We start from the raw sequence: 115,343 nt of genomic DNA, 5'->3' as shown, positions 1-115,343 counted from the left end.
CGACACTGTGCCGTTCTTTGCCCGGGGGCGCAGGCGCTATGACGACGCGGTGCTGCCTGTCCCGGAGATACAGTTTTCTTCCGAGCGGGAAATTTCGACGCAGATGGCCTTTGGCAAGATTCTGGATGATCTGTCCAAGGGTGACAGCAAGCTGGCCGAGCGTATCGTGACCATGTCGCCGGATGTGACCGGCACCACCAATCTGGGCCCCTGGGTGAACCGCCGCAAGCTTTTTGCCCGCACTGCACAGACCGATGCCTTTATCGAACATCGCATCCCCTCCACCGCGAAATGGGAGTTCACTCCGGAAGGGCAGCACATCGAACTGGGCATCGCAGAGAACAATCTGTTCCTGCTGCTGGGGGCTGCGGGCCTGTCCCATTCGCTGTTTGGCAAGCGCCTGATCCCGATTGGCACGCTTTATGATCCCTTTGTGGCCCGCGGCCTCGATGCGCTGAACTATGCCTGTTACCAGGACGCGCGGTTCATGGTGGTTGGCACCCCCTCCGGCGTGACGCTGGCACCGGAAGGCGGCGCGCATCAGTCCATCGGCACCCCGCTGATCGGGATGAGCCAGGATGGTCTGGCCGCCTTTGAACCCGCCTTTGCCGATGAGCTGGCCGAGATCATGGCCTGGGCCTTTGGTTATTTGCAAAAGGACGGATCAGGCGACCCCGACGAACGTACCTGGCTGCGCGATGAGACCGGCGGCTCGGTCTATCTGCGGCTCTCGACGAACCCTATCGAGCAGCCGGGCAAACGCGCCGATGACCTTTGGCAGCAGGGCGCGGTCGACGGGGCCTATTGGTTGCGGCCTCCGGGGCCAAACTGCGAGGTGGTGATCGCCTATCAGGGGGTCATTGCATCAGAGGCGATCAAGGCGGCGGGCGAATTGGCCGAACACCGGCGCGATGTCGGCGTTCTTGCAGTCACCTCGGCGGATCGGCTGAACGCCGGCTGGACCGCTGCGCAGCGCGCGCGGGCACGCGGGCAGGCAAATGCGCAAAGCCATGTGGAGCGGTTGCTGGGTGAACTCTCTCCCCATTGCAGTCTGGTAACTGTCATCGACGGGCATCCGGCCACGCTGTCCTGGCTCGGTGCTGTCGGGGGTCACAAGACGATCCCACTGGGGGTCGAACACTTTGGCCAGACAGGTGCGATTGCCGACCTTTACAGACACTATGGCATCGACAGCGACGGGATCGTTCAAAAGATCAGCGGGTTGACCCATGGCCGCAGGATCAATGCTGCCTGACGGCTAGGTGCCGGAGGCGGTTCACGTCCGACATCTCACGCCAGTGTTTGCGCGATATGCCAGGCCGCCGCGAGGTCCTGAACGATCAATCCATGGGACTTGTAGCCGGTGATCTGGGTGGCGGATGTTCTGCCGGTCGCAGCACCGGCCAGCACAGCGCCAAGCTCAGTCACTTGATAGGCCGCGTCGATGGCACCGGCGGCCCGTGCCTCCATGATTTCACCGGATTCCCGTGAAGAGCTGTCGAGCGAATCCGTGAACATCAGCATCCGGGCGACGGCAGTGTCATCGACTTCGCGCATGTCGGCGAGGCTCGCCCCGACAAGGTTCAGGTGTTGGCCCGGCTCAAGGTCAGCGCCCGCAAGAAAGGCCGAGCGGGCGGCTGTCGCTGTGGTGATCACATCGGCGCCGGTGATCGCCTCGACAAGCGAGGTGCAGACCCGGACGGGCACCGGCGCGTCAGGGAAACGGTCGGCAAGATCCCGGGCGGCCTCCGGACGGCGGGCCCAGATGCGGATTTCCGACGGATCGAAACATTCCAGGGCCCCGCGCAAGTGGTACTCTGCCTGTTCGCCTGCGCCGCAGATCGTGAAAATGCGCGGATCGGCACGGCCCAGCCTGCACGTGGCGAGCATCGACACGGCAGCAGTCCGCAGCGCTGTCAGCGCGTCCGCCTCGATGGCGGCAACCGGGCGGCCATGTTCGCTTTCGAACAGCAGCACAAAGCCCTGATGACTGGACAAACCGTGGCGCGGCGCATCCGGGTAAAGGCTGAGCACCTTCGCGCCGTGCAGCGGGGGATTGTGCAATGCGCCATACATCATGCCCATGCGTCCGGCCTCGTTGATCGGCACGACGAAGCGGGGCGGGTGCAGCGCTTCGCCCGCCGAGATGTCCTTCATCGCGGCTTCCATCACCGGGACAAGTTCGGCCACCGTGATCCGGCCCAGAACGTCCTTTGCCGTAATAACCCTCATGTCGCGTCGCCTCTTGGTGCCGGGAACGGGCTCACGACCCGCGCGGCGCAATGGATCAGGAGAATGACGCAGGTGATCGGGATGACTGAACCCAGCAGCGCCATGTTGAGGCCCAGACCCGGAGAACTGCGCCCCATGCCGCGCCAGACAAAGCCGCGCTCGATGTTCAGGTTGGGGCCGAAGAAGGAATAATGCAGCACCGGCACAAGGAAGATCACCAGGGCCGCCACCAGGGCCACCCGGGCCAGAAGCTGGTGCCGCGCGGAGGAGGCGCTGGTCACGGATACGATAACGGGGTCCAGACCGCGCCGGAATGCGCAGGTTGCACCCAACAGACCGCCCCATACCATCAGATAGCGGGCCAGTTCCTCGGTCCAGGCATAGGGGCTGCGCATGCCGTACCGCGCCGTCACCTGCAGCAGGATGACCAGGGCGATCCCGACCAGGGCCGCCTTGGCCAGCGCGAGGCAGATGCGATCCAGCCCCGCGCTCAGTTTCACGATTTGCCTCATTCGCGCGATGCGTCTGCCAGGGTCTGCATCTCGGCGACCGATCCTTCCGGCATCAGTTCATCCCAGACGGCCTGGCTCCGGTTCTTGAACTCTTCCAGCGCCTCGTCCGAAGGCGTCGTCACGGTCACGCCTGCAGCTTCCAACATCTCGATCTCCTTCTTTTCGGCGGCAAAGGTCCATTCCTTGTTGTTGGCGTTCGCCTTCTCGACTGCGGCATCGACGGTGGCCTTGCTCGCCTCATCCAGCCCCTCGTACCAATCCGCCGACATCAGCGCGGCGCGGAAAGGCGTGCCTGCCTTGAGATTGGTGAAATGGGTCAGGAATTCGGTATGTTTGAAGATCAGCGGGACGGCGGGCGGGTTGAAATAGCCGTCCACGATGCCCTGCTGCACGGCACCTGCGAATTCCGGCATGTCCACCACGACACCCTGCGCGCCCCAGGCTTCGAACAGTTTGACCTGTGTGGCGTCAATGGCCCGAAGGCGCAGCCCTTCGACATCCGCGACGGAGGCCACATCCTTTTTCGTGTTGAACAGACCCATCTGACCGCCAAGGCCCGGCAAGCCCGCGATCATCACGCCCTGTCCTTTCATGTTTTCGCGAATCCCGTCCAGAAGCGGGCTGTCGGTGTCCTGCGTCGCCCGGAAGAACTGGGCTGAATCGTCAAAGACGTAAGGGGCCAGGAACCCCAGGATGCGCGGATCGACCTGCGCGATCATCACGAAATTGGTCACGCCGAACTGGAGCAGACCCTGCGACAGCTGGTCGACGATCTCGGGGTCCTTGCCCAGGCTCGCGCCGACAAAGACGGTTGCTTCCATCCCGCCTTCACGCAGAGATGCGGCAAAGTCTTCGGCGTAAACCCAGTCAGAGCACGCAGGTACGGCGGGGCATTGGACCGCGATCCGGACCTCCTGTGCCAGCGCCGGTAAGGTGAGAACGGCGCCAAGCGCCAGACCCGAGAATGTCTTGCGGAAGATGTTCTTCATTGTGGTTCTCCTTGGTTAAAGGGTGCGGATTCAGTTGATAAGCCCGAGCAGTCGCGGCAGTGCGAGGGTCAGTTCGGGGACGAGAATGAGAAGGATCAGCAGCGCGACCTGGACTGCGAGAAAGGGGAGAATGGCCAGCGACAGCTGCAGGTAGGAAACGCCGCTGGCGGCTGAGACAACCATGAGTATTCCGCCGAACGGCGGTGAGATCAGGCCAAGTGTCAGGTTGAGGCAGCTGACCACGCCCACATGCACCGGATCGGCCCCGGCGAGGATGGCAGCCGGGATCAGGACAGGCACCATCAGAACAAGCGCCATGGTCACATCCATCACCATGCCTGCGGCGAACATCACCAGGCTGGCGATCAGGAAATACCCGGTCGGTCCCAGATCAAGGCTGGTGACCGTGGCTGCGATTGTCTCGGGCAGGCGCATGATGCCGATGAGATAGCCAAAGACCGCCGCGGCGAAGAGGATCATGAAGATCGACCCCGTGAGCATCGCCGCCGTCTCGACCGCTTTTGATCCTTCCGCGAGGGTGTGGCGCAATGCGGCACGGGGGCGGTCCCGGCCAAGCAGCCGGTAGACGAAGACCAGCGCGACGGTGATTGCCACGGCCAATGCGGCGGCCTCTGTCGGGGTGACCACGCCAAAGACGATGCCGCCGACAATCACGATGGGGATCAGCAGGGCGGGGACCGCGCGAATGACCGTGTCCCGGAACGGCGGCAGCTCTGTTTGCGCACCGCCGGGGTGATCGTCGCGCCGGGCGACGAACCCGTTGTAGGCGAATAGGAAAGCCGCCATCAGCAGACCCGGCACGATGCCGCCCGCGAACATCGCCGCGACCGAGACGTTCATCAGTGCGCCGTAGAAGATCATGACGATAGAGGGGGGTATGATCGGCCCGATGACACTGCTGGCCGCCGTGAGGGCCGCCGCGAAATCAACCCGATAGCCGCGGTCCACCATCGCCGGAACCAGCGTCTTGGTCGTTGCCGCGGCATCGGCCACGGCGGAGCCTGAAATGCCCGCGAGAAAGACGCTGGCCGCGATGTTCACATAGCCCAGCCCGCCCTTGAAACGCCCGACGATCAGCATTGCGAGATCAATCAACACCCGGGTCACGCCGCCTCGTGTCATCAGCTCTCCGGCAAGGATGAAAAGTGGCATCGACAGGAAGGTGAACACGTCAATCTGGCTGAAGATCCGTTGCGGCATGATTGCCAGATAGTTGCCATAGCCCGTCGCGATGAAGGCAAGGACGGCCGCCGATCCGGCGACATAGCTGAGCGCCACGCCACCCATGATCGCGAACCCGATAAAGGCAATGATGAGCAGGGCTGCCAAAGTGATACTCCTTGCGCCCATCCTCGCTTTCGTATACGAAATATGTCAAGGAAAAACTTCCGAAAGGAAATATTGATGCCAGAGAAGGCAGCTCCGGTCGAGACACAAGAGGCGCTGAGCGCTTTCGGCAGAAAGGTCCGCAGGTTGCGGCAGGGCAAGGGGATGACCCTGCAACAGGTTGCCGACCGTGCGGGCATGGCGGGTTCGACCATTTCCAAGATCGAGAATTCCAACTTGTCGCCGACCTTCGACGGGCTGCTCAAGCTCGCGCGCGGGCTGGATGTTGACCTGACCACCTTGCTGGCGGGAGAGAACGCAACACAAGAGCCGCCGGTCCCGTCCATGGGCCGCCTGAACGTGACACGGGCGGCGGAACGTGTGGGCCACGACGCGGCGACCTATGTTTACGAGCCCCTTGCCATGGGGCTGAAGCAAAAGCAGATGGATGCGACCTTTGTCGTGGTCAAGGCGCGGGCGGTGGAAGAATTCGACCACCTTGTGTCTCATCCCGGGGAAGAGATGATCTTTGTGCTGACCGGCGAAGTCGAACTGCATTCGAACCTCTATGCCCCGATCCGGCTCGCTTCCGGGGACAGCGCCTATTACGACGCCAGCATGGGCCATGCGCTGATCTCGGTCAGTGCGGAGGATGCGACGCTTTTGAATATTGTGACCGGCGGCGATGGCCGGTTGCCAGGACAGGGATGATATCATGCTGACACGTGACGAATGGATGAGCCACGATCTGGTCGGGCTCGCGGGGCTTGTCGCAGAGGGTCAGATCGCACCGCGTGCAGTTCTGGAAACCGCGATCAGGGAGATCGAGGCGCAGAATCCCCGGGTGAATGCCGTTGTCGTGACAGCGTTTGAAGAGGCGCTTGACGCGCTGGATGCGCGTGTCGAAGCGGGCGATACGCCCCGGTTCCTTGGCATGCCCTATCTGATCAAGGACCTGCATGCCCCGGTGCGTGGATTGCCATTGTCCAACGGGTCGGAGCGTTTCAAGGGCACCGTCTTTGACTTTGATTCAACGCTGGTGTCCCGCCTGCGCGCTGCCGGGTTTGGTTTGCTCGGCCGCAGTGCCTCGCCGGAATTTGGCCTGACGCTGGAAACCGACAGTGCCGCCTGGGGCACAACGCGCAATCCCTGGGATCTCGAACGGGGGGCGGGCGGGTCCAGCGGGGGGGCAGGTGCCGCGGTTGCAAGTGGGATGATGCCCGCCGCCCATGCGACGGACAGTGCAGGTTCGATCCGCATCCCGGCGGCGTTTAACGGATTGGTGGGCTTCAAGCCGAGCCGCGCATTGAACCCTTTCGGGCCGCATCGGGGCGATCCGAACCACGGCATCAGCCACGAACATGCGGTGGCTGTCAGCCTGCGCGACACCGCCGCAATCCTCGACGTGACCGCAGGGCCCGACACCGGCGCACCCTATTTTACCGCCAAACCCTCAACACCTTTCGAGGCTTTGATCGAACAGGCGCCCCGCCGCCTGCGCATCGGTCTGGTCACCACGCGGCTGGACGGAAAACCCATAGATCCCGTCTGCGCCGCCGCCGCGGAAAAGACCGGTCGGCTGTTGTCCGGACTTGGCCATGAGGTGGAAGAAGCGCTGCCCGATTTCGATGTTCAGGCGCTGACCGATGCGATGATCCGCGTGCTTCTGGCCTCGCTTGCCGGGCTGTTCCCCGGTGCCGGTGAACTGGGAGAAGAGGAATTGGCGGGTCTTGAGCCCATGACCCGCGCGGCCCTGCGTTATTCGCGACAGGTGTCGCTCTCCGATCACCTGCAGCGCACCGCCGTGATCAACCGCGAAGTCCGCCGCCTTGCCGCCTATTTCGAGCGGTTTGATCTGATGGTCACCCCGGCAACGGCAACGCCGCCATTGCCCCACAAGTCACTTCCCATGACGGCGACCGATCTTGACGGTTTTCTGGACCGTCTGTTCGAGTTGAGCCCGTTCACCGCACCTTTCAATGCCAGCGGGATGCCGGCCATTGTATTGCCCGTTCATCAGACACCCGAGGGTTTGCCGATCGCGTCGCAGCTGATCGGCAAGATGGCAGATGATGCCCTTGTCCTGAAAGTTGCCCGGCAGATCGAAGTTGCCTCGCCCTGGCGGGCCCGCCCCGCATAGACAGGGCAGGGGCGCAGCCTGACCATTGTCTCAATCGGGGTTATTTCAGGCTCTGGTTCCTGGCATCTGCGACCTTTGCCAGCGCCCGTTCAACTGCAGCAAGGAACAGGTCGACATGTTCGGCCTCGCAGATGAGCGGCGGGCGCACCTTCAGCGCATCTTCGTTCTCGCCGGTCGTGCTGACCAGCACAGCGTCGTCACGCAGGGTGTTCACCACATCCAGGGCAAAAGCCCGCTGCGCGTGTGGCGCCATATCTTCACCGCCCATATCCACGCCAAAGAACAGGCCGGCGTTGCGGATGGCGCGAATGCCCGGTTGCTGCTGCGCGATCTTTTCCAGACCGGCGCGCAGGCGCTGGCCCATGGCAAGGGCGTTCTGTTGGATCCGGTCCCGTTGCAAAATCGTCAGCACGGCATTGGCCGTCGCGATGCCCACCGTGTTGCCGGCAAAGGTGTTCGAATAGCGTGCGGTGTTGCCGAAGCGGTCCAAGGGTTCCCGCTGCCCCACAACGGCACCGATGGGAAAGCCGTTGCCCATCGGTTTGCCAAGGGTCACCAGATCCGGCACAACCTTGTGTCGTTCGAACCCCCACATATGGCTGCCGGCACGGCCAAAGCCCGGCTGGACCTCATCCGCGATCAACAGGCCTCCGGCCTCGCGTACCGCTGCCACGCCCCCTGCAATGAACCCCGGCGGGTCCACACAGACGCCATCGCTGGAAAAGATGCTGTCGATCAACAGGGCGGCCACGCCAATACCGCGGCGGTTCAGATCTTCGACGGCGGCGCGCACCTGCGCCTCGAAAAATGCAGCGGCCTGTGCCTCCGGCACACCAGCGGGGCCGGGCAGCGATACCATGCGCACATTCGGGCTCAACACGACCGCATCGCCCAGGTTCGGCGAGACCGCAGCCACCGCTGCGCTGGTGCCATGATAGGCATAATCAGAGACGATCACCCCCTCGTTGCCACTGCAAAGCCGTGCGATGCGCAGGGCCAGATCATTGGATTCGCTGCCCGTACAGGTGAATACCACCCGATCAATCCCGGTGGGGAATGTGGCGACCAGCCGCTCGGCATAATCGACCAGCTGCGGCTCCAGATAGCGGGTGTTGGCACTGATCCGGCCCGCTTGTTCCGCCATCGCGGCGTTCACTTCCGGATTGCAGTGACCAAGCGACGGCACATTGTTGTAAAAATCCAGATAGGGCCGGTCGTCCGGATCATAGAGCCACATGCCCTCGCCGCGGACAAAATGCACCGGTTGGCGATACTGAAGCCGGTAGGAAGCCCCCAGAACAGCATCGCGTCGCGCAATCAGAGCCGCCTCGCGCGGGGGAAGGGCGGATTGCCCGGGTCTGTAGCGGTTCGGCATAAGATCTCTGGTCATGACGGTTTCCTACTTTGCAGAGGGACGTGAGGGGTATTGCGATTGAAGCGTTGCGAGGGCTGCTTGCATGGCCGGCCGACAGGACGGGGCGGTCCGCGACGCAAGTATGGCAAGGCCATTCTCGGCACGCTGGACGTTTTTCTTGATGTATGCGGCGTCATCCGGGAACAGATGAGCACGCCAGTAATTGATCAGGATCAATGCGCTTTGCCGTGCGCGCATCAGCCCGATGATCAGGCTTTCCTCCAGCGCCGTCAGCGGAAGGACCGAGGCATAGCCGGCAATCAGATATTCAGCCCCACCCAACAGCAAGTCCGGGTCGGTGACGACATGACTTGCGGCAATGGCCAGATCCTGAAGGCGCGGGCTGTGGCAGCCGTCGCCGAAGTCGATAAAGCCCAGAGCCTGATCCGTGACCATCATGTTGAAAGGGCTGGGATCGTTGTGGGTGACCTGCCAGACCAGATCACCGGTCTGCGGTGCGATGGTTTCCACATAGTCTTTCATCGCATCGGCGACCTGCGCGGCAACCGGTCCGGGAGGCAAATGTTTTGCGTAAGTCATCAGCCGTGGCCAGCAACCGACATGCCACAGGATCGGGCGGTCGGTTGCGGGCAGGGGCAGGGGGGCGAGGGCCAGGTCCAGCCGGGCCAGCGCGCTGCCGGTCCGGAACAACAGGTCGGGCGTTGCTTCCATCTGGTGCAGGGCAACACCGTCGAGCCGGGTTTGCAGATAGCCGCAAATGCCATCTTCGGCAAAGATCAGGCCGCCGCCAAGTGTCGGCAATATGTCCGGAACGACAAAGCCCGCAGGCCCCCGCAGCCCTGCAATCGCTTCGGCCTGAAAGGCAAAGCTGTCCCGCGCCTCAGGTCTGGTTGATGTCTTCAGGATCAGGCGGCGCCCATCCGCAAGTTCAACCGCCACTGTGCGCTCAACCTCTGAGGACAGGATTTCAAGCTTGCCACTCAACCCAAAGTGACGCTGCAACAGCTCAGCCGAGATGTCGGGTTCCATCGTGCCCGACGGCAGGGCAAGGATGGCAGAGGCGGCGTCGAAATAGGTCTGTGTCGTGGCAGGCTGTTGTGCTCGCCCCTGCCTGCCTGCCGCGTCTGGATCAGTGCAGTTTTCCAATTCGAATAATCCTTGGACCCGTGGCATTTACGTCTGCCGTTCAGCAGGATGCGGCGCGCCAGGGAAGGCGCGACGCGGTCTTGGATCGCGCAGCCGGATCAGATGCCGAAAACGCCCGGCAGCTGTGAAATATCCCGGATTTCGGTGTATTCGTAGAAGGGGTTGGCAGGTTCATGACCCCGGTTGACCCAGACCTTGCTCTTGATCCCCAGATCATAGGCCGACATCAGGTCGTGGCGGAAGGAAGAGGACACATGCGTGACGTCCTCGGGGCCGCAACCCAGCGTGTCGAACATGTACTCAAAGGCCTTGAAGTGCGGCTTGTAAGCGCCTGCTTCTTCAGCGGTCAGCACGGCATGAAACGGCGCGCCGAGTTTGGCGATATTATGGGGGATCTGTACCTTCATCGAGTTGGTAATGGTGACCAGTGGAATTTCCTTGGCCAGCTTTGCCAGCCCCGCCGGGACATCCGCATGCGGCCCCCAGGTCGGGATCTTGTTGTAGACCTTAAGCGCGTCTTCGGAATTGAAGGCGACACCGTTGCGGCGGCAGGCACGTTCCAGCGCGTTGTGGACGACGTCGGCGTAGGGTTTCCAGTCCTGCATCACTTCGTCAAAGCGGTAGCCCTGGAAGTTCCTGATGAATTCCTCCATGCGCGGCGCGTCCAGAAGGTGGCCGTACAGCTCTTGGGCGGCCTCTGCCATCTGGAAGTTGATGAGCGTGCCATGGGTGTCGAAAGTGACATATTTCGGGCGGAAGCGTTCCATGTTTCTGTGTCCTGTCAGTTGAACTCCTGCAACAGCATAAGATCATTCATTTGGCAGAATGTGCCGCAGTGGCACGACTTGCAGCACATGGTCACCAAAATTCACACCAATCCGGCACGGGCTTTTGCGGGAACGCGTTGTGAAACGTCAGGGTCACCCCGGCACAGCAGGCCGAATCGACCGCGCCGGTCCCTCCCCCTGCCAACAGGCAGAGGGAGGGGGCAGGAGCCGGACAGGTGACAACCATCAGGCGACGGCAGCAAAGCCTGCGTCGAGCGATGCAAGGATCGTCTCGACATCGCGCTGGGTCAGGATCAGAGGCGGCGACAGGATGATGTTGTTTCCGGAAACCCGGATCATCGTGCCGTTTTCATAGGTGACGCGGTGCACCGTTCCGATGGTTTTCTTGTCCACCGGCGTCTTGGTCGCGCGATCCGAAACGAGTTCGAGCGCAGACATCAGGCCATGGCCACCGCGGATGTCGCCGATCATGTCGTACTTCTGTTGCAGCAGCTTCAGGCCATCCCACATCTGCGCCCCCCGTGCAGCCGCATTGTCCTTGACCTGAAGGCGTTCGGTTTCCTTCAGGCAGGCAATCGCAGCCGCCGCGCCCACCGGATGGCCCGAATAGGTATAGCCCGAGGCGACGGCGCCCTTGCCGCTGGTGTCGGTCTCGAACACTTCGGCAACCCGGTCTGAAATCATCACCGCCCCAAAGGGAAAATAGCCGTTGGTGATCGCTTTGGCCGTGCACATCATATCCGGTTGCACGCCCCAATGACGCGAGCCGGACCAGCTGCCGGTCCGCCCGAAGGCCGTGATCACCTCATCTGCAATCAACAGAATGCCATGTTTGTCGCAAAGCGAGCGCACGCCGGGCATGAAACTTTCATGGGGCGGGATCACGCCGCCGGCCCCCAGGATGGGCTCCATGATGAAACCGGCGATGGTTTCGGCCCCCTGAAACTTGATCTCATCCTCAAGCGCCGCAAGGCAAAGCTGGGAAAGCCTTTCGGGGTCCGTTTCATTGAAGGGGTTGCGATAGGTGTAGGGGGCCGGAATATGGAAGCACCCCGGCATCAAGGGTTCGTACTGGGTACGGAAATTGGCGTTGCCATTGACCGACGCCCCGAAAGTATGCGTGCCGTGATAGCCCTTCTTCAGGCTGAGAAATTTCACCCGCCCGGCCTCGCCGCGGATCTTATGGTATTGCCGCGCCAGCCGCAGGGACACCTCGACGGAATCCGATCCGCCCGAGGTAAAAAAGGCGCGGGTCACCCCATCGGCAGCGAAGAACTCCTTGAGCATATAGCTCAACTCGATCGCGGCATCGTTGGAGGTGCCGCGAAAGATCGAGTAGTAGGGGAGCTTTTCAAGCTGGTCGGCAATCGCCTGTTTCACCGGGGCGCAGGAATAGCCGAGGTTCACGTTCCAAAGCCCGCCAACCGCATCGACCGTCTTGTGCCCGTCAACGTCGGTGATCTCCACGCCCGATCCGCCTACGATGATATCCGGCGGGTTGGCAAGACTGTCAGCGGGGTGGGTCATCGGGTGCCACAGGTGGCGTGCGTTGTTTTCTTTCAGGAAGTTGGTCTTAATCATAGCGGGGCTCCATTATGGCAAGCGGAAGGGTCAACCAGTTCAAAGGGCCGGGCCGCAAGCCAGGCGCTGCTTCGCTGAGCGCATGTGTCTCAAAAAGCGTACCAGAGATGACATCGGCAAAATCCGGGACGGGTTTCTTGGGTTTCAAGATGCAACCTCCCTGGCCCTGGCAGTGGAAATTCTGGATGGATCGCCGCCCATGGCACTTGTTGCCCTGACCGAAGCGGCAAGGACACATTCGACGATCTGGGCCAGGTTCTCGTCCGTCATTCGGCTTGCGACGCAGGCGGCGGCCAGTGTTGCCGTGACATTGCCGTGCCAGTCAAAGATGGGGGCGGCGATGCCAATGACATCGTCCTGATAGCTCCCGACCGCAATCGCATGGCCCTTTTCCCGGATCAGGCTCAGTTGGGATTCCAGCTGCGCCGCAGTGCTCAGCGTATTTGCAGTATAGCGGTGCAGGTCAATGCGACCGACGAAATCCTGAAAGGTCGCGGCATCCACATGTGCAAGATACACCAGACCCGAGGCCGTGGCATGAAGCGGAAGCGGCTGCGACGGGTCGACAAACGCGCGGGTCGCGATGCGCGGCTCTGCAATCGCGATGGTTGTCAGGGACGCGCCATGGGCGAGGGAGGCATGTGCCGTTTCCCCGGCCTGGTCGGAAAGTTCTTCAAGAATCGGCTGCAAGAGCGCGACAACCGGAAAGGAGGCTTCACGAATGCGCGCCAGCCGCAGCACGGCAGTTCCCAGCCGGTACTTGCGCGTCTGGGGGTGCTGTTCGACGATCCCCTTCGTCGCCAGAGAATTGAGAATGCGCATGGCGGTGACCTTGTCCATCCCGGCGGCGCGAGACAGGTCAGTCAATCCCCATTCGGGGGTGTCCGGGACAAAGAAATCAAGCAAATTCATTGCTTTGTCTATCGTCTTCATGGACGCGTTCCTGGTCTTCTCCGGGGGTGCAACAGCCATATTTTCCATCCTCATGCGTGGGTTTTGACAGAAAAGAAATGAAACCGCAATATCTTTTGAAACGCTGTAGAGAATAGTGAAACACTGCGAGAGCAGCCTGGCAGGACGTGATGTGACGACGCTAGCTTTGACGGGAGCCGCGACCCTGACAGCGCAGCCGGTGATATACCGAAGGTATCTGACGCTCTTCAGCAGAGGCGTTACTACCAGATGGAAGAAACACGCGCTTTGCCAGCGGTTGGGTCATCACAAAGGCAGATCATTCTGCCGGGCGTCCCGCTATCCTGCCTGGTCCGTATGTTCCGGCACCTGGACAGAAGACGTGCCGGTCAGCGCGAATTCCAGCTTTCTGACTGCGATTTGCATGTTTTTCACAAGTTTCGCCCGGTGATCGGCAGTGAGGTTCATATCCGGGACCGCAATGGCGATTGTGCCGGCCGGATCCGCCGCATCGACAAAGAACGGCATCGCAACGCTTGCGACGCCCACTTCAACAGCATTGCGGGAATAGGCATAGCCGCGCGCCTTTGTTGCCGAGATCACCTTTAGAAGTTCATCGTGATCGGTCACCGTAAAACGCGTCAGCCTTTCGCGCGGAAGTGCAAGCAGACGTCTTTGCGTTTCCGCGGTGCAAAACGACATGTAGGCCAGGCCGGATGCCGAGGAATGGAATGGATATCTGTCAGCAGGCCGCAAATTGATGACATTGCCGCGATACGGCAGGTTGTAGGCCACGGTCGACATACCGGAGGTCCCGGGTATGCCGACATGAACCGTTTCACTGGTCTTCTTGCACAGCCACTCAGAGACGATCTGGGTGGCCTTGATCATCGGCACAGTGGCCTCGCGAAGACGCGCCAACGCGAGAAAACCCGAGCCGAGAAAGTATTTTCGATTTTCGGGATTCTGCTCAATGAAACCGCTGTTCGTCAATGATATCAGCAGCCTGCGGACGACAGCTTTGTCTTCGCCTGTCATCCGTGCAAGTTCATTCAAGCCGATCTCCAGCCGCTCCAGGGAAAACTGACGCAGGAGTTCCATTGCCTTGTCGACCGTTGACATTGCGCCTCCCAGAATTTGCTGACCAACCGGCATCTCCCTCGGAACCTAGCGCCTGCGCGCGGCAATAGGCCACCAAAATACCATGGAGGTGCGTTATTCGCACCAAAGGTGCTTTTCCTTTTGAGTAGGAAACCCATGGCGTCATGCTGTCGTGAAATTGCCCCGAGAGCCGATTCCGATCTTACCCGGGGTGGACATTGAAATTTCTGAACCTCGCGTCCGTACCGGGGTGGAAGGCCTGAATTGCATGATCAGTAACATCCCGGAAAACGCCCCGGTTGTTATCATAGGTGGCGGCATTATCGGTGTGTCGACGCTGTATCATCTGGCAAAGCGGGGCGTTCCGGCGGTGCTGATCGAGCGGCGCAAACTGGCCAGCGGCACAACATGGCACGCAGCGGGCATCGTCGGACAGCTGCGTGACAGCACCGCCCAGACCGAGCTGGGCAAATACACCGCCCGCCTGTTCCGCGAGCTGGAAGAAGAGACCGGCCAGGCGACCGGCTACAAGCCCAACGGCACCATCAATCTGGCCCTGGGGGCAGTGCGTCACGAACAATTGCTGCGCAGCCACGACCACGCAGCCCGTATGGGCATCGAATCCTATCTGCTGTCGGTCGAGGAACTGAACGAGAAATGGCCCCTGATCCGGACCGATGACGTGAAATCCTCCTTCTTCGTACCCTCCAACGGCCAGGTGAATCCGCTGGATGTGACCGTGGCGCTGAGCAAGGGCGCGCGGATGCACGGTGCGCAGATATTCGAGAACACCAAGGTTACCGATCTGATCCTGCGCGACGGCAAGGTGGTCGGCGTGGAAACAGACAAGGGCGTGATCGCAACGAACAAGGTGCTGCTGGCGGGCGGCATGTGGAGCCACCTTTTCGCCAAGGCCGTGGGCGTGACAGTACCGCTGCACGCCGCCGAGCATTTCTACATCGTGACCGAGCCGGTCGCGGGGCTGCCAAAGACCCAGCCGATCCTGAACATCGCCGAAGAGCGCACCTACTGGAAGGAAGACACCGGCAAACTGCTGATCGGCGCCTTTGAGCAGAAGGGCAAGCCCTACGGCGTGGACGGTATTCCGGAGGATTTCGAATTCGACGAACTGCCCTTCGACACGGAGCATGTCGAGGCCAACCTTGAAAAGATGTTCGAGCGCATGCCGGCCCTGTCCGAAATGGGCATCCAGACCTTCTTTAACGGGCCGGAAAGCTTCACGCCGGACGGCCGCCCCTATCTGGGCCCGACCGCCGAGGTCAGGGGGCTTTATCTTGCAACCGGCATGAACTCCAACGGCATCCTGAATTCCGGTGGCGTCGGGCTGACCATGGCGGAGTGGATGATTGATGGCGCGCCCTCGCGCGGCATGGGGCCGATGCTGGCGCGGCGTGCCCATCCGTTCCAGTCGAACACCAGATACAACCGCGACCGGGCAGCAGAAGCGGTGGGCTTCCATTATGGCGTCTCCTGGGCCGGTCGGCAGGTCCACTCGGCGCGCGGGATCCGGAAGGTTCCGCTGCATGATCGGCTGGCCAGTGCAGGTGCCACCTTTGCCGAGCGTATCGGCTGGGAAATACCCATGTATTTCGACCCCGAAAAGAAAGGCTGGAACGAAGAGCCGAACCTGTGGTGGAAGGACTGGTCCCCGCTGGTACAGGAAGAATGCCTGGCCGCGCGGGATGCGGCGGTGCTGATCGACCAGTCAATGTATGCCAAGATCCAGGTGCAGGGGCCGGATGCGGTGCATGCGCTGAACCGGGTCTGCGGTGCCCAGATGGACGTGCCCACCGGCACCTCGGTCTATACCCAGTTCCTGAACACCCGCGGCGGCATCGAGGCCGACGTCACCGTGACCCGGATAGCGCCTGAATGTTTCATGGTGATCACCGGCCATCCCAGCCAGACCCGCGATCCTGCCTGGATCCGTGATCATGCCGATCCGGCCTGGCGGTTCGAGATTTTCGACGCGACCTCGGCCTATGGTCTGATCACCCTGCACGGCCCGAAATCGCGCGAGATTCTTGCCTCCCTCACGGGGGACGACCTGTCAAACGAGGCTTTCCCCTTTGGCGCGGCCCGCGAGATTGACATCGCCTATGCCCGCGGCTGGGCGATCCGGCGCTCTTTCCTGGGCGAGCTGGGCTATGAGTTGCTGCTTCCGACCGAATTCACCCTCCATGTCTATGACGCTCTGATGGCGGCTGGCCGGCCGCTCGGGCTCCGCCATATGGGGATGTTCGCGATGAACTCCTGCCGTCTTGAGAAAGGGTTCCGCCACTTCGGCCAGGATATCGGCGAGGGGGGTACGCCTTATGAAGCGGGCCTTGGCTTTGCCGTCGACCTGAACAAGGACGATGCGTTTCTGGGCAAGGATGTCCTGGCCGAACAGCAGGCAAACGGGCCTGCGCAAAGGTCCCGCACCCTGTCATGTATCGTCGAGGGCGTCGATGCCACATCCGGTCCCTACCTGATCCACAATGAACCGATCTGGCGCGAGGGTCACCTCGTGGGCCATGTGACATCAGGGGATTGGGGGTTCCGGCTTGAGGCGATGGTGGGCCTGGCAAGCCTGCATCAAGACGACGGGGTGACGAAGGCCTGGATCGACGAGGGCGGTTTCGAGGTTCAGATCGCCGGGAAAATGTATCCATTGCGCGTGCAGCTCGCGCCTTACTACGATCGGACAGGCGCCATCATGCGCAGCTGAGGTCCGCCAGCAACAGGGAGAAACGACGTGACCGACAAAACAATACTGGTCATCGGAACATACGACACAAAGAACAGCGAGCTTGAGTTTATTGCGGAAAAGATTCGCAGTCTTGACGGCGCCATCCTGACCATGGATGTCAGCGTGCTTGGCAATCCCGAGACGCCGACAGACATCTCCAAACACCAGGTTGCCGAGGCCGGGGACAGCTCCATCGAAGCCGCGATCGAAAGCGGCAATGAACATGTGGCGATGAACATCATGTCTGCCGGCGCGCAGGTTCTGGCCCGGCGGCTGGTCGATGCGGGTCAGATCGACGGCGTGATCATCCTGGGTGGCACGATGGGAACCGACCTTGCACTGGATGTCTGTCAGGCACTCCCGCTCGGGATGCCAAAATACGTTGTCTCGACGGTCTCCTTCTCGGCGCTCATTCCGGCTGAACGCCTGTCACCGGACATCCAGATGATCCTCTGGGCTGGCGGGCTATACGGCATGAACGCGATCTGCCGCGCATCGCTGGCGCAGGCGGCGGGGGCGGTACTCGGCGCGGCCCGCGCGGCGGAGCCGGTCCAGGTCGAACGCCCCCTGATCGGCGTCACCTCTCTTGGCACCTCCTGCCTGAAATATATCAAACAGCTGAAACCCGCACTGGAAGAGCGCGGCTATGAGGTCGCGGTCTTTCACGCCATGGGTATGGGCGGCATGGCATTTGAACAGCTCGCCGCACAAAAGGCCTTTGTCTGCGTCTTCGACTTCGCAGGGTCCGAGCTTGGCAACCTTCTTGCGGGATCGGTGGTGAATGCCGGGCGCGACAGGCACCGGGCTGCTGGCCGCGCAGGCATTCCGCAACTTGTCGCGCCCGGCTGCATGGACCTGATCGACTTTGCCGGTTGGCAGGACATTCCCGAACGTTTCGCGGACCGGCCTATTCATATGCACAACAAGCTGGTCAAGAATACCTTCTACAATCAGGAAGAGCGCCGCGAGATCGCGCGCGAGCTTAACAAGCGTCTGGGGGAAAGTGCCGCACCGACCCATCTGATCATTCCCCGTGGCGGGATCGAGGAATGGGACCGCCCCGGCGGTGACTGCCACGATCCCGAAGGATTGGCCGCCTTCGTGTCAGAGCTGCGCGAGACTGCAGCCGACTCTGTCGCGGTGACCGAAACCGAGGCCCATATCAACGACACGGAATTCTCGGCAATCGCCCTGAATATTTTCGATCAATGGGTCAGCGACGGCATCGTGCCGCGTGCACCTTAAAAAGCCCCGTTAAAAAGCCCCGGTCCAGCCAATTCCAGTCTGGACTGACAAAACTGAAGTCTAACACCAAGGAGAAAACCATGAACAAGATGATAACACATACCGCGCTGGCCCTTGTGCTGAGCGCAACCGCGGCTTTTGCCGAATATCCTGAAAAGCCGGTCGAATTCATTGTCCCGTTCCCTCCCGGAGATCTCGAAGACGTCCTGACCCGGATGATCGCCGACAAATTCCAGGAAATGTACGGCGTTCCCGCCGCGGTCGTGAACAAACCCGGCGGCGGTGGCGGCCCTTTCCCTGGTGCTGTTGAAGTGGCCGGTGCCAAACCGGACGGCTATACTGTCGGTTCCTTCGTCATCGACGTTCCTGTTGTTGGCCCCACCATCGGCATTCCGGAACTCGACCCGAACCCATTCGACCCGGTGGGCATTTTCCTGACCTATCCCTTTGTGGTCGCGACCCTGGCCAGCCAGCCCTACGACACCTGGGAAGAACTCTCGGAATATGCAAAAACAAACGATGTCTCTCTGGGACATTACGGCAGCTTTCTCGCACCAACTCAGGTGACCTTTGCCGGCGCTCAGAAAAGTGGCTGGGATTTCACTTCGGAAGCGGCTTTTGACCTGCTGGATTGCAACGTTCTTGCCTCCGGGGACGTCGATATCGTCAACGCGACACTTCAGACGCTGCTGCCGTGCATCGACGATCTCAAGATTCTCGCCAGCATCGGCGAAGCCCGCACACCCGTGACACCCGATACGCCGACAATTGCGGAACTGGTTCCTGGCCTGACCCTGTCACTGTGGAACGGTCTGTTCCTGCCCAAAGGCACCCCGCAAGAGGCCGCCGACAAGATCGAGGCCGCGGCAAAGGCCGCGCTGGAAACCGACGCCGCCAAGAAGCTGGCCCAGGACACCGGGGCGCTGATCTACTGGAAAGATGCGGCACAGGCCTCCGACCAGATTGCGCAGGACATCGAGGTCAACACCGAGATCCAGCAATTGCTCGACAACTAACCCGATGCGGCCGGGGGGGTCAGCCCCTCCCGGTCCGTCCGCTCCAAGCAAGAAAGCACTCTCATGGCCAAGCTGAAGATGTTCCAAGACTTGTTCCAACGGTATCGGCGCCCCGGAGACCTTGTCTTTGCGGTCCTGTTTCTGGCTTTTGCAGCTTTTCTGCTCTCGCAACTCGGAGAACAGACAGTCATCGCAAAACGGACAAAGTGGTATAGCCAGCCTGCACTCTGGCCGGGCATCGGGGTCGTGGGCATGTTTGTCTTTGGCGCGTTCCACCTGCTCGGCTCGCTCGTCTCGCCGCGCATTGCGGGGCGATGGACCGAAGTCCTGTTCTGGCTGCGGGCCGCAGAATATGTCCTGTATTTCTTCATCTACGTGGTGCTGGTGCCGCAGCTTGGTTACCTGCCATCGACGATTGTCTTCACCCTTTTCCTGACAATACGCGCGGGGTTCAGAGGGTGGAAATTCATCCTCTCCGCCGTCCTGTTCGGCGTTGTCACCGCGTTGATCTTCCGCGGTTTTCTGCAGGTAAAGATCCCGGCTGGAGAGATCTACCAATATCTCCCGGACGGCATCCGCTCCTTTGCAATGATCTATCTGTGAGGCCGATATGGACACCTTGATTTCAGGCCTCGCAATCCTCGCCCACTGGGACGTCATGGTCGCCCTGCTGATCGGCTCGATCGGCGGAGTTGTCATCGGCGCCCTGCCCGGGGTCGGCCCCGCGATTGCCATCGCCATCCTTCTGCCTGCCACCTTTTCCTTTGAACCCATCGTCGGTCTGACATTGTTGCTCGGCATCTATGGCAGTTCGATGTACGGGGGCGCCATTCCCGCCATTCTGATCAATACGCCCGGCACGCCCGTCAACGCGCTGACCACATATGACGGCTACCCGATGACCAAGCGCGGCGAAGGTCACCGGGCGGTCTCCCTCGCCTATACCGCGTCGTTCTTTGGCGGTGTCTTTTCCATCCTCTGTCTGATTGTCCTGTCACCACTCCTGGCATGGATTGCCCCGCATTTCGGCAGCAGGGAGATCTTTCTGGCGGCGTTTCTCGGCATTTTGCTGGTCGTCGTGGCGCACCGGGGGCAGACCTTTGCCGCGGGGATGCTGGCCTTTCTGGGCATCTTTCTGAACACCGTCGGGCTGGAGCCGGTCAAATACACAAAGCGATATACCTTCGATCAGTCATGGCTGGCCTCCGGTTTCGATCTGATCGTGGTGGTGCTGGGCCTCTTTGCCATCAGTCAGGCCTTTCTGTTGCTGATCGAACGCGACCACACGCCGGAAAAAGCCGCCGTCAGCGGCAGCATGATGTCCGGTTTCAAGGAACTTCTGGGCATCAAGCGCATCGCGACGGTGTCGTCGTCCTTGGGCGTGCTGATGGGCATGATCCCCGGCGTCGGTGAATTCACGGCGCAATTCCTGTCCTACACCTATGCGCAGAAATCCTCGAAAACCCCTGAATTGTTCGGCAAGGGGTCGCCAGAGGGGCTCGTCGCCTCGGAAGCGGCCAACAACGCGGTGCCTGCGGCGGCGATGATCCCCCTGCTTGCCCTTGGCATTCCGGGTGAGGCACTGACCGCGATGATGCTGACGGTGTTCTATGTCCACAACGTCATCCCCGGGCCGCAATTGTTTGCCGATCAGCTCGATTTCGTCATGGCGCTTTATATGGCGCTGATCCTTCTGAACGTGATCGTCCTGGTCTTCCTGCTGTTTTCGACCAATCTGCTGTTGCGGATCATGCAGATTCCGACCCGGTTTCTGGGCATGATGATCCTGACGCTGTCCTTCATCGGGGTCTATTCGCTGCGCAACTCTGCCACCGATTGCGTCATCGCGATGGGGTTCGGCGTCTTCGGCCTGATTCTGAAGCGGCTCAACCTCCCGATCGTGCCGATCATCCTTGGCATCGTGCTGGGCGGCATCATGGAGGTCAAATTGCGCACCGCGATGGCCGCCGTGAAGACACCGCTGGATTTTGTCAGCCGGCCAATTGCGGCGATCCTCTTTGTCATGATCCTGTTGGTGCTGATCCTGCACCTGCGCACATTGATCCGCGAGCACAAGGCAAAGCACGGCCCCGACCCGATCGGCCCTGATCACGAACACTCTAGCCAGCAAGGTTGAACCCGATGGATCAAGCGTCAATTGACAAACTCCGCGCAACAGATGTTCCCCTGCAGGGACATTTCATTGGCGGCCGCAGCGTGCCTGCTGCCGAGGGCGGGACATTGGATGTCATCTCGCCGATCGACGGCAGCGTCCTGACGCAGATCGCCGACGGCAGCGCAGCCGATGTCGCGCGGGCCGTCGGCAGCGCCCGCGAGGCGTTCGAGGATGGCCGCTGGTCGCGGATGGCCCCTGCCGCGCGCAAGAAGGTTCTGTTGCGCCTGGCAGACCTGATCGAGGCCCGCGCACTGGAGCTTGCGGTGCTGGGCGTGCGGGACAACGGGACAGAGATCGGCATGGCTTTCAAGGCCGAGGCGCTGTCGGCGGCCAACACCTTCCGCTACTATGGAGAGGCCATCGACAAGATCTATGGCCAGATCGCGCCCACAGCGGACAATGTCCTGGGGCTGGTTCATCACGGCCCGGTCGGGGTGGTCGGGGCGATTGTCCCCTGGAACTTCCCACTGATGATCGGCAGCTGGAAAATTGCCCCGGCGCTTGCTGCGGGCAATTCGCTGGTGCTGAAACCGGGGGAAACCGCGTCCTTGACCTTGCTCAGGATCGCCGAACTTGCCAGCGAGGCCGGCCTGCCCGACGGCGTGTTCAACGTCGTCACCGGCCGGGGTGCCACCGCCGGAGAGGCGCTAGCGCTGAGCATGGATGTCGACGTGCTGGTCTTCACCGGCTCCGGCGGCACCGGGCGGCGGTTGCTGGAATATTCGGCACGCTCGAACCTCAAACGCTGCTACCTGGAACTGGGCGGCAAATCCCCTAACATCGTCTTCAATGACGCGCCCGATCTGGCCGCCGCTGCGGCAACCTCGGCAGGGGGCATCTTCCGGAACTCCGGCCAGGTCTGCGTGGCCGGGTCGCGGCTGCTGGTGCAGGAAGACATCGCGGAAGATTTCGTGCAGGCCCTGACGCAACATGCCGAGGCCTTCGTGGTGGGCGATCCGCTGGACCTCAACAGCCAGATCGGCGCGGTGCATTCGGATGTGCAGCTGCGGGCCAACCTCGGTTTTGTTGCCCGTGCCGAGGCCGAGGGCGCCGAGCGCCGCACCGGCGGCGCACAAATCCTGCAAGACACCGGCGGCTTCTACATGCAGCCGACGATCATCTCCGGCGTCAAACCGACGGACCATCTGTTTTGCAATGAGGTTTTCGGACCGGTGCTTGCCGTCACGACCTTCAGGGACGAGGACGAGGCGATCCGCCTCGCCAACGGCACCGACTTCGGCCTTGCCGCCGGGGTCTGGACATCAAACCTGTCGCGGGCGCACCGGATGATCGGCCGCATCCGCTCCGGCGTCATTCACGTGAACACCTACGGCGGTTCCGATCTGACCGTCCCGCTGGGCGGGCACAAGCAATCCGGCAACGGGCACGACAAGTCATTGCACGCGATGGAAAAATACATGGACCTAAAAACCGCATGGATTGCGCTATGACCAATACCACCGCAATCCGCGCGCGCATGCGGCCGGCCTGAACGCAGTACCGGCGACATGCTGAACCCATCCGAAAGCCATGCGCGCACACGGCGCGCTGCCCGTCCGTGACCGTCAGGAGAGGACCAGAATGAAACGCGATACCCCAAGGTTGCTTGCCGACCGGGCCCGCTTGCTTGGCCCCAATGTCTCGACCTTCTATGATGACCCGCTGCATCTGGTGAAAGGCGAAGGCGTCTGGCTCTGGGATGCCGAGGGCCGCAAGTATCTGGACTGCTACAACAACGTGCCGGTGGTGGGCCATTGCAACCCCCGCGTGGTCGAGGCGATCTGCGCACAGGCAGGAACCCTGAACACACATACACGCTATCTGCATGACGGCATTCTCGATTACGTCGAGAAGCTGACCGGCACAATGGACGCCGCACTCGACAGCGCCATCCTGACCTGCACCGGGTCCGAGGCGAACGACATCGCCCTGCGCATGGCCGAGGGCATGACCGGCAAACGCGGCATCATCGCGACGGATGCCACCTATCACGGCAATACTGCGCTGGTCAGCCAGCTCAGCCAGTCGAACCGGCCCACGGTCGGCTTTGGCCTTGGCCAGTATTTCCGCTTTGTCGAGGCTCCTGACAGCTATCGCAATCCCGATCCCGACGGCACGATCTTTGCAATTTCTGTGGCGGAGCAGATCGCGGAACACGAGAAAAGCGGCATCGGCTTTGCCGCGCTGGTCATCTGCCCCTATTTCCTGAACGAAGGGTTCCCCGATCATCCCGATGGCTGGCTGAAACCAGTCGCCGACGTCGTGCGCAAGGCCGGCGGGCTGCTGATCTGCGACGAGGTGCAATCAGGTTTCGCGCGCACCGGCACCCATATGTGGGCGCATCAGAAGATGGGCGTGGTGCCCGATGTGATGACACTGGGCAAGCCGATGGGCAACGGCCACCCGGTCGGCGGTGTGGTGACGCGGGCAGAGATCCTGAAAACCTTCCGGGGCGGCTATCGCTACTTCAACACCTTCGGCGGCAACCCGGTATCCTGTGCCGCGGCCATGGCGGTGCTGGAAGAGATCGAGGACAAGCAGTTGCTGGCCAATTCCAGGACCGTCGGAGCCTATGCCCGCGGTCGCCTTGAAGCCTTGCAAGACAAGCACCTTTGCATCGGTGACGTGCGCGGCTCGGGTCTGGTCTTTGGCGCAGAGATGGTGCTGAACCGCGACACCAAGGCCCCGGCCAGCGCCTTTACCGATCAGGTGATCAACGCGCTGCGCCACCGTGGCATCATCCTGTCCAAGCTGGGGCGGCACAAGAATACGCTGAAGATCCGGCCACCCCTGCCGTTTTCGACCGAACATGTCGATCTGCTGATCGAAACGCTGGATGAGGTCCTGTCCAGCACGCCATTGCAACCATGAACGCCATTGTCGAACAGGCGCTGGCGCTCTGGGGGTTCGCAGGGGCTTCCTGGTCGCTGGTCGCAGCACGCGAGAACCAGGTGTTCCGCGTCGATCACGCAGATCGCACCTATGCCCTGAGGCTGCGCCGCCCGGGCTACCGCACCGAGGCGGAGTTGCGCTCTGAACTGATGTGGATGGCGGCGCTGGATCGCGGCGGGCTGCATGTGCCCAGGCCGGTGCCCTCGGCCTCCGGCGCGTTGCTGCACATGGTTGGCGCACATGCCGTTGACGTTCTGACATGGCTGCCCGGCGCCCCTGTCGGCAAGACCGGGGTTGCCCTTCAGGTCAAGGACGGCCTCACGCTGTTCCGCAACATCGGCCGCGAAATGGCGCGCTTGCATGAGGTCTCTGACAGCTGGTCCCGGCCGGAAGGCTTCACCCGCCAAAGCTGGGACCGCGCGGGTCTGGTCGGAGAGACACCTGTCTGGGACAGGTTCTGGGACAATCCCACGCTCTCTGACGCGGACCGGTTGCTGTTCCTGCGGCTGCGCGACACCGCCCGCGACCGGTTGGCACAGATTGGCGACAAGCTGGATTTCGGCCTGATCCATGCCGATCTCGTGCGGGAAAACATCATGGTCGATGGCGACAGGCTGCAGCTGATCGACTTTGACGACGGCGGTTTTGGCTACAGACTGTTCGACATCGCGACGACGCTGATCCGCAACCAGAACGAACCGAACTACGACGGTCTCAAGGCCGCGCTGATCGAAGGCTATCTGTCGGTCCGCGATCTCGATCTTGCGGCGCTGGATCTCTTCGTTGTTCTGCGCGCCGCAACCTATGTCGGCTGGATCATCACCCGCATGAACGAAGACGGCTCCGGGGCGCGCAACACCCGGTTTGTCACCCATGCGCGGGCGCTGGCCCGGGCCTACCTGTCTGAACAAGGAGCAACCAGATGAACCGTTACACCGGAAAGACCGTCATCGTGACCGGCGCTGGCACCGGGATCGGCGCGGCATCGGCCAGGCGGCTTGCTGCCGAAGGCGCCAATGTCATTCTGACCGGCCGCCGTGCCGAACCGATAGAGCGTGTCGCGGAAAGCTGCGGCGGCGTGGCCGTGGCGGGTGACGCCGCCTCGCGCGCGCATATGGAAAGCCTTGTGAGTCTCGCGCGCGACCGCTTTGGCGCGTTGCACGCGGTGGTCTGCAATGCCGGCGGCTTCGGCTACGGGACCTTGACAGAGATCTCGGACGAAGACTGGGGCGCTTCGGTCGAGGCCAATCTCAACACCGCCCTGGTCACAGCACGGGCCGCGATGCCTGCATTGATCGAAACCCGTGGTAACGTGCTGATGATGGCCTCGATTGCCGCGCTGGCAGCGGCACCCGAGTCCTGTGGCTATGTCACGATGAAACACGGGCTGATTGGCCTGACCAGATCGATTGCGCGTGATTTCGGCGGGAAAGGCGTGCGCTGCAACGCGATCTGTCCGGGCTGGGTGCGCACCGAAATGGCCGACATGGAGATGCGCGAACTGGTCGAGCGTCGCGACCTTGGCGGAATTGAAGAGGCCTATGCCCTGGTTACCCGCGACGTCCCGCTTGGCCGCCCCGCCACCGGCGAGGACATCGCCGCCGCGGTTGCCTTCCTTTGTTCGGAAGAGGCCGCGATGATCACCGGCGCGGTGCTGACCGTTGATGGCGGTGCCACAGCGGTGGACGTGCCGACGCTGTCTTTCTCCGACCCGGCGTAAGGTCTGCGGGCCAGGGGCCGCAAGCGCAAGATCGTCGCCGGTGGCATCACCCTTTACCGTGTCGCCCTTCTGCGCCAGCGCAGGGCTGTCGCAGGGGCGATGCGGCTCTGACCCCTGGCTGAGGCCCGTTTTGACGGGATGTCTCCGGCAGTCAGAGCAGGGCGCACCCGGCAAGGGGCCCGCCTGCCGGCAGAGCGGCGTCAGTCTTCTCCGAGGAAGGAGGCAAGCGGCAGATGTTTCTTGACGATGGGCGATTTCAGGATGACGAAACTGAAATATTTGTCGATGCCGATGTCCCGTTCAACCAGGTTTTCCATGATCGTCTGATACTCGGTGATCCCGGCGGTGACGAACTTTACGAGGTAATCATAACCACCGGACACAAGGTGGCATTCGATCACCTGGTCAATCTTTTCCATCGCGGCAAGGAAGCGGGCAAAATCAATCTGACGGTGGTTTTTCAGCGTGATTTCCGTGAAAACCATCAGGCTTTGGCCAAGTTTCGATACGTCGATCTGTGCGGCGTAACCGGTGATGTACCCTTCGGCCTGCAGCTTCTTGACCCGCATCAGGCAGGGGCTGGGCGACAGGTAAACCAGTTCGGCAAGTTCGACATTGGTGATCCTGCCGTTCTTCTGGAGTTCAGAGAGAATCCTGATGTCGATCTTGTCGAGGGTCATGCAGGCGCTCCAATTCGTCCTGGGAAAGTAATACGTGGCATAGGGCGGGCCGTCATCTGTTTCGTGCGGGCGGGTGCCGAAGGATTTCTGTCCCACTTGCCGGAATGCCCATTTCCTGTGCAAGCTTCACAGCGGATGTTTTGACAAAACTTCAACATATCCTTCGGGCGCGGGCAATACACCGACCGGGCCAGGGGGATCCTTCGCCTCATCATGCACCGAAAAAGGTGCCATATGCGGCGCAGAATAATCTGCCAGACCCGGACATCAGATCAGTTTATCCTGCCGTCTGCACGTGGTGATTTGGTGACTCTGCCCCCCGATAGGGATCACAATACTTGGATTATCGGCGAGGACTACACAACGGTTCACACGCAAGGAAAGTGCAGCATGACAGCAAGCCCCCAGACAGACGACAGCCATGAACTGGCGCTATCGGTGCGCGGTCTGACCGTCAACCTGCCCCATGGCATGGAACGTGCCCATGCGGTCGAGGAGGTCTCTTTCGATCTCGAACGTGGCAAGATCCTCTGTGTGATCGGTGAATCGGGGTCGGGCAAATCGGTGACCGCAAATACCATCATGGGGCTTCTGCCTCGCGTGATCGGTGTCAGCGCCGGCTCCATCACGCTGAACGGGCTCGAAATTGTCGGCATGGATGCGGAATCCCTGCGCAGCCTGCGCGGACGGGTGGTGTCGATGATCTTTCAGGACCCGCTGTCGGCGCTGAACCCGCTGATGACCGTGGGCGCGCAGGTAGACGAGGCCATGCGGGCGCATGGGATCGGCACACAGGCCTCACGGCGCAAACGGGCGGTGGAACTGCTGGACGAAGTGGGGCTGCCGGACCCTGCGCTGATGTACAATCAATATCCTTTCCGCCTGTCCGGCGGGCAACGCCAGCGGGTGATGATCGCCATGGCGCTGGCGCTTGAACCCTCGATCCTGATCGCGGACGAACCGACCACGGCGCTGGACGTGACCACCCAGGCGCAGATCCTCGAACTGATCCGCGACATCCAGCGCCGCAAGGGCATGAGCGTGCTGTTCATCACCCATGATTTTGGCGTCGTGGCAGAGATTGCCGACAATGTCGTGGTGATGGAAAAAGGCCATGTTGTCGAACGGGGCACCGCAGACCAGGTTCTGAAGGCGCCCGTACACCCCTATACCAAACGGTTGATCGCCGCCGTGCCGCATCTGACCGACAAGGACCGCCCGTCATTGCAATCCACAGGCAGCGATACGGTGCTGAAGGTCGAAGGGCTGACAAAGACCTATCGCAGCGGCAGCGCCCTGCTGCGCACCCAGCGTGTGGTGCCTGCCGTGCGCGATGTGTCCTTTGAACTGGCCAGCGGCCGGACGCTGGGCGTGGTGGGTGAAAGCGGATCGGGAAAATCCTCGCTGGGGCGGTTGCTGACCAAGCTGATGGACTGCGACGGGGGGCGCATCCTGTTCGAAGGCCGTGACATCGCGCCGATGGCAGAGACCGAGTTCCGCCCGCTGCGCCAGCGCATCCAGATGATCTTTCAGGATCCTTTTGCATCGCTGAACCCGCGCGCGACGATCGGGCGGATTCTGACCGTGGGGCCAACCGCCCACGGGATGCCCTATGCCAAGGCCCGCAAAGATGCCCGCGCCCTGCTGGATCTGGTCGGGCTGGATACCGGGGCCTACGGGCGCTACCCGCATGAGTTTTCCGGCGGTCAGCGGCAGCGGATCGGCATTGCACGCGCGCTGATGTTCAAGCCGACGCTGCTGGTTGCCGACGAAGCTGTTTCGGCGCTGGACGTATCGATACAGGCGCAGATCCTGGAACTGCTCGACAAGGTCCAGCGGGAAACCGGGATCTCGATGGTCTTCATCACCCACGACCTGCGCGTCGCCAGCCAGATTTGCGACGATATCGCCGTCATGCAGCGCGGACGGATCGTCGAAATGGGGCCGCCGTCGCAGATCTTTCTCAACCCGAAATCCGATTACACCCGCGAGCTGGTGGCCGCCATTCCCGGCGAAAGCAGCAACCGCCCCGAATTGGCCGCAGCCGAGGGCTGAGCGCCGATATCCAAAGCCGTCACAAGAAACGTCACAAAACCAACCCGATAAATCCAACACATGGGAGACTAAAATGACCAAGTTCAACAAAACCAGCGCAGGCTTCTCACGCCGCGACGCCCTGCGGGTTCTCGGCGCCGGGGGCGCTGCGGGCCTTTTCGCACCACATCTGCTGGGCAAGCCCGCTTTCGCCCAGACACCTCCGGCAGCGCCGACGGGCCGTATCGTAGTCGGCCTGTCGCAGGAACCGACCGTGTTCAACCCGCTGATGCCGCATATCGAAGTGGATGACGGCGTGAACTTCTCGATTTTCGACGCGCTGTTCCGCATCAGTGTCGATGGCGTCATCGGGCCGAACCTTGCCAGTGAAGTGCCCAGCCAGGACAATGGCGGCATTTCCGAGGACGGGCTGAACTGGCGCATCCGCCTGCGCGATGATGTCACCTGGCACGATGGCACACCCTTCACCGCCGAGGACGTCAAATATACGCTCGAACTGATCGTGAACCCCGATTTCCGCGCCTGGCGGACCACCGGCCATGATCTGGTCCGCGACATCACCGTTGTCTCGCCGACCGAGATCACCTGGCGGATGGAAGAACCCTTTGCTCCCTATCTGTCGTTCCTGACCGAAACCTTCATGGTGCCCAAACATATTCTTGAGGCCGAGGTCAACCCCAATGAGGCCGCGTTCAATCAGGCGCCGGTCGGCACCGGGGCTTTCAAATGGGGACAGCGTCTTGCCGGTGACCGGCTCGAACTGGTGGCCAACGCGGATTACTTCGGCGAAGGCCCCTATGTCGAAGAGCTGATCTTCAAATACATCCCCGACATGACCGTGCTTTACGCCCAGTTCAAGAGCGGCGACATCGACCTGGTAGGCAACGCCTACATCACGCCCGACAACTACCAGGAGGCCAAGGATCTGGCAGACCGGGTGGTGACGGTTGAACCCAAGGGATCGGTTGAATCGATCTATCTCAACCAGGAACTGCCTGTCTTCAAGGACCAGGCCGTGCGCGAGGCGCTGTATCTGGCGATGGACCGGACGGCGATCATCGACGCGCTGTACTATGGGGTGCCCACCCCGGCCGAAACCTTCATGCCGCCGCAGTCCTATTACTACAACCCGGATCTGCCGAAGCAGGAGTTCAACCTCGACCGCGCACGCCAGATCCTGGACGAGGCCGGCTGGGTGCCGGGCGCCGATGGCATCCGCGAAAAGGACGGGCTGCGCCTGTCGTTCAACAACTCGACCACCGTCGGCAACCACCTGCGTGAACAGACCCAGCAGTTCCTGCAGCAGACCTTTGCCGAGATCGGCGCAGAGATGAAGATCGAGAACCTGCCCCCCGCCGTGATGTGGGGCGATTTCTGGGGCCAGTCGCAATTCGACTCGGCCATGGTCGGCATCACCTATCTGGTCGGCGGCGACCCGGATGTGACCTATCGCTTCCACACCGATGCCATCGCGGCCAAGGGCGGCAGCGGGTCGAACAACGCGCAGTATTCCAACTCCGAGGTCGATGCCCTGCTGGTGGAAGGCAGCCGCACGTTCGACCCCGAAAAGCGGCGGGAGATCTACTTCAAGGTGCAGGAGATCATCCGGCACGACCTCCCGTTCCTGCCGCTGTTTGCCTACACCAACCTCTATGGTCGCAAGGCAGGCATCGAGGGCTTCGAGGTCAATACCAACACGCGGACCGAATCCTGGCACGCTGCGGCCTGGTACTGGGCCTGACCTGACCTCCGGTGTCCGTGGCAGAACGCTCCGGACACCGGGCACAATGTAACGCTACCTGTCCCGGAAGGAGGAGAATATGCCTGCATTCCTGCTCAAACGCTTCGCGCAAAGCATCGTGCTGCTCGTGATCGTTTCAATCATCGGATTTGTCGTACTCAACCTCATTCCGGGCGGACCGCTGGCGCAATTTGCGCTCGACCCCGGCATGACCGAAGCGGACAAGGCCCGGCTCGCCGAACAGCTCGGGTTGAACCGCCCGCTTTTGGTGCAGTATTTCGACTGGGCCTGGCGGCTGCTTCAGGGCGACTGGGGAATATCCTTCCGCGACGGGAACCCGGTTCTGACCGTGATCGGCCGGCATCTCTTTGCCACTTTCCTCCTGATGGGCTCCTCGACCGTCATCGCCATCGCGATCGGGACCTGGATCGGTATCCGGGGGGCGACCCACCGCTATTCGACCTTCGATTATGCCGCGACCGTGGGTGCCATGGTTGCCCTGTCGATCCCGACCTTCTGGTTCGGTCTGATCGGCATCTACGTCTTCTCGCTGAAACTGGGCTGGCTGCCAGCGGGCAACATGTATTCCATCGGCAACGGTTCGGTACTGGATTACCTGCATCACCTGATCATGCCCTCGGTGGTGCTGGCGCTGGTCCATATCGCGGTCTGGAGCCGGTACATGCGCACCGCAACGCTGGATGCGATCAGCCAGGAATTCGTGAAAACCGCCCGCGCCAAGGGCGTCACCGAACGCCGGGTGCTGATGAAACATGTCGTCGGCAACGCGCTTTTGCCGATGATCACCCTAGCCGGGGTGCAGCTGCCCTCGATCCTGACCGGCGCGCTGGTGACGGAAACCGTCTTTACCTGGCCGGGCATGGGGCGGCTGTTCCTCGATAGCCTCGGCTACAGCGACTACCCCGTCGTAATGGGATTGTTGATGTTCTCAGCCATCCTGACCATCGCAGGCAACCTTGTTGCCGATATTGTTGTCGCGCTGGTTGATCCACGCATTCGTCTGGCTTGACGCCCGACCCAAGGAGAAGGAAGCCACCGAGATGACCACCCTGACCGCAACCCACTCCCCCAGCCGCTGGTGGCAGAGCCGGGTGCTGCGCCGCTTCCTGAGCCATCGTCTGGCGCTGCTGGGGCTGTTGATGATCACCCTTCTGACGCTGGCCTGCGTTGTCGGCCCCTATCTGCTGCCCTACGACTCGCTTTACATCGATTTGCGGGCAAGGTTCGCGCCGCCCTTTGCCAGCGATCACTATCTGGGCACCGACCCCCTGGGGCGCGACATCGCGGCACGGCTGTTCATGGCTGGCCGGATCTCGCTGCTGGTGGGCTTCTTCGCCATGGTGCTGTCGATCTTCGTCGGCACGCTGGTCGGCGTGATCGCGGGTTACCGCGGCGGCTGGATCAGCGCCGTGCTGATGCGGACGGTCGACGGGTTCCTGTCCTACCCGACCATCTTCCTGCTGCTGGCGCTGGCCGCAGCACTGAAACCCAGCCCGGTGATGATCACCATCATCATTGCCGTGACCAGCTGGATGGAGGTCGCCCGGATCGTCGAGGCCGAGGTCCGTTCGCTCAAGGAGCGGGAATTCGTGCTTGCCGGGCGCATGCTGGGGCTGGGCCGGTCGCATATCATGTTCCGCGAGATCCTGCCCAATGCCATGGGGCCCATCATCGTTGCCGCGACCCTGACAGTGGCCCGTGCCATCCTGCTGGAAGCCTATATCAGCTTTCTGGGTTTCGGAATCCAGCCGCCGCTGCCAAGCTGGGGCAACATGCTGAACGGGGCGCAGCAATACCTGGCCAGCGCGCCATGGCTTGCAATCATACCAGGCATTGCGATCACCATCGCGGTGTCCAGCTTCAACTTTATCGGGGACGGTCTGCGCGACGCGCTTGACGTCCGCAACGACACCGTCTGATAGGATATACGATGGCCAAAACATCCCGGCTTGCTGACAAGGCGACACCGTTCTGGTGGGAAGCGGCCCCGCCCGGACCGGTGCCTGTACAGCCCCCCGCCCGGTCGGTGGACGTGGCCATTGTCGGCGTCGGCTATGCCGGGCTGGCTGCGGGATTGACCCTGGCCCGGGCGGGCCGCTCGGTCGCGGCCTTTGACGCGATGCATCCGGGCGAGGGCGCATCCTCGCGCAACGGCGGCATCACCAGCGGCTCGATCCGCCCCAGCCATGCCGCGATAACAAGGACCTTTGACGAGGCCACCGCCTATGCCATCGAAGCCGAGAGCAAGACCGCGCGGGAATTCCTGTACGACTTCATCCGCAGCGAGGAGATCGACTGCGACTTCCGGCTGACCGGCTTGTTCAAGGGGGCGCTGGGGTTCGGCCAATATGACACCATGGCCCGGGGTGCCGAGGCCCTGGCGAAACGGCTGGGGATCGAGACCTATGCGGTTCCCCACGGGGAACAGGAGCAATATATCGGCTCCGGCTTTTACCGTGGCGGCGTTGTGCGCAAGGACATCGGCGGGCTGCATCCGGGCAAGTTTCATGCAGGCCTGTTGCAATTGGCACTGGCCGCCGGTGTCGCCGTGCATGGGCACACCCCGGTCACGGCGATCAGGCGCGAGGGCGCGACATTTCGCGTTCAGACCCCGTCAGGCACGGTCGAGGCGCGGCAGGTACTGGTCTGCACCAACGGCTACACCGATGGTGCCGCCCCCTATCTGCGCCGACGTCTGGTGCCGGTGCGCAGCCGGATCATCGTCACCGAAGAGCTGCCGCCCGAGGTGATGGACCGGCTGATGCCGCAGCGCATGATGATGGGCGAGGGGCGGCAGCTGGGCTATTACTACCGCCCCACACCAGACGGCAAACGCATCCTGCTGGGCGGGCGTGAAAGCGGGCATGGGGGCGACGCCACCGTGCCGACGCAACGGCTGCGCCGTGGGCTGGCCGAAGTCTTCCCCGAGCTGGAAGGGGTGCATCTGTCGCACAGCTGGTATGGCAATGTGGCGATGAACCGCGACATGCTGCCCCGGATCTTTGAAAAGGACGGGATCGTCTATGCCAGCGGGTTCTGTGGCTCGGGCGTCGTCTGGGCACCCTGGGTCGGCACCCGCGCGGCGCACCGGTTGCTGGGCAATGGCGAAGAGGGCCGTTCCGCGCTGTTCTCCCGCCCGCCTGCTGCGGTGCCGCTCTACCGGGGCAACCCGTGGTTCATGCCCGCGATCATCAGGGGCTATGCCCTGCAGGACCGCATCGCATGGTGGCGTAGCAAACGATAAAGCGGATGACCGCGATGTTCGACGACGCAATTGTGGCCGCGCTCTGGCGCTATCCGCTCAGCACGCTGGGCGGCGAGCGCTGCGAGACCCTCCGGATGGTCAAGGGCGGGCCGGTTGGTGACCGGACCCATGGGCTTTTCGATGCGGAGACAGGCGAGACAGCCTATCCGGTGCGCGATCCCCGCTGGAACCGGGCGCCCGATATCCAGGCACGGATCCGCAACGACCGCCCCCAGATATCATCCGATGGACAGGTCTGGCTGGATGCGGAAAGCGAGGCGGCCCGTGACATGCTGTCGTTGCATTTCGGCCGCGCGGTTCAGGTCCGGCGGCACGGCACGGCGCTGGCAGACGGCACGGCGGCCCGGCCGCGCTACACCATGGCGCCGGTACATCTGATCAGCCGGCAGGCGCTGGCGCAATTGTCCCGCCTCCTTCCGCAAAGCAACATGGATGCGCGCCGCTTTCGCCCGAACATCGTGGTCGATTTGCCCGATGCCCCGGAGGGTATTCCGGAATACAACCTGCTCGGCCAGCGTTTCCGGATCGGGAATGTCACCCTGCGCGGTGTCTCCCATTGTGGAAGATGCGGGTTTACCACTCTGGCGCAGGGCGAATTGCCGGGCGATCCCGACGTTTTGCGGACGCTTGTGGATCGGTTTCAACGCAATCTTGGCATCTATTGTGTCATCGAAACCGAAGGCGCGATTGAGCTTGGCCAGCGGCTTGAACTGCCGCAGCCCCGGCCAATCGTGATCGTGGGCGCGGGCCAGGCCGGCGCGATGGCGGCACGTTCCTTGCGCGAAGCAGGCCATCGCGGGCCGGTGCAACTGATCGGCGACGAAGCGCATCCGCCCTACGAGCGGCCGGAACTGTCAAAGACGCTGTTCCGGAGCGTGCCGCAGACCGATGCGATGACCCCGGATGAGGCAAAGCGCCTGAACATCGACCTCTGCCTCGGCCAGCGGGTTGTCGGGGTGGATCCTGATCGCTGCCGGGTGACCCTGGCCGATGGCAGCAATCGCGACTACGCACGCCTGATCCTCGCGACCGGCGGGCAGGCGCGAAACCCGATGGCGCTGTCCGGTCCGCGCGTGCACAGGTTGCGCACCCGCGATGACGCACGGGCCATCGCCCTGGCCGCGCCACGCCGCTTGCTGATCCTCGGGGGCGGCTGGATCGCGATGGAGGCCGCTGCCGCCGCCCGTGCCGCCGGGATCGAGGTGACGGTTCTGGTGCGTGGACCGGCGCTGGCCCACCGCCTGTTGCCGCCTGCGGTTTCCGATCACCTTGCCGCCATGCACCGCAGCCATGGTGTTGATCTTCGCCTGGGCGTCAGCGCTGAATTCTCTATGGATGACAACGCGGTCCGCGCCCAGATCGGCGACAGTGAGATTACGGCTGACATGCTGCTGATCGCCGTGGGGATCGCGCCCAGCGATGATCTGGGTCGCCAGGCCGGGATCGCCTGTGACGGAGGGATCAGCACGGATGCCGCAGGCACGACCAGCAATCCGCTCATCCATGCGATTGGCGATGTGGCGTCACAACCCGGGCCGGCAGGCCTCGGGCGGATCGAAAGCTGGCAGAACGCCAATGATCAGGCGCGCGCCTGCGTGCGTGCCATGTTGGGTCAGCCACTTTCGGCCCGCGCGCCCCTGCGGTTCTGGTCGGATCAATTTGGCAAACGCATTCAAATTGCCGGGCGCCCGACTGCGAAAGCCCGCCTTTGCAACGGACCCGGGGACGGGGACCGGCCATTTTGGGACTTTGGCGATTTTGCGATCGGCATCGACCGCCCGCAGGAGATTCATCGTTTCGATTCCGCACCACGACCAAAGACCGCGCGCCGTCAGCCGCCTAGGCCAGCCGGGCCGGGACGCTTCCTTGTCGCGGGTTCCGCTGTGGTGGAGGGCGCGGTGCTGCGTGTCGATGACCCTAAGCTTGGCGCATTGGCCGTCACCCGCATCAATGGTCAGGTCCATGCGGTTGCGGATGCCTGCCCGCATGCCGTGGCTTCCTTGTCGGATGGTTTCGTGGCGGATGGTCACATCGTTTGTCCCGTGCATTTTGCCGAATTCGATCTTGTCGATGGCACCCCGCGCAATGCGCCTGCCGGTTGCGGGAAACTGACCATCCGTGCGGTCAGTGAAACGGGCGATAAGATCCTGATCCACGACCGGGAAACATAGTTTTCCATGTTTGCAGGGGTTTGCCGGTTCGTGGCCATGGTTCACCTGACATGTGCCACCGGGCTTCCCCCAATTTACGGAATCGCGAGCATGAAATTGCGCCGGGCGGGCAGCATCCGGCAGGACCTGCCGCCGGAACGGCAACTTTGGACAAGATCGCCGGGCAGGCTGGTGCATTTTGTCCGGGCAGATCAACGCGCCGGTTGGCGCACCAGCAGAAAGACCTCACTATGTCCCTTATTGTTCCGATTGATACCGCCCCCGAATTCGCCCCCCGCGAAGATGTGGCAGCCCCCGACCGCCTGATCGAAGGCGCGCCTGCCTTTCGCACATGGGCGCAGGACGAAGCCTGGGCCGAAGCCGCGCAATGGGGTCAGATTCGCACCGGCGTATGGGAAGCCACGCCCGGCACGACAAAGTCGATGAAGGGCGAAACCTTTGAATTCTGTCATATCCTGTCCGGACGCGTCGAGATCAGCGAAGACGGCGGCGGAACTTTCAGCTTTGGTGCGGGCGACAGCTTTGTGATGAAGCCGGGCTTTGTGGGCCAGTGGAAAACACTGGAGACCCTGCGCAAGATCTATGTCACCGCAACTCCCGTCACGGAGTGAGCGTGATGCAGGCATCGGGTGCCGCATTGCTGGAGCAGCTTGTCGGCTTTCCCAGTGTGGTCGGCACACCCAATGACAGGTTGATGCAGTTTGTTGCGGATTACCTGCGCAAACACGGGGTGCCCTTTCACCTGCTCAAGGGACCGGAAGGCGACCGGTACAATCTGTTCGCCACCATCGGGGATGCGTCACGGCCCGGCTATATATTGTCGGGCCATGTCGATGTGGTGCCGGCGGGCGAGCCGGAATGGCTGGATGATCCCTTTGTCCTGCGCCGTGACGGCGGGCGGCTGATCGGGCGGGGCAGTTGCGACATGAAGGGCTATGTGGCTGCGGTGCTGGCCGCCGTGCCCGAACTGGTCGGAATGGAGCTGTCCGCCCCTGTTCATATTGCGCTGTCCTATGACGAGGAGGCGGGCTGTCGCGGGGTGCCGCATATGATTGCGGCGCTGCCGGATCTATGCGCGCTGCCCTTGGGCTGCATCGTCGGAGAGCCGACCGGGCTGGTGCCTGTCCTGGCGCATAAGGGCAAGGCGGCGCTGCGGCTCGTGGCCGAGGGCCGGTCGGGCCACAGTTCGCGCCCCGATCAGGGTGACAATGCCATTCATGCGCTGTTGCCTGCGCTGTCCGTTGCACGCAAGCAGGCCGAGGCGCTGCGTGAAGGGCCGCAGGATGACCGTTTCGCGCCGCCCTATTCCAGTCTTCAGATCGGCACGGTGCAGGGCGGTCAGGCGCTGAACATCATCCCCGATCACGCCGAAGCCAGCATGGAGGCGCGGGCGATTGCCGGGGTTGATCCCAAAACGCTGCTGGCACCGGTGATGGCGGCGCTGGGGCCGGGGGTGCGCGGCGAATGGCTGTCGACTTATCCGGCGCTGTCGCTGGAGGCGGATCATCCGCTGGCCACACTGGCCGCGCACATCTCGGGGCATGAACCCCTGGGTGCTGTCAGTTTCGGCACCGAGGCGGGGCTGTTCCAGCAGGCTGGCGTCGCCTCGGTCATCTGCGGACCCGGCGACATCGCACGCGCGCACCGGCCCGAGGAATATCTGACCGAAGACGAACTTGCGGGGGCAATTGCGATGGTCCTGGCGCTGGGGCGTCATCTGGCGTCCTGATCCGCTTTGCGCTACGCGGCATTTTCTGTGGCCGAGCAACTGCGCCGCCGCAGAAAACTACCGCAACGGGCGGGGATCAAAACAAAACTGCCGCGTGCGGGGGCCTAGACTGGGCACAAACAGGACGGAAAATTCATGACTGCTATCAAACCCGCATCGGCCAGATTGTCGCGAGACGATGTTCGGATCACCGCCTTTGAGCCCTCCCATCTGGATGGCGCACTGCGTCTGTCGACGGAGGCCGTCTGGCCGCACCGTGCCGAGGACTGGCAGCTGACGCTGTCGGTCTCCAGGGGGGTTGTGGCGCTGCGGGACGGCAAAGTTGTGGGCACTGCATTGTGCTCTGCCTTCGGCGATGTGGCGACGATGAACATGATCATCGTCGATGCGCAGATGCGCGGACGCGGGCTGGGCCGGTCGCTGATGGAGCAGGTGATTGCCATTGGCGGTGCGCGCGAATTGCGTCTGACCGCCACTGCGGACGGGCTGCCGCTTTATGAAAAGATGGGGTTCGTGGCCTGTGGCGAAGTGTGCCAGCAGCAGGGGATTGCCCAGGCGGCGACGCCTGAGTTGTCCGTTCGAACCGGTGATGCGCAGGACATACCCACGCTGGCAGCGCTGGATTTGCAGGCTTCGGGCATGTCGCGGGCGGGATTGCTGGGGGCGATTGCCGCGCAGGGCGAAGTGCTGCGCTGCGAGAACGGATTTGCCCTGCTGCGCGATTTCGGGCGCGGGCGGGTGCTGGGGCCGGTGGTGGCACGGGACGCGGCCAGCGCTGCGGCGCTGATGGCCGAGGCGGCGCGCCGCTGCGCGGGTGGTTTCCTGCGTGTTGACCTGCCTGCCGACGCGGGCATGGGCGAGACCGCAACGCGGCTGGGTCTGCAAGCCGCTGGCGGCGGCATTGCCATGAAACGCGACGCGCGAACCCGCGCGCCGTCGGAATACAAAACCTTTGCCCTTGTGTCGCAGGCGCTGGGATAACCTGAATGGGACGTCAAATGTTGACCAATTCTCTTGTCGAGCTGGACCGCCAGCACCTTGTTCATCCGGTGTCGTCCTTCCGCGGCCACGAGGCCCGCGGCGTGCGCGTCCTGCGGTCGGCCGAGGGGGCGACTGTCACCGACAGCGAAGGGCGCGAGCTGCTGGACGGGTTTGCGGGCCTTTGGTGTGTGAACGCGGGCTATGGCCATGAAAGCGTGGTCGAGGCCGCTGCCGAGCAGATGCGCAGGCTGCCCTATGCCACGGGATACTTCGATCTGGGGTCGGAACCCCCGATCCGGCTGGCCGCCGCCCTGGCCGACCGTGCGCCGGGCGATCTGAACCACGTCTATTTCACCCTTGGCGGGTCGGACGCGGTGGACAGCACCATCCGCTTTGTCCGTTACTACTGGCAGGCCAGGGGCAAGCCCGGGCGCGATCAGTTCATCTCGGTCGAGCAGGGCTATCACGGCTCAACCACGATGGGCGCGGGGCTGACCGCGCTGCCCGGTTTCCATGACGGGTTCGGCGTGCCCTATGCCTGGCAGCACAAGATTTCCTCGCATTATCTTTATCGCAATCCGCGGGGCGATGATCCGCAGGCGGTGATCGAGGCATCGGTGGCCGAGCTGCGCGCCAAGGTGGCCGAGATCGGAGAGGACCGCGTTGCGGCCTTCTATGTCGAACCGATCCAGGGATCAGGCGGCGTGCTGGTCCCGCCGCCGGGCTGGATCAAGGCGATGCGGGATCTGTGCACCGAACTTGGCATTCTCTTTGTCGTCGATGAGGTCATCACCGCATTTGGCCGCACCGGCCCGATTTTTGCCAGCGCCGACGAGGGCATCGTTCCCGATCTGCTGACCTGCGCCAAGGGTCTGACCTCGGGCTATGTGCCGATGGGGGCGGTCTTGATGTCGGATCATGTCTATGAGGTGATTGCCGATGGTGCAGGGGCCAAGGCTGTGGGGCATGGGTTCACCTATTCCGCGCATCCGGTCTCGGCGGCGGTGGCGCTTGAGGTGCTGGCGCTTTATGAGGGCGGGCTGTTCATGAACGGCATACGCGCAGGCAAACGCCTGATGGCGGGGCTGGAAACCCTGCGTGATCATCCCCTGGTCGGCGATGTGCGCGGACGCGGGATGCTGGCGGCGGTGGAACTGGTGACCGACAAGGCGCGCAAGACACCCCTGCCGCCCGAAGTGCAGCCTGCAACGCGGTTGTTTGACCGGGCCTGGGAACAGGGTCTGGTGGTGCGGTCATTCCCGCAGGGCATCTTTGCCTATGCGCCGCCTCTGTGTTGCACCGAAGACGAAATAGACGAGATCGTGGCGCGGACCCGCAAGGTTCTGGATATCACCCTGGACGATCCCGAAATTCGCGAGGTGTTGCGCTGATGGCATTGCTGTTCCTGTCCAGCGCCGAACGCGCAGCGGTCTGGGTCGCGGCCTTTGAGGCGGCGGGTGAAAAGATCATCGTGGGCGAAGAGGCCGTCACCGACCCGGCCGATGTCACGCATCTGTTGTGCTGGACACCCCCGAAAGATCTGCAGCGCTATCCCAACCTGCAGGTCGTGATCAGTTCCGGGGCCGGGGTGGACCAGATGCCTGCCTTGCCCGCAGGCATGGAACTGGTGCGCGCCCTTGATCCGGGTATCGAGGAGATGGTGCGCGACTGGGTGGTAATGGCAACATTGATGCTGCACCGCACGATGCCGGCCTATCTGGAACAGGCAGGGCAGGGCCAATGGAAGCCGCAGGCGGTGTCGCATGCGCGGAACGCCCGCGTCGGGATCATGGGCATGGGCCGGATCGGCACATTGGCGGCACAGACTCTCGGCGCCATGGGTTTCAAGGTCAGCGGCTGGTCACGCTCCGGGCGGGCGGTGGCGGATGTTCCGGTTTATGGCCTGCAGGATCTGGACAGGTTTCTGGGCCAGAGCGATATTCTGATCTGCCTGCTGCCGCTGACAGCCGAGACGCGCGGCATCCTGAACGCCACTCTGTTTGCGAAACTGCCGGAAGCGGCGGCGCTGGTGCATGCCGGGCGCGGGGCGCAGCTGGACATGCAGGCAATGCGCGACGCGCTGGACAGTGGCGCGCTGCGGCATGCGATGCTGGATGTGACCAACCCTGAACCGCTGCCTGCCGACCATTGGGCCTGGCATGATCCGCGGGTGATTGTCACGCCGCATATCGCGGCCGTGACCGACCACCACGCAGGGGCGCTGCATGCGCTGGAGGTGGTCCGCGCCACGCGCGCCAAAAGCCCGCTTCCCGGGCGTGTCGATCAGAACCGGGGGTATTGAGCGCAACCGGCGGTGCCGCGCAGGTTTCGTTTTTGTGAACAATTACAAGACCATATCCTGCGACGCCGCGCAGCAGGCGATATGATGAAGGTCTGGCCAGAAGTACGGAGAATACAATGCCTGCCCCGTTGATGAATTTGACGACAAATGACACCTTTCCAGAGGCTGCCGATTGCGTGGTGATCGGGGCAGGCATCGTCGGCGTATGTGCCGCCTATTGGCTGTCGCGTGCGGGCATGAAAGTGGTGCTGCTGGAGAAAGGCCGCGTGGGGGCCGAACAATCCAGCCGCAACTGGGGCTGGTGCCGCCAGCAGAACCGCGATGCGCGCGAGCTTCCGCTCTCCACCCGCAGCCTGGCGCTGTGGGAAGACATGGCGCAGGATATCGGCGTTGATCTGGGCTTTCGCCGCTGCGGGTTGCTGTATCTTTCCAACAATGCCGCCGAAATCGAAGGCTGGGCCAGCTGGGGCCGGTTTGCGCGGGGCGAAGGTGTCGACACCCGGATGCTGAGCGCCTCCGAAGCCACCGAAAGGGGCGCTGCAACCGGGCAGCAGTGGGCCGGTGGGGTCTGGTCGCCCAGCGATGGCATTGCCGACCCTGCCAGTGCCGCACCGCAGATTGCACGCGGCGTGATGCAGCATGGCGGTGTCGTGGTGCAGGGCTGTGCCGCCCGCGGTATCGAAACCGAAGCGGGGGCCGCCTCGGCGGTGGTGACCGAGCGTGGTGTGATCCGCACGCCGCAGGTGGTGATGGCGGGTGGCGCCTGGGCGGGCAGTTTCCTGCACCAGTCGGGCATTTTCTTTCCGCAGGCCTCGGTGCGCAGTTCGATCCTCTCCGTGGCGCCGGGTGCCGAGGGTTTGCCGCCTGCGCTGCATACCTCTGCGGTGTCGCTGACCCGGCGTGGCGATGGCGGTTATACATTGGCGATTTCGGGTAAGGGCAACGTCGATCCGACCCCCCGCATGATCCGCAAAGCCAGGCATTTCCTGCCGATGTTTACCAAACGCTGGCGGTCGCTGCTGCCAGGCGGGTTGCAGGCCTGGCGGGCGGGTTTCGAGACCATGGCGACCTGGGATCTGGATCGGGAAACCCCGATGGAACGGGTCCGCATCCTTGACCCGCGCCCCTCGGTTGCGACGGTGAACCAGACGCTGGCCAATGCGCGCAAGCTCTTGCCCGCACTTGCGACTGTACCGGTGCAGGCACGTTGGGCAGGCTATATCGACAGCACGCCGGACGGCGTGCCGGTGATCGACAATGACATCGGCATTGCGGGTCTGACGCTGGCGGCAGGGCTGTCTGGCCACGGCTTTGGCATCGGGCCGGGGGTGGGCCATCTGGTCGCCGATCTGGTACTTGCCCGCGCCCCCATCACCGAGACGGCGCAGTACCGGCTGGCCCGCTTTGACCATGCCCAATGGGGCAGAGTATCCAAGTTTTGATTGCGGCTGTGCGGCCATGGCTTTGCCCAATGCAGGGCGGCAGGATACAGGCCGCGCCGATCTGAAGGTTCGGGCCCGACAGCGCCAAAATCTTCTGCCTGAGAAATCCGGGAGTGCAGCGTAAAATGCTGAGGATCCGGCGCTTTCGGCAGCTTTGGCCGCATCGAACGCGCGATCTTGCAGGCAGAATTCCTTCTCAGGGTGCGCCATGAACCTTGCCATTGATGCAGACCAGACCGCCTTGTCGACCCGCCGGTTTATCGGGGGTACCGATGGCGCCGATGCCGGGCGGGTGGTGCGCTTTCGGAGTTTTGGGGGCGCGCAAGTGGCCTTGGCTCTTGCCGGCCATCCCGGCTATGGGCTCTGTGCAGGGCTGAAGACCTGCGGCCCGGGATGCAAAGCCGGTGCCGCCAGCCGCAGAATGAAATCGGTCCTGATCGACCTGTGAAGACCAAGGAAACTGATATGACCACATATAATCTTGCTTTGATCCCCGGAGACGGCATTGGCGTCGATGTCACCGACGCCGCCATGGAGGTCATGAACGCGGCCGCAGGCCTCTTTGGCTTTGCCCTGGAAACACAGACCTTTCCGTGGTCTTGCGAATATTACGCCAAGACAGGCGCGATGATGCCGGAAGATGGCATTGAAACGCTGCGCGGCTTTGACGCGATCTTTCTGGGTGCTGTCGGCTGGCCCGACAGCGTGCCGGATTCGGTGTCGCTGCATGGTCTGTTGCTGCCGATCCGCAAGGCCTTTGACCAATATGCCAACATCCGGCCCCACAGGCTGCTGGCCGGTGTAGAAGGCCCGCTGAAGGCCGAAGGTTTCGACATCCTGTGCATCCGCGAAAACACCGAAGGTGAATATTCCGGTGCCGGCGGGCGTGTGCATCAAGGACGTGACAACGAAGTGGCGGTCGAGACGTCGATTTTCACCCGCCAAGGTGTCGAACGTATCCTGCGCTTTGGTTTCGAACAGGCACAGGCGCGGCGCAAGCATCTGACGTCGGTCACCAAGTCGAACGCACAGAAATATTCGATGGTGTTCTGGGATGAGGTGACCCGCGAACTGGCTGCCGAATATCCCGAGGTGACGGTCAGCCACATGCATATCGACGCCATGGCGGCCAAGATGGTGATGAACCCGCAGGATCTGGACGTGGTGGTTGCCTCGAACCTGTTTGGCGACATCCTGACCGATCTGGGCGCGGCCATTCAGGGCGGGCTGGGCTTTGCCGCTTCGGCCAATATCTGCCCCGATCGCAGCGCGCCTTCGATGTTCGAACCGGTGCATGGTTCAGCACCGGATATTGCGGGCAAGAACATTGCCAACCCGATCGCCGCGATCTGGTCGGGGGCGCAGATGCTGGAGCATCTGGGCGAGGGCGAAGCCGCTGCCGCTGTGCTGGAGGCCGTCGAAACTGCGACCGCACAAGGCATTGGCACCCGTCCCGGTCAGAACACCACAGACGATATCACGGCGGCAGTTGTTGCCGCGCTTGGAGGAAAAGCATGACCATTCACGACACACCATCCACCAACCTGCGCGACCAGCTGTCCGATCCCGACCTGCTGCGCGAAGCGGCGCTGATCGACGGCGACTGGATCGAGCGCGCGGACATGCCGGTGATCGACCCGGCCACCGGTGACGCGATCGGGCATATGCCAGACTGTACGGCGGCTGAAACCAGTGCCGCCATCGCTGCCGCCGAAGAGGCGATGAAAGACTGGCGCGCGCGCACCCATGTCGACCGCGCCGACATCCTGATGCGCTGGTATCAACTGATGTACGACCACGCCGAAGACCTGGCGCGGATCCTGACCGCCGAACAGGGCAAACCGCTGGCCGAGGCGCGGGGCGAGGTGGTTTACGGCGCATCCTTTGTCCGCTGGTTCGCGGAAGAGGCGCGGCGGATCAACGGCCATATCATCCCCTCTCCGGTGCCGGGCAAGAAGATCTTTGCCATGAAGGAGCCGGTTGGCGTCTGTGCCATCATCACGCCGTGGAACTTCCCCATCGCGATGATCACCCGCAAGGTGGCCCCCGGGCTGGCGGCAGGGTGCACGATGGTCATCAAGCCGTCCGATTTCACCCCCTATTCGGCGCTGGCGCTTGGCGTTCTGGCCGAACGGGCGGGCATGCCCAGGGGTGTGCTGAACATCCTGACCGGCCGCCCGGAGGTGATCGGCGAAACGCTGACCGCCAGCCCCGTGGTGCGCAAGCTGTCGTTCACCGGCTCGACCCGCGTGGGCGCGCTGCTGGCCGGGCAATGCGCCCCGACGCTCAAGAAAATATCGCTGGAGCTGGGCGGCAACGCGCCGTTTATCGTCTTTGACGATGCCGATCTGGATGCCGCTGTCGAGGGCGCGATGCAGTCGAAGTTCCGAAATGGCGGTCAGACCTGTGTCTGCGCCAACCGCATTCTGGTCCAATCCGGCATCTACGATGCCTTTGTCGCGGCATTGGCGGCCAGGGTCGATGCGCTGACGGTGGGTCCCGGCACAGCCGAGGGCATTGCCATTGGTCCGATGATCAACACCAGCGCCATCACCAAGATCAACGCCCATGTGGCGGATGCATTGGCCAAGGGCGCCCGGCGTGCCACCAAGGCGCGCGATCTGCCTGCGCAATTTGCCGATCCGGTCGTGCTGTCGGAGGCGACGGTGGACATGCAGCTGGCAGACGAGGAAACCTTTGGCCCCGTCGCGCCCGTGTTCCGGTTCGAAACGGAGGCCGAGGCGCTGGCGCTGGCCAATGGTACGCCCTTTGGTCTGGCGGCCTATTTCTACACCACGGACATGGCCCGTGCCTTCCGGTTCGGCGAGGCGCTGGAAGCAGGTCTGGTCGGGTTGAACACCGGCGTGGTCAGCCATGCAGAGGCGCCTTTCGGCGGGGTCAAAGCCTCCGGTCTGGGGCGTGAGGGCGCGCAGGAAGGGATCGAAGAATACCTTGAAACCAAGGCGTTCCATTTCGCCGGTCTTTGAGCGTTCCCGGGGCCTGCCCGCTTCCTGCCGTTAACTGGTGGAAAGCGGGCAGACCCGCGTCAACGGCGTTTCAGTAGATCCCGAAATATTCGGCCTGTTCCCATTCCGAGATGGTCAGGTGGTAGCGGTCCCATTCCGCCCGCCGGATAAAGGCGAGGTAATCGACAAAAGCATCGCCCAGCACCTCACGGTAGAAGGACGAGTTTTCGAAATGCTGGATCGCGCTGAGCAGGCTTTCGGGCAGTTGCGTTGCCGGGCCGTCATAGGGGGTTTCCACCGGGTCGGGCGCGCGCAGATTGCGGTTCAGACCATCGAGGCCTGACAGGATCTGGCTGGCAAAGAAATAATAGGGGTTGGCCGTTGTCTCTGCCACGCGGTTCTCGATCCGCGAGGCGGGGTCACCGGGTGCCATCAGGGCGCGGATCATAGCGCCACGGTTGTCGCGGCCCCATTGGATGCGGTCGGGGGCCAGTTGATGCGGGCGGTAGCGTTTGTACCCGTTCACCGTCGGCGTGGTGAGCAGGCAGGATGCGCGGGCGTGTTCCAGCAGGCCCGCAATCCAGCCACTGGCCGTGTCGGTGATCGTCCCCGCGGCAGGTGGCACCAGCAGGTTCTCTCCGGTTGTCATGTCAACAAGGGACTGGTGCAGATGCCATCCGCTGGCGGCGGCATTGGCGAGGTTCGGCTTGCACATGAAGGTCGCGTGCAGGCCACGCCGCGCGCAGGTCTCTTTCACCATGGCGCGGAACATCATCATATTGTCCGCATGGGTCAGCGGATCGGCCGGGTCGAAGGTGAATTCGAACTGGCTGGGCCCCATTTCGATCTCCATCGAGCGCACCGGCAGGCCGAGCGCCTGGCAATGGCGGCGCAGATCGTCCAGCACCGGTTCCACCAGGTCATAAAGCTGTTCGGTCAGGAACTGGTAACCCTGGGTGAGGTTGCGGGTCTGAGGCGGCTGGCCGGGCATCGTCGCATCGCCATGGTCGAGCTTTTGCGCAATCTGCGCGTAGATCTGAAATTCGACCTCCAGCCCGACAACCAACGCGATGTTTTGCTCAGCCAGGCGCGCAATCGCACGCTTGAGCAGGTCACGCGGCGAGAAATCCAGGGTGGCGCCGTCTTTTCCATGCGGATCGCAGAAGATCCAGGCGGAGTTCGACGACCACGGCAACTCGCGATACGTGGCAGGGTCGGGCAGCAAAAGGATATCGCCTGCACCGGTCATGCCCCCGGGAATGTCGGGGTCATCCGACCACACCGGAAAGACAGTCTTGTGCGACGTGTCCTTCAGAAGAAGGGTGGAGGGCATCGCAACCCCGGAGGTGAAGATCGAGGATAGGGCCGAGGCCACGAGGGTCTTGCCGCGCAGGATGCCGTGCTGATCGGCAAAGAGCACTCTCACCGTCTCGATATCGGAGCCGCTGACCCTTTCCACCAGCGCGGCGGCGGCGCCGATGGCACCCTCGTCAAGCAGACCCATTCGGGCAAGTGCGCCGCTGGCGATCTTTTCGTGTAACTGGCTCATATCTGCCCTTCAGGTGGCGGCATCAGGGAACCGCGCGTCAACCACCGGTACGATTCATCTTGTGGCCATCAGACCTTTGCATCCCATCCCTTGCAAGCCTCGCGTCGTTCGGCATCGCTTTGTGTGAAGACTTCCTGCCAGTTGTCCCGCGTGCCGATGGTGTCGTTTGAGATCGGGCCGTAGATCTTGCTGACATCGACGCCGTTGCACATGGGCAGCGCATCGGTGTTTCCATCCTTGAGGCTGCTGATCGCGGCGCGCAGCATGCGCCGGTATTTGATGATGGCAACATCGGTCTTGCCCAGATGTTCCCTGGTCCGGTCAAAGATCCGGCCGGGGCTTTCGACCGCCCATTGATCGTGCACGTTGATGTCGAGCCCCATGCCGGTATAGGTTTCGCGGGCCTGCTCTTCGGGGTCGAAACCGTAGTCATTGCGCTTGTTCTTGATCGGGGCATAGTCGGGCAGCCGATGTTCCCTGAGCCGCTGATCGCGCATCTTCTGCTTGTCGACGGGTTTGTCAAAGCTGGTGAACATCGAATACCAATAGCAGGTCTCGTCATCCACCGGCACATGCCACTGGGTGATGATCATCTCCCGCGACATGGGGATCGAGATCGCCTCGGGGAAGATCTGGTTGGTGATGCGCACATGGGTCCGGCCGTCTTCCATGTGGCGCAGGGCGATGATGCGCATGCCGTAATCGGTTTCCTCGACCGTGATGTCGGGGCGCGGATAATCGCGCAGCAGCTTGGTCATCGGGATCTCTGTGTTGGCGGCCATGTCGCGGAACTGCTTGCCATAGCTGTCGGCGGGGTCTTCGTCCTGCAGGAAACGGTGCAGGAAAGAGGCATGCGCAGGGTCGATGCCCACCTCCATCGCCTGCAGCCAGTTGCATTCCCACAGACCCTTGAAGGCAAACACGTGACTTTCCGGCGCGCGGAAACAGTCGAAATTCGGGAAGGCCGGTGGCGTGCCCGGCCCCATATAGGCAAAGATGATCCCGTTCTTTTCGATCACCGGATATGATGTCGTCCGGATCTGTTCATGCATCCGCGACCCTTCGGGTTCACCGGGCTGTTCCACGCATTGACCATTGCGGTTGAAGTGCCAGCCATGGAAGGGGCAGCGCAATCCGTTGTCTTCCAGCCGACCATAGCAAAGATCGGCCCCACGGTGCGGACAGCCCCGTGAGATCAGGCCAAGTTCGCCTTCGCTGTCACGGAACAGCACCAGATCCTCACCCAGCAGGCGGACCGGCACAACCGGGCGTTTGCCCGCCAGTTCGTCGGTCAGCGCAGCAGGCTGCCAATAGCGGCGCATGACCTCGCCCGCCTCTGTCCCGGGGCCAGTTCTTGTGAGCGTTTCGTTCAGTTCCTGGCTGATCATGGGAAGTCTCCTTCAGATTGGCGGCTGGTTGTATCTTTGCTCCATTTGGTTAAATAACGCACATATGTTACATTAACAATCCTCATGGCGACATCCTGGGTGATATCTTGGCTTTTGGTTTAATAGCGCCCACGGATGTGTCATCTGAAAGAACCAAGCGAAATCCAGGAGCCGTCCGTGACCCTTCGTCCAGACCCATTGAAACATGAGATTGCGGACAGGGATATTTCCTCGACCTTCGTGAAGGGCATGGCCGTCCTGAAAGCCTTTGACGATACCCATACCAGGCTTACGCTGGCCGAGATCGCGCAGCTGACCGGGCTTGACCGCGCGTCGGTGCGGCGGCTGACCCTGACGCTGGTCCATCTGGGCTATGCCGAACGGGAGGGGCGGCATTTTTCCCTGTCGCCACAGGTGCTGATACTTGCGGGCAGTTTTCTGCGCGGCAATCAGTTCGGCACGCATATCCAGCCGCTGTTGAACCGCTATTCCACCCGGATCGGGCAAACGGTTTCGCTTGCCATTCCCGACGGCAATTCAGCGGTCTATGTTGCACAGTCGACAGCGCAGGAGGATGCGGTTTCCTTCGGGTTCACCGTCGGCAGCCGCTTGCCATTGCTTCACACCGCCATTGGCCGGATGATACTGGCCTTTGCGCCGCAGGACCGGGCGGAGGAGACGATCCGCAGCCTTCCGTTTGAACAATATGCGCCGGATACCACCATGGATCGCGCCGAAATTCTGAATCGGGTGCAGCACTGCAGGGCGGTTGGCTATGCCATCGTCGAGAACGAGTTCGAACCGGGGGTGACAGGTTTTGCAGCCCCCATTGGCGGGGTGAATGCCTTGAAAGCCGTGGTCGGCACGTCGATGTCGACCCTTGGCATCCGCAGCGAGGATGACCGGTTGCAGACGATCAGCCTGTTGCAACAGGTCGCGCAGGAGTTGGGCCGGTCACGGCTGTTTTCTGCCAGCTGATCGGGGCAGCTCGGAACATGTGTCGAATGCCGCGGGTGTCTGCTATAGCGCTTCGGGATATACCTGAATCACTTGTTCGCTGCCTCTCCCTGCGGTCGAACGCGAAAAGTGATGTTGGATGTTTCAAGTTAATCCCGAAACGCTGTAGCGGAATTAAGCTGCTGTCAGTCGATGCCAGCCCGGGCCCGGAACAAGCCGAGGGCGCCGGTTCCGGGTCGCCACTTTCACCCGATGACGCCGCTCTTTCTCAATTCCGCCAGCTTTTCCGGGCTGAGGTTCAGGCCCGTCAGGACAGCATCAGTATCTGCGCCAAGCGCGCTGGGGATGTTCACCGGGGATTGCGCCACCCCGTTGGCCAGAAAGCTGAGCCCCGGCACAAAGACCTCGTGATCTGTGTCGCCCTTGATGTTCATGCTGCTGATGATGCCGCGTGACCGGATGTGATCCTCGGCCAGGACTTCTTCGAGGCCACGGACTCTGGCGGCGGGGACCTTCCATTCGGCAAGCAGCAGTTCCCATTCGGCGGCCGGTCTGGTGAGGAAGATTTCGTCAAGCTCCCGGCGCAGCTGGCCGCTGTTCCGCGCCCGCGCGGCGGTGCTGGCATAGCGGCTGTCGGATGAAAGATCTTTGCGGTTCAGGGCGGCGCACAGCAGATGGAACTGGGGGTCGTTGTTCGCGGCAAGCATCAGCATACCGTCGGAGGTTTCAAACGCACCGGAGGAGGGGCTGGCGCTCCAGGCTTCGTTTCCGTTCTGCTCCGGCAACCAGCCGGAAGACAGGTGTTGCGTCGCGAGGGAGGCCATCATCATCAGCGCGGTGTCGAGCATGGCGACGTCGATGTGCACGGCCTTTTTCAGCCGCTCCACCTCGCGCAGGCCTGCTATGATGCCCAGGGCCGCGTTCATCCCGGTGGCATAATCAATATAGGGTGCGCCGACCTTGGTGGGGCCGCTGCCCCTTGTGCCGGTGGTCTTCATGATGCCGCACATGCCCTGGATGATGTGGTCATAGGCGGGCCGTTCGCTCAGCGGGCCGGTCTGACCATAGGCGGAGATCGAGCAATAGACGATCTGGTCCTGCATCTCGCGCACCGCCTCGAACCCCAAACCCAGCCGTTCCGCGACACCGGGTTTGAAATTCTCGACAAAGATGTCGGCACCCGCAATCAGCCCGCGCATCAAATCGATCCCTTCTGAAGTCTTGAGATTGATGGCGACGGATTTCTTGTCTGCGTTCTGGGTCATGTAGCCCAGCCCCATGCGCCGCGCGATCAGGTCCGGGAAGGGGCCCAGCACGCGGGTCCAGTCACCTTCGCCGGGTTTTTCGATCTTGATGACTTCCGCCCCCATGAGCGCAAGCTGGTAGGTGGCATAGGGTCCGGCAAGTACCTGGCTCAGGTCGATGACCTTCAATCCTTTGAGTGGCTGAAACATGAGGCCTCTGATGCTGTTTGAGAGGGTGTTGCGGGTGCCCCGGGCCGGCTTTGGCCCGGGGCGGCGCTGTGCGACCGGGCTCAGGAACCGTCGGTCAGGATGCCCTTGTGCTTTGCATAGGTGGCTTCGATTTCCGCACGCGCCTCATCGAGGTTCATGTACATGATGGGGATGTTTGCCCCGTCCGTGACCTTCTTGAAGTCGGCATCGTCCGCGGCGGCGGAAAGCGCGTCAGAGATCCTCTCCAGCACCTCGCGCGGCGTCCCCTTGGGCAGGAACAGCGTGGTGCGCGTGTCCATGCCGATGGGATAACCGTCCTCCTCGATCGAGGCGACATCGGGTGCCGAAGGATGGCGGAAGGTCGTCGTGGCCGAAATCGTCTTGAGCTCATCAGGATAGCGGTAGTGGATCCCGCCGGAGAAGGCCGCGATCACCTGCTTGCCCAGCAAGGCGGTGATCATCTCGCCACCGCTTTGCACCGGGACGGCATTCGGTTCCAGCCCGTTGGCTTCGGCCAGGGTGTCCATGTACATCCGCGCTTCGGGGCTGAGCGCCGCATAGGCGAAGTGCGGGTTTTCCCTGGCCCAGGCGATGAAGCCTTTCAGATCGTCGAAGGGCGCGTCGACATGGGCGACCAGCCCGGTCTGATAGGCGGTGATCATGCCGGCATATTCAAAGTCATCCGGTGTGAAATTCACCTGATCCATGATGAAGGGCGCGGAGTTGACGACGGAGTTGGAATGGAACAGGATTGTGTAACCATCGGGAGCCGCCTGCGTCAGTTCGCGCGCGGCGACAGCGCCGCCGGCACCGGGTTTGTTCACCACGTTGACGGGCTGGCCAAGCTGTTCCGCAAGGACCCGCGCCGCCCCGCGTGCAACAAGGTCCGTCTGGCCGCCCGCACCGTATCCCACCAGCATGGTGACAGGTTTCGTCGGATAATCCTGCGCTGCGGCCAGGTCGGGCAGCAGGCCCGCCGAGGCGATGGCCAGGCTCGCGGCAAGACCGAGTATCGCGCGTCTTTCAAAGCATTTCATGGTTGGTTTCCTCCCTTTCAGTTTCAGTGTTCCTGGGTTGTTGGTGGCATTTGCACCCGGCGCGTGACCGAGGAGCGGCCGGACATGACGACAAAGACAAGCGCCGCAAACAGAAAGACCAGCGCGATTGGGTGGCCCAGCAGGTTCGACGCGTCATGTTTCAGCAGTTGCAGGGACTGCCGAAAGCTGAGCTCCAGCTTGGGTCCGATGACAAAGCCGATCAGGAATGTGACGAAGGAAAAGTCGAGCTTGCGCGCCACGAAGCCGATCAGGGCAAAGCCGAGCATGATGAAAATCGAGAAGATGCTGCCGGTTTCCATGTAGGATCCGACACAGCAGAACAGCAGGACACCGGGGATCACCAGCCGCAGCGGGACATGCACGATCAACGAGAACAGCCGCTGGCCCAGCAAGCCGATCACCAGAAGGATGGCGCTGGCGCAGAGCATGGAGACATAAAGCCCCGCAACCATCCGGGGCTGTTGCTGGAACATCAGGGGGCCCGGGGTCAGCCCGTGCAGGATGAAGGCGGCGATCAGGATTGCGGCAATGACGCTGCCGGGAATGCCCAGGGCAAAGAGCGGGATCAGGCTGGAGGGGACCACGGCATTGTCCGCGCTTTCGGCGGCGGCGACCCCTTCGATCATGCCGGTGCCGTATTTTTCCGGCGTGGCAGAGACGCGGCGGGTTTCGCCGTAGGACAGGAAGGAGCCGACGCTGGCACCAAGGCCCGGCAGGATGCCGATCGCGGCACCGATGAAGGTGCCGCGCGCGATGACCGGCGCACAGCGGCGCCATTCCTCGCGGGTCACTCTGCGGTCGCGGGGATCGCTGCTGTCGCGCAACTCAGCCGTTTCGCGGTCCAGCGTGTCGAGGTTTCCGGCCTGTACGATCATTTCGGCAACCGCCAGCATGCCGATGGCCATGGGCACCAGGGAAATGCCGTCTTCTAGTTCGAGGTAGCCGAAGGTCAGGCGCGGAACAAAGGTTTCGGTTTCCAGCCCCACGGTGGCAAAGAAGATGCCGAAACAGGCAGCAATCAGACCCTTGGTGAGCGAATTGCCGGAGAGGCCGCCGATGAAGACCAGGGAGAACACGAGGATGGCGCAAAGCTCCACCGGGCCGATCAGCAAGGCATAGCGGGCGAGGGGGGCCGCCAGCAGGATCAGGATGATGGTGGAGACGAAATCACCGATGACCGAGGCGAAAAGGCCCATCTTCAGCGCCTTCTGCGCCTTGCCCTGCCGGGCAAGCGGATAGCCGTCAAAGGCCGTTGGTGCGGAGGAAGGCTCGCCCGGCGTGTTGAGCAGGATGGCGGAGACTGCACTGCCTGCGGCGCTGCCCTTGGCGATGCCGATCAGCAGGCCCAATGCGCTGACCGGTTCGAGGTAGAAGGTCAGCGGGATCGAAACCGCCACGCCGATGGCCTTGCCCAGCCCCGGAATGGCACCCAGCACATAGCCGAGGGTCACACCGACAGCGACCCAAAGCAGCGTGGTGCCGCCGAACACATCCCCGATGCCCAGGATCAGATATTCCATTGCACCCTCACAGGATCGCCGTGCCGAGGACCTTGTAGAACAAGGCCCAGAGTCCGGTCAGCAGCACCACGGTCAGCGCCAGGATCACCAGCGGGCGGCGTTCGCCCAATGCAAGAAGCCCTAAGATCACGAGGGAAGAGGCGCCGATCAGCGCGCCGAAGAATTCATAGAGTACAATCGCTATGGCAAAGACTGCCGAGATCCGCAAAAGCGCCAGCAACTCCTTGCGCGAGAAGGGCGGCGGATGGTCATCCTCGCCCCCGCGCAGGTTGCCCAGCACCATCAGAAGGGAGAGCCCAAATATGCCGATCATCGTCATCTGCGGCACCAGCCGGGGTGACATCATGCCGGATGGCCCGGTGCTGATCTGGCCCGGAATGACAAAAGCCAGCATGACAAGCGAGAACACGCACAGAATGATGCCCGATATGGCGTTTGCGCGTTTCATGGCCCCTCCCAGAGTTCACATTCCGCGAATGTTCGCAAAGGCTATCCACTTGCCGATGAAAGAAGTACTCTAAACTTTCTTGGAATATGATAACTTTTACTGATGGCTCATTCACCCCTTCATTACGAAAGACTGCGCCTGCGGCATCTGAGGCTGTTGCAGCTGATTGATGAACACGGTTCGCTGCGGTCGGCGGCGGCGGAACTGAACCTGACGCAGCCCGCAGTCTCGCAGATGTTGAAGGATCTCGAATTTGCCATGGGCGTGCCGCTGGTCGAACGTTCCGTGCGGGGGGTGGTGCTGACCGATACCGGGCTGCTGGCGCTGCGGCGGTCGCGGTCGGGGCTGGCGACATTGGACCAGCTTGTGCGCGAGTTGGACGCGGGGCAGACGCTTTCGCTACGGATCGGCACGAATTCGGCACTGATGTACAACATCATCCCCGAAGCGCTACGCCGGTTGAACGTGGGCCAGAGCGAAACCCGGTTCCAGCTCAAGACCGGCCTGGTCGGCGATATGGTCGAGGCGCTGAGCGAGGGCAATCTGGATTGCTATGTCGGGCGGCTGGACTGGGATCAGGTGCCGACCCGCATCGCGCGGCTGCTGACCTATGATCCCTTGCTGGAAACGGACCTGATCCTGATCTGTCCGACCGGCCATCCGGTTGCCCGGCTGGACACGCCCAGGGCGCGGGATCTGGTTGGCTGGCCCTGGGCCATGCCCTCGCGGGAGTCGAACAACCGGATCGTGCTGGAATCGGCGATGCGCAGCACAGGTGCCCCGGATCTGACGGCGGCGGTGGAGGTGTCGGCGGACCCGAACGGGTTGATCAACCTGGCGCTGGCCCTGGGGATGTTGACCTGCGTGCCGCGGGTGGCGCTGAACGAACATGCCAATGCGCGGGATTTCAAGGTGCTGGAGGTGGCAGACCTCGCGCTGCCGTCGATCCACATCGGCTTTGCGACCACGGCGGAGCTGCGGCAAATGCCCGAAGTCGCCGACCTGCGCGAGGCGATGCTGGATGCGGCAAAGGCATGGATCGCGGGCAGCGAAGGGTAGCAACGCCCGGCGAAACGCGCCGCCACAAATGTCAGGCGGAGGGGAGGGCCGGCAGGGGGCCGACCCCAACCCCTTATTGCGTCAGTTTCGCGGTGATCTGCGCAAAAAGCTCTGCGTTTTCCACATCATTGCCAATCGGCGCTTCGGTATAGCTTGTCTTGACGATGACAATCTTGTTGCTCGGATCGACACGGATGAATTGATGGAACAGGCCCATCGCCATGTAGACGTCGCTGTCGGCTTCCGTCCACCACTGGTACTGATAACCAAGTGGCGATCCTTCCTCGATTGGCGAATATCCGGCGTCAGGCACGGTCGCCTCGGTCACCCAGGCTTCGGGAAGAACACGGGTGCCATTGGCCATGCCACCCTGCAGGAACATCTGGCCGAAACGCGCATGATCCCTTGCCGTGACAGCAAGGCCAGCCCCATAGAATTCACGCCCGATGTCATCAGGGCCATCCATGATCCAATAGGCGTCAGACTCCGCCCCCATCGGCTGCCAGAGTTTTTCGGCCATGTATTCGGCGCCCGTCCGCCCGGTGACACGCTCGACGATGCAGCCCAGGACGCTGGTATCAAGCGTGGCATAGTTGAAGCGTTCGTCAGGCGCTGTCGCGCCCTTGACGGATTCATTCGCCGCGTAATCACACCAGCGGTAGTTGTAGGCGACAAGCGCATTGTCGTGCACCTTGGTCAGCTGGGTATCGCTGCCGAACTCGTAACGCTCTTCCCAGTCGACACCGGACCGCATCCGCAACAGATCGCGCACACTTGGGCCGTCATAGCCGGTGCCTGCCATTTCCGGCAGATACTTGGTGACCGGATCGTCAAGATTTTCGATCAGCCCATCCTGCAAGGCCAGGCCGATCAGCGTCGACGTATAGGACTTGGCGACAGAGAAGGTCAGGAAGCGCGTCGTCGGGCCGCTGCCGTTGCGATAGCGTTCATAGACCAGCTCGCCATCCTTCAGCACGACCAAAGCATTGGTCCGGGTCTGTTCAAGCGCGCCTTCAAGGTCATAGGTCTCGCCAAGGATGGTGTAGCTGCCTTCCAGCGAGATCGGGTTTTCGGACAGCTCCCAGGTTTCGGACCCTGCCGGAACCGTGCGGGTCGCGAACATCTGGTCCATGTGCTGAAAGGTCAGATAGTTCAGCGTGGGCGTGAACATGCTGGCACGGGCATTGATCATCGTGGGCGAAAGCCAGCGCGCCGGATCGGCTGCATCCTGGGCCCAGGATGCAAAGCCAAGGCAGGCACAGGCCGTTGTGACAGACAGCGTTGCTGCCAGGCGGGGAAGTTTGGACATGGTGTTCATTCCTTTTGACATGGGGTTCATTTCTTTCGCCTCTGCGGGAAGGCGGGGGCCAACGATGGCCCTGCCGCCACAAGCTTTTTGGGCAGGCTCAGTTTGGATGCCTCGGCAAAGGCGGCAGCGGTTGCCAGTTGCGCATCCGGCACGGACGAGGTGCCATCGGGACAAGAGAATTAAGCGCGATGCGTGCAAGCGCGGTCACGGCACAGGCTTCCGAAAGGGGCTGCGTTTCGATCATCGCGGTTTCCGTCCGTTCAAATTAAGGTGGGCCAATTGGTATTGACAATAATATTTTAGTCAATAAAATTTTTTACCACATGAAGGACTTTATGCCATGGGTCAAACGACAAGCATTGAGGCAGCGCAGGGCGCGCCAGGCCTGCGGGACCGCAAGAAGGCCCGGCGCCGCGAGGAAATTCTCGAAGCGGCACAAGGGCTGTTTGCAAGCCAGGGTGTCGATGCAACGACAATGGCCGACATCGCCGAGGCCGTTGGTGTGTCTCAGCCCACCGTCTTCAATTATTTCGGCAACAAGGGTGGCATCCTGATTGCCTTGATCCACGAGGGCGCGGCCCGCGAACGTCAGCACAGCAAGATCTTGGTGCCGCGCACGGATCTGGACTTTGCCACGCTGCTCGTCACCATCTTTTCCGAGTTCGCGGAGGGTACATTGCGCATCGCCAGCAAACGCATCTGGCGCTATGCCGAGGCTGACACGATCCGCTATCCGACAACGGAGCTGGCGCAATCCTACCAGATCGTGAACACCGAGTTGATGTCCGCGTTGCGGCAGGTGCTCTCCTCTTACGACCTTACGCTGCACGACGGAAATCCGGCGGATGTCGATCATCTAGTGCAGATCCTCTACGACATCTGGGGCGGGGCCTTCTTCGACCTGATCAAATCAGAAGACATGACAATCGCGGATCACCGCATCGCGCTGACACAGCGGCTGGAGCCGTTGTGCAGAATGATATTTGCACCTGATTTTCTCGCGGAGCCAACTTTGAAAACAACAATCGGCGACCCCACATGACCCAGGCAGATATTGTCATCAGGAACGCGCAGATCCTGACCATGGACGAGCGCGCGCCGACCGCGCAATCAATGGCCCTACTGGGCAACAAGATCGCGGCAGTGGGGCGCCATGAAGACACGGCTGATCTGATCGGGCCAAAGACCCGCGTGATCGATGCTGACGGCGCGACGGTATTGCCCGGCTTTGTGGAATCGCACCTGCATCTTTTCAGCGCGGCCTATGGCAGGCGGTTCCTGCAAATGTCTGAAATCGACGATCTTGAAGCCGCGAAAACCGCCTTGCGCCAGTTTGCTGCCGACAATCCCGACGAAGGATTGCTCGTCGCGCAGGGCACGACCTACGAGCTTCTTGCCGGTCACGGCAAGGATCCCCGGCAATTGATCGACGAGATGGTTCGCGACCGCCCGGTTCTTGTCTTGTCCTTTGACTTTCACACCGGCTGGGCCAACAGCGCCGCGCTGGAGCAGGCAGGACTCTCCCGGGGCCGCGATGTCGGGGCGGGCAGCGAAGTGGTGGTGGGCCCTGACGGCATGGCCACCGGAGAGCTGCGCGAAAAGAATGCCATCGGACCGGTGCGTGCCCTGCGGACCAGCGGCGGGCGCGAGATGCTGGGCAACTACGGGCTGGAGCCGGAAACGCCGCCAACGCCCGAAGAACGCGCGCAGGACATTGCGGTGCTGAAGGAAGGTCTGGCCTTTTGTGCGGCGCAAGGGATTACGTCGATCCATAACATGGACGGAAACCGATATCTTCTTGAGCTGTTGAAAGAGATCGAGGATGCCGGGGAACTGACGGTCCGTGTTGAAGTGCCCTTTCACCTCACGCGTGAGAAACCTTTGTCCTCGCTCGACGAGGCGAGCCGCCTTGCAGCCGATTTCAACAGCGACAAGCTGAAATCCGGCCGGGTGAAGATTTTCTGCGACGGTGTACTGGAAAGCGGCACCGGGGTGCTTGTGGATGAGTATGCGAACCAGCCCGGTCACCGTGGTGAGCCGATCTTTGAAGCGGCGCATTTCAACAAGGCTGCCATCGACATTGATGCGCGCGGCCTGCAGATCAGCGTACATGCCATCGGGGATGGCGCTGTGCGGATCGTTCTTGACGGTGTCCAGGCCGCACAGGAAGCCAACGGCAAGCGCGACGCGCGCCACAGGATCGAACACCTCGAAGTGGTCCATCCCGAGGATTTGCCCCGGTTTCGCGAACTTGGCGTCATAGCCTCCATGCAGCCGTTGCACGTGCCGGGGGTGATGGGTCTGCCCCTTGAACCGGCTGTTTCCGTTATCGGCGAGGCCCGCTTGCCCTTTGCCTATGCCTGGCGCGACGTTATCGAAACGGGTGCCGATTATGCCTTTTCCTCGGACTGGCCCGTGGTGCGCGTGGAACCGCTGGTCGGGATTTCGGCAGCGCTCACGCGCGAACCCTTCCACCCCGGCGTTCCGGATCAGCGCGTACCGCTCATGCAAGTGCTCGAAGGTTTTACCTGGCGCGGTGCATTTGCAGGTCACATGGATGACCGCACCGGGCGGATCTGCACCGGGATGCTCGCCGATCTGGTGATACTTGGCGGCGATATCGCGGCAACAGACCCGAAAGAGATACCTGGGCTCGGGCCGGTGATGACCATCTGCGATGGCCAGATCACCTTTGAGGCGACGCAGGGGCCAGGGGCGTAACTGGCTGAATGCCGCGCCTCATCCCGAGGCTGGAGCGTCCCGCCTTTAACCTGATACACTCAGTATCGCCTATGTCCCGAGAGCGCGAAGCGCGGTAGGGTATCGGCGATTCAAGTTTAAGGCGGGGCGCTTTAGGCTGGTTCGTCAGGGCAGATCAGGTCAACGACAGCGCCGTCGATATGCAGCGGCGCACCGGTGACGGCCTGCAGCTCTTCCAGGGTCACGGCGGGCACTTTCTCCCGCAGGACAAAGCGCCCGTCGACCACATCCACCACCGCAAGAGAGGTGTAAATCCGCGTCACGCAGGCAACGCCGGTCAGGGGAAGGGTGCATTCAGACACCAGCTTGGGCAAACCGTCCTTGGTCACATGGTCGGTCAGCACCGCAACGCGCTTTGCGCTTTGTACCAGATCCATGGCACCGCCAACGGCCGGAATGCCGCCCCTGCCGGTGGACCAGTTCGCCAGGTCGCCGTTCTGCGCAACCTCGTAAGCACCAAGGATTGCAACATCCAGATGCCCGCCCCGCACCATCGCGAAACTGTCGGCATGGTGAAAGAAGGCGGTCCCCGGCTTCAGTGTGACGGCCTTTTTTCCCGCATTGATCAGGTCCCAGTCTTCCTCACCGCGGGCCGGGGCGGCACCAAAGTCAAGGATGCCATTCTCGGTATGAAAGATGGCCTGCCGTCCGGGAGGCTGGAACTGCGCGACCATTTCGGGAAATCCGATCCCGAGATTGACATAGGCACCGTCCTCGATGTCCTGCGCGGCGCGCCATGCGATCTGGGCATTGCTCAGCTTTGCGTGGGAAACTTCGGTCATGGATAGACGGCCTCCGCCCGGTTAAGCTCTTCTTCCTGTGCGGGCGCGGATACCTCGACAAGTCGGCGAACGAAGATGCCCGGCGTGACGACATGTTCCGGGTCGATCCCGCCCGGCGGCACGATCCGCGATACCTGAGCAATGGTGGTTGTGGCTGCCGTCGCCATGATCGGATTGAAGTTCCGCGCCGCCATCCGGTAGGTCATATTGCCATGCTGGTCACCCAGCTCGCCCTTGATCAGGGCAAAATCCGCCTTGAGCCAGCGCTCACGCACATAGGACCGGCCTTCAAAAACCTCTGTCGGCTTGCCTTCCGCCACCTGGGTGCCAAAGGCCGTGGGCGTGTAGAATGCGGGTATGCCCGCACCACCTGCCCTGATCCGCTCTGCCAGGGTGCCCTGCGGCACAATCTCAAGCTCGATCCGCCCCGCCTTGTAGGCTTCGGCAAAGACGGTGGGGTCAGCCGAGCGCGGAAAGGAACAGATCAATTTGTCGACACGGCCCTGTTCGATCAGTGCCGCAAGGCCGACATGGCCGTTACCCGCATTGTTGTTGATTACCGTCAGATGCCGCGCGCCCTGGTCGATCAACGCGTGGATCAACTCGATTGGCGCGCCTGAGCCGCCAAAACCGCCGATCATCACGGTCGCCCCGTCCGGGATGACCGACACAGCATCTGCAAGCGATGGGAAAGTCTTGTCCATTGATGTCTCCTCGGCTTTTGATACGCGCTGAACCGGAACCGGCACCAGATTCAATGTTCACATGTTGACATTTGTTCACATGCTGCCATCACTTGTTCGCATGGTGCACAGAACCGATTTCATCGCCTCCTTTGCCAAGGGGCTGCGCGTGCTTGAATGCTTCCGGGCCGAGACGCCGCGCCAATCCGTTTCTGAAATAGCCGCCGTGACAGGGCTTGACCGGGCGACTGCCCGCCGCTGTTTGCTGACGCTCACCGAACTTGGATACGCGGAATACGATGGCAAATATTTCCAGCTCACGCCGCGTGTTCTGCGGCTGGGGATGGGGGCGCTGGCAGCCCTGCCGCTGCCGCAAATCGTGCAACCCTGGCTAGATCAGCTTTCCGCGCGCACCGGGCAATCCTCTTCGGTGTCGATCCTGGATGAGACCGAAATCGTCTACATCGCCCGTTCGGCGGCCACCCGGATCATGTCCATCGGGCTGATGCCGGGGTCGCGCCTGCCTGCGCATTGTACCTCCATGGGTCGGGTGCTGCTCAGCGCTTTGCCCGAGGAGGAAGCACGCAAATGGATCGACCTTTCCGACCTCGCACCGCGCACGATGCGCAGCCGCACCGATCCTGATGCGATCATGGCGGAACTGGCTGTCGTGCGCGCGCAGGGCTATTCGGTGATCGACCAGGAGGTTGAAGTCGGCCTGCGGTCAATCGCCGTGCCGCTTTACGACATTCGCGGCCGCGTCGTCGCGGCGCTGAACCTTGGCATCGCGGCCTCAGATGCGCCCGCGTCGGAATTGGCCGAACGCTTTATCGCCCCGCTGCGGGAAGCCCAGTCAGGGCTGCGGCGGGTCTTGCAATAGGCCAGCCGCCTGGCACCCGGTCAGTTGAAGGTCAGGAATTCATCCGCCTGCGACAGAGGCGGGGCGGCGCGCAGGGCGGCAAAGTCGGGGGCAGGCACGGCCAGATCGGTGCCTGCTATGATCGCCTCCAGCTCAGCCGCGACGGCCAGCACACCCAGATCGTCGTGACGACGCCCGACGATTTGCAGACCAAAGGGCATGCCGTTCGCGTCCATCCCGCAGGGAATGGTGATCGACGGATGCCCCGGAATGGTGGAGGCATAGGCCATCGCCAGCCAGTGATAATAGCTTTTGGTGGGCGTTCCGTCGATTTCGGTCGGGTAGAGCTCGCGCCACGGGCGCGGGCTGATGGTGACGGCGGGCGAGATGATGAAATCATGCGTCTCGAAAAAGGCCTGCCAGTCGCGGTGATAGCGCCCTTGGGCAAAGATCGCCTGTGCCACGTCCTCGGCGGAATAGCTGCGGCCTTCGCGGACGTTGTCGGCGACGTTGGGGCCGACCTGATTGGGGGTTTCGTCGTAAAGCTTTGCATGGACACCAAGGAACTGCACCCCGCGCAGCACCGAAAAGATGCGGTCGGCGTCGGTGCAATCGGGGGTGGCTTCGATGATGTCACCCATGAAGGGTGCCAGCTTGGGCAGGATCGCGCGGAAGTGGTTGCGGATCATGCGTTCGGTGGGGGCAAAGCCGTAATCTTCGGTGACCGCGATGCGCAGGGATGTCAGATCACGGCGCGGCAGGCTGGCAAAGCCAGCGGCATCCCAAGGGGTGCGTCCGTCGATCACGGTGGTGAACGGATCGTTGCGGTCGGGGCGTGCCAGCACGGACAGCATCAGCCCGGCATCGGCCACGCTGCGCGCCATCGGGCCGGAAGTGGGCATGGGGATCAGCCCCGCCGCACGGTTGTTGCCCGGCACCACACCGGGGCTGGGCCGGTAGCCGACAACCCCGCAATAGGCCGCCGGGTTGCGCAGGCTACCGCCGGTGTCCGATCCTGTGGCCAGAGGGGCGTATTCGCAGGCCAGCGCCACCGCCGAGCCGCCCGATGATCCGGCACAGGTGCGCGTCAGGTCGTAGGGGTTCGCGGTCACCCCGTTGACGCGGTTGCGGGTGTTGGCACCGGCACTCCATTCCGGCGTGTTGGTCTTGCCCATCGGCAAGCCACCCGCTGCGCGCATCGCTGCAACGATGGCGTCGTCACCGGTGGCGATGTTGTCGGCAAAGGCTTCGGACCCGAAGGTGGTGGGCAGGCCCGCCACGTCGATCATGTCCTTCACCGCAAAGGGCAGCCCGTGCAGCGCCCCGAGCGGCGCACCCGACATCACGGCGGTTTCCGCCTTTTTCGCCCCGCCCAGCATCCCGTCAAAGTCGCGTGCGATCAGGGCGTTCACCGCATGGTCCAGCGTCTCGACCCGCGCGATGCAGGCCTCGGCCAGCTCGACCGGCGACAATTGTTTGCGCGCGATCAGTTGGCGGGCTTCGATGGCGCCAAGGCTGGCGGGGTTGGTCATGGGGTGATCTCCTGTGGCAGGTCATAGGCGGCAGGCAAAGCGGCAGCAGCCTCCAGAAAGGCGCGGTGGGCAGCGTCGGGTACGAACAGGCCTCCGGTGGCCCAGACGACGTGGGTGATGTTTTCGGGCGCGACATGGGCCATGTGCTGCGCGCGGAACGCCTTGCCCGCAGCGCTGTTCATCAGATGGTACGGCCCGGCAAAACCGGCGGTGGCCGAGGGTTCGAATTGCAGCCCCTGGGCATGGCCCGCTGCGACCCAGCGCAGCATGTCCGCGTCGCCCACGGTGCAGACACCCGCCAGGCGGTTGTGCATCCGGTCGCGCACCAGCGGCGACAGGGTGGCCACGGCCATGCCGTCGGCCTCGGTCCGGTTGCTGAGGCCCAGATCGTGGACCGATGGCGCGTCGAATGCCATCTGGCACAGGGCCGAGGCGGATTGCTGCGGCTCGACGAAAAAGCTGTGGGCATGGGGGCCGAACACCGCCCGCGCGCCATAGGCGATGCCACCCGGCGCGCCGCCGATGCCGCAGGGCAGGTAGAGGCACAGCGGGCGGTCGGGGCTGATTGTGATGCCCATCGCATCCAGTTGCGCGGCCAGTTCCGCCGCCGCCGCGCTGTAACCGCGAAACAGCAGTTCCGAGGATTCGTCATCGACAAAATAGCTGTCGGGATCGTCCGCAGTGGCATCGCGCGCGGCGGCAACGGCGGTGGAGTAATCCGCCCTGTGCAGCACCACCTCGACCCCCAGCTTGCGCAGGCGGTCGACCTTCCACGGTTTCGCGTCGCTCGACATATGCACGACACAGGCATACCCCAGCGCGCGGGCGGCGATGCCGACACTGAGACCCAGATTGCCGGTGGAACCCACCGCGATCGTGCGTGCCGCAAAGAAATCGCGCATGTCGGCCAGACGGGTCACGGGATCGTCAGGGCCAAGTATTCCAGCCGCGCGGGCCTGTGTGACGGCGCAGATGAACACCTCAAACAGACCGCCGCGTGCCTTGATGGACCCGGCCACCGGCAGGGCATGGTCGCCCTTGATCAGCAGGGTGCCTGCATGATCGCCAAAGGCTCCGGCAGGGGCCGCGATCAGGTCCGAGGCGATGCGCCCGCCCGAGACTTCCAATTCAGGGAACAGGCGCGCCAACAGCGGGGCCAGCATGGCCCAGTCATCGCAGGCCTGGTCCAGATCGGCGCGCGCCATGGGATCGGGGGCGGGCACATAGGCGGGATTGACCCACAGGGCCGACTGCCCCGCACGCAGGGTGTCGCGCAGGGCGATCATGTCCTGAGGGGCAACGGGCACCGGATCAATCCTTTGGCAGGCCTTGTTCGGCCAGATCGGCGAACAACCCGGTCATTGCCACCAACGCCTGATGCGACAGGGATTTCAGGATATGTTCGTTGGGCGCGTGCTGCGAGCAACCCGCATAGGAATGCGGCACCCAGATCGTCGGCAGGCCCAGCACCTCGGCAAAGCAATCGTTGGGCAGCGAGCCGCCAAGGTTGGGCAGGATGTCCGGCGCTGTGCCCACGCTTTTTTCAATCGACGCACTGGCAAAGCGGACCATCGGGTGATCTGGGTCCAGCCGTGTCGCGGGGAAATTGTTGCGGCTGTGCGCGACGATCTTGACCTTGTCGAACCCTTCGCGGTCCAGATGGCGGCGCAGGGCGGGCAGGATGTCGTCAACCTCGGTGCCGACCACGAACCGCAGCTGGCAAGTGGCGCGGGCGGATCCGGCGATGGCGTTGACGGGTGCGGCGGGCACGCCTGCGGTCATGGCCAGAATGGCAAAGCTGTTCCAGCCGAACACGCGTTCGGCGGGGGTCAGGTCCGCTTCACCCCAATCGGCGTCAAGGACGATGCCGGTGTCATGGGCGGGCAGGGCGGCCAGCACCTCGCGGATGCGGGGGGTCAGGCTGGTCGGGCGCCACTCCGGCACGCGGATCTGGCCGCGCGCGTCGGTGATGCTGGCCAAGGCGTGCGACAGGATCATCGCGGGGTCGGCCAGCAGACCGCCGAAGTTGCCCGAGTGGTTGGCCCCCTCGCGCAGGTTGACCTCAAGGTCAAAGCTGGCACCGCCGCGCGATCCGGTAAAGATCGTTGGGGCGGCAGGGCGCAGGCGCGGGCCGTCGGACGCGATGAACACATCCGCCTTCAGCAGGTCGGCGTTGGCGGTGCAGAATTCCTTCAGGCCCGGCGATCCGGCCTCTTCGCCCATTTCGATGATGATCTTGGCGTTAAAGCCCAGATGGCCCTGCGCCTTCAGCACAGCCTGCATCGCGCGCAGGTTGATCAGGTGCTGGACCTTGTTGTCGGCGGCACCCCGCCCGTACAGGCGGTCGCCCTCCTCGATCAGCTCGAACGGCGTCAGCCCCTCGCGCCACTGGCCCTCTTGCGCGCGCACCACGTCGCCGTGGCCATAGGTCAGGACCGTGGGCAGGCTTGCATCCTCGATCCGCTCGGCGGTCAGGATGGGCGGGCCGTCGGGCACGGGGTTGTCATGGAACTGGCAGGTGAATCCCATGGCTTCCAGCATCGGGGCCATGTCGTCGTGCAGATAGGCGTGCAGGTGCGGCTTGCCGCGCGGATCCTGGCTTTCGGTCGGGCGGGACACCAGCGTGGCCAGCTCGCGTTGGAAATCACCATCGTCGAAATAGGTTTCGATATTGGCGCGGGCAGAGTCTTGCAGGGTCATTCAAGGGGCCTTTTTGGTTTCAGGTTCAGCCACGCCATCGCCCCAGGGGGACATGGTTTCCGTGGTGCCGGAGTTGCTGGTGCCCTCGCGCATCACCCCTGCGGGGCAGGCAAAGGCAAAGGGGAAGGGCAGCCGTTGCGCCAGCGCCAGCGGGAAGTTGTCCGCCAGCGCGTCGGCCACGGGACCGGCAAGGCGTTCGTCTGCCACAACCTGCGCACCGCCCGAGGCGTCGATGCGCGGCGCTTCGATGGCGTCCTGCATCGACATGCCCTGTTCCATCAGGTGGCCGCTGATCTGCGCCACGGCGGGCATGATCTTGCGGCCGCCCGAGGCCCCCAGCGCAAAGCGGCGGGTGGGGGTTTCGCCGACGACGGGGCAGACGTTCATCAGACAGGCTTTGTCGGGACCCAGAGAGTTGGGCTTGCCCGGCTCGGGGTCGAACCACATGATGCCGTTGTTCAGGCTCAGGCCGGTCGAGGGCGACACCACCTTGGAGCCGAAGATCGACAGCAGCGTTTGTGTCATCGCCACCATGTTGCCCGCGCTGTCCACGATGGAAAAATGCGTGGTGCAACCGGGGGCCTTGGCGCTTTCGTGGTCGCCCATATTGGTCAGCCGTTCGGCATAGGCTGCACGCAGCCCGTTGGCGCGGGCGACATAGGCGGCGGGGCTGTCGGCGTCGGCGGCCTCATAGCCATCCTGCCAGCGGGTCAGGGCGTCCGCTAGCGTGGGGCCGGCGGTCAGGCCCGGCATGGCGTGGATGGTGCCATCGCGGAAGGGGATCGCCAGCGGATCGGACCATCTGGCGTTGTAGTCGCGCATGTCGTCCATCGACAGGAAGCCGCCCTTGTCGGTCACGTCACGCACAAGCGCCGCAGCGATGTCGCCGCGATAGAAGGCCGCTTCGCCTTCGCGGGCAAGCTGTTCCAGCGTTTCGGCCATCTTGCTTTGGTCCAGCCGCTGATCGGCCAGCGCGGTCCAGCCGGAGCCTTTGGGCCATTGGCCATCGTCCAGATACAGCGCCGCCGCGTCCGGGTCCAACGCCAGATCGCGGGCGCTGGAGGCGATGATGAGGGCCGCGTACCAATCCACGTGCAAGCCGCGTTTGGCCAGATCGACTGCGGGGGCCAGCAGCGTGTCCCACGGCATCCGGCCAAAGCGGCCGTGTGCGGCGGAAATGCCCGCCATCGTGCCGGGCACGGCGACCGAGGTGGCACCGGTGACGTTGCGGTCCTCGACCACGGCTTCCCATGGGAACAGGTCCGATGCCTTGCCGGCACCCGACAGCGGATAGTGTGACACGTCCAGCGTGGCGGAGGACCGCATGCCATAGTTCAGCGCATGGGCGCGACCTTCGTCTTCGCGCCACAGCATCATGGCACCGCCGCCCATGGGGCCGGACATCCACGGTTCGACCACGCCAATGGCAAAGCTTACGGCGACGGCGGCGTCGACCGCGTCACCGCCTGCGGCGAGGACTTCGGCCCCGACTTCGGCGGCGACCACATGCTGGGCTGCGACGACACCGCCCGAGGTGGCGGTGACACCCGGCTTGCGGGTCTGCTGGCTGCGCGAAAATGATCCGCTCATGCGATAGCCGGGGGCAGGGTTGCGATGTCGGGCACATCCCAATGTTTGCCCGGCTGCGCATCCAGCAGCATCCTGGTGTAGGGGTGCGATGGCGCGCCAAAGACCTCTTCCACGGTGCCGCGTTCCACCACATCGCCCTGCTGCATGACGATCAGCGTGTCACAAACCTGTGCCGCGACGCGCAGGTCGTGGGTGATGAACAGGACCGTCAGCCCCATCCGGTCGCGGATTTCGTTCAGCAGTTTCAGCACCTCTTTTTGCACTGAAACGTCCAGCGCCGACACCGCTTCATCCGCGATCAGGATTTTCGGTTCGACCATCAGGGCGCGGGCGATACAAATCCGCTGGCGTTGGCCGCCCGAGAACTGGTTGGGATAGCGGTTCAGCACCTCGGGATCGAGCCGCACGATCTTCATCAGCTCGCGGGCGCGTTCCATGGCCTTCGCGCGGTTCTCGCCAAAGTTCACCGGCCCCTCGACCAGTTGATCGCCAATGGTCCGGCGCGGGTTGAGTGAGCCGTAGGGGTCCTGAAACACGATCTGGATGTGCTTGCGATAGGGGTGCAGGTCGTGGCGCGACATCAGCGCGATATCCTTGCCTTCAACCGAGACCACACCGCTTTCGGGGTCTTCCAGACGGATAAGGCATTTGACCAGCGTCGACTTGCCCGAGCCGCTTTCGCCCACGATGCCCAGGGTTTCGCCCTGATGGACGGTAAAGTTCACGTCCTTGCAGGCATGAACGGTACGCGCGGCCCGGAACATGCCGCCGGCGACGTGATAGGTCTTGTTCAGGTTCGACACCTTCAGCACTTCGTGGCTGGTGATCGGTGCGGGCACATCGCGGGTGCGGCGCGGCACCGCGTCGATCAGCAGGCGGGTGTAGGGGTGTTGCGGGCGGTTCAGGACCTCTTCGGCGGTGCCCTGTTCGACGATACGCCCATGCTGCATCACCACGACGCGGTCGGCAATCTCGGCCACCACGTCAAAGTCGTGGGTGACGAACATGATCCCCGCGTCATGCTTTTCGCGCAGCTCCTTGAACAGATGCAGGATCTGCTGCTGCGTCGACAGGTCCAGCGCGGTTGTCGGTTCGTCCGCGATCAGCAGCGCAGGGTCCAGGGCCAGAGCCATGGCGATCACGATGCGCTGGCGCTGGCCGCCCGACAGCTGATGCGGGTAAGAGTTGTAAATGCGCGGCGGGTCGGGCAGGTGCACCTCTTCCAGCAGCCTGATCGTGCGCGCCTTGCGTTCGGCGGCACCCAGATCGGTGTGCTGCTGGAACATCTCTTCGATCTGGTCGCCCACGGAATAGCAGGGGTTCAGGGCCGACATGGGCTCCTGAAAAATCATTGCCATGCGACGGCCCCGCAGGTCGCTGTGCGCGCGCTTGGACAGTTTCAGCAGGTCGTGCCCGTCAAAGCGGATCTCGCCCTGCGAGGGCGACAGCGCCTTCGGAAGCAGGCCCATGGTGGTGAAGGCGGTGATCGACTTGCCCGAGCCGCTTTCGCCCACGATACAGACAATTTCCTTGGGCATGACCTGCAAGGACAGGTTTTCGACGGCATGGGCGCGGTCGGCGGCCTTGGGCAGGTCAACGGTCAGGTTCTGGATGGACAGGATAGGATCGGTCATCAGTTGCGCCCCTCCGGTGCGGTGACATCGCGCAGGCCATCGCCCAGCATGTTGATGGCAAGAACAAGAAAGAACAGGGCCACGCCGGGAATGGTGATCAGCCAGGGTTCGAACAGCAGCATGTCCTTGCCTTCGGAAATCATCAGGCCCCAGGAGGGGGTGGGCGGTTGCACGCCAAGCCCGAGGAAGGACAGCGCCGCCTCAAGGATGATGGCATGGGCCATTTCCAGCGTGAAGATCACGATCAGGTGGTTCATGACATTGGGCAGGATGTCCTTGAACAGGATGCGCGGCAAGGATGCACCCAGCACTTCGGCGGCGGCGACATATTCCTGTTCGCGCACCTGCATCGTGGCCGAGCGCAGCACCACGGCAAAGCGGTCCCACAGCAGCAGACCCAGAACCGAGACGACGACAACCAGCGAGCCGCCGAACAGTGCCACGACGGCCAGCGCCACCAGCACGACGGGCATGGCCAGCCGCACGTTGATCAGGAAGGTCACGACCATGTCGACCTTGCCGCCGAAATAGCCGGCCAGAATGCCCAGAGTCGAGCCGATGATGCCCGAGATGACAGCGGCCAGAATGCCGATCATCAGCGAGATACGCGCGCCATAGGCCAGCCGTGCCCAGAAATCGCGGCCCAGCCCGTCGGTGCCCAGCCAGTGTTCGGATGTGCCACCCAGAAAGACCGGAGGTTTCATTCGCGCCAGCAGGCTTTGCTGGTAAGGGTCATATTGGGTCAGCAGCGGGGCAAAGATTGCTACGCACAGGACAATCAGCATGACAACGGCACCGAACATCAGGCCCTTGTGGCGCAGGGCGCGTCGGCGCATCGCCTGTCCGGGTGTCAGTGGCTTGTTGCGGGGGGCCTGCAGGGGCTGGTCGGTGGGTGTGGTTGTATCGGTCATGTCTATCCTCAGCCCACGCGCAGCCGTGGATCCAGCCATGCGTTCAGAACGTCAGCCAGGAAGGTGAACAGAATATAGAAGGTGGAAAAAATCAGGATCAGCGCCTGCATGGTCGGCAGGTCGTTGCGGGCGATGGATTCCCAGGCCAGATAGCCGGCCCCATGCAGGGCAAAGACGGTTTCGACCACGATCGAGCCGCCCAGCATGAATCCCATCTGGACCGCCGCCAGGCTGACCACGGGAATGATCGCATTGCGCAGGGCGTGTTTGAACATCACCTTGCGGGTGCGCAGCCCCTTGGCCCGCGCGGTGCGGATATAGTCGGAGGACAGCACTTCCATCATCCCCGCCCGCGTCAGACGCATGATGGCAGGGGTGGCGTAATAGCCCAGCACGACGGTGGGCAGGACAAAATGCTGCCAGGTCTCATTGCCCGAAGCAGGCAGGAGGCGCATCTTGATCGAGAAGATGACAATCAGGATCAGGCCGAACCAGAAGGACGGGATGGCCTGACCGACCACGGACAGAAACAGCGCAAAGCGGTCGATTATCGAATTCGGATTGGCCGCCGCCGCCACGCCCAGCGGGATCGCCACCGCCAGCGCAAGCGTGATGGCAAAGAGGCCCAGCTTCATGGTGACGGTCAGGCGGTCGGCGATCAGCTCGGTCACTGACATGTCGAAATACCACGAACGTCCCAGGTCACCTGTCACGGCCGAGCCCAGCCAGTCGCCGTATTGCACGATCATCGGCCGGTCAAAGCCGTAACGTGCGTTGACCAGCGCGATATCTTCCGAAGTGGCGTTCTCGCCCGCAATGGCAACAGCCGGATCGCCTGCCATGAACAACAGGCTGAAACTGATGAATGAAACGGTCAGGGCCACCAAGAGGGCAAGACCGAAACGTTTGAGTATGTAGACGGCCATCGTGCGTCACCTTCCGGGCAAAGAAACAGGCACGGGCCGCGCAAAAGATGCCGCGCGGCCCGTCAAAGGTTATTTCCAGGCGAAATCCGCGAAACGGATGACTTCGTCGTCTGTGGGTGTGTAGTCCAGCTCTTTGCTGAGCACATAGTTCACGTTGTAGGTCCACAGCGGCACCCAATAGGCCTCTTCGGCGATCTTGGCATGTGCCTTGCTGTAGAGCTCTTCACGCCTGGCACGGTCGGTGATGGAACCTGCTTCTTTCACCCATTCGATGATTTCCGGGTCATGCGCATCGTCCAGCTCGCCGCCGGTAAAGAATTCACCGGTGATCGCCGAGACGTCGGGCAGCGAATAGGAACCCCATGTCTGGAAGGAAATCGGCACCTCGTCCTTTGTGCGTTTCTCGCGCAGGGCGGCGTATTGCAGGTAGTTGAAGTTGGTCTTGATCCCGACCGCATTCAGAAAGCCCATGAGCGCTTCGGCATAGGGCCGGTCGCGGTAGGCGTAGAAGTCGATCTCGAAACCATCGGGATAACCTGCTTCGGCCAGCAGCGCCTTGGCCTTCTCCGGGTCATAGTCATAGGACTTGACGGTAAGGTCGCAACCGAACTGGATCGGTGCGCAGCCTGCATTCACGATTTCGGAGGAACCTTTGACCAGCGCATCGACAATCGCCTGACGGTCGATGGCGTGATAGATCGCCTGACGGACCGCTTTCTTGGTCATCGGGCCATCTGGGTCGACAGCGCCCTGGGCGTCCATCGTGATATAGCCGATGCGCATCGCCTGCGCGTTGACCACGTCAAAACGGTCATCCATCTCGGCCAGTTTCTCTGCCTGATCGGCGGGGACGTTCCACAGGAAATCCAGACCGCCGTTGAACAGCTCCGCCACTTGGGTGTTCATGTCGGGGATCGTCTTGACCTCGATCTTGCCGATCTTGCCCTTGCCTTTGGGGCTGTCGTGATAGTTTTCGTTCAGGCTCAGCTCATAGAGTTTGCCTGCTTCGACCTTGTCGACCTTGTAGGGGCCGGTGCCCACGGGATTGGTGTTCATGCCGGTCGGGCCAACTTCGGCGTAATATTCGTCGGGATACATGACCACAACGCTTGCCAGATATTCTTCGGCCGGCGGGAAGGGCGCATTCAGAATGATGCGGACGGTATTATCGTCAACCTTCTCCGCGCTCTTCATCCAGCTGACGTTGGTCATCACCTTGACGCCGTTTTCCGGGTTGGTGACAAAATTGACTGTGTGGACCACATCGTCGGCGTTGAAGACCTCGCCGTTGTGAAAGGTCACGCCCTCACGCAGTTTGAATTCGACGGTGACATCGTCAATCCAGGTCCATTCGGTCGCAAGGTTGCCCGAGATTTCGCCCGAGATCGGATCACGGAACAACAGGGCGTCCCAGACGCCACGGGTGAACAGAATCCCTTCGCGCGCAGAATTGTAATAGGTGTCGACCGATTCCAGTTCCTTGGTGAAGGCCACACGCAGCGTGTCATCGGCCTTGTCCGCAAATGCGGGTGCGGCGGCCAACAGGCTCAGCGCAGTGCCGGTCATCAGGTTTTTCGATGTCATGGTAGTCCTCGCTGTTACGTTGTTCGGGATGATGTATTTTTATTCTTGTTTTTGTATACAACATCGGCTGATTGTAATTGGTCAAGCAAATACTGCATTTTCATGTGACACATCCCCGGCAACAACCCGCCTGATGCTTATTTGGGCTTTGTCGGCAGGGTATCGCTGGTACACCCGTTGCCCGGGGGCAATGGTAAGGATGTCGCCACTCCTTTCAGACAGGCAGTTCTTGCAGGCCGGAATGAAATTCTCGTGACAGGTCGCTAAGATGCAGCCGCTTTCAGGCCCGCCATCAGGCTTTGAAACCGCTCGCCCTGAACGTTCACATGGTCGCGCAGCGCATTGGCGGCGGCGTTGGAATCGCCTGCCGTCAGCGCCTCCACAATCGCCTCATGTTCGGTCAGCGATTGCGGCATCCGCCCGCGAAGGCGCAGTTGCTGGCGGCGAAAGGGGCGCAGGCGTTTTTGCAGTTTCAGGCTTTCCTGCTCAAGAAAACTGTTGCCCGATTCGCGGTAGATCGTGGCGTGGAACTTTTCGTTTTCCATATAATACAGGTCGGTGTCCTGCGCATCCGAAGCCGCCTGGCAGCGCGTATTGGCCAATCGCAGCTCGTCCAGTGCATCATCGGACATGCGTCGTGCGGCCAGTCTGGCGCAGACCGCTTCCAGTTCGGCCATCACCTCGAACATCTCCAGCAGTTCAAGGGGCCCGGGCTGACGCACGAAAGCACCACGTCGCGGGATCAGGGTGACCAGCCCTGAACTTTCCAGACGTTGCAGCGCTTCGCGCAGCGGCGTGCGTGACACACCGAATTGTTCGGCCAGCCGCACCTCGTCCAGACGATCGCCGTCGGCAAAGGTGCCGTCGAAAATCATTTGCTCCAAAGAATTTGCGATGTTCACCGCACTGCGTTGTTCCATGTAGAAAAGCTAGCTTGGTGCTAGGAAGCACGCAATAACTAATATCTTGTATACAAAATAATTGACCTGAAAAACATGATGCGTCTATGATCCACCCATCACCTCCGGCGGTTTACCCCGTCAGGCACAGAAAATGCGACTAAAATACAGGCACTTCTCACGCCGCCCCTGACGCGCGGCACCTCATCGCTTGCGGCACTCCGCCATAAGGACTTGCACCATGACGATACTTGCTGACTTGCTGTCGACCATGTTCGAAAGGCGCTACCGCCCCTTTGGTCAGGATCGCCCGTCAACCCGCCCGATTGCGGCCCTCACCGCCGATCTGCTTGGCAGTGCCGGCGAAACGACGGAACAGGCGCTTGCCCAGGACATTCTGGGAAAATTCGCAAGTCTTGATGATGCAGGCAAACTGGCCTTCCTGCAGCACCTGGCGCGTGACATGAACATCGACCCCGAAATCGTGCGGTCCGCGCTGGATGCCTATGAACAGGCGCCGTCAAAAGCGACCTACCGGGCCTTCCTGAACGCGGCCGAGCCACAGCGGCAGGAGCTGATCCGGCGCCTGAACCGCGCGCCGGGCGCCACCGGCGCACTGGTCAGGATGCGGGCCGACCTGCTGTCGCTGGCCGGTGATGACCCGGAACTGGCGGCACTTGATCTGGATTTCCGGCACCTTTTCGCATCCTGGTTCAACCGCGGTTTTCTGGTGCTGCGCCCGATCAGCTGGGAGAGCCCCGCCCATATCCTGGAAAAGATCATCGCCTATGAGGCGGTCCATGCCATTCACAGCTGGGACGACCTGCGCCGCCGGTTGCAACCCAAAGACCGCCGCTGCTTTGCCTTCTTCCATCCCGCCATGCCGGATGAGCCGTTGATCTTTGTCGAGGTGGCGCTGACCAAGGGGATTCCCGGTTCCATACAGGCGCTGCTGGCCGAAGACCGCGCAGCGCTGAACCCCGAGGCCTGCGACACGGCAGTGTTCTATTCGATCTCGAACTGCCAGGCCGGGCTGGCCAGCATTTCCTTCGGCAATTCGCTGATCAAGCAGGTGGCGGCGGACCTTGCCGCGGAACAGGCAGGGCTGAAGACCTTTGTCACCCTCTCGCCGATCCCGCTTTTGACCAAATGGGCGGCCCTGAACAACATCAAGATGCCCGAGACGCCCGCAATGCGGCGCGCGCTGGCGGCGCATTACCTGCTGGATGCAAAGGGCAGGGGGGATGCGCCCTATGATCCGGTGGCGCGCTTTCATCTGGGCAATGGCGCGCTTGTCCATGCGGTACATGCCGATGCCGATTCCTCGGCCAACGGGGTGGCCAATTCAGGCGGTGTGATGGTCAATTACCTCTATGACCTGTCAGCCGTCTCACAGAACCTCGAAAACTTTGCCACCAAGGGCAAGATCGTTGCCAGCGCGGAAGTCACCGCCTTGGCGAAGACATTTGTCAACGCGACGACCTCGGAAAGATAACGCCATGCCAAACCCGCTTTACGATACTTTGTTCGGTGCTCATCTGGGGCGCGACGCAGCTTTTCTGCACCTGATCGACGGTACAACGCTGAGCTATTCGGACTTTCTGAAACAGACCGCGCAGATCGCCCATGTGCTGACCGGACTGGGATTGCAGCCGGGGGCCCGCGTGGCGGCACAGGTGCATAAATCACCCCAGGCACTGGCGCTGTTTGCGGCCTGCGCCCAGGCCGGGCTGGTGTTCCTGCCGTTGAACACCGCCTACACCACATCTGAACTGACCTATTTCATCAAGGACAGCGGCGCGGCGCTGGTGGTCTGTGACCCGAGCGCGGTTTCGGCGCTCACGCCCGTCGCAGATGAACTGGGCGCGCTGGTCGAGACGCTGGATGCCGAAGGTGCCGGGTCGCTTGTCACAAAGGCGGAAAGTGCGCCGGATCGCTTTGACACCGTTGAGCGCAGCGCAGATGACCTGGCCGCGTTTCTTTACACTTCCGGCACCACGGGAAGATCGAAAGGGGCGATGCTGACGCAGACCAACCTGCTGTCGAATGCCGCGACCCTGGCAAAGGAATGGCGGTTCACCGCGCAGGACGTGCTGCTGCATGCCCTGCCGATCTTTCACACCCACGGTCTGTTCGTTGCCACCAATGTGACCCTGATCGCCGGTGGCAGCATGATATTCATGCCCCGCTTCGATGTGGATCAGGTGCTGTCCCTGATGCCCCGCGCCACAACGATGATGGGTGTGCCCACGTTCTACACACGTCTTCTGGACGATGCCCGCTTCACCCGGCAGTCCGCTGATCATATGCGGGTTTTCATATCGGGGTCTGCGCCCCTGCTGGCCGAGACACATGTGCAGTTCGAGGCCCGCACCGGCCAGCGGATTCTTGAACGATACGGCATGACAGAGACGAATATGAACACTTCCAACCCTTATGTGGGTGAACGCCGCGCCGGCACTGTCGGCTTTCCGCTGCCGGGGGTCGAGTTGAAGGTCTGCGATCCAGCCAGCGGCGAAGCCCTGCCGCAAGGTGAGGTCGGCGTCATCGAGGTGAGGGGCGCCAATGTGTTCAAAGGCTACTGGAACATGCCCGAAAAAACCGCCGAGGAACTTCGGAACAACGGCTTTTTCATCACCGGTGATCTGGGGATGATCGACGCCGACGGTTATGTCAGCATCGTAGGCCGGGGCAAGGACCTGATCATCTCGGGCGGCTACAACATCTATCCCAAGGAAATCGAGCTGGTGCTGGATGAGCAGGACGGCGTTCTGGAAAGCGCAGTCATCGGCGTGCCACATCCGGACTTTGGCGAAACGGTGGTTGGTGTACTGGTCCCAAAGCAGGACAAGACGCCCGATACGGATGCGATCATGGAGGCGGTCAAGGGTCCGCTGGCGCGCTTCAAGCACCCGCGCCGGCTGGTTGTGGTCGACAGCCTGCCGCGCAATACCATGGGCAAGGTCCAGAAAAACCTGCTGCGGGACACCTACAAGGACATGTTCGTCTCCGGCTGAGGGGGTGACGTGGGCGGCAAGAGCCGCCCACATCGGGCATTCGCTGCCGGTTCAGCCGTCTTTGTAGTAATAGCTGTAGCCGTTCAGGGCCGGTGCGCCGCCAAGGTGGGCATAGAGCACCCGCGATCCTTCGGGAAAGAACCCCTTGCGCGTCAGGTCGATCATGCCTTGCATGGATTTCCCTTCGTAAACCGGGTCGGTCATCATCGCCTCGGTCTGTGCTGCAAGCCGGATTGCGTCATTGGTTTCATCCGACGGGACACCATATGCGGGATAGGCGTAATCGGGGTTGATCACGATATCATCCTCGGTGATTTCCTGGCCAAGTCCAACCAGTTCGGCGGTCTTGCGGGAAATCTCCGTGACCTGGGCGCGGGTCTGTTCCACGGTGGCCGAGGCGTCGATCCCGATCACGCGGTCGGCGCGGCCCTGGTTCTTGAAGCCCACGATCATGCCGGCCTGTGTCGAGCCGGTGACGACGCAGACCACGATGTAATCGAACTTGAAGCCCAGCTCTTCTTCCTGCTCCGCCACTTCCTCGGCAAAGCCGATATAGCCCAACGCGCCGAATTTATGCACGGAGGCGCCCGCCGGAATGCCATAGGGCTTGCCCCCGGCATCGCGGACCGACTGCATCGCGTTTTCCCAGCTTTCGCGGATGCCGATGTCAAAACCATCGTCGACAAGTCGCGAATCCGCGCCCATCAGACGGGTCATCAGGATGTTGCCGACGCGGTCATAAACGGCGTCGAAATGGGGCACCCATTTTTCCTGCACCACAACACATTTCATGCCGATCTTGGCCGCGGTTGCCGCCACCATCCGGGTGTGGTTCGACTGAACGCCACCGATGGACACAAGCGTGTCAGCACCCGATGCGATGGCATCCGGCACGATATATTCCAGCTTGCGCAGCTTGTTGCCGCCCATGGCCAGACCGGAATTGCAGTCATCGCGCTTGGCATAGATTTCGACCTTGCCACCCAGAGCGGCGGTCAGCCGGGGCAGGTGGTCAATCGGGGTCTTGCCGTAGGTCAGCGGATACCGTTCGAATTTCTCAAGTAGTGACATGGCTATCTCCAGTTTGGGTCGCCCCGTGATAGCAACGGATTTGTGAAATGTCCTTTCAAAGTATATGGTTCATTTCTATATTTTCGTGCCTGAAGCCATCAAAGCCTCCTAAAATCTTCAAAAATCTCGAACATTCTGAAAGAATACGTCATCCAGTGATTCCAGCGAATCATCGCCTGCGGCGGCACCCCTGTGCGTTCCGCCGAGTTTCAGAGGTAACATGTTGAAAGATAACCCATCCCGCGCGCTCGACCGGACTGAACTGGCGCTTTTGCAACTGCTGCAGGCGGACGGGCGGCTGACCAATGCAGAACTGGCGCAACGAACCAATGTCAGCCCCGCAACCTGCCATCGCCGGACCCAGCGCCTGTTCGATGAGGGATACATCACCGGCGTGCGGGCCATGGTTGACCCACATAAGGTCGGCCTGGGGGCCCTGGTGATGGTCGGCATCGTCCTGGACCGTTCCACCCCCGAAAGCTTTGCCGCCTTCGAGGCTGCGATCACCAAGGAGGCGTCGATCCTGGATTGTGATCTGGTGGCCGGGGATTTCGATTACCTGTTGCGGATCAGGGTGTCTGACATCGCGGATTTCAACCGGTTCCACACCCAAAAGCTGATCTCGCTTCCCGGTGTCCGGCAAGCCCGGACCTTTTTTGTGATCAAGGAAGTAAAGGCGAATGCGCCGATGGATTTTTGAAATGTCAGCGGCGGGCAGGCCCAAAGCCGACACCCTTGATCATCGGCCTTGATCCTTGCCTGGATCATGCTGCCGCCCCTGTGCCGTAGCGCCCTCTGCCGATCTGATGGATGCAGCGATCGTTTCGCGGGCCCATTTCAGCATTTCTGAATGAAGGTTTACCGCGGTCCATATCAGCAGCAGATTGCAGGCCTTGCCGGACCTGACGACCAAGCCTTGACAGGCACGGTCTGGCGCTTTGCCGGTGACAGGCTTTCTGCGGTGGAAACAGTATACAACGCCAAAACCCATATGCAGGCGCGCAAGCGTCTGGCCGGAGCGCCGATTGACCGCGCGTCACTGGTCGCGGCGGGGATGGATATAAACGCTGTGCAGCGGAATTAAATTTACATAATTCTGCTTATCAGCCTTACAGAATCCAACTATACTTCGTGACCGACGCGGCGGAGGTCCGGACGGCGCCCTTTCCACCTTTCCCAAGCGCGGAACCAAGGCCGCAGGCCGCCGCGCTATCCGGTTCAGGCAAGGTCGATATCAATACCCGCCTCACCCCATACCGCCATCTTGCGGTCGATGGTCTTGCGCGACACCCCCAGCCGCCGTGCGGCCTCTGCCCGGTTTCCTTTGCACAGATCCAGAACATGTAACACGTGCCGCTGTATCACCAGGTCCAGATCTTCGATTGCCCGCGTCCCGGCGACGGAACCATGGCCCGAAAAACCCTCGGGGAAAGCGCCGAGGATGACCGACCGTTCGATCAGATTGCGCAGTTCGCGCACATTTCCGGGCCAGTCATAGCGCCGCAGTTTCAGCAGGGTTTCCGCATCAAGCCGCAGCGCGGGCATGCCCAGGACCGTCGAAAACTGTTCCATGAACAATGCCGCCAGTTCGACGATGTCTTCGGACCGGTCTTTTAGCGGCGGCATCTCGATCTCGACCACATTGATCCGGTGATAGAGATCGGCGCGGAAACGGCCCTCTGCCACCGCTTTTTCCAGGTTGGCGTTGGTGGCAAACAGGAACCGCAGGTCCAGCGGTATCTCCCGCTCGCCCCCCTGCGGGCGGATGGTCTGGTCTTCCAGCACCCGCAAGAGCGCCGCCTGCAATGCCTCCGGCATCTGCGCCACCTCGTCCAGAAACAACGTGCCGCCGTCCGCCAGCAGTAACAGCCCCGGCTTTAACGTCTCATTGCCCTCCACCGACCCGAACAGCTCCGGTACGATCCGGTCCGGAGAAATGGCGGCGCAGTTCACGGCGACAAAGGGCTTGTCGCTGCGGTCTGACATCTGGTGCAACTGGCGCGCTGCCAGTTCCTTGCCGGTGCCGCTGGCCCCGGTGAACAGAACCGGTGTCGGCAGCGGCGCCAGACGGGTCAACATGCGGCGCACCGCCCCCAGGGCCTGCGATTTGCCCAGCATCTGCACCGCTGTTCCCGCATGCAGCTCGCGGCGCAGCAATGTGTTGTCCCGGCGCAGGTTCTTGCGGTCCAGCGTGCGCGACACCGCGCCCAGAATCTGATTGGTCCGAAACGGTTTGAGCACAAAGTCACTGACGCCCGCCCGCAGCGCGGCGATCGCGGTTTCCAGATCCGCATAGGCGGTGATCAGGATCGTGTCAGCATAGAACCCCTTGCGGCGCTGTTCGTTGACCCACTCAAGCCCGGTCTTGCCCGGCATGACGTTGTCCAGCACCACCACGTCAAAATGCGCCGCATCCAGCAGCTTCGTCGCCTCGGCCGGCGAGGCCGCCTGCGCCACCCGTTTCACCCGCGGTTCCAGAATCTTGGTCAGGAAATGCCGCATGCCCGGCTCATCGTCGATAATCAGAACCGACGCGCCCTCAAGCGTGCCGCCGTATTCGTCCCGTACCGCCATGGCGCAATTTATCCCCGCAGGTCAGTCCAATCTGACATTACCACTGGAATAAACGTCCTGAGAGGAAAAGCCCATCTCGTGCAGGCCGAAATAGGCCACGACACCGATCACCATGATCCCGGCAAAGCCTGCAAACATCACTTTCATCGCCTGTTTCCTTTTGCGTAGGTCCCGGGGGCAATCATTCCGCAGGGCTCCGATGCTCGGTCTCTCTGACCTTTTCCAGCCAGATCGAATGGTGCTGCTCCGCCCAGTTCACGTCAACCTCGCCAGACCCCATCGCGTCATAGGCGCCTTCCATGCCCAGCGTCCCGATATAGATGTGGCCAAAAATGATCGCCATCATGACGAAACCGATGATGGCATGCCACAGCTGGGCATATTGCATCTCTTCCTGCGGGGCCAGATTGACGGGCAATGTGCCAAACCCCAGGGCCTGCGGCAGGCCGGTGTCGTTCAGCACCGCAAAGGTATGTCCGAACAGCGGCATGTCGAAGGGGAACAGCATCGACAGGCCCGATACAGAGACCGATGCGCCCAGCAGGATCACCGACCAGAAAATCAGCTTCTGCCCGGCGTTGAACTTCTTGGCGGGCGGGTGTTTCTTGCCGATGATGCCGCCGCCATAGCGGACCCAGGTCAGGTCAGTGCGGTCGGGCAGATTGTGCCAGACCCACATCACGAACACCATCACCAGCGCAATCATGAACGCCCATGAGACGTTGTCGTGGATGTATTTTGTCCCCGTCAGCAGGGCCGAGTTGAAGCCGTGGCCAAAGGCCGGAATCAACACCTTGCGGCCGAACAGGGACAGCAGCCCGGTAACCGCCAGCAGGATGAAGGACCCTGCGAGCATCCAGTGGGCAAAGCGTTCAATCGCCTTGAACCGGGTGACAGTGCGCCCCGACATGCCGTCCTCGACCCGCACACGGCCGCGCAGCATGAAAAACACAGCCAGAATGGCCAACGTGCCCAGCAGCAGCCAGCCGCCATAGGTCGGCAAGGCACCACGTCGGATATCCAGCCACCACATGCCCCCATCCTGCACCAGTACTTTGCCGGTGGTGTTCAGGGTGGTCACGCGCACATCCGCCTCGTTATAGCGCAGCGCGCGCCATTGTTCGGCGTCCGAGGTGCCACCCAGCGGCCCCAGCCCGGGTGCGGTGCCTGCATCGCCACCGATGTTGTTGCGGCGGAAGCTGTCGTCAACCGCAAGGCCCTGCTGACGGCGCAGCACGTCCTGAAGCGTTTGCGCCCCGCCGGTCGAGGCGCGGGGCGCATCGACGTTGACCGCGTTGTCGGGGGGTCGCACATCCTGTGCAGAGGCGACGCCGGGCAAGGCCAGCAGTACAAGTACAAACAATGCCATCAGATGGCGCAGCATGGGAAATCCCCCGCATGAAAAACGGTGAAGCGACGGCCCGCAACAACGCGGGCCACCAGATCTGTCATCGGCAAGGGCACCTGGCCCTTGCCTCCCGGGTTACTGACCCTTCTGTTCGTAGGCCGTGCCCCAGCCCCAGGCACCAGAGCCAAAGCCCCGCGCCACCACACGTTCGCGGTAGATGTCAGAGACCACATTGCCATCGCCCGCCAGCAGTGCCTTGGTTGAACACATCTCGGCGCAGATCGGCAATTTGCCTTCCGCAATCCGGTTGCGCCCGTACTTCTGGAACTCCGCCTGGGAATTGTTTTCCTCCGGACCACCGGCGCAGAAGGTGCATTTGTCCATCTTGCCGCGCGAGCCGAAGTTGCCCGCCTGCGGATATTGCGGCGCGCCGAAGGGGCAGGCATAGAAGCAATAACCGCAACCAATGCACAGATCCTTGGAGTGCAGCACCACACCTTCGTCGGTCTGGTAAAAGCAATCCACCGGACAGACCGCCATACAGGGCGCATCCGAACAATGCATGCAGGCGACCGAGATCGAGCGTTCGCCCGGCTTGCCGTCCTGAATGGTCACCACCCGACGGCGGTTGATGCCCCAAGGCACCTCGTGCTCGTTCTTGCAGGCCGTGACACAGGCGTTACATTCGATGCAGCGTTCGGCATCGCAGAGAAATTTTGCTCTGGCCATTGTCTATCTCCTTACGCTGGCATGATTTTGCAAAGAGTCGCTTTGGTCTCTTGCATCTGGGTGACTGAATCGTAGCCATAGGTCTGTACCGTGTTGGTGGATTCCCCCAGCACGATCGGATCGGCCCCATCGGGATATTTGTCCCGCAGGCTGACCCCCTCCATGTGACCGCCAAAGTGGAAGGGCATGAATGCTACCCCCTCGCCCACCCGTTCGGTGACCATGGCCATGACCTTGATCCGCCCGCCTTCCGGGCCTTCGACCCAGACGTCGGCACCGTCGCGGACGCCCAGATTATTGGCATCACGGGTGTTGACCTCGATGTACATGTTCTGTTGCAGCTCGGCCAGCCAGGGGTTCGACCGCGTTTCATCCCCGCCGCCCTCGTATTCGACCAAGCGGCCGGAGGTGAGGATGATCGGGAAGTCCTGCGAAAAGTCATTCTTCTGGATGGAGGCATAGAGCGTCGGCACCCGCCAGAATGTCTTGTCGTCATAGGTCGGATAATCCGCCACCAGGTCGCGGCGGTTGCTGTAAAGCGGTTCACGGTGCAGCGGCACGGGATCGGGGAAGGTCCAGACCACGCAGCGCGCCTTGGCGTTGCCGAAGGGGGCACAACCATGAGCAATCGCGACGCGCTGGATGCCGCCCGACAGGTCGGTCTTCCAGTTCACACCGCCAACCGCCTCCACATAGTCCGATGGCATTTCACCCTGTTGCGAGGTTTCCCCCACCTCTTCGGTGCCTTCTCCGGCGTCCTCCGGTCGCTGGTAGCCCGCGACCATTTCGATGGACTTGCGTTCCTCCGGTGTCAGATCACCATCCCAGCCGAGGTCGATCAGCATCTGCATGGTGAATTCAGGGTATCCATCCTGAATTTCGGAACCTTTGGAATAGACGCCTTCGGCCAGCAGGTTGTCCCCGTCGCGTTCCACCCCGAACCGGGCGCGGAAGGTCAAACCGCCTTCGGCCACCGGCAGCGACATGTCATAGAGGTTCGCCGTGCCGGGGTGGTTCATCTCGGGCGTGCCCCAGCTTGGCCAGGGCAAGCCATAGAAATCACCATCCGCCGGGCCGCCATTGGCCCGCAGCGTGGTCTTGTCGAAGGTGTGCTGGTTTGCCATGTGCATTTTCAGCCGTTCCGGGCTTTGACCGGTATAGCCGATGGTCCACATGCCACGGTTGAACTCGCGGGTCAGATCCTCGACCAGCGGTTCCTCCCCGTTCACCTCGATGTTGCGGAACATGCGGTCCGCAAAGCCGAACTTGGCGGCGAACTTGTACAGGATCGTCTGGTCCGGCAGCGATTCAAACAGCGGTTCGACCACCTTTTCGCGCCATTGCAGCGACCGGTTGGATGCGGTGACAGAGCCCGACGTTTCGAATTGCGTCGAGGCAGGCAGCAGATAGGTGCCATCGGTACGGTCGTGCAGAACGGCGGAGACAGTTGGATAGGGGTCCACCACGACCAGCAGGTCGAGCTTTTCCATCGCCGTTTTCATTTCCTTCTGGCGGGTCTGCGAGTTGGGCGCATGACCCCAAAGCACCATCGCCTTGGTATTGTCGGGCTGTTCCAGATTTTCGCGCGCTTCCAGCACGCCGTCGATCCAGCGCGACACCGGAATGCCCGTCAGCCCCATCATCGGCACGTCTTTGCCGTCAGCGCCTTTCATCGTGGCAAACCGGCCCTTGAGCCAATCCAGGTCTTCTTCCCAGACCCGCGCCCAATGCGCCCATGAACCATCGGACAATCCGTAGTAGCCCGGCAGCGTATCGGCCAGAACACCCAGATCGGTTGCCCCCTGCACGTTGTCATGGCCGCGGAAGATGTTGGTGCCGCCCCCGGCCACACCCATGTTCCCCAGCGCAAGCTGCAGGATGCAATAGGCGCGGGTGTTGTTGTTGCCATTGGTGTGCTGCGTGCCGCCCATGCACCAGATCACGGTGCCGGGACGGTTGTTGGCCAGCGTGCGGGCCACGCGTTTCAGCTGCGCCTCGGGCACGCCTGTGACACGCTCGACCTCGTCGGGTGTCCAGTTGGCCACCTCCTTGCGGATCTCGTCCATGCCCCAGACACGGGTGCGGATGAATTCCTGATCCTCCCAGCCGTTGTCGAAGATGTGGTAGAGAATGCCCCAGACCAGCGCCACGTCCGAACCGGGCCGGAAGCGCACGAATTCATCCGCATGGGCCGCCGTGCGGGTAAAGCGCGGGTCGCAGACGATCAGCGGCGCGTTGTTCTGTTCCTTGGCCTTCAGCAGGTGCTGAAGCGAGACCGGATGCGCCTCGGCGGGATTGCCACCGATGATGAAGATCGCCTTGGAATTGTGGATGTCGTTATAGCTGTTGGTCATGGCGCCGTAGCCCCATGTGTTCGCAACACCCGCCACGGTCGTCGAATGGCAGATACGCGCCTGGTGATCCACGTTGTTGGTGCCCCAATAGGCGGCAAACTTGCGGAACAGATAGGCCTGTTCGTTGGAGTGTTTCGCCGAGCCCAGCCAATAGACGCTGTCGGGGCCGGATGTGTCACGAATCGACATCATCTTGTCGCCGATCTCGTTGATCGCCTGTTCCCAGGAAATGCGCTGCCATTCGCTCCCGACTTTCTTCATCGGGTATTTCAGGCGACGTTCGCCGTGCGCGTGTTCGCGCACCGACGCGCCCTTGGCGCAATGGGCGCCAAGGTTGAAGGGGCTGTCCCATCCCGGCTCCTGCCCGACCCAGACACCGCCCGAGACTTCGGCAATCACCGTACAGCCGACCGAACAATGGGTGCAGACGGATTTCTTGATCTCGATCGCGCCGGTTCCCGCAGCCGAAGCCGCCGTTGCCGGTTTGACGCTGCCTGCTGTGGCGGCAATCGCCGTCAGCCCGCCAATCGCCAGCCCCGACCCGCGCAGAAACGCACGGCGGTCGATCCTGGAACGGGCCACATCCGACAGGATGCTCCCCCGTTGGGCGCTACGTGCAACACCGTTGGTCTTTTTCCTCAACATATTTTCACTCCCTGAACGCGGGATCAGACCCGCATCTGGTGGCTAATGGATGGCAGGGCGCGGGTGCTGCGCGTGCCGGTGTCCATGGCCCGGTGCCGGGCCATCGATGGGTAGCGCCGTCAGAAACGGGCGCTGGCGTAATAGGCCCGGGTGTGTTCGGTGTCCTGCATCCTGTCCGATGACAGATCCGGAACACTTGCGGCCCCGGCCTCGGTCCCGCCGGTGGCGACGGCAACGGCGGCCAATGGCGCGGCGGTGCCCGCAAATTTCAAAAAGTCGCGCCTGTCCTTGCGGACCGCCTTTTCGGGCTTCGCGTCAGGTTTGCGTGTCATCAATGCCTCCTCTTTTACGTCTCGGTTTCGCGCTGGTACGTTGCCAGCCGTCAGTTGATACTCAGTCGAAATGCCTCGGCCTCGATCTCCATAAAGGCCCTCCCGATCTTGCCCACGGGCGCGAAAAAGACCGAATTCTTGGCCCCCTCAAGATCGGCAAAGAAATGTCCCGCCCAGGGCGCAATATGTTTGCCAAAGAAGGTCTTTTGCTGGGTCAGCGTCGCCGCCACACCGAACCGCCCGACAATCATCGCGCCCATCATCTCCATCAGGGATGCGATATTGTCTTCCGGCTCGAACACATTGTCCGCCCGCGCCAACCCGCGCGCGGCCATGTCCTGCCGCAGCAGCGCCAAGGGCTTCTCGTTCAGGAATCCGGTCAGATAATAGCTGGCATAGGGCAGCAATTCGCCACGCCCCAGCCCGATGAACAACCGGTTGAATTCGCTTTCCACGGCGGCGGGCTTGCTCAGCCGTGCCACCTTGGACAGGGCGACAAACCCCTGCCCCAGCTCGGTGCCATCCCCCTGCAATTCACTGCATTGGCCCAGCAGCATCTGGTCCGGCGGGCCAGAGAGGATCAAACCGATGAAATTATACAGATCCGCGCGCAGGCGGTCTTCTTCAGGCAGGGGGGAGGATGTCATCTGGTTCATACGCCTGTGCTTTCCGCATCCGCTGCAAAACTGAACCGCATCCGCCGCAGGACCGGCGCAGGGCTGTCTACCATGTCGTCAGGTTCATCCTGATCGCCCAATGCCTGCACCTCTGTCGCGACCGGCGATGTGGCGGCGGGTGGCACCACATCCGGCACCGACAGCGTGTCGACCGGCGCGGCGAATGCCGCCTCACCTTCTGGCTCTTCATCAAGTGCGATGCCGTCCAGCACCTCGGTCAGCGGCGCGGCAAATCCCTTGCCCACCTGATAGAGCGTATTGACGGCCTTCCCAGCCGTCGCGGCGGCGGTGTAATCATCATCGTAGTCGTTCAACCCGTCCAGACAGGCCAGAACCGGATTGCTGCGCCAGAACGCGCGCAAGGCCCGCCGCTTCAGCCGCTGTGGCAATTGCGCCCGCAGAAACGCCCGCAATTGTTCGCCGTCGACCAGATCCTCCGGTGCCGGCAGCTCAAGTTCCGCCAGCAATTCGTCGTCATCGCGCGCGGCAAGGCTGGCTTCCTGCGCCTGTGCCGCCTGTTCCTGCGCGGCCGCAACTTCGGCCTGCGCCTCGGCGGCAACGGCGGCGCGGCGACGATCCCAGAAACCGCTCATAGGACACGCCCCCGTTTCAGCCCCGGCGAGGCATAGACATCCGCACCCGTATGGATACGCGGATCGCCAATACCATCCTGCCGGGTGCCTTCGGTCTGCTTGTTCCGCCGCCGCTTCACAAAGGCCTCTTCTTCGTGGAACAGGTCCACAAATTCGCGGACCCATGCCTCCAGCCCCTCGGGCATGGCAACCTTTTCAACCACCTCTTCAGCGCTGTCGCAGTAATCCTGCGCCTCATAGGGCGATGCGGTGACCAGCAGGATCTGAAAGGGGTGATCCTGCGCGCCCGCAATCGGGCGCATCACCACATAGACGCAAGGCACCTCTGCCCCCAGCCCATGCACATAGGCTTCGGTCTCCGCGCCATGCAGGTCCAGCGGCACCGTGGCCGCGTGATATTCCGTGGTCCCGTCACTCTCGCGCAGCACACGCCAGGATGCATCCGGCGCGCCCGGCAGGACAGCCGTCGCCTTCCAGCTCCACCTGGCCCAACGGGTCACACCGGGCGCGCGCCGCAGCACGATACCCAGTGGTATTGTCCGGTACATGGCTGGATTGTGAATCAAGTCGCGCCTCCCTTTCACCATCCTTCGCCAGCCGCCCGCCCCCTGTGAAGGTCAAACAGGGGTATCGCCGGAAAAACCTGTGCTGCCAGACAGTTTGGCCCGCCAACCTGGCCCATGCTGTGCCTCTTGGACGAATTGTCCAACCTGACTGTTTTTATAGGAAAATAATGCTGCACCCGAAAACGAATCACCCCGATGCGATGCTGCTGCGCGGCATTTCCTCATGCACCGCAGCTGCGGACGCGGGCTTGGAAAATTGCGGTTGTGGCGGTGGCCGAAAGCCGTCTAGCCTAGGGCCTGATCAGCGGCAGCGGCGCCCCTGAAATCGCAGACCCAACAAGGGAAAATCCATGGCCAAGGCATTGATAACATGTGATTGCGGAGGCTCTCAGACCATCGATTCCCCCGCACTTGCCAAAGCCACCGGTCTGGTGGTCCCCGCTGCCTGTTCCGCCCTGTGTACCCGCCAGATTGATGTCGCGGCCAAGGCCCTGAAGGAGGGGGATGCAATTTTATGCTGCACCCAGGAAGCACGGGTATTTGCCGAACTGGCAGAGGAGCTGGGCCTGCCCCCTGCCCCCCTGCTGGACCTGCGCGACCGGGCCGGATGGTCCGATGACCCCGCGTCGAAACTGCCCAAAATGTCCGCCCTCGCCGCCGAGGCCTTGCTGGCCGCCCCGGTGGAAAAATCGCTCGATGTCGCCTCACCGGGATTGTGCCTGATCCTTGGGCAGGGTGAGGTGGCCCTTGCGGCGGCAGAACAGCTCAAGGATTTTCTGGGCGTTACCCTGCTGCTTGAGGATGGGGCAGAGATGCCGGACACCCGCGATTTTGACGTCATCACCGGCAGGCTGCGCCGGGCCAAAGGCGCTTTGGGGCAATTCGAAGTGGTGATCGACGCGTTGCAACAGGTTGATCCCTCCGGCCGCGGACCCCTGCGGCTGAGCGCGCCCCGGGACGGGGCTGTCAGCCAATGTGATCTGATCCTCGATCTGCGCGGCGGCCAGCCGCTGTTTCCCGCCCCCGAGAAACGCGAAGGCTACCTGCGCGCCGATCCTGCGCATCCTCCGGCAGTGGCCGCCGCGACACTCGCCGCGTCACATATGGTCGGCACCTTTGAAAAGCCGCTTTATGTGCGCACCGAGCCCCTGCTTTGCGCTCACAGCCGCGCCGGGCAGACCGCCTGCACCAATTGTCTGGACCTCTGCCCGACAGGGGCGATCACGCCTGACGGCGATCATGTGAGCATCGATCCGATGATCTGCGCAGGCTGCGGCGCCTGTTCCGCCGCCTGCCCCTCTGGTGCCATCAGCTATGACGCGCCACCGGTCGATTTCACCATGCTGCGGGTACAGACACTGGCCCGCGCCTATCTGGAGGCGGGCGGCACATCCCCGCGCTTGATGGTCCATGACGACAGCCACGGGGCCGAGATGATCCGCCTGTCGGCCCGCCACGGGCGAGGCTTGCCTGCCGATGTGATCCCCATGGCCCTGCCCGCGCTGGCGGCTTTTGGTCATGCCGAGGCGCTGGCGGCGCTGGCCGCCGGTTTTGCCGAGGTCAGCCTGCTGCTGGGTCCAAAATCCGACCGCGACGCGATTGAAACGCAAATCGCACTGGCCCGCGCCATTGCGGGTGACACCCGCGTGTTGCTGATCGACACGCCCGACCCGGACACCATGTCCGACACCCTGTGCGACAGCGCGGCCCCTGCCCCGGTCGCCACACCGGTCCGACCCATGGGCACCCGCCGCCAGATCACCCGCCAGGCCGCCCGTGCCCTGCACCCGGAGGCCGAGGTGCTGCCCCTGCCCGCAGGCGCACCATACGGTGCCGTCGTGGTAGACCGCGAGGCCTGCACCCTGTGCCTGTCCTGCGTCTCGCTTTGCCCCTCCGGCGCGCTGGGGGACAACCCGGACCTGCCGCAACTGCGCTTTCAGGAAGACGCCTGTCTGCAATGCGGCCTCTGTGCCAACATCTGCCCCGAAGATGCGATCACCCTGGCCCCGCAGCTGAACCTGACAGGTGCTGCGCTGGAACAGCGCGTGCTGCACGAGGAGGAGCCCTTTCCCTGCGTCGAATGCGGCACGCTTTTTGGCGTCAAATCCACCATCGACCGGATTACCGACAAGCTGCGCAACCATTCGATGTTTGCTGACGAAGGCAAATTGCGCATGATCCAGATGTGTGATGATTGCCGCATCAACGCGCAGTATCATGCCACCGACAACCCGCTGGCGGGTGGTGAGCGCCCCCGGCCCCGCACCACCGATGATTACCTTTCCAAACGGCGCGATCACTGATCCGCCCCTCCCCCAGAACCAAAGGAGCCCCCATGAGCGATGATTTCAACATGTCGATGCGCAAGTTTCTCAAACAGGTCGGCGTGACCTCTCAGCAGGCCATCGAAAAAGCCATGCGCGAGGGGGCCGTTGCGGGACAGTCCGTGCCGGTCAAGGCGGTGATCACCATCCCCGAGCTGGGCCTGACCCATGAGGTCAGCGGCACCATCACCGCGCCAGAAGCAGAGCAGGAATAAAAAGTGCCAGCCAGCAGGGAGGCGGTTCTGGCCGCGCTCAAGACCGTCAATGATCCGGCGACCGACACCGACATCGTCGCCAGCGGCGTGATGCGCGCGCTGAACGTGGATGCCACGGGCGCGGTGCGCTTTGTCATGGAGATCCCGCCCGCCCAGGCCGCCGCCTATACGCAGGCCAAGGCACAGGCCGAGGCCGCGCTGGCGCAGGTCGATGGCATCGGCAAAGTGTCCATCGTGCTGACCGGCCACAGCGAAAAGGCCCCGCCGCCCGACCTGAAACCGCAGCGTGCAGCAGAGCCGAAAGGCCCGCAGAAAATCCCCGGCATCGACCGGATCATCGCCATCGCCTCGGGCAAGGGCGGGGTGGGCAAATCCACCGTCTCCGCCAACCTGGCCTGCGCCTTGGCGCAACAGGGTCGGCGCGTGGGGCTGCTGGATGCCGATGTCTACGGCCCTAGCCAGCCACGGATGCTGGGCGTCTCCGGCCGGCCCGCCTCGCCCGATGGCAAGACGATCCTGCCGATGCGCAACCACGGTGTGACGATGATGTCGATCGGGTTGATGACCAACGAGGATCAGGCCGTGGTCTGGCGCGGCCCGATGCTGATGGGCGCGTTGCAGCAGATGATGACGCAGGTGCAATGGGGCGCGCTGGACGTGCTGATCGTCGATTTGCCCCCCGGCACCGGCGACGTGCAGATGACACTGGCGCAAAAGGCGCAGGTGGACGGGGCGATCATTGTTTCTACCCCGCAGGATGTCGCCCTGCTGGACGCCCGCAAGGGCATTGACATGTTCAACCAGCTCAAGGTGCCGATCATTGGCATGATCGAGAATATGTCCACGCACATCTGCACCAACTGCGGCCACGAGGAACATGTGTTCGGCCATGGCGGCGTGGCGGCTGAGGCGGCCAAGATGGGCGTGCCCCTGCTGGCCGAGGTGCCGCTGGACCTGCAGATCCGCCTTGCCTCGGACGGTGGCGCGCCGATCACCGTCAGCCAGCCCGACAGCGCACAGGCGGCCAGCTTTCAGGCCATCGCAAAGCAGCTGATCGAAAGCGGCGCCGCATGAGCGAGGCGCTGCGCTTCCCCCCGCTGATGTGGGGTGAACCCGTGGCGGCGGAAGCCCTTGCCCACGCCGCCAGACGTGCGGCGGCGGGTTGTGACGCGGGGCTGGTTGTCTATGCGCTGGCCGGTCACACGGTCGAGGCGGCGCTGGTCTTTGCTCCCGAGGTGCCGTTGCGCGACGCGATGGCGATGCTGCCGCTCTGCGGCATCGGCTTTCAGAACGCATTGGGCGCATTGGCCCCGCCGGAAATCGCGGTGCATCTGGACTGGGACGGCGGCATTCGCATCAACAACGCTTCCTGCGGGCGGTTCCGCTGCATCGCCTCCACCACCGACCCCGACGCGGTGCCCGACTGGCTGGTGGTGGGCTTCACCTTGCCGCTGTATCCGCCGGGCGATCCCGACCTTGCCGAAACCGGCCTGCGCCCGGATCAGACCGCGCTTTATGCCGAAGGCTGCTCCAAAGTGTCCCCGCCCGCATTGGTCGAGGCTTGGGCGCGCCACTGCCTGCACTGGATCAGCCGCTGGGACGGCGAAGGCGTGGCCCCGCTGCACAGCACATGGCGCGGGCTGGCCTGTGGCATCGGGGAGGAAACAACCCAGGGCGGCAAGACCGGCACCTACCTTGGCGTTGATGAGCACTTTGGCCTGCTCCTGCGCGACGCCGACACCACCCATCTGATCCCGCTGACCGCCATATTGGAGCCCAGCCCGTGACACATCCCGACCTGCGCAAACTTGCCCGCGCGATTCATTTCGATGAAAGCGACATGAACGTGTTTTCCAGCCCCGCGCGGACCGGGGAATGGTGCGTGTCCGGCGGCTTCGAATTCTCCGACTGGACCGAGGGCGACCTGACCGGCAAGGCGCGGCAGGCCTTTGCCAACGGCTGGCTGGGGCTGGAGACCTTCGGCCGCGTGACCTTTGTTGCCGTGACCCAGGTGGAGCCCGCCGAGGTTGCCACGCTGACCGAGATGCTGGCACAGCATTTCGTCACCTACTATGGCGCACCGGACGTGGAGGCCGCCCGCCCCGTCGCCGCCGAGGAACTGGCGCAGATGATGGATATGTGCGCCGACCACGACGCCAACACCCTGCTGACCGTGGCGCGCGAGCTGACCGATGCGGGCGTGCGCGAAAGCTTTCGCGTGATCCAGCCGCAGGATGCCGGGCTGGAACAGTTCGCCATTCACGGCGACCTGCCGGAATAGCATCGCGCCCCCTCACAGGAGCGCGATCTGTCTCTGATACGGGTTTATTCCGCGGCTTTGGCGTTGAACACAAACAGGGTTTCGCCGTTGATCTTGTAGTCATTGATCAACTCTGCCGCGCGTTCCGATGTCAGCCAGGTTTCCAGCTTGCCCGCCAGTTCGGTTTTCACATGGGCGTGCTTTTCAGGGTTCACGGGCAGATAGGCGTATTGGTTGAACAGCACCGGATCGCCCGAATACAGCAGCGCAAGATCGCCCTTGTTGCCGAAATTCAGCCAGCTTGCGCGGTCCGACATGATATAGGCCGGAATGCCCGACGCGGTGTTCAGCGCAGCCCCCATGCCGGCCCCCACGGCCTTGTACCATTCGCCAAAGCCCGCAGGGTCCAGATCCGCAGCTTTCCACAGCGACAGCTCTTTCTTGTGCGTGCCGCTGTCATCGCCACGGCTGACAAAGGGGGCCTCGGCCCCGGCAATTTCCGTCAACGCCGTTGCCGCAGAATCTGCATCCTTGATGCCAGCGGGATCTTCGGCGGGGCCAATGAACACAAAGTCATTATACATGATCTCGGTGCGGTGGGTGCCATAGCCACCCTCGACAAAGGCCTCTTCGGCCTTGCGCGAATGGACCAGAATGGCGTCCACATCGCCCGCCTCGCCCAGCTTGATCGCCTGACCGGTACCCACGACCAGCAATTGCACCTCAAGGTCCAGATCCTTCATGATTTCGGGCAGCAGAACATCCGCCAGCCCGGAGTTGTTGAACGAGGTCGTCACCGCCATTTTCATCACATCCGCCGCCTGAGCGGCGGTGCCGATGGCCAGCGCGGCCAGCGTCACTGCAAAGTGTTTCATCATTCGACTATGTCTCCTCTTAGAAAAGCCCGCGCCTGTGGCGTTTCGGGCCGGTTGAAAAATGTCTCTGCCGGGCCGCTTTCATGGATGCGCCCGCCCAGCAGGAACAGTACATCATCTGCCAGCCGCCGCGCCTGCCCCATGTCATGGGTGGACAGGATCAGCCGCGTGCCGTTGGATTTCGCAGCTGTCAGGATCTCTTCGATCTCGCGGGTGGCGCGACCGTCCAGCGCGGCACAGGGTTCGTCAAGAAACAGCACTTTAGGCTCTGATATCAGCGCCCGCGCCAGCGCCAGCTTTTGCTGCTCTCCCCCTGACAGAACCGGCGCGGGACGTTCCAGCATCCCCGCCAGCCCCACCCGCGCGGCCCAGTCGCGGGCGCGCGCGCGGGCCTCACCCGCCGGGACCTTGCGCAGACGCAGCGGAAAGGCCAGATTTTCCATCACCGTGCGGCGCAGCATCACCGGCCGCTGAAAGACAAAGCCCTGATGATGGCGCGCTTCCTCGGTCGAGCAGGCCCAGTCGATGTGTCCCGCCGACAACCGCGCGGTGCCGTGCAACAGGCGCAACAGGGTCGTCTTGCCGGAACCATTCGGCCCGATCACCACACAGGCCCCCTGCCCCTCAAGCCTCAGATCAACCGGCCCGACAAGGACCTGCCCGTGCCTGCGGCTTTCAATTCCTCTGGCCTGCATCGGGAACAATTCCATCACCATGCCCCCTCACGTTCGGTCCGGCCCAGCCAGTGGATCGCCAGATTGACCGCCACCGCCAGCCCGATCAGCACAAAGCCAAGGGCCAGCGCCAGCGCGAATTCGCCCTTGCCGGTCTCCAGCGCAATCGCCGTGGTCAGCACCCGTGTCGCATGGTCGATGTTGCCGCCGACGATCATGATCGCGCCGACCTCGCCGATCGCGCGGCCAAATCCGGCCAGCGCAGCGGTCAGCAGGGCGCGGCGGCAATCCCACAGCAGCGTGCGGATCTTCTGCCCCTGGGTGACATTCATCGAGATCAGCAGGTCATGGTATTCCTGCCAAAGGTCGCGGATCGACTGATGGGCAATCGAGGCGATCAGCGGCACAATGATGATGGTCTGGGCGATGATCATCGCCGTGGGTGTGAACAGCAGCCCCATCACCCCCAGCGGACCGGACCGCGACAGGAACACATAGACAATCAGCCCCACCACCACCGGCGGCAGCCCCATCAGCGCGTTCAGGATCGCAATCACGAACCGCCGCGCGCGGAACCGTTTTACGGCAACAAAGGCCGCCAGCGGCAGCGCGATCACACAGGCCACGGCCAGCGCGCTCAGCGTCACCCGCAGCGACCGCAGCGCGATCTCGACCAATTCGCCATCCAGCGTCACGACCAGCCAGAAGGCTTGCGCCAGACCGCTCCATAAATCGACCATATGGTGATGGCCCCCCCGACTTCTTCGCGCAACCTTGTCAGGTCATGTCACCCGTTTCCACCCCCGCGCGAGGGGAAAAAAGCCCGCAGGACAGAGTGACCACAGGAAATTCGATCCCGCCCGCATGGGTAGACAAAATGGCCGGGATCACGCATTTGAAACAAGACCACCGCAAGAAACCGTGCCGCCCTTCCCTTTTCGGGCCTATACTGGTCTCTGACAAAGGGGTTTCAGGCTCTGCCACCTGCCGCGCGGCGGGTCACGCCCTTGCAAAACCTTGCGCAAGATCATGATGTGGTGATCTTTGTTGCCTGACAGTGATGCCGGGACAGGCGGGAACCCTATGGAAAGATAGATGACATCCGTTCGCCTCCGCCTTCTCATTCTTGCCCTGACGCCGCTGATCGTGCTGATGCCGCTCCTGCTGCTGCTCGGCATGACCCGCTGGACTGCCGATTACGACAAGGTCTTGAACGCCAATGTCGGAAGCGACCTGAAAATCGCCAGCCAATACCTCGCACGGCTGCTGGCCAAAACCGGAGACGAGCTGGATGCCGTGGTCGCCTCGGTTGAGTTCAACAGCTTGATGAACAGTTCGGCAGCAGACCGGGAAAGCTATTTTGACCAGACCCGGGTCCGGCTGGGCCTCGATTTTCTGTATTACCTACCCGATGACCGGATCGCAGAGCAGGAAGAAGCCTGGCCAGTCATCGCCCAGGCCGCCGCCGGGCAAAGCGCGACGCAGATTGATGTCTTTGCCCAGGACACCCTGACCCGATTGTCGCCCGACTTGGCAAAACGCGCGGTTGTCCCGCTGATCGAAACCCCCGCCGCGGTGCCGACCACCCGCGCGGTCGAGAACCGGGGCATGGTAGTTCATGCCGCCAGCCCCGTGACCATTCCGGGCCATCGCGGCATTCTTGTCGGCGGCACCCTGCTGAACCGGAACCTCGATTTCATAGATACCATAAACGATCTGGTCTATCTCAACGCCACAACAGGCGGGGACCGGCAGGGCACGGCCACGTTGTTTCTCGACGATGTGCGCATCTCGACCAACGTGCGCCTGTTCGAGGACGTGCGCGCCCTTGGCACAAGGGTCTCTGCCGAGGTCCGCGCCGGGGTGCTGACCGAAGGGCGCACCTGGCTGGGCCGCGCCTTTGTCGTGAACGACTGGTATATTTCCGGCTACCTGCCGATCACCGACAGTTTCGGTGACCGCGTCGGCATGCTCTATGTCGGCTTTCTCGAAGCGCCTTTTGAACTGGCCAAGCGGGAGGCCTTTCTGTGGATGATGGCCGCCTTTGTGGCGGTGCTGGCGCTGTCCGTGCCGGTCTTCCTGTGGATGGCGCGCGGGATCTTTTCGCCGCTGGAACGCATGACCCAGATCATGAGCCGGGTCGGCAAAGGCGAGCTTTCCGCCCGCATCGGCCCCGTTGGCGCAAAGGGCGAGATCGGCGAAGTGGCGCATCACCTCGACAGCCTGCTGGAACAGGTACAGGACCGCGACCGCCGGTTGCGCAGCTGGAACGAGGAGCTGAACCAGCGGGTCGATCAACGCACCGCCGAACTGCGCGAGGCGAATGAAAAACTGGAACAGACTTTCCGCCAACTGGTGATGAGCGAAAAACTGGCCTCCATCGGTGAAATCACTGCCGGCGTGGCCCATGAGATCAACAATCCCGTGGCGGTGATCCTGGGGAATGTGGACGTGATCCGGCAGACGCTGGGGGATGCGGCAGAACCCGTGCAGGCCGAACTGGCGCTGATCGACAAACAGGTGTCGCGGATCGAAGTGATTGTGGGCAAGCTGTTGAAATTCGCCGCCCCTTCGGATTTTTCGGATTATCACGAAGGGATAGACCTGCGGCCAATCGTTCAAGATTGCCTTGTTCTGGTCGACCATCAGATTTCGCGCGGCGACATCGAGGTGATCTGTGAGTTCGAGGACATCCCGCTGGTCCGCGCGGATTCAGGCGAGGTGCAGCAGGTGATCGTCAATCTGGTGGTCAATGCCACCCAGGCCATGGGCCAGCAGGGGCAGATTACCCTGCATCTCTACCCGGAAACCCGCGATGGCGTGGCAGGCGCTGCCCTGGCCGTACGGGACACCGGTTCCGGCGTGCCGGAGGATCTGTTGGCATCGGTCTTTGATCCGTTCTTTACGACCAAACGCGGCGAAGGCACCGGGCTGGGCCTGTCGATCTCGCAGACATTGGTGCAGCGCGCAGGGGGGATCATCACCGTGCGCAATCTTGAGCCGAAGGGCGCGGAATTTGTGGTCTGGCTCACTGCCGCCTGATCCGGTCTGATCTTTCAATCCCTAACGCAGAGGGCCTGCAACCACCGCTTCCCTGCAGCGCGCGATCGTTCGTGCCGTTCCCTCAGCCAGCGAAACACTCTTCCAACTGCCAAGCAACCGGCGCAGCGGGTTGTTGTCCAACCCGTCGGGCGCGGCTCTCAAGGAGGGCGCTGCGCGCACATCTGCCTCCGGCACGCAGGCGCAGATCGCGGCAAGCACATCGTCGATGGAATGCACTTTTGTTGTCAGGTCACTGACAACAGCGGTATCATTTTGCGCCGCAAGGCACCGTTTGAAGATCTCGATCACCTCATCGACGTGCTGAAAGCACATGCGCCCGGTAAAGGGGATTTCGAAACGCTCGCCTCTCGCCGCCGCGCGCATGGCTAGGCTGATGGCCGCCGTTTCACCTTCGACGCGGCCGGGGCCGTAAACCACGTTGGGCCGCAACCCGACGGAGGGCAGGCCGTGGTCCATCAGGTAGACCTTCGAGATATCCTCGCAGGCCGCCTTGTAGACACCATAGAGGTTGGCCGGGCTGTCCAGCGGCCCGCGCGGCCGCGCGGCAAGTGAACTGGTATAGACCAGCCGCCTGATCCCGGCGCGGCGGGCAGCTTCCAGCAGGTTGATATGGCCCAGAACATTGACTTCGGCACCCAGCATCGGGTCCTTCCGGCAGGCTGGAATGACCAGGGCGGCAAGATGGACGATGGCGGCAATGCCCTGCGCCTCGACCAGCGACATCACCGCCGCGCCGTCGCGCACGTCGTTCTGGACATAGGTCGCTCCCGTCACGCGCTGCGCTTCGTCCGGCAGTCGCAAATCGCTGACAACAACCCGATGCCCCTCGGCCACAAGCGCCTGTGTCAGGGCGCGGCCAAGAAATCCGGCGCCGCCCGTCACCAGGATCGGACCAATCGTCAGGGGCAACCGGAATGCTGTCGCACAACTCACGACGACATCCCCTGCCCGCCGTTCACATCCATCAACTGCCCGGTGATAAACCCGGCCTCGTCCGCTGCGAAAAATGCAACGGCGGCGGCCACATCCTCCACCCGGCCCGCGCGGCGCACCGGGATGGTGTCCAGCACCGCCTGCTGTTCCTCATCCGTCATCCGCTCCTTCAGCAGGCCGATGACGCGGGGGGTGTGGATGGCGCCTGGGCAGACCGCGTTGCAGGTGATCCCATAGGGTCCGAATTCCTGCGCCAGTTGCAGCGTCATGGACTGGATGGCACCCTTTGCCGCCACATAATTGGCCCCGGTGAACAGGCTGCCATAGCGCCCGGCCTTGGACCCCAGGTTGACGATCCGCCCGTAACCGCGCCGTTTCATGCCCGGCAAGATCAACCGCAGGGTGCGCACGGCAGCGGTGACATTCAGGCCCATCACCTGATCCCAATGGGCATCGGTCTCCTCAAAGAAGTCGCGCGGCGTGTGCAGGGACCCGCCTGCATTGTTCACCAGAACATCCACGTCAAAGCCGGCGCTTTCGATCTCTGCCAGTGTTGCGGCAAGGGCATCGCCATCCATCATGTCGACCTGGCGGAAGGTGACATCCGCCATATCCGGTTCAGCCGAAGCGCGTTTGATTGCCGCTGCGTCCCGGTCGATCACGACCACCCGCGCGCCCTCCTCCGACAAGCGCGCGGCGACAGCCTTGCCCAGCCCCTCCGCCGCGCCGGTGATCAGTGCGGTACGTCCCGACATACGTTTCATGCGATCTTTCTCACTCCCCACAGCCGCTCAAATTGGCTCTTGCATATTTCATTATATCTTACATAATCCCGTTATACAAAACATTCAACCGCAGTAAAGAGGAGAAGGCTGCGGTGAAATGGAAAATGGACGAGTCTGGGAGGGCCGTATGAAACGCAATGCAATTAGAACTCTGGCAGGGGTCGCATCGGCCATCGCCGTGACAATGGCCGCGACCGGCGTATCGGCGCAGTCAAATCGCCCGGTCACCGTTGTCGTGCCCTTCGCCGCAGGTGGCGGGACCGACATCACCACCCGCGCCATGCAATCCGGCCTGACCGACGCGCTGGACGCCAATATCGTCGTCAAGAACACCGCCGGGGCCGGCGGCACTTTGGGTGTCGGCGAAGTCGCCCGCGCCCGCGCGGATGGACGCACGCTCGGCATGGCGCCGGTCGGCCCGCTGACCACGCAGCCGCATCTGCGCGCCCTCCCCTACAACATCGACAGTTTCGATTACATCTGCCTCGCCTATTCCGCCCCGACCGTCATCGCCGTGGCCAAGGATGCACCCTTCTCCACGCTTGAGGAGATGGTGAGTCACGCCAAGGCAAACCCCGGCGAGGTGACCTTCGCGGTACAGGCCATCGGCTCCGTGCCGCATATCGCGGGGCTGGCCCTGGCGGAAGCGGCGGGCATCGAAATGACCTATCTGCCGGTGAACGGCGACGGCCCCGCCCTCAAGGCGCTGCTGGACGGCACCGCCGACGTCTTCATCCCGCATGTGTCCTTCTTCAGCAGCAACGCCGAACAGCTGAAGTCGCTGGCGATGCTGCAATCCGAACGACTGAAGGAACAACCCGATCTCGCCACGGCGGCCGAACAGGGATATGATCTCGACTTCCCGATCTGGGGCGGTATCGTCGCGCCCAAGGGCCTGCCGGAAGGGGACGTGACCCGCCTGGAAGGGGCCTGTGAAGCTGCGGTAAATTCCGCACCGTTCCAGGAACGCATGGAAGCGGTCAAACAGCCCTCGGCCTATATGGGTTCAGTGGAGTTCACCGCTTTCGTGCGGGAGAAATACGAGACAAACCGCGTCCTGCTTGAGAAGGCCGGTCTGCTCTCGAAGTGAACCGGGGGCGCTGCCAGGATCGAGCGGCAGCGCCTTGGGCAGGAGGACCCGACCTGATGGAAAAGACGTCTCGCCCGCCCTTCCGGTCCACGATCATCGCGGACCGGGTCGTGGCACTCTGCATCGTGGCGGTCACTGCGGTCTTCCTCATGCTCACCTTCGGCGAGGTCAGCGCCTTTGCCCGCAACAGCGCCGGACGCGGCCCCTACTTTTTCCCGCGCCTTGTGCTGATCTTCCTGCTGATCGCGGAATCTTTCCTGCTGGCAAATGTCTTTTCTCCGCGCGGTGCCGTGCAAAACAGCCCGCGCCCGACCTGGCGGGTGGCGTGGCTGGTGCTGGCCACCGCCGCCTATTGCGCCCTGATCCAGCTCGCGGGGTTCCTCATCGCCAGCATCCTATTCGGGATCGCCGTGCCGCTGCTGCTGGGCCGGCGCACCTGGATCACGATCATGGCCGTCGCGCTGGTCTACAGCATCGCCGTCTGGCTCCTGTTCGAGCGGGTGTTCCTGATCATCCTTCCTGCCAGCCCCTTCGACATCGGCTTCTGAGCAGCCGGAGATAGGATCACGATGGAGCTTCTGATAACCGCCGCGGCCCAGATCGCCACCCCGCTGACCATGGTCTGCATCATCTGCGGCACCATCGTCGGGGTCGTCGTGGGCGTCCTGCCGGGGCTTGGTTCCGTCATCGGGCTGACCATGGCCCTGCCCTTTACCTTCTCCCTGCCGCAGATCCCCTCCATCGCGCTGATGCTGGGGGTCTATTGCGGCTCGGTCTATGGCGGCTCCATCACCGCAATCATCCTCAACACGCCGGGCACGCCCCAGGCGGCGGCCACCGCGCTCGAAGGATTCCCGATGGCGCGGCGCGGTGATGCCGATCTCGCGCTCGGCTGGGTCACCGTGGCCTCGACCCTGGGTGGTTTGTTCTCCGTCGCGATCTTCATCATCGCGGGCCCGTCGCTCGCGGCCCTGTCCCTGCAATTCACCCCGATCGAATACTTCGCCCTCGGCCTTTTTGCGATGACCTGCATCGCCGGTGTCTCCTCCGGGCAGATGGCCAAGGGGTTGGTCTCGGGCGGCATCGGGCTGATGCTGGCCGCCATCGGCGTCGACCCTGTGACGGGCGACATGCGCTATACCTTCGGCAGCTTCCAACTCAGCGCCGGGATTGCGCTGATCCCTGTCATCGTCGGTATCTTCGCCTATTCAGAGATGTTCCTGAGAGTCCTCAACCTTGACGGCGACAAGCCCGATCCCGCCGAGATGCGCGTCGGCTTCCGCGTGCCGCCCTGGCGGGAATGGCGCATCCGGCTGGGGATGCTGTTGCGCGGCTCGATGATCGGCTCTTTCGTTGGTGCGCTGCCCGGCACCGGGGCCGCCACCGCCGCCTTCATCGCCTATTCCGAAGCGCGGCGCACCTCGAAACGGCAGGAGAATTTCGGCAAGGGCGAGCCCGACGGGCTGGTCGCCTGCGAATCCGCAAACAACGCGGTGACCGGCAGCGCACTGGTGCCGACCCTCGCCCTCGGCATTCCGGGCGACCCTGTCACCGCTGTGATGCTGGGGGCGCTGGTGGTGCAGGGCATCGCCCCCGGCCCGCAGCTTTTCGCCAACCACCTCGATCTGATCTATGCGATCTTCCTCTGCCTGATCCTGGTCAACCTGGTGATGTTCGCCACCGGTGCCCTGGGCGCATCGCTGTTCACCCGCATCCTGCGAATCCCGGAACCGATCCTGATCGGCCTGATCCTGATCATCTCGACGGTCGGTGCCTATGGGGTGAATGGCAGCACCTTCGACATCTGGGTGGCCTTTGCCGCCGGGGTCGGCGGTGCCCTCCTGCGCTACCTCTGCTACCCCTTGGCCCCCATCGTGATCGGCATGGTCCTGGGACCAACCATCGAGATGTCACTGCGGCAGGGGTTGATCCTGACGGACGGTAATGTCCTGGCCTTCCTGGAGCGTCCCATCGCACTGGCGCTCCTTGCGGTGACAGCGGCAATCCTGCTCTGGCCGCTGCTTCGGTCCCGCTTCAGGCGGTCCGGCTGACCCGCCTCAATGCACCCGACCGCCCAGGGTGGAAATCGCCTGTGCCGCGCTCAGCAATTGCGGCAGATGCTGTGCGCGCAGGGTTTCCGGCGGCAGCAGCGCGGCATTGCCACCAACGCTGATGGTATAGATGTCACCGGTCAAAGGCTCGCGCACCGGCACCGCGATGGCGTTGTGCTGGGCGTTCCAGTCGCCAAAACTGTCGGCATAGCCCTGCGTCACAAAACGGTCGAGCGCGGCCTGCAAATCCGGGCGCACCCGCTCCTCCCAGCTGTCGCCATAAAGCTTTGCCAGATCGGCAAAAGCGCGTTCACGCTCCTGCCCCTCCGCAAAGGCCAGATAGGCACGCCCCGGTGCAGACAGCGCCAGCGGAATACGTGACCCCACATTCAGGTTCAGCGCCACCGCCGTCGGCTTGCGGATCAGCTCGACAAACATCATGTCGCGCTCGTCCCGAACGCTCAGCGCCACGGCGCAATCGCCACCGCTGGCGATCTTCTCCATATGGCCCCGCACCATCTCGGCGAAACCGAACCGCCCGATGGCTGCAAAACCCAGAGTCAGAACCTGGTTTGAAACGGCGTATTTGCCATATTCCGGCAGATACCGCAGGTATCCCAGCTTGGTCAGCGTTCCCAGCAACCGCGACACGGTTGTCTTGTGAAGCCCCGTCCGTTCCGCGATGACCTGGGTGCCAAGCACCATGTCCTCGGCCTGAAAGGCCCGCAGAATCGACAGGCCCCGCGCCAGCGAGGTGACAAAGGGCCGGTCGTCGTTCAGGGCCGCGGCACCCATGTCTTGCCGCGGTCTGCCCCGCCGGTTGGCGGTGAGTTTGGGTTTCTTTGCATCTGTCATGGGGCCTGCATTACCCCATATGAATTCGCGTGTCTTGTGCGAAGGTGTGCGTCATCCCCAGCCAAAGCTCACTTCAGCGTCGCCGGATCCATCAGATCGCCATAGTCCGAACAATCGCGGTGGCTGGCTGCCGGGTCGACCTTGACGTCGATCACGACCGGCCCGGACCGGCCATGCGCCTCGCGCAGGGCATCGCCCATCTGGTCGGCTTCCGTCACCGTCAGCCCCGAACCGCCCAGCCCTTCGGCGACCTTGGCAAAATCATGATCCATGAAATCGACACCGATCCGCTGGTTGCCCAGATTGTCGCGCACCATCCCGAGCCCGGCGTTGTTCGCAACAACATAGACCACGTCGATCCCCTGTTCTGCCGCCGTGGCGACGGCATCCATCGTCATCACAAAACCGCCGTCCCCGATCAGCCCGGTCACCCGCTTTTCCGGGCAGGTGATCTTGGCCCCGGTTGCAGCGGGCGTGCTCCACCCCATGCCGCCGATCCCACCGGGCGCGACCAGCTGATGCGGATGGCGCAGCGGCAGGCGCGAGGTCGCCCAGATCCGGTTTGTCCCGGCGTCCAGCGTCAGCAGGTCCTGCGCCTCCAGGAATCCTCCCAGACCGCGCATGATGTCGGCATAATGCACCGTCCCCGGCGCGGTCTTGTACTCCGGCAGCACGCCATAATCGTTCTGTTCCCGGATCGCCGCAATCCGGCGAAGACGCCCGTCAAAAACGCCCGCCTTTGGCCCCTCGGCCCCCAGCAGGAAATCCAGCACATCGGCCACATCCGCCGTCACCGCCATATCCACCGGCACGACCCAGCCCGCGTTATGCGGATCTGTGTCTACCTGAATGATCGTCTGATCTCCGGGCCGCATCATCTGCGCATCGCGGAACCGCGTATATTCCGGCCCCAGGCTGCACCCCAGAACAAGGATCACATCCGCCGCCTGTACCATCCGGTTGGCAGAGGCAGAGGCCCAGTTGCCCATCATCCCGACCGCAATCGGACAGGTCTCGTCGATCACACCCTTGCCATGATAGCTCGACGCGACGGCAACACCCTGCGCTTCCGCAAAGCGCTGCAGCTTCTCGCCCGAACGGCTCATATAGACCCCGTTGCCCGCGATGATCACCGGCGCCTTCGCCCCTGCCAGCGCCTCGGCAATGGCCTGCAACGCCTCGCGGTCCGGCACCATCGGCGTGCGCCGCAGGTAGCCTTCGGTCGGATAAAGCCGTGCACGGGCGTCTTCCGGCACCTCCGCGCGGATGATGTTGGTCCGCATGATCATCGCCGCCGGTCCCTGCCGGGGCGTCATCGCATGTTTGATCGCAAGCTGGGTGCCATAGACCGCCTCGGTCGGCGTGGTCGCGTAAGTGGCGTATTTCGTCATGGTCTTGAGCACGGCAAAGGCATCACCGGCGCCGTAATCACCCGTCATGGTCTGATAAACACCATGCTGTGCGAAGCCGTCGTAGCAGGAGGTATCCGTGATCACGACCATCGGCGAGGATGAGAAATACCCCTCCAGTATCCCGAAGGCCCCCGTGCTGGTGGCAAAGGGCCCCTGCGCCATCAGCACCCCCGGCTTTCCCGTCAGCTTGCCCGCCACCTGGGCCATGACCGAGGCACTTTGCTCCGAGCGCGCAAGCACAAGCTCGAACTCCTCCTGGCGGTCGTAAAAGGCCGGCAGCGACCAGGTGATGCCAAGGCCGGGCAGCGTGAATCCGCGTGTAATCCCGGCCTCGATGAATGTGTTGATAACGCCTTCGTTGGTTTTCATGGGGTCTCCTCTCCCCCCGCACCCTAGTCGTGTCAATTAATTCCGGCAAGCGCAATTATTAACCGCATAGTGGTTTTTATACGGTGAATGCCAAAGCCGACCGCCGACAGGCCATAGGCTGCGGTCAGGCGGGTCTTCCCTGCTGCCGCCGGTAATCCGGCACCGGCAACCCACCGATCCCCCAGTCATCCAGCGCGACCTCGTCGATCACGACAAATGTCGTCGCGGGGTCCTTGCCAAGGACCTCCTGCAACAGATCGGTGACACCCTTGATGAGGCGGCTTTTCTCCTCAGCCGAAGGGCCGGTTCCTTCAGGACCGCCTTCGCGGGTGATCTTGATGTTGACATAGGGCATGGGTCAGTCCTCTCGCGGCAGGTAAGTGAAGGCCTTGGTCACGATGCACCATGCACCGTCATGCGGAACAAGTGTCAGGTAGTCGAGATAGCTGCGCCCCATCATACTCATGCGCGCGGTAACGCGGGCCAGGCGGGGGCTGCCAAAGGCAATCTCGAGGATCGCCTCGTCGCGCGGATCACCGCGCCGGGCGGGCGGCTCGCGCCCGTCGATGCGGGTCATGTAGGTTTCAAGGTCGAGATACAGCTCGTCGCCCTCGGTGGCGCAGACATAGGCCAGTTGCGGATGAAAGACCCGGCGCAACATTCTGCTGTCCGCCTGATGCAGACCTTCGAAATAGACCTCCATCAGCTCTGCAATGCGGTGGTGTTCTGCGGGATTCACTGGATCAATCCTTCGGCTATCATCGCCTTTTGGGCGGAAGGCCGGGCAGCCACGCGATCGACCAACGCGGCAAGGTTCGGCCAGTTCGACAGTTCAATCCCGGTGAAGTTTGCCCAGTTCGCCACAGCAAAGAGGTAGGCGTCAGCGACCGAGAATTGGTTGGCCACGAGCCAGATGCGGCCATCCGAGAGCTGGGCCTCTACCCGATCGAATTTCGTTCCGACCGCGATGCGAGCGGCGGCCTGTTCGTCCTCGGTAGTGCCTGCGCGGAACAACGGGCCAAAGGCCTTGTGCAGTTCGGCGGAAATCCAGTTCAGCGCCTCGTGCAGACGGGCGCGGTCGAAACTCCCCGGCGCCGGTGCCAGCCCGGCCTCCGGATGGCGATCAGCAATCAGCTGCAGAACTGCAGCACCTTCGGTCAGAACGGCACCGTCAGGAAGCCGGAGGGCCGGCACGTAACCATTGGGGTTGATTGCCCGAAAATCCGCGCCGGATTCCGTGCGACCGGTATCGGTATCGACCGCCTCGATTTCAAAGGCCGCACCGGTCTCGTAAAGCGCGATGTGGCTGGCAAGGGGGCAGGCGCCGGGTTTGTAGTAGAGTTTCATCATGGGGTCTCCTGGTCTGGGAATACCCTGTCTCTAGCGCGCATAATGATTTATAGATAATATCGAGTTTTCACATAAATAACCAATATACCTAATCATCATGAAACATCATCAACTGCTCGCCCTGGACGCCGTCGTCGCCACCGGCACCTTTCGCGGGGCCGCAGAACGGCTGAACAAATCGCAAAGCGCCATCAGCCACACGATCCGCCAGCTTGAAGACGAACTGGAGCTGAAGCTTCTGTCGCGCGACACCTATCGCCCGACCCTGACTGCCGAGGGGCGGGTGTTCTACCGCGAAGCCATTCGCGTCCTGACCGAGATGCGGGAACTGAATGCGACCGCCGCCCGGCTCCGCGCACATGAAGAGCCGGAGCTGCGCCTCGCCGTCAGCGCAACCTTGCCGCTGGACCTGCTTTTGCCGGTGCTGGCCGACCTCGGCAAAAGCTTCCCGGCGACGCATCTGCGGCTGTCCACGGAAATGATGGGCGGCCCGCTTGCGCGCCTGATGGAAGGCCGGGCCGATGTCGCGATAGCGACCCTGGACGGTGTGCCGCTGGAGGAGGTCGAGACACGCCCCTTGGCCGTGGTCCAGATCCGGCCCGTGGCCTGCCGCGCGCTGGCCGAACGGCTCGGGCCGGGCACCCTGCCTTTGTCGGTGTTGCAGGCGATCCCGCAGATCGTTGTCTCGGGCACCGCGGGACCCGACGACAGCCAGAGCCGCGACCTTCTGCCCGGTGCCCGCCGATGGACGGTTTCGGACTTTGCCGCCAAGAAACAGGTCATCCTCTCCGGGCTCGGCTGGGGCGGCATGCCGGATCACCTGATCCGTCAGGAAATCGCAGATGGCTCATTACGTCCAATAGCGGTCGATGGTTTCTCTCCGCGGCGTTCTGAAATCTTTGCCATGCGCCGCCGGGAGTCTTCTCCGGGTCCGGTCGCAAATGCCCTTTGGAAATGGGTCTCGGACCGTAACGCGACCCTTTGAATGCGCGGCGCGCCGGCCCGCGCCGGCTTACCTCTGCCGCGGCCCTGGGGGATGAGGTTTTGGCCTGCCGGTCACGGACCAACTCGCAGGACACCAACAGCCCCTCGTGTTAGGCTTTCGCATGAACGATATGGCCACCGTTGCCCATGATCGGCTCGACCATGATCGCCGCAACGCCGCCGTTGAGACCCTTGGTGATCGCCTCCTCCATCAAATAGAGGCAAAGCGCCACCTCATGCGCCGCCGAAAGGGTGAGGCGCGGAGGGTATTCATCGGGGTGGAACACCGGCGAAATGGCGTGAAACGGATTCTTCGGATGCGGCCAGCTTGCGGCCATCGTGGCGATCGACCACCCGCCGTTGCGCTTCCTGTCAGATGTGGGTCACCCTGGGGTCAAAAACCGGCATCGGCCCGCCGAAAACCTGTTCGACGCAGCGGGCGGCCGCCAGCAGGTCCGCCTCGCCCCTCGGCTTGCCGATCAATTGCAGCCCGACCGGCACGCCCTGCGCGTTGAGCCCGACCGGCACCGACATGGCGGGCAAGCCAACAGCTGTCGCGAGAAAGCCGCAATCCAGCCAGTCCATGTAGAAATCCAGATCCCGGCCACCGACCCGGCGCACCCATTCCTCTTCGACCGGATGGGGCATGCAGCCGACGACAGGTGCCGCGAGCACGTCGACCTGCGCAAAGACCGCCCGGGTTTCGTCATAGAGGCGCGAGCGGATGAGTTGCGAGTCGATGATATCATCCATCTGCAGGTTCAGGCCGAACTGCAGGTTGTCCTCCAGCGTCTGCTTGAACCCGCTGCGGATCGCCGGGTCGATGTCGCGCATCAGACTGGCCCAGAGCAGGCCGCGCTGTATGGAATAGGCCCGCCGCATACCTGACAGATCCGGCGCAACCTCCTCGACCGAAGCGCCCGCCTGCGCCATCTTCTGCATCGCCGCGTCGATATGGCTGCGCATGTCGGTGTCGACCGCGCTTTCACCGGACAGGTCCGGCAGGTAGCCGATGCGCAATTTGGTGACCTCGGCCCGGTCTGTCGCCGCAAGATAAGGTGCGGACGCGCGGGGGTAGGACAGCGGGTAGCGCGCATCGAACCCGGTCATCGTGTCGAGGAAGAGCGCGCAATCCGCGACGGAGCGCGCCATCGGCCCCTGCACACCTTCGGTGAGATAACCCGCCTGTGCCGGTCCGCCCGCGACAAGCCCGGGACTGGGCCGCAGGCCCACCACTCCGCAATAGGCCGCCGGGGTTCGCAGGCTGCCACCATGATCCGAGCCCTGGCTGAGCCATGCCTGCCCGACAGCCAGTTGTGCCGCTGCCCCGCCCGAGGACCCGGCGGGGTTCAGGCGGGTGTCCCAGGGGTTCCGCGTGGCGCCGAAGATGGCATTGAACGTATTTGCCCCGGCCCCGAATTCAGGCGTGTTCGTCTTGCCCAGCACCACGCCGCCCCGCGCCTCGATCAGGTCAACCAGCGGATCGGAGGCTTCGGGCACGTAATCGGCCAGACCCGGCGTGCCGAAAGTGGTCCGCACCCCGGCCACCGCAGTCAGATCCTTGATCCCGACAGGCAGGCCATACAAAGCGCCCCGGTCCTCGCCGGGTGTTTGAAGCGCCCCAGCCGCCGCCCGCGCCCGGTCGAAACAGGGTGTCGGCATGGCGTTGATCGCCGGATCTGTCTGGGCGTGCCGGGTCTGGGCCGCCTCGATCAGCTCAAGGGCCGACACGTCGCCCCGGCGCAGAAGATCGACCGCTTCGACCGCGCTGAGCGCGCAGAGCTCGGGACCAGTATAGATGGGGGTTTCGCAGGTCATAGGGTATCTCTTTGTGACGGTTGGGGTGGTCTGGCGCTGGTTCAAAACCGGATCACCCTGAACAACCCGCCGCCGATCCCATGGGCACCATCAGGAACCCGATCAGCGGCGGGAAGATCGCCCGGAGCTTCAAAGGATGAAGTTCTGCCGTGCCTGCAGGAAGCCCGTGTCATAGAAGCGCTTGTACTGCGTCGCCTGACCGACATAGGCATAATAGGCGTCGACGAAACGGCGGTGGAAATCACTCGTCTCCTTCACCTCTTCGATCACCTCGCGGGAGGCGTCCTGGATCGCGGTCCAGACCTCATCGGGGAATGTATCGATGGTCAGGTCCGGCATGGCGCTCAGCTTTTCATAGGCCTGCAAATGTGCATGCAGCGTATCGGCGGAGGACCGGTTGGCCTCGGCCTCGGTCACCGCTTCGACCATGACGCGCTGGCCGTCGGTCAGCGCATTCCAGGCGTCCATGCCGATGCCGAACTCGATGCCGCCGTAAATCTCGACCGGCGAGGGCGCATACATGTACTTTGCGACGTTCTGCAGGCCGAAGGCCAGGTCGTTCGACGGGCCGACCCATTCGGCGCCGTCCAGCGCGCCGGATTGAAGCGCGGCAAAGATGTCGCCCGGTGGAATCGAGGTCGGATTGACGCCGAGCTTGCGCAGCACTTCGCCATAAAGACCGGCAGCGCGGAAGTTCAGCCCCTGCAGGTCGTCGAGCGAGGTGATCGGTTTCTTGAACCAGCCGGCGGTCTGCAGGCCGGAGCCGCCACCGATGAACACTTTGAGATTTCGCGGATTGGTGAATTCGTCCAGCAGTTCCTGGCCGCCGCCGTAATACATCCAGGCATGCATCTCATCGAAGGTCAGCCCGTAAGGTGCGGCCGTGAAGAAGGCATGCGCGATGTCCCGGCCGGAAAACCATGTGCCGGAGCCGTGGTAAACCTCGGCGGTCCCGCTTTCGACGGCTTCCTGGGTGGCAAAGGGTGCCACCAGCTCGCCGGCGCCGAACACTTGCACGTTGATCGCGCCCTCGGTGATCGCGGTGACACGCTCGGCCCAGCGAAGGGCCGAGACGCCGGGCCCGGGCAGGCCGCGCGGCACGGAGGTGACGAGTTTCCAGTTATGCTGCGCCTGGGCGCTGGCGATCCGGGGGGCCGCGAGGGTCACCGAGGCGACGGATGCGGCGGTGATGAAGGCTCTTCTTTTCATTTCTTTATCATCCCTGTTGGTTGGGCCGCTCATTTGTAGATCGTGTCGGGGAGCCAGGTCGCCAGGTCCGGGACCAGGAAGACGATGGCCAGCGCGACGATCTGCAAGAGGATGAACGGCAGGATCCCCTTGTAGATGTCCAGGGTCTTCACGCTCTCGGGTGCGACGCGGCGGAAGTAGAACAGCGCATAGCCGAAGGGAGGCGTGAGGAAGCTGATTTGAAGGTTCATGCTGATCAGGATGGCGAACCAGACCGGATCGACACCCGCCGCCATCAGCGGCGGCCCGGCAATCGGCACGACGATAAAGATGATCTCGACATATTCGATGACAAAGCCGAGCACGAAGATGATCGCCATCACGACCAGCACCGCCGTCATCTCTCCACCCGGCAGGCCGTGCAGGAAGCTCTCGACCATTTGCTCGCCGTGCAGGCCACGGAAGACCAGCGACAGCATCGTCGCCCCCAGCACGATCAGCGTCAGCATGGCGACCATGCTGGCGGTGTCGACAGCGGCGTCCCACATGCCACCGCGCCGCAATTCCTGCAGCAGGGCACTGAGGGTGCCAAGGCACATCACGACCAGCGCCACCAGCCCGATGCCCCCCGCCAGCGGCGAGGCCTGCGCACCGCCGGACAGTTTGACGGCAACCAGCGCGAAGGCGGCGGGCAGTACCGCCATCAACAACAGCATGCGCCAGAGCGGCACGCCGTCGCGGTTCATCGCTGTCATCACCAGCGCCCCCGCCGCGCCAAGCGCCGCGCTTTCTGTCGCCGTGGCCACGCCACCAAGGATCGAACCGAGCACGATCACGATCAGCAGCAAAGGCATGAGCAGGGAATAGGTGACCTCGCGCAGGTCCGGCCGGGTCCGGTTGCCCGCGGCATCACGTGTCACCACCGGCGGGCAGCTGGCCGGGGTCCGGATCGAAGTGAACAGAATGTAAAGGATATAGAGGACCACCAGCAGGAGGCCGGGAATGAACGCCCCGGCAAAGAGATCCCCGACGGAGACAGGTTCGACCGCCCATTCCCCGGCTGAGCGCCGCCCGGCCTGATAGGCTGCCGAGATCTGGTCGGTCAGCAGGATCAGCAGGATGGAGGGCGGGATGATCTGACCCAGCGACCCGGCCGCACAGATGACCCCCGACGCCAGGGATTTCGAATAGCCCGCCTCAAGCATCGCCGGCATCGCGATCATGCCCAGCATGAAGATCGTCGCCCCGATCACCCCGGTGGACGCCGCCAGAAGCGCCCCGACGATGACCACCGCATAGGCCATGCCGCCTTCGCGGTTCCCGAAAAGCGCGCCCGCCGTCAGCATCATCCGCTTGGCGATGCTCGACCGTTCCAGAAGGCCGCCCATCAGGACAAAGAGCGGCACCGACAGAAACACGTCGTTGGTCAGGATGCCAAAGGCCCGCGACGGGAAGGCGGCGAGAAAGCCCAGATCGAACACGCCCAGCACCGCGCCGAGGAAGGCGACCACCGTCGGCACCCCGATCAGCACAAAGGACACCGGCGCACCGGAAAGGATACCGCACAAAAGCGTGACCCCGAGAAGGACAAGCAGGGCACCGCTCATGTCGCATCGCTTTCTTCGCTCGGATTGCGCCGGTAGAGGCGGGGCCGGAGCCCGAGGATCAGGGCGACAACGGCAAGCGTGACAAAAAGCAGCGCCGTGATCGTCTTGAGGATGAAAAAGCCCGGCAGGCCGCCCAGGGTCGGAGAGCTTTCCAGAACCCGCCAGGAGGTCTGTACCATCGGCACCGATTTCCACGCCGCCCAGGCCATAGCCGGGAACAGCAGCCCCAGAAGGGCGAAGCGGTCTATCCAGTCGCGCAGGGCGGGCGGGAAGCGCTGGTTCATCACGTCCACGCGCACGCTTTCATTGCGCAAGAGCACCCCGGCAAGCGGCAGCGAAACGATGAAGAAAAAGAGGTAGGTCAGCAGATCGGTGGCCCATGGCGCGCCGATCGAGAAGACATAGCGCAGGGCCACGACGACGATCTGCAACATCAGCAGCGAGATCACGGCGACAGCCGCCAGACCGCGCAGCGCGCCCGCAAAACTGAAACGGGGTCGGGTCCGGGAACTGCGTGGCGTCGGACCGTTCATCCTACACCCCCAGGGCCATGCCGTCTTTGCGCGGGTCGCTGCCGCCGGTCAGAAGGCCACCGGCCACATCGCGGCGGATCGCCTGCGCCCCGCCCATGCCGACCGGCGGGCGTTGCACCTTGTACCCCATCTCTGCAAGGCGGGCCGCAACACTGTCGTCAAAGCCCTGTTCCAGATCAAGCATGCCGGAGGTGATGTCGAGGAAGCTGCGCGGCGCGTCGATGGCAGCCTGGATGTCCATGCCATAATCAACAAGGTTGGAGACAAAATGGCCGTGGCCCGTCGCCTGATAGGCCCCGCCCATCACCCCGAAGGGCATGGCATATTCGCCGGGTTTTTCCAGCAGACCGGGGATCAGCGTGTGCAGCGGACGCTTGCCGCCGCGCAGCTCGTTCACATGGCCCTCTTCCAGCGTGAAGCCCGCGCCCCGGTTCTGCAGCCCGATCCCGAAACGTTCCGACGCGAAACCGGAGCCATAGGGCCAGAAGATCGAATAGATCAGCGACACGCAAAGCCCGTCGCCATCCACCACGGTGATATAGACCGTATCCTTGTGCAAAGCCTCTGTTCGCGGCTGGATCAGGGTGCCGGCCCGTTTCGGATCGATCTCGGCGGCCAGCGCATCGATTGCCGCCTCGGACAACATGCCGTCGAGGGAAAGCGTCGCGTTGCCCGGATCGCCGACAAAAAGGTTGCGGGCACCGTAAGCCAGGCGTGTGGCCTCGGCTTCCAGGTGAACCCGCTCTGCCCCATTGGGGTCAAGTGCGCCGATATCGAACTTTTCAAGCAATGCCGCGATCAGTAGGGCGGTGGCCCCCTGCCCGTTCGGCGGCAATTCAACCAGATCATGCCCGCGATAGGCGCGCCGGATTGGGGTCACCGCATCGGCGCGGGTCTTGGCAAAATCTTCCGCCGTGTGCAGACCGCCCGCCGCGCGCAGGCTCGACAGGATGTCCTCCATGATCGGGCCTTCATAGAATGCGCCCGCACCGTCCTTTGCGATCAGCCTGAGTGCTTCGGCCTGGCCGGGTGCCACAAAGATATCGCCCTCGCGGTAGGGTTTGCCGTGGTTCAGGAAGTGCTGCCGCCCCGCCCCCTGAAGCCGGTGGCTGAAATGGTCGGCGTCGATGGCGGTGCGGCGATGCACCGGCACCCCGGTTTCGGCATAGCGGATCGCCGGGGCCAGCACCGTGGCCAGGTCCAGCCGGCCCTCTTCCGCGATCAACCGCCCAAAGGCATCGACGGCCCCGGGCACGGTGACGGAATGAACCGAATCGAGCCCGATGGCCTGCATCCCCTGCGCCCGCAGATCCGCCGCGTCCAGCGCCGCAGGCGCACGGCCAGACCCGTTCAGGCCGCGGCTTTCACCGGTCCTGGCATCGTGGATCAACGCAAAGACATCGCCACCCAGCCCGGTCATCGCAGGTTCGCAAAACCCCAGAACGACCGCCCCGGCCACCGCCGCATCCACCGCATTGCCGCCCTGCCCCAGAACCTCGATTGCCGCGCGGGCGCCGAAGGGGTGCGACGTGGCGCACATCGCGCCGGTGGCGAACATCTGCGCGCGGCCGGGGCCGAGATATGCATGGCTCATCAGGTTCTGCCTTTTGCCTTGGGCGCATCCGGCTGCGCCGCCGTCTCTTCAAAGAACTGCTGGAGGGCGATCAGGGCCTGGGCGATATGTTCGCGCATCAGCGCCCCGGCGCGATCCCCATCACCGACCAGCACCGCCTCGGCGATTTCGGCGTGCTGATTATGCGGACGCCCCAAATCGGCATCGTAGCTTTCCATGGTGAACAGCGCGGCGCTGTAAGGGGTGATCTTCAGCCGGGTCTCTTCGGCCACGGTCTTGAGCATCCAGTTGCGCGCGCCGTCATGCAGCAATCCGTGAAATTCGAAATCCATCTCCAGCGCAGCGGAGCGATCCTTGCGCGCGGTGATATCCTCGGACGTGGCGATCAGGGCACGCAGGCGCAACCGTTCGGATTCGTTGAACCGCACGGCGGCGCGGGCGGCACAAAGCGCCTCGATCTCTCCCATGGCCTCGAAAGCCTCGCTCAGCTCGGTCCGATCAAAGCTGCGCACGACCGCCGACCGGCGGGGCCGGATTTCGATCAGGCCGGAGGCGCCAAGCTGTCGGATCGCCTCGCGGATGGGCGTGCGTGACACGCCGAAACGCTCGGCAAGCTTGTGTTCATCAAGGCGGTCTCCGGGTTTCAGTTCCCCGAGAAGAACGAGGTCGGCGAGTTGTTGTCGAAGCGTATGGGGCATGGGTTCTCCTGTCCTCTCTACGCTAGGTCCTGTTTCTGCATTCTGTAAAGCTAAATTGCATACAAAAATGATATTTCGCATACTTATAGAGTTATATTATTGTTTTTATTAAGAATTTTGGAAATCTCTGCCCGGCATCAAAGGCATTTCACCGGTGACAACAGGGAAAAGGGGCGCCCACCGCCCCTGCGCGCGGTCTCCGGGCCAGAATCCGGTGCCCTGCGATGGCAGGGCTTCACTACAGACTTCGACCATGAGCTGATCTGCTTTGAACCGCCTTGCGAGCCAGATCAGGGCGCACTTCGAGATGAATATGCGACTTCGAACCTCTTCACGGCGGAAACACCCGTGAGCCGTCGCCCGATCAAGATGCGTCAATTGGAATTTTCCGCAGGTCGCGGATTGCAAGTCGGTTACAAAAGCCGCCGAAGCGATTCATACCGCGCACCCAAACGTATCGCGGATCATTCGCGGGTTGGAGCAATTGGTCGGAATCCGGCTGTTCAAGCGCAGCAGCGCAGGCGTGAGCCAGACCCCCGCTGGGCAGGCCCTGCCGACCTATGTGCGACCGGGCATGACCCAGATCGAACAGGCGCTCAACCTGTTCGACCTCACAACTCGGTTTCTGGTGTCGAAAGCCGTGAACTTCCCATTCAAACCGGTCTTGCGCAACAAAGCGCATCGCCGGGCTGTGGAGCGGCGATGCGGGACTTTGCTGCCGTCGATCACTGGCACCCAGGCCCGGAACACGCCGTATGCGCCAGGGTACAGGCGTTCTCCTTCCGACCCTCCGCTTGGGCCAACGCCTGACAACTTTTCGGTGCCTTACAGACCTTTCGGATGCGTCAGGAATTCCTCGATCACTTCCGGCGGAGCCTTCACGTAATCTCCGGTGCGGCTGACGGATTGGCCCGTCAATTGTTTCAGACTGACGGCCATCTCCGCCATCTTGATCGCTATGGGGATGCCATTGATGACCGGCGCACCGCCGACATTGTGGTTCTGGAACTGCGCAAAAAGGACCATCGGAATGCCGCCACCCGGGATCACCACGTCGATGCCCTGTTCCACCAGGGGCGCCGCCTGTTTGTCGAAGAGATCCTTGACCTCAAGCGCCTTGTCCGCGTCGCCATAGGCCCCAAGGATCTGACCCGGCTCAAACTTCAGGGAATGAACGCCCGTAACCCGGTCACGCAGGCCGTATTTGCCGATCTGCTGGTGGAACCAGGGGATGAACCGGGGGTTGATCGTCACGATGCCAAGGCGCTGCCCCAGCTGGCAGCACCAGAGCATCGTCGCCTCGCCCAGGCCGATCACGGGGATGTCGACAACGCTGCGCGCTTCGTACAATCCCGCATCCTGAAAATGCCCGACCACAACGGCATCGTAACCTTCGCGTTCTGCCCGGATCACATTGGCAATCATCTCGCGGGCGCAGCGGAACTCGACCAGCGGATGGGCATAGCTGTCGTAAGGTGTGATGCCGTGAATATCCACGGTTGTCCCCGGAGACATGGCCGCGTTCAGGTTCTCGCGCAGGTGCTCCCAGTAGGTGGCACCGTTTTCGTAATCAACATAGCTCTGATACCAAATCTTCATTTTTCTCTCCGTTTCTTACAACCTTGTTGGCGGTCTTTTGGATGTCGCTCAGGATGACATCGCGCTGTTCCGGATTGCATTCAATCACATCGCATCGGCCTGTGCCGCGGTCGCCGCGCTGACAGTCATAAAGCGGTCCATACCATCGGGGTCGAAGGGGCCACTTCGATCCGCGTCACCTTTTCAATCTCACTCGAAACGATGCGTAGTTCATAGCTTATGGATGGCCCGACGATGCCCTGTTCCGCTCTATGTATATGCATAGTTTTATGTATGAAATAAAATACCGTCAAGGGATTGTT

At 62.7% G+C, this 115,343-nt stretch carries 102 protein-coding genes and 1 pseudogene (1 of these 103 only partly in view); 46 read left to right on the top strand and 57 right to left on the bottom strand.

The window, feature by feature from the left end:
* A protein-coding gene (locus PVW51_RS08645; protein ID WP_274574567.1) for a transketolase-like TK C-terminal-containing protein crosses the window boundary here: on the top strand, window positions 1-1,255 show its 3' portion. The gene continues 1,118 nt to the left of window position 1, outside the view; only the last 1,255 of its 2,373 coding nucleotides appear in the window; the start codon falls outside the window, past its left edge; the stop codon is at window positions 1,253-1,255.
* A 35-nt stretch (window positions 1,256-1,290) separates the two neighbouring features.
* On the opposite strand, the gene PVW51_RS08640 is transcribed toward PVW51_RS08645, so the two are convergent.
* The 4 genes from PVW51_RS08640 to PVW51_RS08625 are packed head-to-tail and all read right to left on the bottom strand — an operon-like array spanning window position 1,291 to window position 5,083.
* Window positions 1,291-2,232: an ornithine cyclodeaminase family protein gene (locus tag PVW51_RS08640; protein WP_274574566.1), complete on the bottom strand. Its 942-nt coding sequence runs from the start codon at window positions 2,230-2,232 to the stop codon at window positions 1,291-1,293.
* The gene (locus PVW51_RS08635) at window positions 2,229-2,732 is read right to left on the bottom strand and encodes a TRAP transporter small permease (protein ID WP_274574565.1); all 504 of its coding nucleotides are present in this window, start codon (window positions 2,730-2,732) and stop codon (window positions 2,229-2,231) included. Before PVW51_RS08635 ends, PVW51_RS08640 begins: the two co-directional genes overlap by 4 nt.
* Window positions 2,733-2,740: 8 nt before the next feature.
* On the bottom strand, window positions 2,741-3,733 hold the full coding sequence (locus PVW51_RS08630) for a TRAP transporter substrate-binding protein (protein WP_274574564.1): 993 nt from the start codon (window positions 3,731-3,733) through the stop codon (window positions 2,741-2,743).
* Window positions 3,734-3,763: 30 nt separating this feature from the next.
* The gene (locus PVW51_RS08625) at window positions 3,764-5,083 is read right to left on the bottom strand and encodes a TRAP transporter large permease (RefSeq protein ID WP_274574562.1); all 1,320 of its coding nucleotides are present in this window, start codon (window positions 5,081-5,083) and stop codon (window positions 3,764-3,766) included.
* A 75-nt stretch (window positions 5,084-5,158) separates the two neighbouring features.
* Here PVW51_RS08625 and PVW51_RS08620 point away from each other — a divergent pair, with 75 nt between their 5' ends.
* Window positions 5,159-5,791: a helix-turn-helix domain-containing protein gene (locus PVW51_RS08620; RefSeq protein WP_274574561.1), complete on the top strand. Its 633-nt coding sequence runs from the start codon at window positions 5,159-5,161 to the stop codon at window positions 5,789-5,791.
* Between the two features lie 4 nt (window positions 5,792-5,795).
* Window positions 5,796-7,220 (top strand): amidase, encoded by a 1,425-nt coding sequence (locus tag PVW51_RS08615; RefSeq protein WP_274574560.1) that lies wholly within the window; start codon window positions 5,796-5,798, stop codon window positions 7,218-7,220.
* Window positions 7,221-7,260: 40 nt separating this feature from the next.
* Here the strand turns inward: PVW51_RS08615 and PVW51_RS08610 are convergent, their stop codons facing one another.
* From PVW51_RS08610 to PVW51_RS08585, 6 genes are all read right to left on the bottom strand, one after another.
* Complete coding sequence (locus PVW51_RS08610) at window positions 7,261-8,610, bottom strand: aspartate aminotransferase family protein (RefSeq protein ID WP_274574559.1); 1,350 nt, start codon at window positions 8,608-8,610, stop codon at window positions 7,261-7,263.
* 9 nt (window positions 8,611-8,619) lie between these two features.
* Complete coding sequence (locus PVW51_RS08605; protein WP_274574558.1) at window positions 8,620-9,741, bottom strand: phosphotransferase enzyme family protein; 1,122 nt, start codon at window positions 9,739-9,741, stop codon at window positions 8,620-8,622.
* A 98-nt stretch (window positions 9,742-9,839) separates the two neighbouring features.
* On the bottom strand, window positions 9,840-10,508 hold the full coding sequence (locus tag PVW51_RS08600) for a haloacid dehalogenase type II (RefSeq protein WP_274574557.1): 669 nt from the start codon (window positions 10,506-10,508) through the stop codon (window positions 9,840-9,842).
* A 246-nt stretch (window positions 10,509-10,754) separates the two neighbouring features.
* Window positions 10,755-12,110, bottom strand: a complete 1,356-nt coding sequence (locus PVW51_RS08595; RefSeq protein ID WP_274574556.1) for an aspartate aminotransferase family protein — start codon at window positions 12,108-12,110, stop codon at window positions 10,755-10,757.
* Between the two features lie 144 nt (window positions 12,111-12,254).
* The gene (locus PVW51_RS08590; RefSeq protein WP_274574555.1) at window positions 12,255-13,043 is read right to left on the bottom strand and encodes an IclR family transcriptional regulator; all 789 of its coding nucleotides are present in this window, start codon (window positions 13,041-13,043) and stop codon (window positions 12,255-12,257) included.
* A gap of 318 nt (window positions 13,044-13,361) precedes the next feature.
* A complete protein-coding gene (locus PVW51_RS08585) occupies window positions 13,362-14,144 on the bottom strand; it encodes an IclR family transcriptional regulator (RefSeq protein WP_274574554.1) in 783 nt (260 codons plus the stop codon).
* A gap of 247 nt (window positions 14,145-14,391) precedes the next feature.
* Between PVW51_RS08585 and PVW51_RS08580 the strand changes: the two genes are divergently transcribed.
* The 9 genes from PVW51_RS08580 (at window position 14,392) to PVW51_RS08540 (ending at window position 25,924) form a co-directional block, all read left to right on the top strand.
* Window positions 14,392-16,854, top strand: coding sequence for an FAD-dependent oxidoreductase (locus tag PVW51_RS08580; RefSeq protein ID WP_274574553.1), 2,463 nt, complete (start codon window positions 14,392-14,394; stop codon window positions 16,852-16,854).
* Between the two features lie 27 nt (window positions 16,855-16,881).
* Window positions 16,882-18,120: a Tm-1-like ATP-binding domain-containing protein gene (locus tag PVW51_RS08575; RefSeq protein ID WP_274574552.1), complete on the top strand. Its 1,239-nt coding sequence runs from the start codon at window positions 16,882-16,884 to the stop codon at window positions 18,118-18,120.
* An 80-nt stretch (window positions 18,121-18,200) separates the two neighbouring features.
* The gene (locus tag PVW51_RS08570) at window positions 18,201-19,136 is read left to right on the top strand and encodes a tripartite tricarboxylate transporter substrate binding protein (protein ID WP_269360583.1); all 936 of its coding nucleotides are present in this window, start codon (window positions 18,201-18,203) and stop codon (window positions 19,134-19,136) included.
* 63 nt (window positions 19,137-19,199) lie between these two features.
* Entirely contained in the window at window positions 19,200-19,739 is a 540-nt protein-coding gene (locus tag PVW51_RS08565) for a tripartite tricarboxylate transporter TctB family protein (RefSeq protein ID WP_269360584.1), read from the top strand.
* A 7-nt stretch (window positions 19,740-19,746) separates the two neighbouring features.
* Window positions 19,747-21,273 (top strand): tripartite tricarboxylate transporter permease, encoded by a 1,527-nt coding sequence (locus PVW51_RS08560; protein ID WP_274574550.1) that lies wholly within the window; start codon window positions 19,747-19,749, stop codon window positions 21,271-21,273.
* A gap of 5 nt (window positions 21,274-21,278) precedes the next feature.
* Entirely contained in the window at window positions 21,279-22,763 is a 1,485-nt protein-coding gene (locus tag PVW51_RS08555) for an aldehyde dehydrogenase (protein ID WP_274574549.1), read from the top strand.
* A gap of 130 nt (window positions 22,764-22,893) precedes the next feature.
* Entirely contained in the window at window positions 22,894-24,183 is a 1,290-nt protein-coding gene (locus PVW51_RS08550) for an aspartate aminotransferase family protein (RefSeq protein WP_274574548.1), read from the top strand.
* Entirely contained in the window at window positions 24,180-25,130 is a 951-nt protein-coding gene (locus tag PVW51_RS08545; protein ID WP_274574547.1) for a phosphotransferase enzyme family protein, read from the top strand. Before PVW51_RS08550 ends, PVW51_RS08545 begins: the two co-directional genes overlap by 4 nt.
* Window positions 25,127-25,924: an SDR family NAD(P)-dependent oxidoreductase gene (locus tag PVW51_RS08540; protein ID WP_274574546.1), complete on the top strand. Its 798-nt coding sequence runs from the start codon at window positions 25,127-25,129 to the stop codon at window positions 25,922-25,924. Before PVW51_RS08545 ends, PVW51_RS08540 begins: the two co-directional genes overlap by 4 nt.
* Window positions 25,925-26,124: 200 nt before the next feature.
* Here PVW51_RS08540 and PVW51_RS08535 read toward each other — a convergent pair whose 3' ends face one another.
* Window positions 26,125-26,604 (bottom strand): Lrp/AsnC family transcriptional regulator, encoded by a 480-nt coding sequence (locus PVW51_RS08535; protein WP_114277533.1) that lies wholly within the window; start codon window positions 26,602-26,604, stop codon window positions 26,125-26,127.
* 390 nt (window positions 26,605-26,994) lie between these two features.
* Here PVW51_RS08535 and PVW51_RS08530 point away from each other — a divergent pair, with 390 nt between their 5' ends.
* From PVW51_RS08530 to PVW51_RS08460, 15 genes are all read left to right on the top strand, one after another.
* The gene (locus tag PVW51_RS08530) at window positions 26,995-28,659 is read left to right on the top strand and encodes an ABC transporter ATP-binding protein (RefSeq protein ID WP_274574545.1); all 1,665 of its coding nucleotides are present in this window, start codon (window positions 26,995-26,997) and stop codon (window positions 28,657-28,659) included.
* A gap of 73 nt (window positions 28,660-28,732) precedes the next feature.
* Entirely contained in the window at window positions 28,733-30,400 is a 1,668-nt protein-coding gene (locus PVW51_RS08525) for a peptide ABC transporter substrate-binding protein (protein WP_274574544.1), read from the top strand.
* Between the two features lie 79 nt (window positions 30,401-30,479).
* Entirely contained in the window at window positions 30,480-31,430 is a 951-nt protein-coding gene (locus tag PVW51_RS08520) for an ABC transporter permease (protein WP_274574542.1), read from the top strand.
* A 31-nt stretch (window positions 31,431-31,461) separates the two neighbouring features.
* Window positions 31,462-32,340: an ABC transporter permease gene (locus PVW51_RS08515; protein ID WP_114276850.1), complete on the top strand. Its 879-nt coding sequence runs from the start codon at window positions 31,462-31,464 to the stop codon at window positions 32,338-32,340.
* Between the two features lie 11 nt (window positions 32,341-32,351).
* Complete coding sequence (locus PVW51_RS08510) at window positions 32,352-33,665, top strand: NAD(P)/FAD-dependent oxidoreductase (protein WP_274574541.1); 1,314 nt, start codon at window positions 32,352-32,354, stop codon at window positions 33,663-33,665.
* Between the two features lie 14 nt (window positions 33,666-33,679).
* A complete protein-coding gene (locus PVW51_RS08505) occupies window positions 33,680-35,857 on the top strand; it encodes an FAD-dependent oxidoreductase (RefSeq protein ID WP_274574540.1) in 2,178 nt (725 codons plus the stop codon).
* 230 nt (window positions 35,858-36,087) lie between these two features.
* A complete protein-coding gene (locus PVW51_RS08500) occupies window positions 36,088-36,468 on the top strand; it encodes a cupin domain-containing protein (protein WP_274574539.1) in 381 nt (126 codons plus the stop codon).
* A 5-nt stretch (window positions 36,469-36,473) separates the two neighbouring features.
* The gene (gene argE, locus PVW51_RS08495) at window positions 36,474-37,586 is read left to right on the top strand and encodes an acetylornithine deacetylase (RefSeq protein WP_274574726.1); all 1,113 of its coding nucleotides are present in this window, start codon (window positions 36,474-36,476) and stop codon (window positions 37,584-37,586) included.
* Between the two features lie 135 nt (window positions 37,587-37,721).
* Window positions 37,722-38,567 (top strand): GNAT family N-acetyltransferase, encoded by an 846-nt coding sequence (locus PVW51_RS08490; RefSeq protein WP_274574538.1) that lies wholly within the window; start codon window positions 37,722-37,724, stop codon window positions 38,565-38,567.
* A gap of 17 nt (window positions 38,568-38,584) precedes the next feature.
* Window positions 38,585-39,958 carry an aspartate aminotransferase family protein gene (locus PVW51_RS08485; protein ID WP_274574536.1) on the top strand — a complete coding sequence of 458 codons (1,374 nt, stop codon included), beginning with the start codon at window positions 38,585-38,587 and terminating at the stop codon, window positions 39,956-39,958.
* Entirely contained in the window at window positions 39,958-40,869 is a 912-nt protein-coding gene (locus tag PVW51_RS08480; RefSeq protein WP_274574534.1) for a 2-hydroxyacid dehydrogenase, read from the top strand. The genes PVW51_RS08485 and PVW51_RS08480 overlap by 1 nt, the downstream gene beginning before the upstream one ends.
* Before the next feature lie 116 nt (window positions 40,870-40,985).
* Entirely contained in the window at window positions 40,986-42,311 is a 1,326-nt protein-coding gene (locus PVW51_RS08475) for an NAD(P)/FAD-dependent oxidoreductase (RefSeq protein WP_274574532.1), read from the top strand.
* Between the two features lie 208 nt (window positions 42,312-42,519).
* A complete protein-coding gene (locus PVW51_RS08470) occupies window positions 42,520-42,759 on the top strand; it encodes a hypothetical protein (protein ID WP_274574531.1) in 240 nt (79 codons plus the stop codon).
* Between the two features lie 17 nt (window positions 42,760-42,776).
* Window positions 42,777-43,829, top strand: coding sequence for a tartrate dehydrogenase (locus tag PVW51_RS08465; protein WP_274574530.1), 1,053 nt, complete (start codon window positions 42,777-42,779; stop codon window positions 43,827-43,829).
* Window positions 43,826-45,298: an NAD-dependent succinate-semialdehyde dehydrogenase gene (locus PVW51_RS08460; RefSeq protein ID WP_274574529.1), complete on the top strand. Its 1,473-nt coding sequence runs from the start codon at window positions 43,826-43,828 to the stop codon at window positions 45,296-45,298. The genes PVW51_RS08465 and PVW51_RS08460 overlap by 4 nt, the downstream gene beginning before the upstream one ends.
* Before the next feature lie 70 nt (window positions 45,299-45,368).
* On the opposite strand, the gene PVW51_RS08455 is transcribed toward PVW51_RS08460, so the two are convergent.
* Both PVW51_RS08455 and PVW51_RS08450 read right to left on the bottom strand, forming a co-directional pair.
* Window positions 45,369-46,826: a glutamine synthetase family protein gene (locus PVW51_RS08455; protein WP_274574527.1), complete on the bottom strand. Its 1,458-nt coding sequence runs from the start codon at window positions 46,824-46,826 to the stop codon at window positions 45,369-45,371.
* A 68-nt stretch (window positions 46,827-46,894) separates the two neighbouring features.
* Complete coding sequence (locus PVW51_RS08450) at window positions 46,895-48,214, bottom strand: aromatic ring-hydroxylating dioxygenase subunit alpha (protein ID WP_274574526.1); 1,320 nt, start codon at window positions 48,212-48,214, stop codon at window positions 46,895-46,897.
* A 177-nt stretch (window positions 48,215-48,391) separates the two neighbouring features.
* On the opposite strand from PVW51_RS08450, the gene PVW51_RS08445 reads away from it, so the two are divergent.
* Window positions 48,392-49,192 (top strand): IclR family transcriptional regulator, encoded by an 801-nt coding sequence (locus PVW51_RS08445; RefSeq protein ID WP_274574525.1) that lies wholly within the window; start codon window positions 48,392-48,394, stop codon window positions 49,190-49,192.
* A 224-nt stretch (window positions 49,193-49,416) separates the two neighbouring features.
* Here the strand turns inward: PVW51_RS08445 and PVW51_RS08440 are convergent, their stop codons facing one another.
* The 4 genes from PVW51_RS08440 to PVW51_RS08425 form a co-directional block, all read right to left on the bottom strand.
* On the bottom strand, window positions 49,417-50,625 hold the full coding sequence (locus tag PVW51_RS08440; protein ID WP_274574524.1) for a CaiB/BaiF CoA transferase family protein: 1,209 nt from the start codon (window positions 50,623-50,625) through the stop codon (window positions 49,417-49,419).
* Window positions 50,626-50,705: 80 nt separating this feature from the next.
* Entirely contained in the window at window positions 50,706-51,662 is a 957-nt protein-coding gene (locus tag PVW51_RS08435; protein ID WP_274574523.1) for a tripartite tricarboxylate transporter substrate binding protein, read from the bottom strand.
* 23 nt (window positions 51,663-51,685) lie between these two features.
* Complete coding sequence (locus tag PVW51_RS08430; RefSeq protein WP_269360615.1) at window positions 51,686-53,203, bottom strand: tripartite tricarboxylate transporter permease; 1,518 nt, start codon at window positions 53,201-53,203, stop codon at window positions 51,686-51,688.
* A 7-nt stretch (window positions 53,204-53,210) separates the two neighbouring features.
* Window positions 53,211-53,651 carry a tripartite tricarboxylate transporter TctB family protein gene (locus PVW51_RS08425; RefSeq protein WP_274574522.1) on the bottom strand — a complete coding sequence of 147 codons (441 nt, stop codon included), beginning with the start codon at window positions 53,649-53,651 and terminating at the stop codon, window positions 53,211-53,213.
* A 102-nt stretch (window positions 53,652-53,753) separates the two neighbouring features.
* Between PVW51_RS08425 and PVW51_RS08420 the strand changes: the two genes are divergently transcribed.
* Entirely contained in the window at window positions 53,754-54,710 is a 957-nt protein-coding gene (locus tag PVW51_RS08420) for a LysR family transcriptional regulator (RefSeq protein WP_274574521.1), read from the top strand.
* A 73-nt stretch (window positions 54,711-54,783) separates the two neighbouring features.
* On the opposite strand, the gene PVW51_RS08415 is transcribed toward PVW51_RS08420, so the two are convergent.
* Window positions 54,784-56,019 (bottom strand): serine hydrolase domain-containing protein, encoded by a 1,236-nt coding sequence (locus PVW51_RS08415; RefSeq protein ID WP_274574520.1) that lies wholly within the window; start codon window positions 56,017-56,019, stop codon window positions 54,784-54,786.
* A gap of 340 nt (window positions 56,020-56,359) precedes the next feature.
* On the opposite strand from PVW51_RS08415, the gene PVW51_RS08410 reads away from it, so the two are divergent.
* Both PVW51_RS08410 and PVW51_RS08405 read left to right on the top strand, forming a co-directional pair.
* Complete coding sequence (locus PVW51_RS08410; RefSeq protein WP_269360622.1) at window positions 56,360-57,061, top strand: TetR/AcrR family transcriptional regulator; 702 nt, start codon at window positions 56,360-56,362, stop codon at window positions 57,059-57,061.
* Window positions 57,058-58,740, top strand: coding sequence for an amidohydrolase (locus tag PVW51_RS08405; protein WP_274574519.1), 1,683 nt, complete (start codon window positions 57,058-57,060; stop codon window positions 58,738-58,740). Before PVW51_RS08410 ends, PVW51_RS08405 begins: the two co-directional genes overlap by 4 nt.
* A gap of 131 nt (window positions 58,741-58,871) precedes the next feature.
* Here PVW51_RS08405 and PVW51_RS08400 read toward each other — a convergent pair whose 3' ends face one another.
* Window positions 58,872-59,561, bottom strand: coding sequence for a 3-oxoacid CoA-transferase subunit B (locus PVW51_RS08400; protein ID WP_274574518.1), 690 nt, complete (start codon window positions 59,559-59,561; stop codon window positions 58,872-58,874).
* Window positions 59,558-60,265 carry a 3-oxoacid CoA-transferase subunit A gene (locus PVW51_RS08395; protein ID WP_274574516.1) on the bottom strand — a complete coding sequence of 236 codons (708 nt, stop codon included), beginning with the start codon at window positions 60,263-60,265 and terminating at the stop codon, window positions 59,558-59,560. The genes PVW51_RS08400 and PVW51_RS08395 overlap by 4 nt, the downstream gene beginning before the upstream one ends.
* Before the next feature lie 61 nt (window positions 60,266-60,326).
* On the opposite strand from PVW51_RS08395, the gene PVW51_RS08390 reads away from it, so the two are divergent.
* Window positions 60,327-61,124 carry an IclR family transcriptional regulator domain-containing protein gene (locus tag PVW51_RS08390; protein WP_274574514.1) on the top strand — a complete coding sequence of 266 codons (798 nt, stop codon included), beginning with the start codon at window positions 60,327-60,329 and terminating at the stop codon, window positions 61,122-61,124.
* A gap of 20 nt (window positions 61,125-61,144) precedes the next feature.
* On the opposite strand, the gene PVW51_RS08385 is transcribed toward PVW51_RS08390, so the two are convergent.
* The 9 genes from PVW51_RS08385 to PVW51_RS08345 form a co-directional block, all read right to left on the bottom strand.
* Window positions 61,145-62,635, bottom strand: coding sequence for an amidase (locus tag PVW51_RS08385; protein WP_274574513.1), 1,491 nt, complete (start codon window positions 62,633-62,635; stop codon window positions 61,145-61,147).
* Window positions 62,632-63,942: a D-serine ammonia-lyase gene (locus tag PVW51_RS08380; RefSeq protein WP_274574512.1), complete on the bottom strand. Its 1,311-nt coding sequence runs from the start codon at window positions 63,940-63,942 to the stop codon at window positions 62,632-62,634. The genes PVW51_RS08385 and PVW51_RS08380 overlap by 4 nt, the downstream gene beginning before the upstream one ends.
* A 4-nt stretch (window positions 63,943-63,946) precedes the next feature.
* Window positions 63,947-65,335 carry a M20 family metallopeptidase gene (locus PVW51_RS08375; RefSeq protein WP_274574511.1) on the bottom strand — a complete coding sequence of 463 codons (1,389 nt, stop codon included), beginning with the start codon at window positions 65,333-65,335 and terminating at the stop codon, window positions 63,947-63,949.
* Window positions 65,336-66,925, bottom strand: coding sequence for a gamma-glutamyltransferase (locus PVW51_RS08370; protein WP_274574510.1), 1,590 nt, complete (start codon window positions 66,923-66,925; stop codon window positions 65,336-65,338).
* Window positions 66,922-68,559 (bottom strand): ABC transporter ATP-binding protein, encoded by a 1,638-nt coding sequence (locus PVW51_RS08365; RefSeq protein WP_274574508.1) that lies wholly within the window; start codon window positions 68,557-68,559, stop codon window positions 66,922-66,924. The genes PVW51_RS08370 and PVW51_RS08365 overlap by 4 nt, the downstream gene beginning before the upstream one ends.
* A complete protein-coding gene (locus PVW51_RS08360) occupies window positions 68,559-69,470 on the bottom strand; it encodes an ABC transporter permease (protein ID WP_269360639.1) in 912 nt (303 codons plus the stop codon). Before PVW51_RS08360 ends, PVW51_RS08365 begins: the two co-directional genes overlap by 1 nt.
* Before the next feature lie 8 nt (window positions 69,471-69,478).
* The gene (locus PVW51_RS08355) at window positions 69,479-70,396 is read right to left on the bottom strand and encodes an ABC transporter permease (protein ID WP_274574507.1); all 918 of its coding nucleotides are present in this window, start codon (window positions 70,394-70,396) and stop codon (window positions 69,479-69,481) included.
* 69 nt (window positions 70,397-70,465) lie between these two features.
* Window positions 70,466-71,980 carry an ABC transporter substrate-binding protein gene (locus tag PVW51_RS08350; protein ID WP_274574506.1) on the bottom strand — a complete coding sequence of 505 codons (1,515 nt, stop codon included), beginning with the start codon at window positions 71,978-71,980 and terminating at the stop codon, window positions 70,466-70,468.
* A 263-nt stretch (window positions 71,981-72,243) separates the two neighbouring features.
* A complete protein-coding gene (locus tag PVW51_RS08345) occupies window positions 72,244-72,900 on the bottom strand; it encodes a GntR family transcriptional regulator (RefSeq protein WP_114276819.1) in 657 nt (218 codons plus the stop codon).
* Window positions 72,901-73,120: 220 nt separating this feature from the next.
* Between PVW51_RS08345 and PVW51_RS08340 the strand changes: the two genes are divergently transcribed.
* Complete coding sequence (locus tag PVW51_RS08340; protein WP_274574505.1) at window positions 73,121-74,374, top strand: malonyl-CoA decarboxylase; 1,254 nt, start codon at window positions 73,121-73,123, stop codon at window positions 74,372-74,374.
* A 4-nt stretch (window positions 74,375-74,378) separates the two neighbouring features.
* Complete coding sequence (locus PVW51_RS08335; protein ID WP_274574504.1) at window positions 74,379-75,896, top strand: malonate--CoA ligase; 1,518 nt, start codon at window positions 74,379-74,381, stop codon at window positions 75,894-75,896.
* Window positions 75,897-75,947: 51 nt separating this feature from the next.
* Here the strand turns inward: PVW51_RS08335 and PVW51_RS08330 are convergent, their stop codons facing one another.
* A complete protein-coding gene (locus tag PVW51_RS08330; protein WP_274574503.1) occupies window positions 75,948-76,967 on the bottom strand; it encodes a 1-aminocyclopropane-1-carboxylate deaminase in 1,020 nt (339 codons plus the stop codon).
* A 220-nt stretch (window positions 76,968-77,187) separates the two neighbouring features.
* Between PVW51_RS08330 and PVW51_RS08325 the strand changes: the two genes are divergently transcribed.
* Entirely contained in the window at window positions 77,188-77,667 is a 480-nt protein-coding gene (locus PVW51_RS08325) for an Lrp/AsnC ligand binding domain-containing protein (protein ID WP_205388301.1), read from the top strand.
* A gap of 518 nt (window positions 77,668-78,185) precedes the next feature.
* Here PVW51_RS08325 and PVW51_RS08320 read toward each other — a convergent pair.
* The 9 genes from PVW51_RS08320 to PVW51_RS08280 form a co-directional block, all read right to left on the bottom strand.
* Entirely contained in the window at window positions 78,186-79,541 is a 1,356-nt protein-coding gene (locus PVW51_RS08320) for a sigma-54-dependent transcriptional regulator (protein ID WP_269360650.1), read from the bottom strand.
* Window positions 79,542-79,562: 21 nt separating this feature from the next.
* Complete coding sequence (locus PVW51_RS08315) at window positions 79,563-79,688, bottom strand: hypothetical protein (protein ID WP_269360651.1); 126 nt, start codon at window positions 79,686-79,688, stop codon at window positions 79,563-79,565.
* Window positions 79,689-79,722: 34 nt separating this feature from the next.
* On the bottom strand, window positions 79,723-80,925 hold the full coding sequence (locus PVW51_RS08310; protein ID WP_274574502.1) for a formate dehydrogenase subunit gamma: 1,203 nt from the start codon (window positions 80,923-80,925) through the stop codon (window positions 79,723-79,725).
* Between the two features lie 99 nt (window positions 80,926-81,024).
* A complete protein-coding gene (gene fdh3B, locus PVW51_RS08305) occupies window positions 81,025-81,618 on the bottom strand; it encodes a formate dehydrogenase FDH3 subunit beta (protein ID WP_114276808.1) in 594 nt (197 codons plus the stop codon).
* 11 nt (window positions 81,619-81,629) lie between these two features.
* Window positions 81,630-84,617 (bottom strand): formate dehydrogenase subunit alpha, encoded by a 2,988-nt coding sequence (locus tag PVW51_RS08300; protein WP_269360655.1) that lies wholly within the window; start codon window positions 84,615-84,617, stop codon window positions 81,630-81,632.
* 119 nt (window positions 84,618-84,736) lie between these two features.
* Entirely contained in the window at window positions 84,737-84,949 is a 213-nt protein-coding gene (locus PVW51_RS08295; protein ID WP_274574501.1) for a twin-arginine translocation pathway signal protein, read from the bottom strand.
* A 50-nt stretch (window positions 84,950-84,999) separates the two neighbouring features.
* The gene (locus PVW51_RS08290; RefSeq protein WP_443287738.1) at window positions 85,000-85,605 is read right to left on the bottom strand and encodes a TorD/DmsD family molecular chaperone; all 606 of its coding nucleotides are present in this window, start codon (window positions 85,603-85,605) and stop codon (window positions 85,000-85,002) included.
* On the bottom strand, window positions 85,602-86,219 hold the full coding sequence (locus PVW51_RS08285) for a DUF3306 domain-containing protein (RefSeq protein WP_274574500.1): 618 nt from the start codon (window positions 86,217-86,219) through the stop codon (window positions 85,602-85,604). Before PVW51_RS08285 ends, PVW51_RS08290 begins: the two co-directional genes overlap by 4 nt.
* Window positions 86,216-86,755 (bottom strand): DUF3305 domain-containing protein, encoded by a 540-nt coding sequence (locus PVW51_RS08280; RefSeq protein WP_114277526.1) that lies wholly within the window; start codon window positions 86,753-86,755, stop codon window positions 86,216-86,218. The genes PVW51_RS08285 and PVW51_RS08280 overlap by 4 nt, the downstream gene beginning before the upstream one ends.
* A 380-nt stretch (window positions 86,756-87,135) precedes the next feature.
* Here PVW51_RS08280 and PVW51_RS08275 point away from each other — a divergent pair, with 380 nt between their 5' ends.
* The 5 genes from PVW51_RS08275 to PVW51_RS08255 are packed head-to-tail and all read left to right on the top strand — an operon-like array spanning window position 87,136 to window position 91,605.
* Window positions 87,136-89,088 carry a 4Fe-4S binding protein gene (locus PVW51_RS08275; RefSeq protein ID WP_274574499.1) on the top strand — a complete coding sequence of 651 codons (1,953 nt, stop codon included), beginning with the start codon at window positions 87,136-87,138 and terminating at the stop codon, window positions 89,086-89,088.
* A 32-nt stretch (window positions 89,089-89,120) separates the two neighbouring features.
* Complete coding sequence (locus tag PVW51_RS08270; protein ID WP_114276803.1) at window positions 89,121-89,324, top strand: DUF6494 family protein; 204 nt, start codon at window positions 89,121-89,123, stop codon at window positions 89,322-89,324.
* A gap of 3 nt (window positions 89,325-89,327) precedes the next feature.
* Window positions 89,328-90,398: an Mrp/NBP35 family ATP-binding protein gene (locus PVW51_RS08265; protein WP_274574498.1), complete on the top strand. Its 1,071-nt coding sequence runs from the start codon at window positions 89,328-89,330 to the stop codon at window positions 90,396-90,398.
* A complete protein-coding gene (locus PVW51_RS08260; RefSeq protein WP_274574496.1) occupies window positions 90,395-91,111 on the top strand; it encodes a biotin/lipoate--protein ligase family protein in 717 nt (238 codons plus the stop codon). Before PVW51_RS08265 ends, PVW51_RS08260 begins: the two co-directional genes overlap by 4 nt.
* The gene (locus PVW51_RS08255; protein WP_269360666.1) at window positions 91,108-91,605 is read left to right on the top strand and encodes a DUF6505 family protein; all 498 of its coding nucleotides are present in this window, start codon (window positions 91,108-91,110) and stop codon (window positions 91,603-91,605) included. The genes PVW51_RS08260 and PVW51_RS08255 overlap by 4 nt, the downstream gene beginning before the upstream one ends.
* A gap of 44 nt (window positions 91,606-91,649) precedes the next feature.
* Here the strand turns inward: PVW51_RS08255 and PVW51_RS08250 are convergent, their stop codons facing one another.
* From PVW51_RS08250 to PVW51_RS08240, 3 genes are read right to left on the bottom strand one after another with little or no spacing between them, the layout of a single operon-like run.
* The gene (locus PVW51_RS08250; protein ID WP_269360668.1) at window positions 91,650-92,459 is read right to left on the bottom strand and encodes a substrate-binding domain-containing protein; all 810 of its coding nucleotides are present in this window, start codon (window positions 92,457-92,459) and stop codon (window positions 91,650-91,652) included.
* Entirely contained in the window at window positions 92,459-93,169 is a 711-nt protein-coding gene (locus PVW51_RS08245; protein ID WP_274574495.1) for an ATP-binding cassette domain-containing protein, read from the bottom strand. Before PVW51_RS08245 ends, PVW51_RS08250 begins: the two co-directional genes overlap by 1 nt.
* A complete protein-coding gene (locus PVW51_RS08240) occupies window positions 93,169-93,873 on the bottom strand; it encodes an ABC transporter permease (protein WP_274574493.1) in 705 nt (234 codons plus the stop codon). The genes PVW51_RS08245 and PVW51_RS08240 overlap by 1 nt, the downstream gene beginning before the upstream one ends.
* 355 nt (window positions 93,874-94,228) lie before the next feature.
* Here PVW51_RS08240 and PVW51_RS08235 point away from each other — a divergent pair, with 355 nt between their 5' ends.
* The gene (locus PVW51_RS08235) at window positions 94,229-96,175 is read left to right on the top strand and encodes a sensor histidine kinase (protein WP_274574492.1); all 1,947 of its coding nucleotides are present in this window, start codon (window positions 94,229-94,231) and stop codon (window positions 96,173-96,175) included.
* Between the two features lie 21 nt (window positions 96,176-96,196).
* Here PVW51_RS08235 and PVW51_RS08230 read toward each other — a convergent pair whose 3' ends face one another.
* Complete coding sequence (locus PVW51_RS08230) at window positions 96,197-97,129, bottom strand: NAD-dependent epimerase/dehydratase family protein (RefSeq protein WP_274574491.1); 933 nt, start codon at window positions 97,127-97,129, stop codon at window positions 96,197-96,199.
* On the bottom strand, window positions 97,126-97,893 hold the full coding sequence (locus PVW51_RS08225) for an SDR family NAD(P)-dependent oxidoreductase (protein WP_274574490.1): 768 nt from the start codon (window positions 97,891-97,893) through the stop codon (window positions 97,126-97,128). The genes PVW51_RS08230 and PVW51_RS08225 overlap by 4 nt, the downstream gene beginning before the upstream one ends.
* A 148-nt stretch (window positions 97,894-98,041) precedes the next feature.
* Here PVW51_RS08225 and PVW51_RS08220 point away from each other — a divergent pair, with 148 nt between their 5' ends.
* The 3 genes from PVW51_RS08220 to PVW51_RS08210 are packed head-to-tail and all read left to right on the top strand — an operon-like array spanning window position 98,042 to window position 101,055.
* A complete protein-coding gene (locus PVW51_RS08220; protein ID WP_274574488.1) occupies window positions 98,042-99,004 on the top strand; it encodes a Bug family tripartite tricarboxylate transporter substrate binding protein in 963 nt (320 codons plus the stop codon).
* 56 nt (window positions 99,005-99,060) lie between these two features.
* A complete protein-coding gene (locus PVW51_RS08215) occupies window positions 99,061-99,552 on the top strand; it encodes a tripartite tricarboxylate transporter TctB family protein (RefSeq protein WP_274574487.1) in 492 nt (163 codons plus the stop codon).
* A 21-nt stretch (window positions 99,553-99,573) separates the two neighbouring features.
* Complete coding sequence (locus PVW51_RS08210; RefSeq protein WP_274574486.1) at window positions 99,574-101,055, top strand: tripartite tricarboxylate transporter permease; 1,482 nt, start codon at window positions 99,574-99,576, stop codon at window positions 101,053-101,055.
* A 6-nt stretch (window positions 101,056-101,061) separates the two neighbouring features.
* Here the strand turns inward: PVW51_RS08210 and PVW51_RS08205 are convergent, their stop codons facing one another.
* The 5 genes from PVW51_RS08205 to gstA form a co-directional block, all read right to left on the bottom strand.
* Complete coding sequence (locus PVW51_RS08205; protein WP_269360685.1) at window positions 101,062-101,910, bottom strand: IclR family transcriptional regulator; 849 nt, start codon at window positions 101,908-101,910, stop codon at window positions 101,062-101,064.
* A gap of 68 nt (window positions 101,911-101,978) precedes the next feature.
* Complete coding sequence (locus tag PVW51_RS08200; protein WP_274574485.1) at window positions 101,979-103,691, bottom strand: thiamine pyrophosphate-binding protein; 1,713 nt, start codon at window positions 103,689-103,691, stop codon at window positions 101,979-101,981.
* Between the two features lie 124 nt (window positions 103,692-103,815).
* Window positions 103,816-104,046, bottom strand: a complete 231-nt coding sequence (locus PVW51_RS08195) for a tautomerase family protein (protein WP_274574484.1) — start codon at window positions 104,044-104,046, stop codon at window positions 103,816-103,818.
* A 3-nt stretch (window positions 104,047-104,049) separates the two neighbouring features.
* Complete coding sequence (locus PVW51_RS08190) at window positions 104,050-104,430, bottom strand: nuclear transport factor 2 family protein (protein ID WP_274574482.1); 381 nt, start codon at window positions 104,428-104,430, stop codon at window positions 104,050-104,052.
* Window positions 104,427-105,041, bottom strand: a complete 615-nt coding sequence (gstA, locus tag PVW51_RS08185) for a glutathione transferase GstA (protein WP_274574480.1) — start codon at window positions 105,039-105,041, stop codon at window positions 104,427-104,429. The genes PVW51_RS08190 and gstA overlap by 4 nt, the downstream gene beginning before the upstream one ends.
* A 97-nt stretch (window positions 105,042-105,138) precedes the next feature.
* Here gstA and PVW51_RS08180 point away from each other — a divergent pair, with 97 nt between their 5' ends.
* Entirely contained in the window at window positions 105,139-106,026 is an 888-nt protein-coding gene (locus tag PVW51_RS08180; protein ID WP_274574479.1) for a LysR family transcriptional regulator, read from the top strand.
* A gap of 109 nt (window positions 106,027-106,135) precedes the next feature.
* Here PVW51_RS08180 and PVW51_RS08175 read toward each other — a convergent pair whose 3' ends face one another.
* The 7 genes from PVW51_RS08175 to PVW51_RS08145 form a co-directional block, all read right to left on the bottom strand.
* A complete protein-coding gene (locus PVW51_RS08175; RefSeq protein WP_274574478.1) occupies window positions 106,136-106,363 on the bottom strand; it encodes a hypothetical protein in 228 nt (75 codons plus the stop codon).
* Between the two features lie 34 nt (window positions 106,364-106,397).
* Window positions 106,398-107,843: an amidase gene (locus PVW51_RS08170; RefSeq protein ID WP_274574476.1), complete on the bottom strand. Its 1,446-nt coding sequence runs from the start codon at window positions 107,841-107,843 to the stop codon at window positions 106,398-106,400.
* Window positions 107,844-107,972: 129 nt separating this feature from the next.
* Window positions 107,973-109,052, bottom strand: a complete 1,080-nt coding sequence (locus tag PVW51_RS08165) for a TRAP transporter substrate-binding protein (RefSeq protein WP_269360697.1) — start codon at window positions 109,050-109,052, stop codon at window positions 107,973-107,975.
* Window positions 109,053-109,081: 29 nt separating this feature from the next.
* Window positions 109,082-110,638, bottom strand: a complete 1,557-nt coding sequence (locus tag PVW51_RS08160) for a TRAP transporter large permease (RefSeq protein ID WP_274574474.1) — start codon at window positions 110,636-110,638, stop codon at window positions 109,082-109,084.
* Entirely contained in the window at window positions 110,635-111,171 is a 537-nt protein-coding gene (locus PVW51_RS08155; protein WP_274574473.1) for a TRAP transporter small permease subunit, read from the bottom strand. Before PVW51_RS08155 ends, PVW51_RS08160 begins: the two co-directional genes overlap by 4 nt.
* A gap of 1 nt (window position 111,172) precedes the next feature.
* Entirely contained in the window at window positions 111,173-112,765 is a 1,593-nt protein-coding gene (locus PVW51_RS08150) for a gamma-glutamyltransferase family protein (protein WP_274574472.1), read from the bottom strand.
* A complete protein-coding gene (locus PVW51_RS08145) occupies window positions 112,765-113,442 on the bottom strand; it encodes a GntR family transcriptional regulator (RefSeq protein WP_269360705.1) in 678 nt (225 codons plus the stop codon). The genes PVW51_RS08150 and PVW51_RS08145 overlap by 1 nt, the downstream gene beginning before the upstream one ends.
* 397 nt (window positions 113,443-113,839) lie before the next feature.
* On the opposite strand from PVW51_RS08145, the pseudogene PVW51_RS24295 reads away from it, so the two are divergent.
* A pseudogene (locus PVW51_RS24295) lies at window positions 113,840-114,328 on the top strand (LysR family transcriptional regulator); the annotation flags it as partial.
* On the opposite strand, the gene PVW51_RS08140 reads toward PVW51_RS24295, so the two are convergent.
* Complete coding sequence (locus tag PVW51_RS08140) at window positions 114,268-115,041, bottom strand: aspartate/glutamate racemase family protein (protein WP_274574471.1); 774 nt, start codon at window positions 115,039-115,041, stop codon at window positions 114,268-114,270. The pseudogene PVW51_RS24295 and the gene PVW51_RS08140 overlap by 61 nt on opposite strands.
* Window positions 115,042-115,343: the final 302 nt, after the last annotated feature.

It is taken from the genome of Sulfitobacter sp. PR48, assembly GCF_028807335.1.
In the GTDB taxonomy this organism is placed as follows: Bacteria; Pseudomonadota; Alphaproteobacteria; order Rhodobacterales; family Rhodobacteraceae; genus Sulfitobacter.
This window is presented reverse-complemented; position numbering and strand designations above follow the sequence as displayed.

Coding starts and splice junctions, on each gene's coding strand:
- PVW51_RS08520 (WP_274574542.1), top strand. CDS start 30,480: ATGCCTGCATTCCTGCTCAAACGCTTCGCGCAAAGCATCGTGCTGCTC.
- PVW51_RS08400 (WP_274574518.1), bottom strand. CDS start 59,561: ATGACCGAAGTTTCCCACGCAAAGCTGAGCAATGCCCAGATCGCATGG.
- PVW51_RS08290 (WP_443287738.1), bottom strand. CDS start 85,605: ATGAACCAGATGACATCCTCCCCCCTGCCTGAAGAAGACCGCCTGCGC.
- PVW51_RS08240 (WP_274574493.1), bottom strand. CDS start 93,873: ATGGTCGATTTATGGAGCGGTCTGGCGCAAGCCTTCTGGCTGGTCGTG.
- argE (WP_274574726.1), top strand. CDS start 36,474: ATGCAGGCATCGGGTGCCGCATTGCTGGAGCAGCTTGTCGGCTTTCCC.
- fdh3B (WP_114276808.1), bottom strand. CDS start 81,618: ATGGCCAGAGCAAAATTTCTCTGCGATGCCGAACGCTGCATCGAATGT.
- PVW51_RS08505 (WP_274574540.1), top strand. CDS start 33,680: ATGTTCGACGACGCAATTGTGGCCGCGCTCTGGCGCTATCCGCTCAGC.
- PVW51_RS08170 (WP_274574476.1), bottom strand. CDS start 107,843: ATGACCTGCGAAACCCCCATCTATACTGGTCCCGAGCTCTGCGCGCTC.
- PVW51_RS08460 (WP_274574529.1), top strand. CDS start 43,826: ATGACCATTCACGACACACCATCCACCAACCTGCGCGACCAGCTGTCC.
- PVW51_RS08485 (WP_274574536.1), top strand. CDS start 38,585: ATGTTGACCAATTCTCTTGTCGAGCTGGACCGCCAGCACCTTGTTCAT.
- PVW51_RS08415 (WP_274574520.1), bottom strand. CDS start 56,019: ATGTCCAAACTTCCCCGCCTGGCAGCAACGCTGTCTGTCACAACGGCC.
- PVW51_RS08490 (WP_274574538.1), top strand. CDS start 37,722: ATGACTGCTATCAAACCCGCATCGGCCAGATTGTCGCGAGACGATGTT.
- PVW51_RS08630 (WP_274574564.1), bottom strand. CDS start 3,733: ATGAAGAACATCTTCCGCAAGACATTCTCGGGTCTGGCGCTTGGCGCC.
- PVW51_RS08555 (WP_274574549.1), top strand. CDS start 21,279: ATGGATCAAGCGTCAATTGACAAACTCCGCGCAACAGATGTTCCCCTG.
- PVW51_RS08610 (WP_274574559.1), bottom strand. CDS start 8,610: ATGACCAGAGATCTTATGCCGAACCGCTACAGACCCGGGCAATCCGCC.
- PVW51_RS08140 (WP_274574471.1), bottom strand. CDS start 115,041: ATGAAGATTTGGTATCAGAGCTATGTTGATTACGAAAACGGTGCCACC.
- PVW51_RS08165 (WP_269360697.1), bottom strand. CDS start 109,052: ATGAAAAGAAGAGCCTTCATCACCGCCGCATCCGTCGCCTCGGTGACC.
- PVW51_RS08350 (WP_274574506.1), bottom strand. CDS start 71,980: ATGACATCGAAAAACCTGATGACCGGCACTGCGCTGAGCCTGTTGGCC.
- PVW51_RS08360 (WP_269360639.1), bottom strand. CDS start 69,470: ATGACCGATACAACCACACCCACCGACCAGCCCCTGCAGGCCCCCCGC.
- PVW51_RS08320 (WP_269360650.1), bottom strand. CDS start 79,541: ATGGCGGTACGGGACGAATACGGCGGCACGCTTGAGGGCGCGTCGGTT.
- PVW51_RS08600 (WP_274574557.1), bottom strand. CDS start 10,508: ATGGAACGCTTCCGCCCGAAATATGTCACTTTCGACACCCATGGCACG.
- PVW51_RS08155 (WP_274574473.1), bottom strand. CDS start 111,171: ATGAACGGTCCGACGCCACGCAGTTCCCGGACCCGACCCCGTTTCAGT.
- PVW51_RS08195 (WP_274574484.1), bottom strand. CDS start 104,046: ATGCCCTATGTCAACATCAAGATCACCCGCGAAGGCGGTCCTGAAGGA.
- PVW51_RS08450 (WP_274574526.1), bottom strand. CDS start 48,214: ATGATCAGCCAGGAACTGAACGAAACGCTCACAAGAACTGGCCCCGGG.
- PVW51_RS08405 (WP_274574519.1), top strand. CDS start 57,058: ATGACCCAGGCAGATATTGTCATCAGGAACGCGCAGATCCTGACCATG.
- PVW51_RS08245 (WP_274574495.1), bottom strand. CDS start 93,169: ATGGAATTGTTCCCGATGCAGGCCAGAGGAATTGAAAGCCGCAGGCAC.
- PVW51_RS08480 (WP_274574534.1), top strand. CDS start 39,958: ATGGCATTGCTGTTCCTGTCCAGCGCCGAACGCGCAGCGGTCTGGGTC.
- PVW51_RS08395 (WP_274574516.1), bottom strand. CDS start 60,265: ATGGACAAGACTTTCCCATCGCTTGCAGATGCTGTGTCGGTCATCCCG.
- PVW51_RS08275 (WP_274574499.1), top strand. CDS start 87,136: ATGGCCAAGGCATTGATAACATGTGATTGCGGAGGCTCTCAGACCATC.
- PVW51_RS08325 (WP_205388301.1), top strand. CDS start 77,188: ATGTTGAAAGATAACCCATCCCGCGCGCTCGACCGGACTGAACTGGCG.
- PVW51_RS08310 (WP_274574502.1), bottom strand. CDS start 80,925: ATGCTGCGCCATCTGATGGCATTGTTTGTACTTGTACTGCTGGCCTTG.
- PVW51_RS08345 (WP_114276819.1), bottom strand. CDS start 72,900: ATGGAACAACGCAGTGCGGTGAACATCGCAAATTCTTTGGAGCAAATG.
- PVW51_RS08410 (WP_269360622.1), top strand. CDS start 56,360: ATGGGTCAAACGACAAGCATTGAGGCAGCGCAGGGCGCGCCAGGCCTG.
- PVW51_RS08435 (WP_274574523.1), bottom strand. CDS start 51,662: ATGAAATGCTTTGAAAGACGCGCGATACTCGGTCTTGCCGCGAGCCTG.
- PVW51_RS08590 (WP_274574555.1), bottom strand. CDS start 13,043: ATGAAGACGATAGACAAAGCAATGAATTTGCTTGATTTCTTTGTCCCG.
- PVW51_RS08430 (WP_269360615.1), bottom strand. CDS start 53,203: ATGGAATATCTGATCCTGGGCATCGGGGATGTGTTCGGCGGCACCACG.
- PVW51_RS08570 (WP_269360583.1), top strand. CDS start 18,201: ATGAACAAGATGATAACACATACCGCGCTGGCCCTTGTGCTGAGCGCA.
- PVW51_RS08335 (WP_274574504.1), top strand. CDS start 74,379: ATGCCAAACCCGCTTTACGATACTTTGTTCGGTGCTCATCTGGGGCGC.
- PVW51_RS08585 (WP_274574554.1), bottom strand. CDS start 14,144: ATGTCAACGGTCGACAAGGCAATGGAACTCCTGCGTCAGTTTTCCCTG.
- PVW51_RS08175 (WP_274574478.1), bottom strand. CDS start 106,363: ATGGCCGCAAGCTGGCCGCATCCGAAGAATCCGTTTCACGCCATTTCG.
- PVW51_RS08535 (WP_114277533.1), bottom strand. CDS start 26,604: ATGACCCTCGACAAGATCGACATCAGGATTCTCTCTGAACTCCAGAAG.
- PVW51_RS08295 (WP_274574501.1), bottom strand. CDS start 84,949: ATGACACGCAAACCTGACGCGAAGCCCGAAAAGGCGGTCCGCAAGGAC.
- PVW51_RS08440 (WP_274574524.1), bottom strand. CDS start 50,625: ATGTTTCAGCCACTCAAAGGATTGAAGGTCATCGACCTGAGCCAGGTA.
- PVW51_RS08225 (WP_274574490.1), bottom strand. CDS start 97,893: ATGAAACGTATGTCGGGACGTACCGCACTGATCACCGGCGCGGCGGAG.
- PVW51_RS08285 (WP_274574500.1), bottom strand. CDS start 86,219: ATGAGCGGTTTCTGGGATCGTCGCCGCGCCGCCGTTGCCGCCGAGGCG.
- PVW51_RS08540 (WP_274574546.1), top strand. CDS start 25,127: ATGAACCGTTACACCGGAAAGACCGTCATCGTGACCGGCGCTGGCACC.
- PVW51_RS08640 (WP_274574566.1), bottom strand. CDS start 2,232: ATGAGGGTTATTACGGCAAAGGACGTTCTGGGCCGGATCACGGTGGCC.
- PVW51_RS08525 (WP_274574544.1), top strand. CDS start 28,733: ATGACCAAGTTCAACAAAACCAGCGCAGGCTTCTCACGCCGCGACGCC.
- PVW51_RS08515 (WP_114276850.1), top strand. CDS start 31,462: ATGACCACCCTGACCGCAACCCACTCCCCCAGCCGCTGGTGGCAGAGC.
- PVW51_RS08375 (WP_274574511.1), bottom strand. CDS start 65,335: ATGACCCTGCAAGACTCTGCCCGCGCCAATATCGAAACCTATTTCGAC.
- PVW51_RS08550 (WP_274574548.1), top strand. CDS start 22,894: ATGAAACGCGATACCCCAAGGTTGCTTGCCGACCGGGCCCGCTTGCTT.
- PVW51_RS08510 (WP_274574541.1), top strand. CDS start 32,352: ATGGCCAAAACATCCCGGCTTGCTGACAAGGCGACACCGTTCTGGTGG.
- PVW51_RS08475 (WP_274574532.1), top strand. CDS start 40,986: ATGCCTGCCCCGTTGATGAATTTGACGACAAATGACACCTTTCCAGAG.
- PVW51_RS08470 (WP_274574531.1), top strand. CDS start 42,520: ATGAACCTTGCCATTGATGCAGACCAGACCGCCTTGTCGACCCGCCGG.
- PVW51_RS08210 (WP_274574486.1), top strand. CDS start 99,574: ATGGAGCTTCTGATAACCGCCGCGGCCCAGATCGCCACCCCGCTGACC.
- PVW51_RS08530 (WP_274574545.1), top strand. CDS start 26,995: ATGACAGCAAGCCCCCAGACAGACGACAGCCATGAACTGGCGCTATCG.
- PVW51_RS08545 (WP_274574547.1), top strand. CDS start 24,180: ATGAACGCCATTGTCGAACAGGCGCTGGCGCTCTGGGGGTTCGCAGGG.
- PVW51_RS08250 (WP_269360668.1), bottom strand. CDS start 92,459: ATGAAACACTTTGCAGTGACGCTGGCCGCGCTGGCCATCGGCACCGCC.
- PVW51_RS08615 (WP_274574560.1), top strand. CDS start 5,796: ATGCTGACACGTGACGAATGGATGAGCCACGATCTGGTCGGGCTCGCG.
- PVW51_RS08205 (WP_269360685.1), bottom strand. CDS start 101,910: ATGACAGATGCAAAGAAACCCAAACTCACCGCCAACCGGCGGGGCAGA.
- PVW51_RS08270 (WP_114276803.1), top strand. CDS start 89,121: ATGAGCGATGATTTCAACATGTCGATGCGCAAGTTTCTCAAACAGGTC.
- PVW51_RS08620 (WP_274574561.1), top strand. CDS start 5,159: ATGCCAGAGAAGGCAGCTCCGGTCGAGACACAAGAGGCGCTGAGCGCT.
- PVW51_RS08160 (WP_274574474.1), bottom strand. CDS start 110,638: ATGAGCGGTGCCCTGCTTGTCCTTCTCGGGGTCACGCTTTTGTGCGGT.
- PVW51_RS08200 (WP_274574485.1), bottom strand. CDS start 103,691: ATGAAAACCAACGAAGGCGTTATCAACACATTCATCGAGGCCGGGATT.
- PVW51_RS08180 (WP_274574479.1), top strand. CDS start 105,139: ATGAAACATCATCAACTGCTCGCCCTGGACGCCGTCGTCGCCACCGGC.
- PVW51_RS08235 (WP_274574492.1), top strand. CDS start 94,229: ATGACATCCGTTCGCCTCCGCCTTCTCATTCTTGCCCTGACGCCGCTG.
- PVW51_RS08260 (WP_274574496.1), top strand. CDS start 90,395: ATGAGCGAGGCGCTGCGCTTCCCCCCGCTGATGTGGGGTGAACCCGTG.
- PVW51_RS08340 (WP_274574505.1), top strand. CDS start 73,121: ATGACGATACTTGCTGACTTGCTGTCGACCATGTTCGAAAGGCGCTAC.
- PVW51_RS08330 (WP_274574503.1), bottom strand. CDS start 76,967: ATGTCACTACTTGAGAAATTCGAACGGTATCCGCTGACCTACGGCAAG.
- PVW51_RS08580 (WP_274574553.1), top strand. CDS start 14,392: ATGATCAGTAACATCCCGGAAAACGCCCCGGTTGTTATCATAGGTGGC.
- PVW51_RS08560 (WP_274574550.1), top strand. CDS start 19,747: ATGGACACCTTGATTTCAGGCCTCGCAATCCTCGCCCACTGGGACGTC.
- PVW51_RS08385 (WP_274574513.1), bottom strand. CDS start 62,635: ATGACCAACCCCGCCAGCCTTGGCGCCATCGAAGCCCGCCAACTGATC.
- PVW51_RS08595 (WP_274574556.1), bottom strand. CDS start 12,110: ATGATTAAGACCAACTTCCTGAAAGAAAACAACGCACGCCACCTGTGG.
- PVW51_RS08355 (WP_274574507.1), bottom strand. CDS start 70,396: ATGGCCGTCTACATACTCAAACGTTTCGGTCTTGCCCTCTTGGTGGCC.
- PVW51_RS08455 (WP_274574527.1), bottom strand. CDS start 46,826: ATGAGCCAGTTACACGAAAAGATCGCCAGCGGCGCACTTGCCCGAATG.
- PVW51_RS08150 (WP_274574472.1), bottom strand. CDS start 112,765: ATGAGCCATGCATATCTCGGCCCCGGCCGCGCGCAGATGTTCGCCACC.
- PVW51_RS08500 (WP_274574539.1), top strand. CDS start 36,088: ATGTCCCTTATTGTTCCGATTGATACCGCCCCCGAATTCGCCCCCCGC.
- PVW51_RS08425 (WP_274574522.1), bottom strand. CDS start 53,651: ATGAAACGCGCAAACGCCATATCGGGCATCATTCTGTGCGTGTTCTCG.
- gstA (WP_274574480.1), bottom strand. CDS start 105,041: ATGATGAAACTCTACTACAAACCCGGCGCCTGCCCCCTTGCCAGCCAC.
- PVW51_RS08420 (WP_274574521.1), top strand. CDS start 53,754: ATGGCTCATTCACCCCTTCATTACGAAAGACTGCGCCTGCGGCATCTG.
- PVW51_RS08465 (WP_274574530.1), top strand. CDS start 42,777: ATGACCACATATAATCTTGCTTTGATCCCCGGAGACGGCATTGGCGTC.
- PVW51_RS08145 (WP_269360705.1), bottom strand. CDS start 113,442: ATGCCCCATACGCTTCGACAACAACTCGCCGACCTCGTTCTTCTCGGG.
- PVW51_RS08300 (WP_269360655.1), bottom strand. CDS start 84,617: ATGTTGAGGAAAAAGACCAACGGTGTTGCACGTAGCGCCCAACGGGGG.
- PVW51_RS08220 (WP_274574488.1), top strand. CDS start 98,042: ATGAAACGCAATGCAATTAGAACTCTGGCAGGGGTCGCATCGGCCATC.
- PVW51_RS08370 (WP_274574510.1), bottom strand. CDS start 66,925: ATGAGCGGATCATTTTCGCGCAGCCAGCAGACCCGCAAGCCGGGTGTC.
- PVW51_RS08315 (WP_269360651.1), bottom strand. CDS start 79,688: ATGAAAGTGATGTTTGCAGGCTTTGCCGGGATCATGGTGATCGGTGTC.
- PVW51_RS08390 (WP_274574514.1), top strand. CDS start 60,327: ATGTTGACATTTGTTCACATGCTGCCATCACTTGTTCGCATGGTGCAC.
- PVW51_RS08365 (WP_274574508.1), bottom strand. CDS start 68,559: ATGACCGATCCTATCCTGTCCATCCAGAACCTGACCGTTGACCTGCCC.
- PVW51_RS08215 (WP_274574487.1), top strand. CDS start 99,061: ATGGAAAAGACGTCTCGCCCGCCCTTCCGGTCCACGATCATCGCGGAC.
- PVW51_RS08565 (WP_269360584.1), top strand. CDS start 19,200: ATGGCCAAGCTGAAGATGTTCCAAGACTTGTTCCAACGGTATCGGCGC.